The sequence below is a fragment of the Pseudomonas sp. GW-45 genome, from assembly GCF_056896675.1.
In genome coordinates this window covers 917,940-1,033,282 of record NZ_CM167674.1, presented here as the reverse complement: position 1 = coordinate 1,033,282, position 115,343 = coordinate 917,940, and the positions used below count along the sequence as shown (strand labels likewise).

The 115,343-nt window shown below is 55.8% G+C and carries 100 protein-coding genes and 1 tRNA gene (2 of these 101 cut by a window edge); 38 read left to right on the top strand and 63 right to left on the bottom strand.

The window, feature by feature from the left end; translation table 11 throughout:
* Positions 1-1,198 carry the 5' portion of an aminotransferase-like domain-containing protein gene (locus tag AC1XYH_RS04655; RefSeq protein WP_483325497.1) on the bottom strand. It extends 233 nt beyond the left edge of the window, so only the first 1,198 of its 1,431 coding nucleotides appear in the window; the start codon lies at positions 1,196-1,198; its stop codon lies off the left edge, out of view.
* 163 nt (positions 1,199-1,361) lie between these two features.
* Here AC1XYH_RS04655 and AC1XYH_RS04650 point away from each other — a divergent pair, with 163 nt between their 5' ends.
* The 3 genes from AC1XYH_RS04650 to AC1XYH_RS04640 all read left to right on the top strand — a co-directional run bounded on the left by AC1XYH_RS04650 (position 1,362) and on the right by AC1XYH_RS04640 (position 2,903).
* Entirely contained in the window at positions 1,362-1,601 is a 240-nt protein-coding gene (locus AC1XYH_RS04650) for a DUF1127 domain-containing protein (protein ID WP_483325496.1), read from the top strand.
* A gap of 148 nt (positions 1,602-1,749) precedes the next feature.
* Entirely contained in the window at positions 1,750-2,577 is an 828-nt protein-coding gene (locus tag AC1XYH_RS04645; protein ID WP_483325495.1) for an inositol monophosphatase family protein, read from the top strand.
* A 20-nt stretch (positions 2,578-2,597) separates the two neighbouring features.
* The gene (locus AC1XYH_RS04640) at positions 2,598-2,903 is read left to right on the top strand and encodes a DUF2845 domain-containing protein (protein ID WP_483325494.1); all 306 of its coding nucleotides are present in this window, start codon (positions 2,598-2,600) and stop codon (positions 2,901-2,903) included.
* Here the strand turns inward: AC1XYH_RS04640 and AC1XYH_RS04635 are convergent.
* The 6 genes from AC1XYH_RS04635 to AC1XYH_RS04610 form a co-directional block, all read right to left on the bottom strand.
* Positions 2,900-3,952, bottom strand: a complete 1,053-nt coding sequence (locus AC1XYH_RS04635) for a GGDEF domain-containing protein (protein WP_483325493.1) — start codon at positions 3,950-3,952, stop codon at positions 2,900-2,902. The two genes, AC1XYH_RS04640 and AC1XYH_RS04635, sit on opposite strands and share 4 nt — an antisense overlap.
* 185 nt (positions 3,953-4,137) lie before the next feature.
* The gene (locus AC1XYH_RS04630) at positions 4,138-4,902 is read right to left on the bottom strand and encodes an amino acid ABC transporter ATP-binding protein (RefSeq protein ID WP_483325492.1); all 765 of its coding nucleotides are present in this window, start codon (positions 4,900-4,902) and stop codon (positions 4,138-4,140) included.
* A gap of 27 nt (positions 4,903-4,929) precedes the next feature.
* Complete coding sequence (locus tag AC1XYH_RS04625) at positions 4,930-6,027, bottom strand: amino acid ABC transporter permease (RefSeq protein WP_483325491.1); 1,098 nt, start codon at positions 6,025-6,027, stop codon at positions 4,930-4,932.
* 9 nt (positions 6,028-6,036) lie between these two features.
* On the bottom strand, positions 6,037-7,221 hold the full coding sequence (locus AC1XYH_RS04620) for an amino acid ABC transporter permease (RefSeq protein ID WP_483325490.1): 1,185 nt from the start codon (positions 7,219-7,221) through the stop codon (positions 6,037-6,039).
* Positions 7,222-7,322: 101 nt separating this feature from the next.
* The gene (locus tag AC1XYH_RS04615) at positions 7,323-8,351 is read right to left on the bottom strand and encodes an amino acid ABC transporter substrate-binding protein (RefSeq protein WP_483325489.1); all 1,029 of its coding nucleotides are present in this window, start codon (positions 8,349-8,351) and stop codon (positions 7,323-7,325) included.
* A 556-nt stretch (positions 8,352-8,907) separates the two neighbouring features.
* The gene (locus AC1XYH_RS04610; RefSeq protein ID WP_483325488.1) at positions 8,908-10,998 is read right to left on the bottom strand and encodes a putative bifunctional diguanylate cyclase/phosphodiesterase; all 2,091 of its coding nucleotides are present in this window, start codon (positions 10,996-10,998) and stop codon (positions 8,908-8,910) included.
* A gap of 307 nt (positions 10,999-11,305) precedes the next feature.
* Between AC1XYH_RS04610 and AC1XYH_RS04605 the strand changes: the two genes are divergently transcribed.
* Both AC1XYH_RS04605 and AC1XYH_RS04600 read left to right on the top strand, forming a co-directional pair.
* Positions 11,306-12,136: an alpha/beta fold hydrolase gene (locus AC1XYH_RS04605; RefSeq protein WP_483325487.1), complete on the top strand. Its 831-nt coding sequence runs from the start codon at positions 11,306-11,308 to the stop codon at positions 12,134-12,136.
* Complete coding sequence (locus AC1XYH_RS04600; RefSeq protein ID WP_483325486.1) at positions 12,133-13,365, top strand: multidrug effflux MFS transporter; 1,233 nt, start codon at positions 12,133-12,135, stop codon at positions 13,363-13,365. The genes AC1XYH_RS04605 and AC1XYH_RS04600 overlap by 4 nt, the downstream gene beginning before the upstream one ends.
* A 64-nt stretch (positions 13,366-13,429) precedes the next feature.
* Here AC1XYH_RS04600 and AC1XYH_RS04595 read toward each other — a convergent pair whose 3' ends face one another.
* From AC1XYH_RS04595 to AC1XYH_RS04580, 4 genes are all read right to left on the bottom strand, one after another.
* Complete coding sequence (locus AC1XYH_RS04595; RefSeq protein ID WP_483325485.1) at positions 13,430-14,488, bottom strand: 3-deoxy-7-phosphoheptulonate synthase; 1,059 nt, start codon at positions 14,486-14,488, stop codon at positions 13,430-13,432.
* Positions 14,489-15,035: 547 nt separating this feature from the next.
* Entirely contained in the window at positions 15,036-16,349 is a 1,314-nt protein-coding gene (locus AC1XYH_RS04590; RefSeq protein ID WP_483326303.1) for a DEAD/DEAH box helicase, read from the bottom strand.
* Positions 16,350-16,531: 182 nt separating this feature from the next.
* The gene (locus AC1XYH_RS04585; protein WP_483325484.1) at positions 16,532-17,902 is read right to left on the bottom strand and encodes a DUF1329 domain-containing protein; all 1,371 of its coding nucleotides are present in this window, start codon (positions 17,900-17,902) and stop codon (positions 16,532-16,534) included.
* Between the two features lie 28 nt (positions 17,903-17,930).
* Positions 17,931-19,697 (bottom strand): DUF1302 domain-containing protein, encoded by a 1,767-nt coding sequence (locus AC1XYH_RS04580; RefSeq protein WP_483325483.1) that lies wholly within the window; start codon positions 19,695-19,697, stop codon positions 17,931-17,933.
* Positions 19,698-19,965: 268 nt separating this feature from the next.
* Between AC1XYH_RS04580 and AC1XYH_RS04575 the strand changes: the two genes are divergently transcribed.
* The gene (locus tag AC1XYH_RS04575) at positions 19,966-21,009 is read left to right on the top strand and encodes an AraC family transcriptional regulator (protein WP_483325482.1); all 1,044 of its coding nucleotides are present in this window, start codon (positions 19,966-19,968) and stop codon (positions 21,007-21,009) included.
* A 187-nt stretch (positions 21,010-21,196) separates the two neighbouring features.
* On the opposite strand, the gene AC1XYH_RS04570 is transcribed toward AC1XYH_RS04575, so the two are convergent.
* Both AC1XYH_RS04570 and AC1XYH_RS04565 read right to left on the bottom strand, forming a co-directional pair.
* On the bottom strand, positions 21,197-22,561 hold the full coding sequence (locus AC1XYH_RS04570; protein ID WP_483326302.1) for a DUF1329 domain-containing protein: 1,365 nt from the start codon (positions 22,559-22,561) through the stop codon (positions 21,197-21,199).
* Between the two features lie 31 nt (positions 22,562-22,592).
* Positions 22,593-24,383: a DUF1302 domain-containing protein gene (locus AC1XYH_RS04565; protein ID WP_483325481.1), complete on the bottom strand. Its 1,791-nt coding sequence runs from the start codon at positions 24,381-24,383 to the stop codon at positions 22,593-22,595.
* 489 nt (positions 24,384-24,872) lie between these two features.
* On the opposite strand from AC1XYH_RS04565, the gene AC1XYH_RS04560 reads away from it, so the two are divergent.
* Positions 24,873-25,919 carry a helix-turn-helix transcriptional regulator gene (locus tag AC1XYH_RS04560; protein ID WP_483325480.1) on the top strand — a complete coding sequence of 349 codons (1,047 nt, stop codon included), beginning with the start codon at positions 24,873-24,875 and terminating at the stop codon, positions 25,917-25,919.
* 23 nt (positions 25,920-25,942) lie between these two features.
* On the opposite strand, the gene AC1XYH_RS04555 is transcribed toward AC1XYH_RS04560, so the two are convergent.
* A complete protein-coding gene (locus tag AC1XYH_RS04555) occupies positions 25,943-26,788 on the bottom strand; it encodes a class I SAM-dependent methyltransferase (protein ID WP_483325479.1) in 846 nt (281 codons plus the stop codon).
* A gap of 188 nt (positions 26,789-26,976) precedes the next feature.
* Here AC1XYH_RS04555 and arsS point away from each other — a divergent pair, with 188 nt between their 5' ends.
* The 14 genes from arsS (at position 26,977) to AC1XYH_RS04485 (ending at position 42,522) form a co-directional block, all read left to right on the top strand.
* Complete coding sequence (gene arsS, locus AC1XYH_RS04550) at positions 26,977-27,939, top strand: arsenosugar biosynthesis radical SAM (seleno)protein ArsS (protein WP_483325478.1); 963 nt, start codon at positions 26,977-26,979, stop codon at positions 27,937-27,939.
* Positions 27,940-27,994: 55 nt separating this feature from the next.
* On the top strand, positions 27,995-29,365 hold the full coding sequence (locus AC1XYH_RS04545; RefSeq protein ID WP_483326301.1) for a sodium:solute symporter: 1,371 nt from the start codon (positions 27,995-27,997) through the stop codon (positions 29,363-29,365).
* Positions 29,362-30,327, top strand: coding sequence for a hypothetical protein (locus tag AC1XYH_RS04540; protein WP_483325477.1), 966 nt, complete (start codon positions 29,362-29,364; stop codon positions 30,325-30,327). Before AC1XYH_RS04545 ends, AC1XYH_RS04540 begins: the two co-directional genes overlap by 4 nt.
* Positions 30,324-32,468 (top strand): FAD-dependent oxidoreductase, encoded by a 2,145-nt coding sequence (locus tag AC1XYH_RS04535; RefSeq protein WP_483325476.1) that lies wholly within the window; start codon positions 30,324-30,326, stop codon positions 32,466-32,468. The genes AC1XYH_RS04540 and AC1XYH_RS04535 overlap by 4 nt, the downstream gene beginning before the upstream one ends.
* The gene (locus AC1XYH_RS04530; RefSeq protein WP_483325475.1) at positions 32,468-33,151 is read left to right on the top strand and encodes a TIGR04283 family arsenosugar biosynthesis glycosyltransferase; all 684 of its coding nucleotides are present in this window, start codon (positions 32,468-32,470) and stop codon (positions 33,149-33,151) included. The genes AC1XYH_RS04535 and AC1XYH_RS04530 overlap by 1 nt, the downstream gene beginning before the upstream one ends.
* A gap of 36 nt (positions 33,152-33,187) precedes the next feature.
* The gene (locus AC1XYH_RS04525; RefSeq protein WP_483325474.1) at positions 33,188-33,808 is read left to right on the top strand and encodes a TIGR04282 family arsenosugar biosynthesis glycosyltransferase; all 621 of its coding nucleotides are present in this window, start codon (positions 33,188-33,190) and stop codon (positions 33,806-33,808) included.
* Between the two features lie 185 nt (positions 33,809-33,993).
* Positions 33,994-35,190 (top strand): acyl-CoA dehydrogenase family protein, encoded by a 1,197-nt coding sequence (locus AC1XYH_RS04520; protein ID WP_483325473.1) that lies wholly within the window; start codon positions 33,994-33,996, stop codon positions 35,188-35,190.
* Positions 35,191-35,248: 58 nt separating this feature from the next.
* Positions 35,249-36,013, top strand: coding sequence for an SDR family NAD(P)-dependent oxidoreductase (locus AC1XYH_RS04515; RefSeq protein WP_483325472.1), 765 nt, complete (start codon positions 35,249-35,251; stop codon positions 36,011-36,013).
* 90 nt (positions 36,014-36,103) lie between these two features.
* Positions 36,104-37,153 (top strand): phosphotransferase, encoded by a 1,050-nt coding sequence (locus tag AC1XYH_RS04510; protein ID WP_483325471.1) that lies wholly within the window; start codon positions 36,104-36,106, stop codon positions 37,151-37,153.
* A 110-nt stretch (positions 37,154-37,263) separates the two neighbouring features.
* Positions 37,264-38,103 (top strand): 5'/3'-nucleotidase SurE, encoded by an 840-nt coding sequence (surE, locus tag AC1XYH_RS04505; protein WP_483325470.1) that lies wholly within the window; start codon positions 37,264-37,266, stop codon positions 38,101-38,103.
* Positions 38,104-38,165: 62 nt separating this feature from the next.
* On the top strand, positions 38,166-38,954 hold the full coding sequence (locus tag AC1XYH_RS04500) for an SDR family NAD(P)-dependent oxidoreductase (RefSeq protein WP_483325469.1): 789 nt from the start codon (positions 38,166-38,168) through the stop codon (positions 38,952-38,954).
* 139 nt (positions 38,955-39,093) lie between these two features.
* Positions 39,094-39,624, top strand: coding sequence for a methylated-DNA--[protein]-cysteine S-methyltransferase (locus tag AC1XYH_RS04495; protein ID WP_483325468.1), 531 nt, complete (start codon positions 39,094-39,096; stop codon positions 39,622-39,624).
* The gene (gene alkB, locus AC1XYH_RS04490) at positions 39,608-40,264 is read left to right on the top strand and encodes a DNA oxidative demethylase AlkB (protein ID WP_483325467.1); all 657 of its coding nucleotides are present in this window, start codon (positions 39,608-39,610) and stop codon (positions 40,262-40,264) included. Before AC1XYH_RS04495 ends, alkB begins: the two co-directional genes overlap by 17 nt.
* A gap of 578 nt (positions 40,265-40,842) precedes the next feature.
* The gene (locus AC1XYH_RS04485) at positions 40,843-42,522 is read left to right on the top strand and encodes a trypsin-like peptidase domain-containing protein (RefSeq protein WP_483325466.1); all 1,680 of its coding nucleotides are present in this window, start codon (positions 40,843-40,845) and stop codon (positions 42,520-42,522) included.
* 340 nt (positions 42,523-42,862) lie between these two features.
* On the opposite strand, the gene AC1XYH_RS04480 is transcribed toward AC1XYH_RS04485, so the two are convergent.
* The 5 genes from AC1XYH_RS04480 to AC1XYH_RS04460 form a co-directional block, all read right to left on the bottom strand.
* Positions 42,863-44,311, bottom strand: a complete 1,449-nt coding sequence (locus tag AC1XYH_RS04480; RefSeq protein ID WP_483325465.1) for a spinster family MFS transporter — start codon at positions 44,309-44,311, stop codon at positions 42,863-42,865.
* Between the two features lie 287 nt (positions 44,312-44,598).
* The gene (locus AC1XYH_RS04475) at positions 44,599-45,198 is read right to left on the bottom strand and encodes an IMPACT family protein (protein ID WP_483325464.1); all 600 of its coding nucleotides are present in this window, start codon (positions 45,196-45,198) and stop codon (positions 44,599-44,601) included.
* A 113-nt stretch (positions 45,199-45,311) separates the two neighbouring features.
* Complete coding sequence (locus AC1XYH_RS04470; RefSeq protein ID WP_483325463.1) at positions 45,312-47,111, bottom strand: acyl-CoA dehydrogenase; 1,800 nt, start codon at positions 47,109-47,111, stop codon at positions 45,312-45,314.
* 112 nt (positions 47,112-47,223) lie between these two features.
* Positions 47,224-48,408: an acetyl-CoA C-acyltransferase gene (locus AC1XYH_RS04465; RefSeq protein WP_483325462.1), complete on the bottom strand. Its 1,185-nt coding sequence runs from the start codon at positions 48,406-48,408 to the stop codon at positions 47,224-47,226.
* A gap of 54 nt (positions 48,409-48,462) precedes the next feature.
* Complete coding sequence (locus tag AC1XYH_RS04460) at positions 48,463-49,797, bottom strand: spinster family MFS transporter (RefSeq protein ID WP_483325461.1); 1,335 nt, start codon at positions 49,795-49,797, stop codon at positions 48,463-48,465.
* A 236-nt stretch (positions 49,798-50,033) separates the two neighbouring features.
* Between AC1XYH_RS04460 and AC1XYH_RS04455 the strand changes: the two genes are divergently transcribed.
* A complete protein-coding gene (locus AC1XYH_RS04455) occupies positions 50,034-51,125 on the top strand; it encodes an FAD-dependent oxidoreductase (RefSeq protein WP_483325460.1) in 1,092 nt (363 codons plus the stop codon).
* A 167-nt stretch (positions 51,126-51,292) separates the two neighbouring features.
* The gene (locus AC1XYH_RS04450) at positions 51,293-51,379 is read left to right on the top strand and encodes a small membrane protein YohP (RefSeq protein WP_483326300.1); all 87 of its coding nucleotides are present in this window, start codon (positions 51,293-51,295) and stop codon (positions 51,377-51,379) included.
* A 68-nt stretch (positions 51,380-51,447) separates the two neighbouring features.
* Here AC1XYH_RS04450 and AC1XYH_RS04445 read toward each other — a convergent pair whose 3' ends face one another.
* The 4 genes from AC1XYH_RS04445 to smc all read right to left on the bottom strand — a co-directional run bounded on the left by AC1XYH_RS04445 (position 51,448) and on the right by smc (position 59,393).
* Positions 51,448-52,467, bottom strand: a complete 1,020-nt coding sequence (locus AC1XYH_RS04445) for a tRNA dihydrouridine synthase (RefSeq protein WP_483325459.1) — start codon at positions 52,465-52,467, stop codon at positions 51,448-51,450.
* The gene (ligA, locus tag AC1XYH_RS04440; RefSeq protein WP_483325458.1) at positions 52,464-54,836 is read right to left on the bottom strand and encodes an NAD-dependent DNA ligase LigA; all 2,373 of its coding nucleotides are present in this window, start codon (positions 54,834-54,836) and stop codon (positions 52,464-52,466) included. The genes AC1XYH_RS04445 and ligA overlap by 4 nt, the downstream gene beginning before the upstream one ends.
* A gap of 139 nt (positions 54,837-54,975) precedes the next feature.
* A complete protein-coding gene (zipA, locus tag AC1XYH_RS04435; protein WP_483325457.1) occupies positions 54,976-55,812 on the bottom strand; it encodes a cell division protein ZipA in 837 nt (278 codons plus the stop codon).
* Between the two features lie 86 nt (positions 55,813-55,898).
* Positions 55,899-59,393 carry a chromosome segregation protein SMC gene (gene smc, locus AC1XYH_RS04430; protein WP_483325456.1) on the bottom strand — a complete coding sequence of 1,165 codons (3,495 nt, stop codon included), beginning with the start codon at positions 59,391-59,393 and terminating at the stop codon, positions 55,899-55,901.
* A gap of 189 nt (positions 59,394-59,582) precedes the next feature.
* Between smc and AC1XYH_RS04425 the strand changes: the two genes are divergently transcribed.
* The gene (locus AC1XYH_RS04425) at positions 59,583-60,917 is read left to right on the top strand and encodes an MFS transporter (protein ID WP_483325455.1); all 1,335 of its coding nucleotides are present in this window, start codon (positions 59,583-59,585) and stop codon (positions 60,915-60,917) included.
* Positions 60,918-60,927: 10 nt separating this feature from the next.
* On the opposite strand, the gene AC1XYH_RS04420 is transcribed toward AC1XYH_RS04425, so the two are convergent.
* From AC1XYH_RS04420 to ccmA, 10 genes are all read right to left on the bottom strand, one after another.
* Complete coding sequence (locus AC1XYH_RS04420; RefSeq protein WP_483325454.1) at positions 60,928-61,290, bottom strand: SpoIIAA family protein; 363 nt, start codon at positions 61,288-61,290, stop codon at positions 60,928-60,930.
* Between the two features lie 178 nt (positions 61,291-61,468).
* Entirely contained in the window at positions 61,469-62,674 is a 1,206-nt protein-coding gene (gene ccmI / locus AC1XYH_RS04415) for a c-type cytochrome biogenesis protein CcmI (RefSeq protein WP_483325453.1), read from the bottom strand.
* Positions 62,667-63,146 carry a cytochrome c-type biogenesis protein gene (locus AC1XYH_RS04410; protein ID WP_483325452.1) on the bottom strand — a complete coding sequence of 160 codons (480 nt, stop codon included), beginning with the start codon at positions 63,144-63,146 and terminating at the stop codon, positions 62,667-62,669. The genes ccmI and AC1XYH_RS04410 overlap by 8 nt, the downstream gene beginning before the upstream one ends.
* Positions 63,143-63,697 carry a DsbE family thiol:disulfide interchange protein gene (locus tag AC1XYH_RS04405; protein ID WP_483325451.1) on the bottom strand — a complete coding sequence of 185 codons (555 nt, stop codon included), beginning with the start codon at positions 63,695-63,697 and terminating at the stop codon, positions 63,143-63,145. Before AC1XYH_RS04405 ends, AC1XYH_RS04410 begins: the two co-directional genes overlap by 4 nt.
* Positions 63,697-65,664, bottom strand: coding sequence for a heme lyase CcmF/NrfE family subunit (locus tag AC1XYH_RS04400; protein ID WP_483325450.1), 1,968 nt, complete (start codon positions 65,662-65,664; stop codon positions 63,697-63,699). The genes AC1XYH_RS04405 and AC1XYH_RS04400 overlap by 1 nt, the downstream gene beginning before the upstream one ends.
* 12 nt (positions 65,665-65,676) lie before the next feature.
* Positions 65,677-66,141: a cytochrome c maturation protein CcmE gene (ccmE, locus tag AC1XYH_RS04395; protein WP_483325449.1), complete on the bottom strand. Its 465-nt coding sequence runs from the start codon at positions 66,139-66,141 to the stop codon at positions 65,677-65,679.
* Complete coding sequence (gene ccmD, locus AC1XYH_RS04390; protein WP_483325448.1) at positions 66,141-66,308, bottom strand: heme exporter protein CcmD; 168 nt, start codon at positions 66,306-66,308, stop codon at positions 66,141-66,143. The genes ccmE and ccmD overlap by 1 nt, the downstream gene beginning before the upstream one ends.
* Positions 66,305-67,048 carry a heme ABC transporter permease gene (locus AC1XYH_RS04385; protein WP_483325447.1) on the bottom strand — a complete coding sequence of 248 codons (744 nt, stop codon included), beginning with the start codon at positions 67,046-67,048 and terminating at the stop codon, positions 66,305-66,307. The genes ccmD and AC1XYH_RS04385 overlap by 4 nt, the downstream gene beginning before the upstream one ends.
* A 19-nt stretch (positions 67,049-67,067) precedes the next feature.
* Positions 67,068-67,742, bottom strand: coding sequence for a heme exporter protein CcmB (gene ccmB / locus AC1XYH_RS04380; RefSeq protein WP_483325446.1), 675 nt, complete (start codon positions 67,740-67,742; stop codon positions 67,068-67,070).
* Positions 67,742-68,377 carry a cytochrome c biogenesis heme-transporting ATPase CcmA gene (ccmA, locus tag AC1XYH_RS04375; RefSeq protein WP_483325445.1) on the bottom strand — a complete coding sequence of 212 codons (636 nt, stop codon included), beginning with the start codon at positions 68,375-68,377 and terminating at the stop codon, positions 67,742-67,744. The genes ccmB and ccmA overlap by 1 nt, the downstream gene beginning before the upstream one ends.
* 179 nt (positions 68,378-68,556) lie before the next feature.
* Between ccmA and fliK the strand changes: the two genes are divergently transcribed.
* On the top strand, positions 68,557-70,293 hold the full coding sequence (gene fliK / locus AC1XYH_RS04370; protein ID WP_483325444.1) for a flagellar hook-length control protein FliK: 1,737 nt from the start codon (positions 68,557-68,559) through the stop codon (positions 70,291-70,293).
* Positions 70,293-70,634, top strand: a complete 342-nt coding sequence (locus AC1XYH_RS04365; RefSeq protein ID WP_483325443.1) for an EscU/YscU/HrcU family type III secretion system export apparatus switch protein — start codon at positions 70,293-70,295, stop codon at positions 70,632-70,634. Before fliK ends, AC1XYH_RS04365 begins: the two co-directional genes overlap by 1 nt.
* A 41-nt stretch (positions 70,635-70,675) precedes the next feature.
* Here AC1XYH_RS04365 and AC1XYH_RS04360 read toward each other — a convergent pair whose 3' ends face one another.
* The 14 genes from AC1XYH_RS04360 to flhA form a co-directional block, all read right to left on the bottom strand.
* Positions 70,676-71,083, bottom strand: coding sequence for a DUF2802 domain-containing protein (locus AC1XYH_RS04360; protein ID WP_483325442.1), 408 nt, complete (start codon positions 71,081-71,083; stop codon positions 70,676-70,678).
* Positions 71,083-71,562: a chemotaxis protein CheW gene (locus AC1XYH_RS04355; protein ID WP_483325441.1), complete on the bottom strand. Its 480-nt coding sequence runs from the start codon at positions 71,560-71,562 to the stop codon at positions 71,083-71,085. The genes AC1XYH_RS04360 and AC1XYH_RS04355 overlap by 1 nt, the downstream gene beginning before the upstream one ends.
* 92 nt (positions 71,563-71,654) lie before the next feature.
* Complete coding sequence (locus AC1XYH_RS04350; RefSeq protein WP_483325440.1) at positions 71,655-72,404, bottom strand: CheW domain-containing protein; 750 nt, start codon at positions 72,402-72,404, stop codon at positions 71,655-71,657.
* Positions 72,405-72,506: 102 nt separating this feature from the next.
* Positions 72,507-73,301 (bottom strand): ParA family protein, encoded by a 795-nt coding sequence (locus AC1XYH_RS04345; RefSeq protein WP_483325439.1) that lies wholly within the window; start codon positions 73,299-73,301, stop codon positions 72,507-72,509.
* Between the two features lie 86 nt (positions 73,302-73,387).
* Entirely contained in the window at positions 73,388-74,245 is an 858-nt protein-coding gene (gene motD, locus AC1XYH_RS04340; protein WP_483325438.1) for a flagellar motor protein MotD, read from the bottom strand.
* A 26-nt stretch (positions 74,246-74,271) separates the two neighbouring features.
* Positions 74,272-75,012: a flagellar motor protein gene (locus tag AC1XYH_RS04335; RefSeq protein ID WP_483325437.1), complete on the bottom strand. Its 741-nt coding sequence runs from the start codon at positions 75,010-75,012 to the stop codon at positions 74,272-74,274.
* Positions 75,012-76,127: a protein-glutamate methylesterase/protein-glutamine glutaminase gene (locus AC1XYH_RS04330; RefSeq protein WP_483325436.1), complete on the bottom strand. Its 1,116-nt coding sequence runs from the start codon at positions 76,125-76,127 to the stop codon at positions 75,012-75,014. The genes AC1XYH_RS04335 and AC1XYH_RS04330 overlap by 1 nt, the downstream gene beginning before the upstream one ends.
* Positions 76,128-76,278: 151 nt before the next feature.
* Positions 76,279-78,501, bottom strand: coding sequence for a chemotaxis protein CheA (locus tag AC1XYH_RS04325; RefSeq protein ID WP_483325435.1), 2,223 nt, complete (start codon positions 78,499-78,501; stop codon positions 76,279-76,281).
* Between the two features lie 173 nt (positions 78,502-78,674).
* Positions 78,675-79,469 (bottom strand): protein phosphatase CheZ, encoded by a 795-nt coding sequence (locus AC1XYH_RS04320; protein ID WP_483325434.1) that lies wholly within the window; start codon positions 79,467-79,469, stop codon positions 78,675-78,677.
* 21 nt (positions 79,470-79,490) lie between these two features.
* Positions 79,491-79,868, bottom strand: coding sequence for a chemotaxis response regulator CheY (locus tag AC1XYH_RS04315; protein WP_483325433.1), 378 nt, complete (start codon positions 79,866-79,868; stop codon positions 79,491-79,493).
* 222 nt (positions 79,869-80,090) lie between these two features.
* Entirely contained in the window at positions 80,091-80,825 is a 735-nt protein-coding gene (locus tag AC1XYH_RS04310) for an RNA polymerase sigma factor FliA (RefSeq protein WP_483326299.1), read from the bottom strand.
* Entirely contained in the window at positions 80,825-81,652 is an 828-nt protein-coding gene (fleN, locus tag AC1XYH_RS04305) for a flagellar synthesis regulator FleN (RefSeq protein WP_483325432.1), read from the bottom strand. Before fleN ends, AC1XYH_RS04310 begins: the two co-directional genes overlap by 1 nt.
* A 32-nt stretch (positions 81,653-81,684) precedes the next feature.
* Positions 81,685-83,043, bottom strand: a complete 1,359-nt coding sequence (gene flhF / locus AC1XYH_RS04300) for a flagellar biosynthesis GTPase FlhF (protein ID WP_483325431.1) — start codon at positions 83,041-83,043, stop codon at positions 81,685-81,687.
* Positions 83,044-83,117: 74 nt separating this feature from the next.
* Complete coding sequence (flhA, locus tag AC1XYH_RS04295; RefSeq protein ID WP_483325430.1) at positions 83,118-85,244, bottom strand: flagellar biosynthesis protein FlhA; 2,127 nt, start codon at positions 85,242-85,244, stop codon at positions 83,118-83,120.
* Positions 85,245-85,643: 399 nt separating this feature from the next.
* On the opposite strand from flhA, the gene AC1XYH_RS04290 reads away from it, so the two are divergent.
* Both AC1XYH_RS04290 and AC1XYH_RS04285 read left to right on the top strand, forming a co-directional pair.
* On the top strand, positions 85,644-86,852 hold the full coding sequence (locus tag AC1XYH_RS04290; RefSeq protein WP_483325429.1) for a tetratricopeptide repeat protein: 1,209 nt from the start codon (positions 85,644-85,646) through the stop codon (positions 86,850-86,852).
* 13 nt (positions 86,853-86,865) lie between these two features.
* Positions 86,866-89,223: an EAL domain-containing protein gene (locus tag AC1XYH_RS04285; RefSeq protein WP_483325428.1), complete on the top strand. Its 2,358-nt coding sequence runs from the start codon at positions 86,866-86,868 to the stop codon at positions 89,221-89,223.
* Between the two features lie 109 nt (positions 89,224-89,332).
* Here AC1XYH_RS04285 and AC1XYH_RS04280 read toward each other — a convergent pair whose 3' ends face one another.
* The 4 genes from AC1XYH_RS04280 to AC1XYH_RS04265 are packed head-to-tail and all read right to left on the bottom strand — an operon-like array spanning position 89,333 to position 93,617.
* Positions 89,333-89,773 (bottom strand): group I truncated hemoglobin, encoded by a 441-nt coding sequence (locus AC1XYH_RS04280; RefSeq protein ID WP_483325427.1) that lies wholly within the window; start codon positions 89,771-89,773, stop codon positions 89,333-89,335.
* A gap of 8 nt (positions 89,774-89,781) precedes the next feature.
* A complete protein-coding gene (locus tag AC1XYH_RS04275; protein WP_483326298.1) occupies positions 89,782-90,588 on the bottom strand; it encodes a DUF3034 family protein in 807 nt (268 codons plus the stop codon).
* A 47-nt stretch (positions 90,589-90,635) separates the two neighbouring features.
* Entirely contained in the window at positions 90,636-92,939 is a 2,304-nt protein-coding gene (locus tag AC1XYH_RS04270; protein WP_483325426.1) for a putative bifunctional diguanylate cyclase/phosphodiesterase, read from the bottom strand.
* Between the two features lie 3 nt (positions 92,940-92,942).
* On the bottom strand, positions 92,943-93,617 hold the full coding sequence (locus tag AC1XYH_RS04265) for a methylamine utilization protein (protein WP_483325425.1): 675 nt from the start codon (positions 93,615-93,617) through the stop codon (positions 92,943-92,945).
* Positions 93,618-93,796: 179 nt separating this feature from the next.
* Between AC1XYH_RS04265 and AC1XYH_RS04260 the strand changes: the two genes are divergently transcribed.
* From AC1XYH_RS04260 to AC1XYH_RS04225, 8 genes are all read left to right on the top strand, one after another.
* On the top strand, positions 93,797-94,795 hold the full coding sequence (locus tag AC1XYH_RS04260; RefSeq protein WP_483325424.1) for an LLM class flavin-dependent oxidoreductase: 999 nt from the start codon (positions 93,797-93,799) through the stop codon (positions 94,793-94,795).
* A gap of 80 nt (positions 94,796-94,875) precedes the next feature.
* Positions 94,876-94,949 (top strand) — tRNA-Gly (locus AC1XYH_RS04255).
* Between the two features lie 310 nt (positions 94,950-95,259).
* A complete protein-coding gene (gene bfr, locus AC1XYH_RS04250) occupies positions 95,260-95,724 on the top strand; it encodes a bacterioferritin (RefSeq protein ID WP_483325423.1) in 465 nt (154 codons plus the stop codon).
* 305 nt (positions 95,725-96,029) lie between these two features.
* Positions 96,030-96,569 carry a glycine zipper 2TM domain-containing protein gene (locus tag AC1XYH_RS04245; protein ID WP_483325422.1) on the top strand — a complete coding sequence of 180 codons (540 nt, stop codon included), beginning with the start codon at positions 96,030-96,032 and terminating at the stop codon, positions 96,567-96,569.
* A 15-nt stretch (positions 96,570-96,584) separates the two neighbouring features.
* Positions 96,585-97,313: a DUF6515 family protein gene (locus AC1XYH_RS04240; RefSeq protein ID WP_483325421.1), complete on the top strand. Its 729-nt coding sequence runs from the start codon at positions 96,585-96,587 to the stop codon at positions 97,311-97,313.
* A gap of 296 nt (positions 97,314-97,609) precedes the next feature.
* Positions 97,610-98,509 (top strand): FAD binding domain-containing protein, encoded by a 900-nt coding sequence (locus AC1XYH_RS04235; RefSeq protein WP_483325420.1) that lies wholly within the window; start codon positions 97,610-97,612, stop codon positions 98,507-98,509.
* Positions 98,506-100,797, top strand: coding sequence for a xanthine dehydrogenase family protein molybdopterin-binding subunit (locus AC1XYH_RS04230; protein WP_483325419.1), 2,292 nt, complete (start codon positions 98,506-98,508; stop codon positions 100,795-100,797). Before AC1XYH_RS04235 ends, AC1XYH_RS04230 begins: the two co-directional genes overlap by 4 nt.
* The gene (locus AC1XYH_RS04225; RefSeq protein ID WP_483325418.1) at positions 100,794-101,288 is read left to right on the top strand and encodes a (2Fe-2S)-binding protein; all 495 of its coding nucleotides are present in this window, start codon (positions 100,794-100,796) and stop codon (positions 101,286-101,288) included. The genes AC1XYH_RS04230 and AC1XYH_RS04225 overlap by 4 nt, the downstream gene beginning before the upstream one ends.
* Here AC1XYH_RS04225 and AC1XYH_RS04220 read toward each other — a convergent pair.
* The 7 genes from AC1XYH_RS04220 to moaC form a co-directional block, all read right to left on the bottom strand.
* Positions 101,285-103,153: a methyl-accepting chemotaxis protein gene (locus tag AC1XYH_RS04220; protein ID WP_483325417.1), complete on the bottom strand. Its 1,869-nt coding sequence runs from the start codon at positions 103,151-103,153 to the stop codon at positions 101,285-101,287. The genes AC1XYH_RS04225 and AC1XYH_RS04220 overlap by 4 nt on opposite strands.
* Positions 103,154-103,270: 117 nt before the next feature.
* Positions 103,271-104,488: a hypothetical protein gene (locus AC1XYH_RS04215; RefSeq protein ID WP_483325416.1), complete on the bottom strand. Its 1,218-nt coding sequence runs from the start codon at positions 104,486-104,488 to the stop codon at positions 103,271-103,273.
* Positions 104,489-104,554: 66 nt separating this feature from the next.
* A complete protein-coding gene (gene hemN, locus AC1XYH_RS04210; RefSeq protein ID WP_483325415.1) occupies positions 104,555-105,937 on the bottom strand; it encodes an oxygen-independent coproporphyrinogen III oxidase in 1,383 nt (460 codons plus the stop codon).
* A gap of 115 nt (positions 105,938-106,052) precedes the next feature.
* Complete coding sequence (moaA, locus tag AC1XYH_RS04205) at positions 106,053-107,048, bottom strand: GTP 3',8-cyclase MoaA (protein ID WP_483325414.1); 996 nt, start codon at positions 107,046-107,048, stop codon at positions 106,053-106,055.
* A 45-nt stretch (positions 107,049-107,093) separates the two neighbouring features.
* Positions 107,094-107,552 (bottom strand): molybdopterin synthase catalytic subunit MoaE, encoded by a 459-nt coding sequence (moaE, locus tag AC1XYH_RS04200; RefSeq protein ID WP_483325413.1) that lies wholly within the window; start codon positions 107,550-107,552, stop codon positions 107,094-107,096.
* Position 107,553: 1 nt separating this feature from the next.
* On the bottom strand, positions 107,554-107,802 hold the full coding sequence (locus AC1XYH_RS04195; protein WP_483325412.1) for a MoaD/ThiS family protein: 249 nt from the start codon (positions 107,800-107,802) through the stop codon (positions 107,554-107,556).
* Positions 107,799-108,275 carry a cyclic pyranopterin monophosphate synthase MoaC gene (gene moaC / locus AC1XYH_RS04190; protein WP_483325411.1) on the bottom strand — a complete coding sequence of 159 codons (477 nt, stop codon included), beginning with the start codon at positions 108,273-108,275 and terminating at the stop codon, positions 107,799-107,801. Before moaC ends, AC1XYH_RS04195 begins: the two co-directional genes overlap by 4 nt.
* A gap of 306 nt (positions 108,276-108,581) precedes the next feature.
* Between moaC and ahpC the strand changes: the two genes are divergently transcribed.
* On the top strand, positions 108,582-109,145 hold the full coding sequence (ahpC, locus tag AC1XYH_RS04185) for an alkyl hydroperoxide reductase subunit C (RefSeq protein WP_483325410.1): 564 nt from the start codon (positions 108,582-108,584) through the stop codon (positions 109,143-109,145).
* 104 nt (positions 109,146-109,249) lie between these two features.
* Positions 109,250-110,830 (top strand): alkyl hydroperoxide reductase subunit F, encoded by a 1,581-nt coding sequence (ahpF, locus tag AC1XYH_RS04180; RefSeq protein ID WP_483325409.1) that lies wholly within the window; start codon positions 109,250-109,252, stop codon positions 110,828-110,830.
* Positions 110,831-110,890: 60 nt separating this feature from the next.
* On the opposite strand, the gene AC1XYH_RS04175 is transcribed toward ahpF, so the two are convergent.
* The 5 genes from AC1XYH_RS04175 to purU form a co-directional block, all read right to left on the bottom strand.
* The gene (locus AC1XYH_RS04175) at positions 110,891-112,945 is read right to left on the bottom strand and encodes a TonB-dependent receptor (protein ID WP_483325408.1); all 2,055 of its coding nucleotides are present in this window, start codon (positions 112,943-112,945) and stop codon (positions 110,891-110,893) included.
* Positions 112,946-113,210: 265 nt separating this feature from the next.
* Positions 113,211-114,401: a cyclic di-GMP phosphodiesterase gene (locus tag AC1XYH_RS04170; protein WP_483326297.1), complete on the bottom strand. Its 1,191-nt coding sequence runs from the start codon at positions 114,399-114,401 to the stop codon at positions 113,211-113,213.
* Between the two features lie 206 nt (positions 114,402-114,607).
* Positions 114,608-114,799 carry a hypothetical protein gene (locus tag AC1XYH_RS04165; RefSeq protein ID WP_483325407.1) on the bottom strand — a complete coding sequence of 64 codons (192 nt, stop codon included), beginning with the start codon at positions 114,797-114,799 and terminating at the stop codon, positions 114,608-114,610.
* Positions 114,796-115,209 carry a CBS domain-containing protein gene (locus AC1XYH_RS04160; protein WP_483325406.1) on the bottom strand — a complete coding sequence of 138 codons (414 nt, stop codon included), beginning with the start codon at positions 115,207-115,209 and terminating at the stop codon, positions 114,796-114,798. Before AC1XYH_RS04160 ends, AC1XYH_RS04165 begins: the two co-directional genes overlap by 4 nt.
* Positions 115,210-115,243: 34 nt before the next feature.
* A protein-coding gene (gene purU / locus AC1XYH_RS04155; protein ID WP_483325405.1) for a formyltetrahydrofolate deformylase crosses the window boundary here: on the bottom strand, positions 115,244-115,343 show its end. It continues 752 nt past the right edge of the window; only the last 100 of its 852 coding nucleotides appear in the window; its start codon lies beyond the right edge, outside the window; its stop codon occupies positions 115,244-115,246.

Below are 115,343 nucleotides of genomic sequence, written 5' to 3'. Positions count from 1 at the left end.
AACCACCTTGCGGGTAACTTACGCCCGTGCCCAGCGGAAATAACGCCTGCACCCAACCCAGCACCACATCCAGATTGCGCTGATACTGACGCACCACACTACGCAGGTGCCGTTCGTAATGCCCTTTGGCAATGAACTCGGCGACGGCTAACTGCGGCAAGGTCGCTGAAGCACCGGTAGAGACGTACTTCATGTGCAAAACCTGATCACGGTAACGACCTGGCGCAATCCAACCTACCCGCAAAGACGGAATCAACGTCTTTGAGAATGAACTACAGAGCAATACGCGGCCATCGGCATCGAATGATTTCAGCGTACGTGGGCGCGGCGCACGGTAGGCCAAATCACCGTAGATATCATCCTCGATGATTGCCACATCAAAACGCTGCGCCAGTGCTACCAGCTCCCGCTTGCGTGCCTCTGGCATAGTGTATCCGAGCGGGTTGTTGTGGGTCGGCGTGATCTGTATGGCTTTAATCGGCCATTGCTCCAGCGCCAACTCCAAAGCTTCAAGACTGATACCTGTCTCTGGGTCGGTAGGAATCTCCATCGCCTTGAGCTGATGCGCCTTGAGAATCTGCATGCTGCCGTAAAAGCTCGGCGAATCCACTGCTACCACATCACCCGGCACCGTCAACGTACGGATGGCAATGGATAAAGCCTCTTGGCAGCCAGTGGTGATAATAATGTCATCTGGGTGCAGCAGGCAGCCTGAACTCGATGCCAGCCGTGCCAACTGCTCACGCAGTTGTGGGCTGCCCGCCAGCGAGTCGTATTTCAATCCAGCGATTGAGGCGCTGCGGTGCATACCCGCGAGTAGCTGGAACAGCGGCTTAAGGGTTTTTGCCTCAACATCCGGGATCCCACGGCCGAGCGAGATAACATGTTCCGCGCCCGGCTCTCCCACCAGGTTCAGCACATGCTCCCACTGCGACACATCCAAGGGTCGTTGGGCTGGGCGGCTCATTGCCGGCAATACGCTAGGAGCCGATCGCGCCAGTACAAAATAGCCCGACTTGGGTCGCGCCTCGATCAAACACTCCGCCTCCAGCCCAGCATAGGCGGTTTGAACGGTAGAAATACTCACCGCAAACTCTGCGCAAAGCTCGCGGATAGACGGTAACCGATCACCTGCGCGGTAAAGGCCATGCTCTATGCGCTGGCGCATGGTTGCCGCCACTTCCTCATAACGTTTCATCACAAAACATACCTACATAAAAATTATCAGTACAGATTTGCTTTTAATACAGCATACAGCTCTGTAAACACCATCACTGTATCTAATTTTTATTTTTTATCTGTATCTGTATTAAAAAAAGGGGAAATTTTATTCTAGCTTCACGATCACCGGAGGCCCGATCATGCCAAGCAAATCACTCATATCCCTTTTCAGCCTTGTGCTGAAGCATCACCGGCAGAGGCGCGACTACCGTCACCTGCTGAAACTCGATGAACACTTGCTAGCCGACGTAGGCCTGAACCGCGAGCAGATTCAGCGCGAGCTGGCGCGACCCTACTGGGCAACGCTGAGACTCAGCCTGCGCTGCAGCCGCAAGCTTTCAGCTAACGAGAGCAGTACGCGCCTGCACGCCTCGCTCTAATCCTGTAAGTGCCCAATCGAGAGCTAAGCGGCGATAGCTCGGCGTCGCGGCATCCTGGCAATACCGCATTTCGCGCGCACTGCAGACTTAAATTCAACGCCGATTTTCAGTACCCTCATGAGTCAAACAGCCACCCATGGATTAGCCAGTGACCCACGCAATCGATATAGATGCGCGCTACGCCCTCGCCAAGCGCGTGGCACAGGAGGCCGCACGTCGTGGTATGGGCTACTACCAGCAACGCGACGATCTTATCGTTGAGCACAAAGACGGTCATCGCCAGGACGTCGTAAGCATGGCTGACCGCGCGCTGGAAGACTATATTCGCGCCGAGTTGCTAGCCGCTTTTCCGGATGACGGCTTTCTAGGTGAGGAAAGCGGCTCCGTCGACTTGGACGCTCGCTGCCTCTGGGTTATAGACCCTATCGATGGCACCGCCTGCTTCGTCAATGGCCTGCACAACTGGTGTGTTTCCATCGGCATGCTACTTGATGGCGTCCCGCACATCGGCGCGATCGCGGATCCCAATCATAATGAGCTCTTCCACGGCGTGCGCGGTCAAGGCGCGTTCGTTAATGATCGACCACTGCGCGCCAGTGAGGCTACTCATGTTCGCGAAGGCTTACTCGGCGTGGGTACCTTCTATGCACGCGGTACTGAGCATTTCATTCCGTTTTTAACGCGTTTGCTTGGCGAGGGCGGCATGTTTTTACGCAATGGTTCTGGCGCACTGATGACCGCGTACGTCGCAGCCGGCAGGTTGCTGGGCTACTATGAAACGCTATTAAAAAGTTGGGATTGCGCCGCAGGACTGGTATTGATCGCAGAGGCTGGCGGTCGCAACAACAACTTTCTGCGCGGCGATGGGCTCTTGCATGGCAACCCTTACCTCGTGGCCTGCCCGGGCGTCTATGATCAGGTCGCCGAGATGATCGGCCCCATGCTTGACGGGGACCAGGTCACACAGCCGCAATAAACTCGCAGGATTAAAGCCCTATGTTAAAAAAAACCAAGAGCACTTTAATCTGCAGCCTACTTCTGTTGATCAGCTGCAATCTCCAGGCAACCATGCGCTGTGGCACTGGTTTAGTCGATGAAGGTGACAGCATAGAGCAAGTATTACAAAAATGCGGCGAGCCGAATCAGCGCGAAAAAACCGGCCAGTATATTGAAGCTGATGGGATTCCCGCCGAAGGTTCGGTTAACGAAGAAGACTGGATTTACGGCCCCGACAATGGCATGTATCGCTACCTGCATTTCATAAACGGCAGGCTGGTACGCCTACGCAGCCAGCGCAACTAGATTAGCGTTACCTCTACCCGATTTCGCCCTGCTGACTTACCTTCATAAAGCGCATGGTCAGCCCGAGCGATGGCGTTGCTCAGCAGCTCTTCTGCACGGTACTGGGTAATGCCAATGGAGATAGTGACGCTGATTCGCTTGCCATCGCTCTCTACCACCAATACTTCAATTGCCTTGCGTATGCGCTCAGCGCTGGCTGCCGCTTGTTCAATATCCGTCCCTGGCAGCACCGCCAGAAACTCCTCACCACCCCAGCGGCCGATAAAGTCCTGTTCACGCATTGAGTCTTTCAGAACCTGACTCACGCCGCCCAAAACACGATCACCAACATCATGCCCATATTGGTCATTGATTTGTTTGAAGTGGTCTACGTCCATCAACATAAACGTCAGATTACTCGGACGGCGATGATGGCGGGCCAGCTCTTTTTCGGTCAGCGCGATGATGTGCCGGCGATTGAACAAACTGGTCAGTGAGTCGGTAGTCGCCATCCGCGCCAGCCGTTTATGCGCGCGGGTTACAGTGTTTACATAGAACAGTGATAGGTAGCTGAACATGCCAAAAACCACCGTCAGATTAAAAACATGTACGGCTAACAGCGCATTAGATGATATAGGTTGCAGTGGCTCGATGTACCACATGAGCACATCTAAACTTACGTAATAGGCCCACATACAGGCAACCAAAATCCAGGCGCTGCGCGCTCGCATGGTGACGAACAACGCAGGTATGAACATCAGCAAAAAATAATGGAAACCGCTTTCCCAGCCCACCAGCACCGTCCCGAGGCCGGCATGCACTAGCACCTCTGTGCGAATCAACATGATCGCTAGCCGGTTACGCCGCTGGGCGAACGCGCGATAAGCGTACACATACATAGCCACGCTGATCACATTGACCCAGGCCAGAATGGGCGAACCAAGAAGAAGGAAAATAAAGAAAAAAGCGACATCAACTGCGCCAGCCAGCTGACAGCAACGCATCGACAGCTGCCAGAACTCTGGCCGAGCGTCGCGCTTGTGTGGGTTATCCTGCTGCATCCCTGGCATCAAACCTGTTACCTCAAGCTCCGGTGAAAACGCCGGATATTGTCTAGGTTGACTGCCTGATAACCGGCAGCTGAGCTGAGTCTGAAGTGTAGTGAATTGTCTGACAATCAGCCAGCTACAACGACTCATCAAACTCGCAAGGGAGGCTCCGCCCCCCAATCTCAGCTTATCGGCAACAACTGCTATTAATGGAGTATTTGGCTAAGAAACAGTTGAGTGCGTTCATTCTCAGGGTTACTGAAGAATTTATTAGGCTCGGCTTCCTCCACGATTTCACCGCGATCCATAAATATCACCCGGTTGGCTACCGTGCGTGCAAAACCCATTTCATGGGTTACGCAGATCATGGTCATGCCATCCTCAGCAAGACCAATCATAGTATCTAACACCTCTTTTACCATCTCCGGATCCAATGCCGAGGTGGGCTCATCAAACAGCATGATCTTCGGCTGCATGCAGAGTGCCCGCGCAATCGCTACTCGTTGCTGCTGACCACCGGACAATTGCCCAGGAAACTTGTGTGCCTGCTCAGGAATCCGTACTCGCTCCAGATAATGCATGGCGATTTCTTCAGCTTCACGCTTCGGCGTCTTGCGCACCCACATCGGCGACAGGGTGCAGTTCTGCAATACCGTCAAATGCGGAAACAGATTGAAATGCTGAAACACCATGCCCACCTCACGACGCACCGCTTCGATGTGCTTGAGGTCATGGGTCAACTCAGTGCCGTCGATGATAATGCGTCCTTGCTGGTGCTCCTCCAACCGATTGAGGCAACGGATGGTGGTCGACTTACCTGAGCCGGAGGGCCCACAGATCACGATACGCTCGCCATGCTGCACACTCATGTTGATGTCTTTCAACACATGGAACTGGCCATACCATTTATGCACCCCATCCATCTGGATAACGCCTTCGGGCAAGGTCGGCTGCATGTTTGCTTCACTCATTGTGTACTCCTATTTTTTAACAGCCTGCTAACGCTTATGGCCAGTATCCAGCTTGCGCTCCAAATGCATGGAGTAGCGGGACATACCGAAACAGAAAATCCAGAACACCAGAGCCGCGAAAACGTAGCCTTCAGTTGCCATGCCCAGCCACGCCGGGTCGGTAGTCGCTTGCTTGATGCTGTTGAGCAGGTCGAACAAGCCGATGATGATGACCAGGCTGGTGTCTTTAAACAGCGCAATAAAGGTATTCACGATGCCGGGAATAACCAGTTTCAGTGCCTGCGGCAAGATCACCAGGCCCATCATGCGCCAGTACCCCAGCCCCATAGCCGAGGCCGCTTCATACTGGCCCTTGGGGATCGCCTGCAGACCGCCGCGCACCACCTCAGCCACATAGGCTGACTGGAACAAAATCACGCCGATCAGCGCGCGCACCAGCTTGTCGAAGTTCATCCCTTCCGGCAGGAACAACGGCAACATTACCGACGACATGAATAGCACCGTGATCAGCGGCACGCCGCGCCAGAATTCGATAAAAGTGACGCAGAGCACGCGAATCGCCGGCATATCCGAGCGTCGCCCAAGTGCCAGCATAATGCCCAATGGCAGTGCACCGGCGATGCCAACCGCAGCGATGACCAGCGTTAGCGTCAGGCCGCCCCATTGACTGGTCTCGACCGTTTCCAACCCCAGAAAACCACCGTGCAGTAACCAGTAGGCCAACAGCGGATACACCACTAGAAAGCCTATACCGTAGCGCGCCTTGCGGGGCATGGCGTCGAGAAACAAAGGCACAGCGCCGACTATCGCCAAAATCACCGTAAGGTCCACCCTCCATCGCAATTCCGACGGGTAAAAACCATACATGAACTGGCCGAAACGCTGTTGGATGAACACCCAACAGGCCCCTTCGCTGGTGCAATCGGCGCGCGTGGTGCCAACCCAGTCGGCGTTGATGAACGCCCAGCTGATCAGCGGCGGCACAATGAGCCACACCAGATACAGCGCGAACAGCGTCAGTAGGCTATTGAACCACCCGGAAAACAGATTCCCGCGCAGCCAGGCGACAGCACCTATGGACTGGTTTGGCGGTGGCATGTCAGGTTTAAACGTATGTGTTTGCATGACGGCTCCTCAGCGCTCAATCAGCGCTATGCGCCCGTTGTACCAATTCATGAACATCGAAATGCTGATGCTGATGGCCAGGTACACACTCATGGTGATGGCGATGACTTCAATGGCTTGCCCGGTTTGGTTCAATACCGTACCGGCAAACAGCGACACCATATCCGGGTAGCCGATACCGGCTGCCAGCGAGGAGTTTTTCGCCAGGTTCAAGTACTGACTCGTCAGCGGTGGAATGATCACGCGTAGCGCCTGGGGAATAATCACCAGCCGCAAGGTTTTGCCCGCAGGCAAGCCCAGCGAATGTGCCGCCTCGGTCTGCCCGTGATTAACTGACTGAATACCCGCCCGGACAATCTCGGCAATGAAGGCCGCTGTATAAATACTCAACGCCAACGTCAACGCCATCAGCTCTGGGATCAACACCCAGCCACCGCGAAAGTTGAAGCCCTTGAGCTCAGGTACTGTCCAGATCAGCGGATTACCCGCGATCAGCACCGCCAGACCTGGGATAACCAGCAGCAGCGCGACAATCGATATCAGCAGCGGGAACGTCTGACCGGTTGTCTCACGACGTTTTCCAGCCCAGCGGCCCAGCAGCACAGATGCGACTATCGCCAACAGCAATGCAGCGAAGAACAATCCAAAAGTTTCGGATAGCCCGGGGGAAGGCATATACAGCCCGCGGCTGTTGAGATAGAAGCTGTCCAGCACGCCTAAGCTTTGTCGGGGTCCCGGCAGCGATAGCATGACAGCGAAATACCAGAACAGAATCTGCAGTAACGGAGGAATATTACGGAAGGTTTCGATGTAAACAGTTGCCAGCTGACGAACCAACCAGTTTGGCGATAACCGCGCCACACCCAGCAGGAAACCAATGACGGTCGCCAGAATAATACCGATGAAAGAAACCAGCAGCGTGTTAAGCAGGCCAACAAAAAAGACCCGTCCGTAGCTGTCTGTCTGGGTGTAATCAATCAGGTGTTGGGCAATGCCAAAACCTGCCGTGTTATTGAGAAATGCAAACCCGGAATTTATACCGCGTTGTTCCAGGTTCGTCTGTGTATTGTCGAACAAAAACCAGCCAAGGCCCACCACCGCAGCGATGGCGACCAACTGAAAGATCAATGCCCGCAACTTTGGATCGGTCAGGACCGAGCCACGACGTCGCGGCACATTGGCAGCATTTTGCATATAAGCCTCTCGCATCCTCGGCTCAAACAGCGAGCGAAGATCCAACTTGTCGGAACAACATCAGCCCGACGCAAGGTCGGGCTGATGTAAGGGTTGGAAGATCAGCGCACCGGCGGTGCGTACTGAAGTCCACCGTTGTTCCACAACGCGTTGAGGCCACGTTCAATCTTCAACTCGCTGCCAGCACCAACGTTGCGATCGAAGCTTTCGCCGTAGTTACCCACTTGCTTGACGATCTGCACCGCCCAATCAGATGGCAACTTCAGGTCATTACCGTACTCGCCTTCAGAACCCAGCAAGCGCGCAACATCCGGGTTGCCGGTCGACTTGCTCTTTTCTTCGACGTTGCTGGAAGTAATGCCCAGCTCTTCCGCGTTAACCATGGCAAATAAGGACCAGCGCACAATGTTGAACCACTCATCATCACCCTGGCGCACTACTGGGCCTAACGGCTCCTTGGAGATCACCTCGGGCAACACCACGTACTCGTCTGGAGCGGCCAGTTTGATGCGCTGCGCGTAGAGTTGTGACTGGTCGGATGTCAGCACGTCACAACGACCGGATTCCAGCGATTTGGCGCTTTCGTCGGAGGTGTCATAGGTGATGGGAGTGAATTTCAGGTTGTTGGCGCGGAAATAGTCAGACAAGTTTAGCTCGGTAGTCGTGCCGGCCTGGATACAGACTGTCGCCCCATCCAGGTCCTTGGCCGTAGTCACACCCAGCTTTTTGTTGACCAGAAAACCTTGCCCGTCGTAATAATTCACGCCAGCAAAGTTCAGACCCAGACCCGCGTCGCGTGAACTGGTCCAAGTGGTATTACGCGACAGCACATCTACTTCACCGGACTGCAGCGCCGTGAAACGCTCCTTGGCAGTCAACGGGCTGTACTTGACCTTGGTGGCATCGCCGAACAGCGCCGCCGCAACCGCACGGCACACGTCTACGTCGAGGCCTATGTAGTTACCCTTGTCATCGGCATAGGAGAAACCGGGCAAGCCGTCACTGATACCGCATTGAACAAATCCTTTCTTCTGCACAGCATCAAGGGTTGCGCCTGCCTGTGCAAAACTACTGATGCCCAATACGGCGGCGGTGGTAAATACTGCCAAAGTGGATTTCACCATCTTCATTTGAATCTCCAGTTGCTATTGTTTTGTCGGAGTCTCGAGCTCCTCTCTGTCTGCTCTCGTGGAGCACAGAGTAAGAGCCTGCGACCGATCACCGGTATCGACCTGCCCATTGACTATAGTGGACACGAGACTGATAGCAATTTGCCTATCATCGGACGCGCTGCGCCCGACATGCTCGTTTTGACCTCGCCCTTTCAACGAAGCCCTCTACCACGCGCCTGCACCTTGATTCTGCAAAAAAGTGAGCTGAGACGCGCGCAGCGTCATCAAACAATGCAAGCGCCGTACCAGCACCTGTTCTAGAGCGGTTGGAGTAAGGCAGCGGAATTGAACTTGTATCAGTGCGACATTTTCTTCTGAAATCTGCCGCAGAGTGTTCGACTTAGCGCATCAAATAGGAGCGGAGATGTTACTGATAGACACAAAAAAGCACAGCGAGGGATAACAGCAGGCTAAACAATAGCTGAAGCAATGCGGGGTCAGAGGGAAATCGAGCGGGGTTCTGCATGCGCGGCTGAGGTGGTGTACCCCCCGCCGCATGAGCATCAAGGATGATTTAGCTCTCAGCGGCAGGGGCTTGCGAAGCCAGCTTTTCTTTGGCAGCGGCCAAACTGGAAAACAGCAGCTCTGGCGCCACCGGGCGACCAAGATAAAAGCCTTGCAAGGTGTCGCAGCCGAGCCGGGTCAGTAAATCCTGCTGTTCAGCGGTTTCTACACCTTCAGCAACGATTTTTAACCCCAGGGTCTTACCCAAAGCTACGATTGCTGAAACGATGGCAGCATCATCATTACCCTGCGCCAGCTCAGTTACAAAGCCACGATCAATCTTCAGCTCGTTGGCCGGCAGACGCTTGAGATAAAGCAGGCTGGAATAGCCAGTACCAAAGTCATCAATCGAAATACTGACGCCCAGACTGGTTAGCTCATCGAGGATCACCAGGCTGCCTTCAGCATCCCGCATGGCAGTCGACTCAGTTACCTCAAGCACCAGGCAACTTGGCGGCAGATCGTGTTTTTGTAAAGTCGAGCGCACCGCATCAACCAGACCTGGATGACCCAACTGCACGGTCGAGAGGTTAACCGCAATACTCCAGTCTGCATTACCTTGCTGGTGCCAGACTTTAAGCTGCCGGCAGGCTTCATCAATCACCCAGTTGCCGATGGAAACAATCAAACCAGTGCGTTCAGCCAGCGGCAGAAAAGCATCCGGCGGCACCATGCCGCGCTCCGGGCTCTGCCAGCGCAGCAGCGCCTCAACGCCAATCATCGGACCGGCAGGCGCAATCATCTTCGGCTGGTAATGCAATATAAACTCGTTGCGGTCCAGTGCACCCAACAGGTCTTGCTGCAACTTCAATTGTTCGTGGGCGTTGGCGTTCATCTTGCTTTCAAAGAAGCTGTAACAGTTACGCCCGGCCTCCTTGGAGTGATACATCGCAGCATCGGCATTGATCATCAACTCATGCGCGGTTTCACCATCGCCGGGGTAGACGGCAACACCGATGCTGGCCGAGATATGCAACGTGTTACGGCCCTTTTCATATGGCCTGGCTAAACTCTCAATCAAGCGCTGTGCGAGCACCGCCGCATCTTCGGGTTCACCCGGATCAATCAGCAGTACGAATTCGTCGCCACCCAGGCGCGCAGCGGTATCTTCACTGCGTTTGGTATCCAAAATCCGCTGTGCCACCTCTTCCAGCAGCTTATCGCCAACATGGTGGCCGTAAATATCGTTCACCCCTTTGAAACCGTCCAGATCCATGAACAGCACGGCAAAGTTGCGGCCGTCGCGGGTAGCTTTCTGAATGGCTTGGTCTAAGCGATCATCTAGCAGTATGCGGTTAGGTAATTTGGTCAGGTTGTCGTGCAAAGCCAACTGTACCAGCTCACTGTTGGCCTCATCCAAAGAGGAAGCAAGAATGCTGGTACGCGCATCCAGCATGGAAATGATCAACGCGATAGCGAATACAGCGAATGTCACCACAATGACCACAATCGCCAGCCACTTGGCATCAATGCCGCTGTTGGCGGCACCGCAAAAACTGTCAATCGGGAACTGGGCAGCCGCCATACCGGTGTAGTGCATGCCCACAATGGCGCAGCCCATCACCAGCGACGCACCTATGCGCGCATAAAAAACGTGCTCAGAATCACCCCGCAGACGGAATGCGATCCACAAGGCGGCACCCGAGGCGACTACCGCAATCACCACGGACAACACCAGAATCCAGGGCACATAAACTACCTGCGGCGTCATCTGCATCGCCGCCATTCCGGTGTAATGCATGGCAGCAATACCCGCGCCCATCAGCAATGCGCCCAGCATCAAATGCATTTTTGGCATATCGCGCTGGCATACCATCCAGAGGGCGAAGGCGGATGAGCCGATGGCAATCAACAACGAGAGCAAGGTCAAGCCCAGGTCGTAACCGAGGGGGATGGGCAAGCTGAACGCTAGCATGCCGACAAAGTGCATGGACCAGATACCCAGGCCCATAGCAAATGACCCACCTACCAGCCACAGGAGAGCAGCTCGGCCACGCGCACTGGCTACCCTCGCCGCCATATTGAGCGCCGTGTAGGAAGCAAGAATGGCAACAATCAGAGAGAAGGCGACGAGAACGGAGTTATAACTACTGGGAAGCATATTTCAGCTGATCCGAGGTGAGGTGGCACGGAATTAATGGCGAATTGCCATTATACGGAAAAGCACCTTTTCAGGCACAAACGTCCGGCAATAACTGATAAAAGGTAGCATGCATGAGTACTTTACCTCCACCACAATATCGTCTCAAAACCGCACAGTAAGGCCTTTGGCCCAAAAAGACAGCTCTGAAGAAAAAGTTGACTTCTTTTATATGATGACAGACATTTAATAAATCCCAGCCGTTATATAACAGCTCCGCCGCACGTGCTGGACCCATCAATTCGCAATCAAGCATGGAGCCGCCACCATGAATCGCAATACATCCGCCGCCCACCCACCACTCTCAGTGGACGATGCGTTTACACAGGCCTGCATAGCGTTTAGTAGACCCCGTCGCATTGCCGCCAGCGAAGCTGAACAAGTGCTACTGGGACAGGCAATCCAAACCCTTCATCCGCATGAAGGCCAAGACATCGCCGTTTGGACCTTGGGGCGCGGCCCACGTGTGCTTCTGGTACATGGCTGGGACAGCCGAGGGTCTCATCTGGCCGGTTTTGTTGAGCCACTGCTGCGGGTGGGGTTTTCCATCACTCTGTTCGACATGCCTGCGCATGGCGACTCAGCTGGCGAGCATGGCAGCGTGGTGCATTCAAGCCGCGCACTACTGTCGCTGACTAACTCGCTCGCCGACGTGCAGGCAGTGATCACCCATTCGATGGGGTCGGCGGCGGCATTGGTTGCCTTCTGCCAAGGATTGCAGGTTAAGGCCAGCGTGCATTTATGCGGCCCTAGTTCGCTGTCTGCGATGGTGAAACTGCAGGCTCGTGGCTACAGCTTGAACCCTGAGCAAAGTCGGGATTTTCAAACCTGGGTCGAAGGGTTTATTGGCCAACCTACTCAGTCAGTTGACCTTGAGAACCTGCTCGACGGTCTCCGCCATCCGGCGCTGATCATGCATGACCCGCAAGATAAGGTGGTGCCAATGGCTGCATCCATCGCCCTGCACCAAGCCTGGACCAACTCAGAATTGGTCCAGTTGAACGGACTAGGACATCGCCGCATTTTGACCGACGTAGAGGTAATCAACCGCAGCGTCGCGCATCTAACCCGACACGTTACAGAGGGCGTAGCGGTATGAGCTCACCAGTACATAAGGCGCTGACAGCAGACCTCAGCGCTCAACCCTCGCGACACAGTGGCGGCCAAATATTGGTGCTATTGGCCAGCCTGGCTGCGTTAGGTACGCTCGCGACCAATATCATCCTGCCCTCGTTCCCCTCGATGGGCGCTGAACTCGGCATATCCTCGAGGGACATGGGGCTGACGCTATCTTACTTTTTTATCGCCTTTGCTGTTGGCCAGTTACTGGTCGGACCAGTATCTGACCGCTACGGCCGCAAGTGGCTGGTCATCGGTGGCTTGTTGATTTTCTCGCTGGGTAGCCTGCTCTGTGCCTACGCCAGCAGTCTACATACCCTACTGGCCGGCCGCGTCGTGCAGGCGCTCGGCGTATGCGCGGCTTCGGTGCTGTCCCGGGCCATCGCTCGCGACCTGTTTGAAGGCGAAGCATTGGCACGTATTTTGGCGCTAATCATGGTCGCCATGGCCGCCGCACCGGGCTTCTCCCCTCTCTTGGGCAGCGCGTCCGACACCTTCCTGGGCTGGCGAGCAACCTTTGGCCTAGTCGCGCTGGTAGGCATACTGGTTGCTCTTGGTTATGCCAGAACCATCGGCGAAACACACGTCGCCGAGCGGCGACAGTCGGTCTCGGCTTCAGCCATTATCGTGCAGTACGCCAAGCTGATGAGCGACGCCCGATTCTTTCGACCAGCCATTGCCGTCAGCTTGATCGTTGGCGGACTGTACGCGTTTTTTGGCGCGGCACCTGCTGTTCTGATGGTCGATATGGGGCTGAGCTCTTTTGAACTTGGCTTACTATTCGCCGGCACCGTTGTGGTGGTGTTCGCCTCTGGCTTGCTGGCACCGCGTTTGGCCCATCGCTGGGGAGCCACCCGCGTCGCCACCTGCGGCATTCTGTTGGCGTTGTTGGGAGGCACCTCGGTTTATCTAGTGCAGGATCAACACAACCTGGTCATCTTTACCCTGGCGCTCACGGTGTTTCTGGCAGGTATGGGCACCGTCAATCCGCTGGGCACGGCACTCACTTTGCAACCCTTTGGTCATCAAGCGGGCGTTGCATCGGCGTTGCTTGGCTTTCTACAGATGAGCTGCGCCGCATTCGGCACTTGGGCGACCACCACCCTTCCCTTGCCCGCAGCCGCGGCTATGGGTCTGGTGCTGGCGGTTTTTTCACTTCTTGCGCTGTTAGTCTTTGTGGTTGGGCGCAAAGCTACCACCGCAATTTAAGCCTTAGTTCCGCTCATGCAGATTAAAACCATTCTTCAAACTGCATGAGCAGCAGCAAAGGCCTCTATCGCAAACGTTCTGCGGCACTCAACAACACCTGCTCGGTAGCACTCCAGCCAAGACAAGCATCGGTAATAGACACGCCATACTGCAGATCAGGCGACAGCGGTTGGCAGCCACCGAACAAATGGCTCTCAAGCATTACGCCCCGAATATTGCTCTGCCCAGCCAGCCGCTGCGCAACAACCGATGCCAGCACCTCTGGCTGACGCAGAGGGTCCTTGCCGCTATTGGCGTGACTGCAGTCAATCATCAGACCAGTTGAAATACCCTGGCCTCGCAGCGCAGCACAGGCCGCCTGTACCGCGTCTGGCTGATAGTTTGGCCCAGCATGACCACCACGCAGAACCAAATGCGTATCGGCGTTACCCTGGGTCTGTATCAACGCCGGGCGCCCCTGCTCATCCATCCCAAAGTGTTGATGCGCATGCGCTGCCGAACGCATGGCATCGCAAGCGATGGCGAGGCTGCCGTCGGTACCATTTTTGAAGCCGACTGGCAGATCAAGACCACTAACCATTTCCCGATGAATCTGCGATTCGCTGGTGCGTGCGCCAATCGCGGCCCAACTCAGCAAGTCGTCCAGATAGCCTGCCGCTAGCGGCTGCAGCAATTCAGTCGCAACCGGCAGGCCTAGCTCGGTGATGCTCAGCATCAGCTGCCGCGATAGCGCTAAGCCCTCAGCCATGTCGCCACTGTCGTCTAACTGTGGATCGTATAGCAGCCCCTTCCAGCCTACCGTGGTGCGCGGTTTTTCCACGTAGGCACGCATTACCAAAAGCAGCTGATCACTGACTTGAGGTGCCAGCGCAGCCAAGCGCTGTGCGTACTCCAGCGCCGCGATAGGATCATGCAATGAACAGGGGCCGGCAATCACCAGCAGTCTGGAGTCTTCGCCGCGCATAATGGCGCGAATAGCGTTTCGGCCGCGCTCGACCGTAGCGACTGAGTCAACCCCTAGCGGTAACCTGGCGCGCAACTGAAAAGGCGTTGGCAATGCTTGAGCGCTGCGTTTGGCAGTATGCATTTCACGAGCGGAAAGAGCAGAAACAGTGGCATTCATATGGTGTATTCCTTAATCGCGCGGCCAAGCCGCTGCGACGCTATCTGGGTGTTCGATGAAGGGATCGGTGGTGACTCACAGCCGCGCTGCTGAACTGCCAATAGGAGTACGGAAATCGATTAAAGCTACGGTAATCATTCATGTGTAAATCCTCGTAAAAATCCAAATAAAGCCCAATAAAAAACCCCAGTCGGGAAGCCGACCGAGGTTTTGTGTATTCTCTGGTGGCGACCCTTTGATTCAGGGCGCCTGTGGGGTATCAAGCGCGCCTATGGCTAAACCAATACCCAAAATAGAAGGATTCTGTAGTCACTACTAACAACGCACGCGCCGCCGCAGCGCGAGAGGCGCTGAGGGCAGTAGCAATGCTGTTGCTAGACAAAGACAACATAAAAATCTCCGTTGGACTGCTTGGGAATGTAGCCGATCAAACAGAGTCTTGGCAACCGCCTTAACCCTTTAGGCCATTCTGCATCTCGACTTTACAGAGCCCCATCGCTCCGTGCGCCATCGAAATACAGCGCTAGCCCAAACGCTGATTGGCGCGTTACTTGCGTTTCGGTGGCGCCATGCCATCCGAGCTGGTTATTACCTTCCCTTGCGGCGGTCTGGAAGGACGCTTGCCCGCCTTGGGCTTCTTTGACTTGGCGGAAGGCTTTTTCTTATCATCCTTTTTCTTCTTGCTGCCAACCGGCTTGCCCGAAGATTTGACGTTTTTTGGACCCTTGAAGCTACCTGGCACCTCTTTGAGGATGCGTCGCTCAAACTGACGTCGCAAGTAGCGCTCAATGCTCGACATCAAATTCCACTCATGTGGATCGATCAGCGAGATGGCCAAGCCACTAGCACCTGCACGCCCAGTACGCCCAACCCGATGCAGGTAATCGTCACCGCTGCGTGGCATATCAAAGTTGATAACTCGATCCAACTCAAGAATATCCAAACCACGGGCCGCCACATCGGTAGCCACGAGTATCCCGCTACTACCTTGCTTGAAGCGCTCTACGGCTAGATTGCGCTCCTTCTGATCCTTCTCGCCATGCAAAACGTAAACGCGCAAATCCATCGCGCGCAACACGCCGTTAAGGCGGTCTGCGGCTACGCGGGTGTTGGTGAAAACAATGGTTTTACCTTCACCTTCGTTAACCAGCAGCCACTTAAGCATCGCTTCTTTGTGCGTATTGTGGTCTGCCGGTATCACCTGTTGGCTGATCGCCGGCGTGTCATCACGCACACTGGTCAGCTCCAAAATCTCGGGCTCGCGCAAAACCGAATCAATCATCCGCTGTAAGCCACGATTACCTTTTGTCGCGGAATACAGCGCCGTTTGCCGTGTTTCAGGGCAGGCGTTGGCCAGCGTGGTAACGTCTTCGCTAAAACCCATGTCGAGCATGCGATCCGCCTCATCCAGCACCAGCGTCTGCACACAGCTCAAATCCAGGTTGGCAGCAGCCAGCTGCTCTAGCGCCCGCCCCGGCGTAGCAACCACGATATCCGGGTTTTTACGCAGACGCGCGGCTTGCACCTTAAAGTCTTCACCACCCGTAACCAGCTCGGCCTTGAGAAAGGTAAACTGCGCTAGCGTGGCGATATCCTTGACTACCTGGCGGGCCAGCTCGCGGGTTGGCACCAGAATAAAACCACGCGGGGAGATTGGCTTCGACTCATCGTCCAGCAACCTCTGCAACAGCGGCAGAACGAAGGCCGCGGTTTTCCCACTGCCCGTTTGAGCGATAACGTACAGGTCCTTGCCGGCAATGGACGCAGGAATAGTAGCGACCTGCACCTCGGTAGGCTGGTCGAAAGACAGCTCTTCAAGCGCTTTGAGTAAGCGTTCGTGGAGATTGAGTTGGCTGAACATGGTTTGGCTAGACAAGGGAGTCACTCTGAAAAGGTCGGTATCAACAATTCCGACAGTCTAACAGATGTGTAGTCACACGCCGGGCGAAAGCCGCGCGGAGGTCAAAATACGCACAAAAAAAAGGGGTATCCGAAGATACCCCTTAAAAACCCAAACGTTTTTTTCTAAAGCAGCATCAGAGCTTAACGGATACCTGAAGAGCGCAGGGCAGCCGGTGTGAACTGATTGTAGTTAGGCTTGTAATCGAAATTAGGCGCAGAAGATTCTTCTGTGTACATACCTAATGCGATGTAACGGCCCGCCAGCAAATCATACAGAGTCTCGAGGTTATAACCTGGGATCTTATTGGCGTAGTTGAAAGCGATATGGCCTTCACCTACACGCCAAAGCGTGCCACGACCATCGTAATGGTCCGCCAGGTTAATCATCCAGGAGTCTTCGTCTACAAAGAAATTACGCTGGGCGTAAATATGACGCTGACCTTCTTTAACATTACCCTGAACTTCCCACACGCGGTGCAACTCGAAACGAGTGTGTTCGGGATTGACGTGTCCAGCTTGAAGCACGTCCTCATATTTGAGGCCACGGTCAGATAGCTTGCCTGCGTTGTAAGGAACATAAATTTCCTTCTTGCCGATCAACTTCCAGTTATAACGGTCAGGTGCGCCGTTATACATAGCGAAGTTGTCAGAAGTACGCATGCCATCTGACGCCGTACCTGGGCCGTCATAAGCAACCTGAGGCGCGCGACGAACACGACGCTGACCGGCGTTATAGACCCAAGCCATACGCGGCTCTTTCAACTGATCCAGTGTATCGTGCACCAGTAGTACGTTACCCGCCAGACGTGCAGGAGCGTTCACGCGCTGCTTAAAGAACAACAAAGTATTCGGCATTGTGGATGCGTCAACATCATCCATCAAATTCGGATAACCCACTTCCTCCTCAAGCTTGATAAGCGTGAATGAACCGTTAGTCTGCGGCATCGCCTGCATATACTTACGTGTAGCATTCAGGCGATAGCGAGTGCTGTGGTTCCAGATAACTTCAACGCCCGACTGTGGGATCGGGAAAGCAAAGGTACCGTGGGAGAAGTTAGAGATACCGTCGCCACCATTAATCAGCTGAGCTTGACCAGCGGTTTTCTTGACCTGGTCATAAACAGACTGTGGGTAACCAACCGTACGCTCAGTCTTGTAGACAGGCATTTTGAAGGTTTCAGGATAACGCTCGAACATAGCAACCTGACCAGGAGTCAGGTTTTCCTTATGCTGCTGATAGTTTTGCGCAGTGATCACCATCTCAGGCTGCTGGCCTTTGAAGGGGTCTTCGTAAAAGTTGTCTGCCAACGCCTTACCGGCATCAGTAGGCAGACCACCCGTCCATTCAGGGATAGTGCCGGCCGCGTTACCGGCCTTCTCTGCGCCGATCGGCGTCAGAGAATTACCCAACTGATCAATCTGGGCTTGGGTCAGGCTCTGCGCCATGACACCTGAAGCCAAAAGGCTCAGTGCCAAACCGCCAGCACCCAACAGAGTTTTTTGTATACGCATATTATTCTTTCTCCTTAATAGCCCGGTCTTAGAAGCTTACGCTGAAGGTGAGGGATGCATAATCACGGTCAACGTTGGTGTTGTACTTACCGTCAAAGAAGCTGGTGTAACTTACACCGGCGCTGTAGCGGTTCGCGTAATCAGCATCCAAACCAACACTGACAGACTTGGCATCTTCGGTGAAGTTAGGGCCGTAACCATCAATATCGTGTGACCAAGCAAGGCTCGGCTTCAAGTTAACACCAGCGAACACGTTGCTGTAATCCAGAGACGCACGGATGCGATAGCCGTAGGACCAATCAGTGTAGAAGCCTTCGTTTTCGCACCAGCTATCGGCGTTTGGTGATTGGTCAGCGGGATCAGGCGCAGTTTGGGAAGAACAGGTTCCATTTGCGAACGGGCTTTGACCAAAAAGAGAATCACGACCATACATGGTGTCGCCAGCGCTATCGCCAATGCCGCCAATGTAGTTCACGCCTGCTTCACCCACCAAAGCCAAACGGCTAGCTCCCATGATGCGATCAACAAACTTGATCGCTGTCACCTGGGCTTGATAAAACTCTTTCCGGTCGTAGCCTTGAATATAATCGCCGACCGCATAGGTTTCATCACGATGAATATTGTTGCCACCAAAACCCCTAGTCAAAGCAGTACGGCTCATATCGCCTGTGTTGACCTGCAATGGCATGTTAGGCCGATAGCTAACTTCACCACCTAAAGACACACCTGAAACACTGGTTTGGAAGCTCACACCATACAGGCGAATGTCTTCTGGATATTCGAAGAAGTAACCTGCCGACCCGCCAACACCATTAATGCCAACTGCCGCACCGGCTCTGTTGGAGTAAATAGGCGCTCGACTGTGATAATTCATAGCATAGAAGCCGAATTCAGAGTCGTTCAACTCAGGGGCAAAGTAACGTAATGCCACGCCAAACTGACCATCATCTTTCGCTTCTTCGTTATGTTGCGTGCGAACAATATAGGTACCAGGTATCTGTTCGCCTTGCGGAGCGTCCGCAGGACCAGCGAAGTTCAGTCGATCCACACAGCCTTCAGCCAAGGTGTCAGCACCAAAGAAAGTACCGCAGTTATCCAAAGCATACGGAGCCCACTTAAGCTGATAGAAAGCTTCCATGCTTAAGTTTTCAGTCAGACCCTGAGATAGGTAAAGCATCTCAACCGGGAGCAAACCTTCTTTCAGCTCAGCACCCGGACGGCGCAAAGCGGCCACGTCAATCGGGTTGATTGAGTTAATAGAGTTCTGAATAAAGGTAGACTCACCCCAGCTCACAACCTGACGACCCAGACGAACGTTGCCTGGATTGTTGCCGATGAAGTAGTTGTGATAGACGAAAGCGTCTAACAGAGCTACGCCTGAGGACTTAACCAATGGGTTACGACCGGAGTCATCGATATCGTAGAAACGCTGGCTGCCGTCTTTGGTCTCAAAGTCGTACCAGTATTTACCACGGATGAACGCGCCAGAGTCTCCATAACGTAACTCAAGGTCATGCACGCCGCGGAAGATCTTGGAAAAAGCATCGCCCTTCTCATAGTTCAAACGGCCGTCATCGGAAGTTCGAGCGGCGGCCTCACCACCATTTTTGGGGGATATGAAACGCTTATCGGCGTCTTCCGTAGCCCAGCTGGCGCCCACAGAAAGCTGTGAATCAAACTGACCTTCGACCTCACCCAGCGAGAAGTTAATAGCACTCGCGGACCCAGAGAAACTGGCCAGCCCGATTGCCAGAGGCAACGCGGCGAGCGACCAAGCATGCATTTTTTTTGTCATTGTGCTGCTCCGTTAGAATGAATCATGGGCGCCAGACGACTTGGAGGCCTCTAGCACCGAGAGCAAGTCTGTCACGAGATTAAAAAACGAATTGGCCGATTAGGACGAGTTTTTTGGCCGGTTAGGACATTCATGCAATGAATACCCTCTGGTTTAGGCGTGCAATTATCCGTTGCAATTTTTTGCACAATCACCTGTGTTCCTTTATGGTTAAGGCAGGATTTTAGATGTATCCAATCACAATAATAAAATTGAGACGTCTCCTGTTATGAATCCCGAACTCCATCCGTTACCGTCGGAGCGCGTTCACGAACGTGCTCTCTGGGCTCAAGGCATTGTGCAGTGCCTTGAGGAATACGATAAGGGCATCAAGGATCTACCCGCAGACCTGCGACCTCATTGTAAGCAGGCCGACCTGAGCCTTTCCCACATAACACAAACCGATATGAATCGCCTTTGGCACACAGCCGCTCGCCTGTCACAAGATGAGTGCTTCGGTTTGCGCATGGGGCAACAGCATAATTGCAACACGCTGTCTCTGCTTTGTCTCGCGGCTGCCTCTAGCGAAACACTGGGCGACGCGATTCAACGTATCATCCGCTTTATGCCGGTACTCAGCACCCAAGTGCAGCTGTATTCTGTGGAAGACGACCAATATCTGACCCTATACTTCCAGCCCAAGGGCTCACCGCACCCCATGCACATGGAAGCCTTGATGAGCCAGTGCAACCGTATTTGGGAAGCCCTGGGCATCGGTCGAGCCTCACTGATGCTAGAAACCCGCCTCACTAGCGAACATGACAAGAGCAGATCCTTGTGTGAGAGCATTCTCGGTGGCCGGGTACGCTTGGGTGCAAAACGACAATCCGTACGAATCAATCGACGCTTTCTAAGCTCTCGTCTGCCGAGTGCCGACGCCTTCTTACGAAAGCGTCTCGATAGTTCCCTGGAAGACATGCTGAGCGACCTGCCCAATGTGGACTTTGCTGAACAGGTAAAACAGCGCATTCGTGTGCTGGTTTCTGAACGCACCGTATCAGAAGAGTTGGTCTCGACCCCTTTCAACATGAGCCCACGGCACTTACGTCGCAAACTCAGCGAGACTCAAACCACCTATGAGAAACTGTTGGATGAGGTACGCATGGAGCTAGCCGTGCGCCTTATAAAGGAAGGTAAACTGAATCTGGGCCGCATTGCCTTCGAACTTGGCTTTCTCGACCCAAGCAGCTTTACCCGCGCCTTCCGCCGATGGGTGGGCATGAGCCCAACCAATTATCGCAGCCAATACAACCAAGCCGCTGTGCCTTCCTGATAGCGACTACAAAAACAAATGAGGGCGCTAAGGCGCCCTCATTTGTTATGTGCTCTCTATATCCTCTATTTATTGCCCCCAGACACTCACTGCAGCGGGATTACTGATGGCACGAGGTGATCGCTCAACAGCGCAATAAAAAAGGGAGCCTTTCGGCTCCCTTCTCTTACAACCCAAAAACTACACTTTAACGGATACCTGAAGAACGCAGGGCCGCTGGAGTGAACTGGTTGTAGTTCGGCTTGAAATCGTACTGGGGGGCTGAATCCTCTTCAGAATACATACCCAGCGCGATGTAGCGACCCGCCAACAAGTCGTACAGCGTTTCAATGGTGTAGCCAGGAATCTTCTCTTTGTAGTTGAAGCCCATGTGGCCTTCGCCTACGCGCCAGAGAGTGCCACGACCATCGTAGTGGTCAGCAAGCGTGATCATCCATGAGTCTTCATCCATAAAGAAGTTGCGCTGTGCGTAAATATGGCGCTGGCCTTCTTTGACGTTGCCCTGCACTTCCCACACACGGTGCAGCTCGAAACGCGTGTAATCAGGGTTGATGTGGCCGGCCTGAAGTACGTCCTCATACTTGACGCTAGGATCTGTCAGCTTCCCGCTGTTGTAAGGAACGTAGATTTCCTTCTTACCAACCAACTTCCAGTTGTAACGGTCAGGGGCACCGTTATACATGGCAAAGTTGTCGGAAGTACGCATGCCGTCAGACGCCGTGCCTGGACCGTCATAGGCAACCTGAGGAGCACGACGAACACGACGCTGACCAGCGTTGTAAACCCACGCCATGCGCGGCTCTTTCAACTGATCCAGGGTGTCGTGGACCAGCAGGACGTTACCGGCCAGTCGTGAAGGTGCGTTCACACGCTGTTTGAAGAACAACAGAGTGTTAGGCATGGTGGACGCATCGATGTCATCCATCAGCTGCGGATAACCCGCCTCTTCTTCCAGCTTGATCAGCGTGTAAGAACCATTGGTTTGCGGCATGGCCTGCATATACCAACGCTTGATGTTCACGCGATAGCGGGTGTTGTGGTTCCAAACAACCTCAGCCCCAGACTTGGGTACTGGAAACGCGAAAGTGCCATGTGCGAAGTTGGAAATACCATCACCACCATTAACCAGCTTAGCTTGACCGGCAGTCTGCTTGACCTGGTCATACACGGACTGCGGGTAACCAACGGTACGCTGGGACTTGTAGACCGGCATCTTGAAGGTTTCTGGGTAACGCTCAAACAGGGCAACCTGGCCAGGAGTCAGGTTGTCCTTGTACTGCTGATAGTTCTGAGCGGTGATCACAAACTCTGGCTGCTCGCCCTTGAACGGGTTTTCCAGGAAGTTATTGTCCAACTCTTTACCAGCATCAGTGCCCAGACCGCCAGTCCACTCGGGAATGGTGCCCGCAGCATTACCAGCCTTCTCTGCGCCGATTGGCGTCAGAGTAGTGCCCAATGAATCGATTTCGGATTGGGTCAGGCTTTGCGCCATGACACCAGAGGCCAGCAGACTCAAAGCCAAACCGCCTGCACCCAATAGAGTTTTTTGCATACGCATATTATTCTTTCTCCTGTGGTCGTTCTTAGAAGCTTACGCTGAAGCTAGCGGCCAAAAAGTCGCGATCAACGGCGGTGTTGTACTTACCATCGAAGAAATCGGTGTAGCTCAAGCTAGCGGCATATTTGTTGCCGTAGTCAGCATTCACGCCCACGCTGATTGACTTGCCATCTTCAGTGAAGTTGGGGCCGTAACCTTCGACATCGTGGGTCCAAGCCAAGTTCGGGCTCAGGTTGATACCGGCAATAACGTTGCTGTAGTCCAGCGACGCACGCAAGCGGTAGCCGTAAGACCAATCAGTGTAGAAGCCGTCGTTCTCGCACCAGCTCTTACCATTTGGCGAAGAGGCTTGCGAGGCACAGTTGCCCGCCACAACACCGGCAGCAGCAGCACCTTCATCGCCATTGTATGGGCTCTGACCGAACAAAGAGTCACGGCCAAACTTGGTATCGCCCAAACCACCGATGTAGTTGACACCAGCCTCACCAACCAGCGACAGGCGGCTTGCACCCAGAACGCGATCGAAGAACTGAATGGCGGTTACCTGCGCCTGCCAGAATTCCTTGCGCTCATAGCCTGAAATCTCAGTGCCAGCTGGTACGTTTGCAAAATCACGATGGGTATTATCAGCACCCAACTGCAAAGCTGTACGGCTCATATCGCCGGTATTGATTTGCAATGGCATGTTTGGACGATAACTAACTTCACCGCCAATAGAGGCGCCAGCCACACTCGTCTGGAAGCTCACACCGTAAAGGCGAATATCTTCAGGATATTCAAAGAAGTAACCAGCACCACCCAGCAAGCCATCTATACCGACGGTAGCAGTAGCAGGACCTTGAGTTGCCAGCTTCCCAGCCTTGTTCGAGTAAATCGGCGTACGACTGTGATAATTCATGGCATAGAAGCCGAACTCAGAGTCATTCAGTTCAGGTGCGAAATAACGGAAAGCGACCCCGAACTGGCCATCATTGCTAGCGTCTTTGTCCTTCTCGCTACGAACGATGGTTGTGAAGTTAGGCTGTTTGCCTTGCTCAAAATCCTGACCAGTGAACACCAGTCGATCAGTACAACCTTTGGCCAAAGTATCAGACCCAAAGAAAGTACCGCAGTTATCCAGCACGGTAGGCGCCCACTTCAGCTGGTAAAAGGCTTCCATGCTCAGGTTGTCCGTCAACCCCTGAGACATGTAAAGCATTTCAACCGGCAGCAGGCCTTCTTTAATTTCTGCACCCGGACGGCGCAATGCAGCAACGTCAATAGGGTTGATCGAGTTGATCGAGTTTTGGATGAAGGTGGACTCACCCCAGCTCACAACCTGACGACCCAGACGTACGTTGCCTGGATTGTTGCCAATAAAATAGTTGTGATATACGAACGCGTCTAACAGCGCTACGCCTGACGCTTTTTGCAGCGGATCGCGGCCAGAGTCGTCAATATTATAGAAACGCTGATCGCCGTCTTTGGTTTCGAAGTCGTACCAGTATTTACCACGAACAAACGCACCAGAGTCGCCGTAGCGCAGCTCCAGATCGTGTACGCCGCGGAAAATCTTGGAGAATACGTCACCAGCTTCATAGTTCTGACGACCATCATCAGAGGTGCGGGCCGCTGCTTCGCCGCCGTTATCAACGGAGATGAAACGTTTGTCTGCGCCCTGCGTAGACATACTGGCACCGATGGAAAGCTGTGAGTCGAATTGACCCTGCACTTCACCGAGATTGAAGTTAACTGCGTTAGCAGATCCAGAAAAGCTGGCCATTCCGATTGCCAAAGGCAATGCGGCTAAGGACCAAGCATGCATTTTTTTTGTCATTGTGCTGCTCCGTTTGGGTGACATGAACCTGTGTATCGAGGGACACGTTCAGGACCAACGCAGTCTGTCATGAGGCCAGTACAAATAACCTGCCCAAGTCGGCCAATATATTTGTCTCAAAAGGACATTCACACAATGAATTAGCATTATGCAATATGGCTAAAGACACCCAAAAAGGCGAAAGGCTACTGTGCAAATCCGGTTTACAACCCAGCCAAAATAACACGCCAACGCCTCTGGCCTGAGCAACGGCTAGTCAAACCTGAGCTCATCGACATTTTTTTAAGCATTCTTAATGAGTCTTGAGCTTCCCATTAAAAGGGCACACTTAGCGCCTGCCAAGGCGCTCCAGCAGAATCCTACATTGCTGGTAACAATATTCTGCTCTGCGAAACTATATTCCAGGCTTTTCCACGTATTTTTTATCGTTATAATCCGCCAACAAGACAAACACCGTTTTTGTCACCTACAAAGTAAAACAGGCTCGGGATGATGTTCGAACAGTCGAGTTCACGCTCCTTTATACGTGTACGTGAAAGTGCATTCTGGGCAACGGCCGTAGAGCAGACACTCAGGCAATACGACCTCTCATTGCGCAATTCCAGCGCAGCCGCCTGCCTATTCAGCGAACAGTTTGAATCCGAAGGCTTTATTGACCAGCAGTTTTGCTCTCTGGTTTGGAGTGAAGCAACGCGTATAGCAGATGACCCTCTGCTCGGCTTGCGTATGCATCGGGTCTTCAGCCCTACCGCATTCAATATGCTCGCTCTAGCGGCTTCAGCCTCACCGAAGATTGAGGATGCGTTGAATATCCTCACGCGATACTTCCCGATCGTCAGCACTCAGCTGACTTTGAAAGTAGAAATGCGAGAAGAATCGGTGCACTTAGAGCTAAAACCGATAGGCGATACTCACCCCCAACATTTGGCCTCAATTATTGGATACCTGGCACGTTACTTCACCCGCATAGACCTCGACGGCGACGGGCTGCTTTACGGCATTCAGCTCGCTGACCATCATTATGCGCACGAGAAAAGCTGCCGACTCTTGCTGAAAAATCAGCAGGTGAGCTTTGCTGACCGTTACTCGTTGTCGCTCAAACGCCAATTACTGGACAAGCCTTTGGCTACAGCATCAAGCCTGCTGTTGCCCAAACTGACTGAAATTTTGCAGCACATGCTGGCCACTCTGCCCAGCAGCGCACTGTCCGAGCAGGTGAAGCGTCGAATCCATTTACTCTTGGGGTCTGGTGACATCAGCGCCGAGCGGGTTGCCGGGCCAATGAATATCAGCCAGCGGCATCTGCGCCGTAAACTGAGTCAGGAAGGAACGTCTTACGAGCAGTTAGCCGATGAGGTTCGGCGTGAAGCGGCGCTGCGTATGATTGCTGATGGGCAGTTGTCGTTAACCAGCATTGCTTATGAACTGGGCTTTTTAGACCCTAGCAGTTTTACCCGCGCTTTCCGCCGCTGGACCGATATGAGTCCAACGGCCTACCGTCGCCAGCTCAGCAAAAAAGCCAACCCTTCCAGCTAAACAACTGGAAGGGTTGTCACGCCTTATTCAGGTTTAATGAACAACAACGTCATGCGATCACTTTCACCAATGGCAAGGTAACGCGCCCGATCCTTGTCGCCCAAACGCAGCGTTGGCGGCAACGTCCAGACGCCTTCCGGGTGATCCGTTGAATCCTGCACGTTCTGATTAACCGGGCTCACCGACACCAGTTCAAACCCTGCGGCTTCGGCCAGCTCCCGTACCTTGGTCTCGGTCACATAGCCTGTTTTGATCATCTGCTCCATGCTGGTACCGGCACGTGCGCGATGCTCCACGACCCCCAACATGCCACCCGGTTTCAGCGCCGCATAGAACTTGCCAAACATTTGTCCGGCCTGATCTTCACCAGCGGATAACCAGTTGTGTACATTGCGGAAAGTCAGTACGCGGTCCGCAGTGCCAGGTTCAGTGATGGGTAGCTCTGGGTCGTAGTTCAGCGTGGCTAGTTCTACCTTGCCGTAAAGTTCAGGATCGTCAGCTAATTTGGCTTCAAACTCGGAACGCGAGCGACGGAAAAAAGCCACATCCGACTCAGGATCAAAATGCGCAGCAATCAACTTGCCGTCATCGTGCAGCAAAGGCGCCAGGATTTCGGTATACCAGCCGCCGCCGGGCCAGACTTCGATGACCGTTTGCTCCGGCGTTACACCGAAAAAAGCCAAGGTATGTTCGGGGTTGCGATAGGCATCGCGCATGACATTTTGGATATTACGCACGCTGCCGGATGTTGCATCGCGCAATGCCTCCTGCTGCGCTTGCGTAACTTGCGGCGGCGAAACCGCCGTATCCTGCGCCAGTACCGCACCCGATAAAAGTAACGCGTTAGCAGCCACCAAAAACCGATTCATCCCAATACCTCCCCTTACCTGACTGAAAAACCAAACGTCACAAGACTAGCTCCTGACCGCCTTGATGACACGTCTTGTGACAAGACCCTTAAGAAATGGTGCCGCAAAGCAAAACATCGCAGGTAATTTGTAACAAAGGAGGCGGCCAATGCTCTACTCTTTATATAGCTAATTACGAGGACCACTCTGTGCTGGATACCCTGCCCCTGTTGAACCGTCTCGATTTCCCGCCTATCAAACGTCGGGCGTTGGACACCTTACAGGTCAACCTGACCTACGAGTGCAATCAGCGCTGCCTGCATTGCCACGTCAATGCAGGCCCTACCCGCACAGAAGCCATGAGTGATGAGGTAATCGAGGACTTATATCGGGTATTAGACGCACATTCGGTAAAAACACTGGATTTGACTGGCGGCGCACCCGAGATGCACCCGCGCTTTCGCGACATAGTGCGCCATGCACGCGCCGAAGGTATTGAAGTTATTGACCGCTGTAACCTCACCATTCTTTCGGAGCCGGGTTACGAAGACCTGGCTGAGTTTTTGGCTGCTAATCACGTCCAGATATCTGCCTCATTACCTTGCTACTCACGCGACAATGTAGATAAGCAGCGCGGCGATGGTGTGTTTGAGCGCAGCATCCAGGGCTTGTTGCAGCTTAACCGCCTGGGTTACGGCGTAGCCGAAAGCGGCCTTGAATTAAATCTGGTGTACAACCCACAGGGCCCGAGCCTGCCACCGCCCCAAGCTGCGCTCCAGAGCGAATACAAAGAGCATCTGAGTGAAGATTTTGGCATCGCGTTCAGCCAGCTATTCACTATCACTAATCAGCCCATTGCGCGCTTTGGCAGCACCTTGGCAAGTCGAGGCCAATTCAACGATTACATGCAATTGCTGCGCGACAATTTCAGTGCCGATAACCTGCCGGGGCTAATGTGCCGCAATACCATCAGTGTCGATTGGCGCGGCTATTTATACGATTGCGACTTCAATCAGATGCTGGAACTGCCGCTGCCCCTCATCGCCAGTGATCGCCCACACCTGAACCAACTGGCCGACCAAACACTGCAAGACAACCCCATCGCCACTCGCGACCATTGCTTTGCCTGCACCGCTGGCCAAGGCTCTAGCTGTGGCGGCGTGATCAGCTAAAACGGGTTGAATCTCTAACTCACATCAATCCACTGACAGGTACCACTGCATGGCCATCAGTAGTATGACCGGCATTTTTTTCTGGGGTTTTCTGCTCGCGTACGGCGCAATCATGTTCGCGCTGTCGCCCCGTAGCGTTACTCTTGGCGGCTTTTTTAACGGTGAAGATAACGCTGGCCGCCCAGCCTCGCCATTGCTACTAACCATCAGTATTTTCATCAGCTGGATTTTCGCCAAATCCGTCACCAATGCCGCCAATCTTGGCGCTGAGTTTGGTTTGGTTGGCGGCTTGGCTTACGCCACTTACTGGCTGTCGATTCCGCTTTGTGGCTATGTGATCTACCGTTTGCGTCGTCAATTCGGCGCCACCAGCATGGTTAGCTTTTTGACCAGCAACTATGGTCGCGGCGCCGCACTCGCGTTTTCTGCCGCCATTCTTATTCGCCTGTTCAATGAAATATGGAGCAACACTGCGGTGGTTGGCGGCTACTACGGCGCAAGTGGTAGCACACCTTTCATTCTCGCTGCGTTGCTGTTCACTGCAGTGACACTGGCCTACAGCCTACGCGGCGGTTTGCGCAGCTCAATTCTGACTGACGCAGCTCAAGCAGCAATTTTCGTCGTCGCATTGGTGTGGGTGCTGGGCCTGGTATTACCTAACCACTCGGTGAGCGAGTTAAGCAGCACCAGCAGCTGGGCGATGAATGCCGGGGTAGACCTCTTTCTGGTCGCGTGTTTACAGCTGTTCAGCTACCCATTCCATGATCCGGTACTAACTGATCGCGGATTTATCACCGAAGAAAAAACCATGTTGCGCGCCTTTACGCTGGCCGGGGTACTGGGGTTTTTCGCGATATTGGCGTTCAGCTTGATCGGCGTACACGCCAGCCTCAGCGGCATCGAAGCCAGCGGCAACGTTCCCGCTGAGCTGGCCAAAACCATGGGTATCGGCGCGTTAATCGTAATGACCTTGGTGATGATTTCCGCCGCCGGCTCAACGCTGGACTCGACTTTCTCAAGCCTCGCTCGCCTCACCGGCCGTGAATTACCAGCGCTGGCTGGGCGCAACCTGGGGCAAAAGGCGATAGCTGTGGGCATGCTCGCCATGGTGCTGTTTGCCATATTCGGCAACTTACCCATGCTAGCCGGCACAGACATTCTCAAAGCCACCACCATCAGCGGCACCATGGTGATTGGCTTGGCCCCGGTGTTTATCCTGCACGGTGTTGTGCGTCCTACCCGGCTGGGCTTTCACCTGAGCTTTTGGTGCGGCCTGCTGCTCGGCGTTGCATTGATCCTAAACTGGATTCCCGCCAGCTGGGCCATTGGCGATGGCCGCTACGCGGTGCTGCTGGGCGTTAACTTGTACGGCCTCCTGCTGTGCACTGCGGCCTACCTGCTCTGCGGTATACGGAGAACAGCATGACGCCTGGACGCAGTTGTCCGCTGGACTATCAGCTGCCGACCGATAACTTTATCGCCGAGGCTCTGTTCGCCTGCGACTCTCTCTACGTGGTGGGTGGGCTTTACGGCAACGAACAAGCACTCACGGCACTGACCAAACGGCTCCAGCGTGAACCCGAGGCACGCGTGGTGTTCAACGGCGACGCTCATTGGTTTGATTGTGAGCCAGACCTGTTCAAGCGCATCGAAGAGCAGATTGCACCGCACACTCTGCTGCGCGGTAACGTCGAGACAGAGCTAGGGCGTAAGGAGCATTCGGACAACGGTTGCGGCTGCGCCTACCCGTCAGACGTACCCGAGCAAACAGTGGACTGGTCAAACGCCATCCATGCACGGCTAAGCGCTTGTGTAGATCAACTACCCGGCATGGCTGATTCTTTGGCGCAGCGGGCAGCAACCGCTGTGGTTGAAATCGCTGGGCAACGCGTGGCTATAACTCACGGCGACGAACAGTCTCTGGCCGGCTGGCAATGTGACCGTCAAACGCTAAGTCGCCCTGAGCGTCAAAAGCAATTGGCCAAGTGGTGCGACAACAACCGAATCAGTGTGCTCGCGACCAGTCATACTTGCTCACCCGCCGCACTGGCCACGGAGCGCTGGGCAGTAATCAATAACGGCGCAGCCGGTATGCCTAATTTCAACAACGGCTGCTACGGATTGGTAACTCGCATTGCCTCGCAGCCCAGTCTCGCCGCGCTATACCGCGCCCAAGTGGGTGCTTTGTATATCGAAGCCATACCGCTTAATTACGATCACTCATCCTTTCTCGCCGAATTTGATCGCCAATGGCCAACAGGCAGCCCTGCTGCCCTGTCTTACCGTGCGCGAATCACCGACGGCACCACAGATCAACCGCTGGATGCATTACTCGGGGGCTTTACCCTGGCCAGTACCCTTTGCGCCCTGGAGGCCCATTTCGTATGAATATCAAGAAGCTGGCAGTACTGCTGGCAATCATCGCGCTAGTAGTCGCGTTCTTTGTTTTTGACCTTAACCAATACCTTAGCCTGGACGCGATCAAGGCGCAGCAAACCGCCTTGAATGCGCAGGTGGTCGCCAACCCTCTGATCGCTGGCGGGCTGTTCTTTGCGGCTTACGTTCTAGTGACAGCACTGTCATTACCCGGTGCGGCGCTGATGACGCTAGCCGGCGGAGCGCTTTTTGGGCTCGGCTGGGGTTTGTTGCTGGTGTCCTTCGCATCCAGCCTGGGTGCAACGCTAGCCATGCTGATCAGCCGTTTTCTGCTGCAAGACTGGGTTCAGAAACGCTTTGGTCGTCGTCTGAAGCCTCTGAACGACGGCATTGAGCGAGAAGGCGCCTTCTATCTATTCGCCCTGCGTCTAGTACCGGCTTTCCCGTTCTTCATGATCAACCTCGCCATGGGCCTCACCCGCATCAAGGCGCGCACCTTCTGGTGGGTAAGCCAGCTGGGCATGCTGCCGGGCACCTTTGTTTACGTGAACGCTGGCCGCGAACTGAGCCAGCTGGAATCCCTCGGCGGCATCCTGTCTCCAGGCCTGATTGGCGCCTTTGTACTGCTCGGCCTGTTCCCGCTGATCGCGCGTAAGATCCTCGATTACATCAAAGCTCGCCGCGTGTACAAAGGCTGGGAGAAGCCAAAATCCTTTGATCGCAATCTAGTGGTTATCGGCGCCGGTAGCGGTGGCTTGGTCAGTGCGTATATAGCGGCAGCGGTTAAAGCCGAAGTCAGCCTGATCGAAAAGCACGCCATGGGCGGCGACTGTCTCAACACCGGCTGTGTACCCTCCAAAGCGCTGATTCGCTCAGCGCGGCTGGCGGCTGAAATCAAACGCGCTGCCGCGCTTGGCTTTACCAACGCCAGCGCGACCGTAGACTTCGCCCGCGTGATGGACCGCGTGCAGCGGGTGATCAAAGACATCGAGCCGCACGATTCAGTTGATCGCTACAGCGAACTCGGCGTTGATGTCATTCAAGGTGCAGCGCGTATCAGCTCACCCTGGAGCGTTGAAGTAGAAGGCCGCACTCTGACCACCCGCAATATCATCATCGCTGCGGGTGGTCGCCCAATAATGCCGCCGATCCCCGGCTTGGACGCCGCGCCCGCGTATACCTCTGACACCCTGTGGGGGCTACGCGAACAACCTCGTCGCCTGTTGGTATTAGGGGGCGGCCCGATCGGCTGTGAGCTGGCACAAGCCTTCCAACGCCTGGGTTCGCAAGTGATTCAGATGGAACGCGGCGAACGCTTGCTACCACGTGAAGATAGCGACGCCAGTGAGCTGGTTAGCCTCGCCATGCGCAGCGAGGGCGTCGACTTGCGGTTAAGTCACCAGGCTGAGCGTTTCGAGCAGAACGCCGAAGGTCATGTGGTTATCGCAAAGAAAATGGACACAGACGAGCTGGTTTCCATTGGCTTTGACGCGGTGCTAGTAGCCGTTGGCAGGCAAGCCAATACCAAAGGCTATGGCGTCGAAGATCTGGAATTAAAGCTGCGCGACAACGGCACGCTGGACACCAACGAATTTCTGGCCACGCGTTTCCCTAACATTTACGCAGTCGGCGATGTGACCGGGCCGTACCAGTTTACCCATGCCGCCGCGCATCAAGCCTGGTACGCCGCAGTCAACGCGTTGTTTGGTGGCTTCAAGCGCTTCAAGGTCGACTACCGCGTGCTCCCCCACGTCACCTTTACCGAACCCGAAGTTGCCCGTGTGGGTCTCTCTGAAACAGAGGCACGCGAGCAAGACGTCGAGGTTGAAGTCACTCGCTACGGCATTGATGATCTGGATCGTGCCATCGCCGATGAAGCTGCTGAGGGCTATGTGAAAGTGCTGACCGTACCCGGCAAAGACCGCATCCTGGGCGTCACCATCGTGGGTGCCCATTCTGGCGAGCTGATAGCCGAATACGTTCTGGCCATGAAGCATGGTTTGGGTCTGAACAAGGTGCTGGGAACTATACACAGCTACCCCACCATGTCCGAGGCCAACAAGTACGCCGCAGGTGAATGGAAGCGCGCGCACGCACCTGAAAAACTGCTCGGTTGGGTGCAGCGCTGGCACCGCTGGCGGTTAAAGCACTGATGCTGAACGCTGGTTCACCGCGCCTGAGCATCATCATGCCAGCGCGTAACGAGGCTAAGCACATAGTTGCCAGTCTGTTGCCGCTGCAATCATTGCGTGGCGAGCTGGAGATTATCCTGGTCGATGGCGGCAGCAGCGATAGCACAGTAGCGTTGGCTGAGCCGCTGTGCGATCAAGTGCTGCACAGCCCTCCCGGTCGCGCCCGGCAAATGAATGCCGGCGCCACCGTAGCCAGCGGCGAGACCCTGCTATTTCTGCACGCCGATACGCAGCTGCCGGCGGGCTTCTTGCACTTGATTAGCTTGAAGGTGAATGCGCAAGAACCCTGGGGCCGCTTCGATGTAAAGCTCGAACCAAGCGGTGCTCTGCTGCGCTTGGTTGCTTCGATGATGAACTGGCGCTCGCGCTTAACCGGAGTCTGCACCGGGGATCAGGGCATTTTTGTGCAGCAGCGACTATTTGCGGAACTTGGTGGCTACGCAGACCTCCCACTTATGGAGGACATAGAGCTAAGCAAGCGGCTGCGCCAACATGGCAAACCAGTCTGCTTGCAGCCAGCTCTGATTACCTCCAGCCGCCGCTGGCAACAGCATGGCACCCTGCGCACCATAGTCCTGATGTGGTGGCTGCGCATGCTCTACTGGCTGGGCGTGCCACCCCATCGCCTGGCCCTGTGGTACTAACTTGGTAGGATTTTTCAGAACCTGACGGAGGCTTACATGCCCAACCGCCCTCGCCCGCTATTGATTTTCGCCAAGGCCCCGATTCCTGGCCAGGTCAAAACCCGCTTAATTCCCGCGCTGGGCACCAAAGGTGCCTGCGAGCTTTACACGCAGCTGCTGCGCCATAGCCTGCAACAGACCATCGATTGGCCAGCGCAACGCTATCTTTATGCGCCGCAGATCGATCACCCATTGTTGCAACAACTAGCCAAAGAACATGACCTTATCCTGCGACTGCAGGTAGGCGCTGACCTAGGTGAACGTATGGCTAACGCACTGGCAGAATTCCCCGGTGGCGCCCTGTTAATTGGCAGCGACTGCCCGGATATGAATACCGCCGTGTTGCAGCAAGCCAATACTGCATTGGCGACTCACGATGCTGCGGTGATACCCAGCGAGGATGGCGGCTATGTGCTGATAGGCCAACGGCGTCCCGATGCGGTCCCTTTCACTAACATGCATTGGAGCCATAGCCGGGTTATGCATGAGACCCGCAAACGACTCCAGGCGGCGGAACAAAGCCTGTGGGAAGGTGGCACCCTGTGGGACCTCGATGAACCAAGCGATCTAATGCGCCTACCACCAGAACTACGACCGGAGATAGCGGGCGCTGCTTAGAGCGCACGTTAGACAGCACCGGTCTCGTTAACGCTGATAATACAGCCACCCCTTAATCACTATTTTTTATCGAGCTTCATTCCAGCGGCAGGACATTGTTCTTATTCCGTCTCGCTGACTATATGGTCACTGGCATTGCATCACCCGTGAAATCAACCCACGACCACCCATGCCAAGGATCTAACATGTTTGAACTGAGCCCCCGCGTAGAAGAAGTAAAACAGCAAGTCGAAGCTTTTATGGATGAGTACATCTACCCGAATGAAGCGCTGTTTTACGAGCAAGTCAAAGATAACAAGTGGGGCCATCCGCCGATCCTGGAAGAGCTCAAAGCAAAGGCGCGCAGCCAGGGCCTGTGGAACATGTTTCTGCCCCACTCCGAGCGTGGCGCGGGCCTGAACAACGAAGAATACGCGCACCTCTGTGAAATCATGGGTCGTGTTTCCTTCGCGGGTGAAGTCTTCAACTGCAGCGCCCCGGATACCGGCAACATGGAAACCATCGAACGCTACGGTAACGAAGAGCAAAAAGAGCAGTGGCTCAAGCCGTTGCTGGCTGGCGAGATTCGCTCTTGCTTCTCCATGACCGAACCCGACGTCGCCTCCTCCGACGCCACCAACATCCAGTGCGAAATTCGCCGCGAAGGCGATGAGTACGTGATCAACGGTACCAAGTGGTGGTCTTCCGGAGCGCTGAACGAGCATTGCAAGATCGCCATCGTAATGGGCAAGACCGATCCCGATGCGCCCAAGCATTTGCAGCAGAGCATGATTCTGGTGCCACTCGACACCCCCGGCGTGACCATCGTTCGTGAACTGCACGTGTTCGGCTACGACCACGCACCGCACGGCCACGCCGAGATCACCTACGAAAACGTTCGCGTTCCGGTTTCCAACATTCTGCTGGGCGAAGGCCGTGGTTTCGAAATTGCTCAAGGTCGCCTCGGGCCAGGCCGTATTCACCATTGCATGCGCAGCATCGGCATCGCCGAACGTGCACTGGCCGCCATGTGCCGCCGCGCCGCCGAGCGCGTCGCCTTCGGTAAGCCGCTGTACCAGCACGGCAGCACCTCTGAAGCCATCGCCAAGTCGCGCTGTGAGATCGATCAGGCTCGCCTGCTGACCCTGCACGCTGCACGCTACATGGACCTGCACGGCAACAAGGTTGCCCGTCAGCAAATCGCCATGATCAAAGCGGTAGCACCTACCATGGCCTGCAACGTGATTGACCGCGCGATCCAGGTATTTGGCGCCAAGGGCGTATGCCAAGACACCTTCCTGGCTTCTGCTTACGCCAAGGCTCGTACCTTGCGCCTGGCCGACGGCCCAGACGAAGTCCATTTGGGCACCATCGCTAAGTTGGAAATGAGCCAATATCTATAATCTCGTCCAGGCTCTGCCAGTTTACGGGTAGAGCCTGAATGTTTTTGAGGCCTGCACTATGAGTTCATTATTTGATTTAACCGGCAAGGTCGCGATCATCACCGGTTCGACCAAGGGCATCGGCAAAGCCATTGCCGAGGAATACGCCAAGGCGGGTGCCAAAGTTGTCATTTCCAGCCGCAAGGCGGACGTCTGCGAACAGGTTGCAAGCGAACTGCGTGAGCAGGGTTTCGACGCTATGCCCATTGCTTGCCATGTAGGCGATAAAGCGCAGTTGCAGAACCTGGTCGACCAGACGCTAGCGGCTTGGGGCAAGATCGACATTCTGGTGTGCAACGCTGCCACCAACCCGGTTTATGGCCCCACGCACAACGTCAGCGACGAAGCCTTCGACAAGATCATGGGCACCAACGTCAAGGGTACGTTCTGGCTGTGCAACATGGCTATTCCGCACATGGTCAAGCAAGGTGGCGGCTCTATCGTGCTGCTGTCGAGCATCGCCGGCCTACGAGCCAGCGCCAACATCGGCGTATACGGCATGTCCAAGGCAGCCGAAGCCGGTCTGGCACGCAACCTCTCGCTGGAATGGGGTCCGCAGAATATTCGCGTTAACTCCATCGCTCCTGGCCTGATCCGTACCGACTTCGCCCAAGCTCTGATCGAAGACCCTGAACGCCTCAAGCGAGTAGAAGAAAAACTGCCGCTACGCCGCGTTGGTGAACCTGTCGATATCGCCGGGGTGGCGCTGTTCCTGGCCTCCAAAGCAGGCGCTTACGTCACTGGCCAGACCATCGTTGCCGATGGCGGCGATACCATTGCCTGATAACGTCTGATTCATAAGGCTTTTCTACACGCCAGGCGGCCGCCTGGCGTGTTACTTTCTGCACAGACCCATTCACTACAGGACCATAAGATGAGCGGAGCCACCCTGATTGAAGTATTGCCTGCACACCAGTTTGACCAAGCCAAGCTGGCCAAATACCTGCAGGATTACCTCCCCGGAGCCAACCAGGGCATGAAAGTCCAGCAGTTCCAGGGCGGCCAGTCCAACCCGACTTTCCTGCTGGAAATCGGCGAAAAGCGTTACGTTTTGCGCAAGAAGCCACCGGGCAAACTGCTGCCTTCTGCACACATGGTCGAGCGTGAGTACCAAGTGATCAATGCACTGGGTAAGACTGATGTGCCGGTTCCCGGCGTCCATCTGTTGTGTGAAGACCCCGAGATCATCGGCACCGCTTTCTATGTGATGGACTATGTTGACGGTCGCGTTTACTCGCAGCCACAGCTAGCCGAAGTCGCGCAAGAAGAACGCATGCCGATTTACCAGTCTATGATCCAGACCATGGGTCAGCTGCACAATGCCGACTGGAAAGCCATTGGCCTGGAAGGCTACGGCAAGCCCGACAACTACATCGCCCGTCAGCTCAAGCGTTGGGGCGGCCAGTTTGAAGCCAGCCGTACCGATGACATGCCCTCCATGGATGCCCTGATGAAGTGGCTGCCGGAAAACATTCCTGCGGACGACAGCACCACCATCGCCCACGGCGACTTCCGCATCGGCAACCTGATGCTGCACCCAACTGAATCCAAAGTCGTGTCCATTCTCGACTGGGAACTGGCGACCCTGGGCCATCCTCTGTCGGATCTGGCCTACTGCTGCCTGCCCTACCACATGCCGTTGAACGTCGATGGCGCCAAGGGTTTGGTCGGTGCCGATCTGAAATCCCTCGGCCTGCCGGAAGAACAGCAAGTGCTCGACTGGTACTGCAAGTACACCGGCCGCACTGAAGTGCCAGATTGGAACTTCTTCCTGGCCTTCTCGCTGTTCCGTTTGGCGGCCATTGTGCAGGGTGTTTATCACCGCGCCCTGCAAGGCAACGCGAGCAACGCCGATGCATTGGAAGTCGGCAAACGCGCCAGCCTGCTGGCTGATCGCGGCTGGGAAATAGCCCAGAGCAAGTAACTCAGCAACACCCTCGCGGGGCACCTCATCAGGTGCCCCGCATTGTTTTTACCCAAAGACGCTTTCGCCTACCGAAACCTCCGAATACTAAACATCGCAAAGGAATCTCTATGTCCAAGCCAATCAAGCGCGTGTTGCTGACCAACGATGACGGCTGGCGCGGCCCCGGCCTGAAAGTGCTGGAAGAGATTGCCGCACAGATCGCCGAAGAAGTCTGGATCGTCTCTCCAGACCTGGACCAGAGCGGCGTTTCCATGTCCATCTCGGTTCACCACCCGCTTCGCGTACATCACTTTGAAGAACGCCGTTTTAGTGTCAGCGGTACGCCCAGTGACTGCGTGCTATTGGGCGTGGCAGAGCTGATGCCCGAGAAGCCCGATCTGGTGCTATCCGGCGTCAACCACGGCGCCAACATCAGCGACTCAGTCGCGTACTCCGGCACCATCGGCGGCGCACTGACCGGCACCTTGCTGGGCATCCCGGCGATTGCACTGAGCCAGGCCTACCATGCAGGCGTACCCACCGAATGGGATACCGCCCGCGAATATGGCGGCAAGCTGGTACGTGAACTCCTGGCCGAAGGCTGGCCGGAAGACTGCGCCATGAATATCAACTTCCCAGCGCTACCGCCAAAGGAAGTACGTGGCGTTGCTATTTGCCGTCCACAACGCGGCAGCATTGGCGGCGTGAATATCGAGCGCCGTGAAGACACCCGTGGCGTGCCCTATTACTGGCTCGGCTTCCAGCGACAGACCGAAAAGGTTACCGGCATGCAGTCCGACGTCGGCGCACTGCGTGAAGGCATGATCAGCATGTCACCCGTGCGCATCGAACGTGATATAGCCAGCAGCTGGCAAGTCGATACCACCGCCATGGCCAGCACCCTCGGTATCGACGTAACCCAAGCAGGCCGCAAGCCGCTTGGTGAAGACGTCAGTATTGATCACTAATTAACCGGGGTGTGGCTGTCGCCGCACCCGCTTACAACGCAGCACAGCAGAGGACAGGAACCATGCAACGCTTTGATAACAAGATTGCCCTGATCACCGGCGCCGGCAGCGGTATTGGCCGCGCGACCGCCAAACGTCTGGCCAGTGAAGGCGCCAAACTCATGTTGGTAGACCGCAACGCCGAAGGTCTGCAGCAGACACTCAGCGAACTACCATCCGGCACCGAAGTTCAGCATCGCACCCTGGATGTGTCCCAAGAAGCCGAAGTCGACAAGTGCGTAGCCGACACCGTCAGCCACTACGGCAGCCTGGACGTGCTGTGCAACAACGCCGGCATCGCTGGCGGAGACTACAGCGGCGCGCCCGAGCAAAGCTTGGAGACCTGGCAGCAGATCATCGCCGTCAACCTGTATGGCGTCATGCTGTTCACTAAATACGCCTCGCAGCAGATGCTGAAACAGGGCAAAGGCGCCATCGTGAATACCGCCTCGGTTGCGGGTATTCGCTCCGGTGCCGGCGGCAACGCCTACAGCGCATCCAAGGCCGGTGTAATCAACTTCACCATGACCTCGGCCTGCGACCTCGGCGGCTCCGGCATCCGCGTTAACGCGGTTTGCCCCGGTCTGATCGAAACCGGTATGACCGCGCCCGTATTCGACTACGCCCGCAGCAACAACAAGGAAGAGAAGCTCGGTTCACGCTGTGAGCTGCGCCGCTATGGCCGCCCGGAAGAGATTGCCAGTGCCATTGCCTTCCTGGCCAGCGACGATGCTAGCTATGTCACCGGTCAGGCCCTGCCGGTCGATGGCGGCAATACGGCGTCGCTGAACCTGCCAGGCATGAAGTTCTAACCACAGAGCTACCTGCGTGGGCATCGCCTACGCTTTTCAACCGTCTGTTAACTCTTTTTGACTTGTCGGCAGCACTTGCTGCCGACCATCGGAAGTCGGACACTGAACGCTGATCAACCCAACAGCAGCGTACAACAGCATGGCTACCCAACCCCTCGCGATTGATTACATCACCGGCCACTGCTCCCTCGGCGGCCTGCTGCTGGGCGCCTGCGAACTGGGCATCTGCTCCATATTGCTTGGCGACGACGATGAAACCCTGCTTCACGACCTGAAAAGCCGCTTTCCCGGTGCCAGTCTGCAAGCCAACCCTGAACGCCTGCGATCCGATATGCAGCAGCTCCTCGCCTTTATCGAGCGCCCACGCCTGTCGCTTAAGCTGAGCATGCCACTCAACGCCGTCGGCACCGCATTTCAACAGCACGTGTGGGAAGAACTACAGCAGGTAAGCAACGGCAAAACCATCAGCTACAGCGAGCTGGCTGCACGCATTGGCAAACCCAAGGCAACCCGCGCGGTCGCCAGTGCCTGCGCCGCCAACCCACTCGCCATCGCAGTGCCCTGTCACCGCGTGCTGCGGAGCGATGGCGACATTTCCGGCTACCGCTGGGGCGTAGCACGCAAGCGTGAACTATTACGCAGGGAGGCCGCGTTTGCAGAGCAGTCTTGACCTCTTCGCCCCGCCCGCGCCAGAGCCCATCGCCATTGGTCCGGATGCCTGGTTGCTGAAAGGCTTTGCCCATGCGCAAGCGGATGACCTGCTTGCGCAGATCGGCCAGATAGAACAACAGACCGCCTTTCGTCACCAAGTCACGCCTGGTGGCCATGCCATGTCATCCGCGCAGTGCAGCTGTGGCACATACGGCTGGATCACCGATAAGCGCGGTTATCGCTACACCACTGAAGATCCTTTAACTGATAAACCTTGGCCTGCCATGCCCGCCTCGTTTCGTGAGCTGGCGGCTCGGGCTGCTGCTGAGGTTGGCTTTGATGGCTTTGATCCGCAGTCTTGTTTGATCAATCGGTACCAGACGGGTGCAGGTATGGGGTTGCATCAAGATAAAGATGAGCAGGATCTTGCGGCGCCTATTGTGTCAGTGACCTTGGGTGCGCCTATTACGTTTTTGTTTGGTGGGTTATTGCGGGCCGAGAAACCCAGCCGGTGGTTGTTGGAGCATGGAGATGTGGTGGTTTGGGGTGGGGTTAGTCGGTTGTATTTTCATGGGGTGGCGCCGTTGGGGAAGCGGGCTTCTCATGCCGTAACCGGGGCGGTTAGGTATAACCTGACGTTTCGGCGGGTGGTGTATTAGGTGGTTCTTTTTCTGTAGGTATTTTTGTGCTGGCTCGTTGTCGCATTTCGCCTTGCTGGCGAGTCAGAGGGGAATGCTTGCCCATTCCCCTCTAACAACTCCCCTGGGCACCCGGCTGCGCGGCCCTTCGGGTTCGCTGCGTTGCTCAAGCTGCCGGGGACGCTTGCAAACTCGCTTCGCTCAGACAGCGCAAGCGCCTTTTTCCCGGCATCTCTGTGCTGCTCGCCCGCTTAGATGGGATTTTATGCTCCGTTCAGCCTTGAGCTTGGCGTTGAAAAATAGAGCTGCCTTCTTCAATTTTAGATTCGTTGCTCCTCTGCCCAGCTCATCCAACAAGCCCAGGACGCCTATAACTAAAACACCGAGCTGACCTAAAATGAAAGTTGTGCCCAGCGGCCAGGGCACAATTGCCGCGCCAGTCAAAGTCCTCTGTGATTGCTATTTCGCAACTCGACGATATAATTGGCCTGCCGTTCTTCGGTTAAACATGGGTTGTTAAAATGCGACCCGAGTCGAAAATGTTACAAGCGATTGCTCCTGGGTTATCTCAATTGGCAGCAATTTTAATGGAGCGTTAATTGGTAAAGGAAACCGAAGGGCGGCCTCTCGTAAATCCCCGATTGCAAGACACCTCAAACGTAGATCAACTGGCTTCGCTGCTGGGTACATCGTACTCCAAAATATCTTATTTCTATTACGTAAAGGACTATACAAAAAAAAGTTATTATAAAAATTTCTCTATAGCCAAGAAGTCAGGGGGCGAGCGGGAAATTCGATCACCCATTCCGCAGTTAAAACACTTGCAACGGAAACTAGCGGCGATGCTTAATGAGCTATACCATCCTAGTCGGTTTGCTCACGGATTCATAGAAGACCGCTCTATACTTACCAACGCCAAGCCGCACACACGAAAAAAGTATGTTTTTAACATAGATATCGCAGATTTTTTTACTTCTATAACCTTTCCGCGTATATATGGATTATTGACTTCCAAACCGTACAGCTTGAATTCAGACGTCGCGTCAGTTATTGCCCATCTATGTACGCTTGACGGGCATCTTCCACAAGGCGCGCCAACTTCACCTGTAATTTCCAACATGCTTTGTAGATCTATGGATCGCCAGCTGCGTAATCTCGCAGTTTCAAACCGAACTACTTATACACGCTACGCTGATGATATAACATTTTCGTTTTACGACCCCTACGATTTTGTTTCGGCCGATATCGTTTCTCTAAATAACTCAGCAGGTACATATTTTTCACTACCAGGCGATGAGCTATCTAAAATCATAAAACGAAATCGATTTTCGATTAACGAAAGCAAAACTCGATTGCAACATAAATATAAACGTCAAGTTGTCACCGGTCTAGTAGTCAACAAAAAGCCGAATGTCCCACGTGAATTTATTCGCAAAACTTGTGCGATAATCCACTCAATAGAAACGTTCGGTGTCGATGCCGCACAGGTACGATTTGAAATAGAGAACCCTGGATCCGGAGCTAATATTCTGAGCGTTGTCTACGGTCGAATATTATATATAAAAAGCATAGTTGGTTATGAGTCACAAGTATATAGCAGAGTCGCCCGCCGCTTTAATCAGCTCAACCAAAAAATAAAGGCCCCTCTCTCGGGCAAGGTAAAACACGGAATAAGCAATAAATTTAAAAGATGGGCAGGAGAGCGCTGCTGGGTTGTTAATAATGATTCAAACATAAGTCAAGGCAGTGGATTTATGGTGTCTGGCCAGTTTTTAATCACATGCGCTCATGTCGTGGAGCAAGCAGACAGGGTGGAAGTTTTCCGAATTGATGATGATGTAACTTATGAGGCTTTAATTTGTTTTCGAGACACTCCCAGAGATATAGCTGTTTTAAAAATCCTGTCTGACCTAGAAAACTTCGAGGAATTTCATGTTAGTTCTAGCGATATAGCTATTGAAGATCAAGATGGAATAACAGTTCTCGGTTTTCCAAATCTTAAATATGGCGCAAAAAGCGTGTGGACAAATCGTGTATCACTGGTCGGACATACCGAGGTAGAAGGCTTCGTAACTGGATATATCGATAAAGAGCTCTATGCGGGAAACAGCGGAGGACCGGTATTAAATGGCGACGGTGCGATCATTGGGATGGTGGTAAAGGGAAACAGTCATCCTGAGAAGCTTAGTAAACTTTATGTCGACCATAGCGCATTCATTGCATTCTCAGCAGTATTAGGCTGTATCAAGGAGATGCAAGAAAAATACTCTGTGAGTTAACTAAATTCTTATAGATATCAAGCCGATTCAAACCTTCAGTTACCCGGCTCTTAAAATTTGGTCAGATTAACATTAGCTTCCTGAACGTAATTGGGGTCTGATGAGCATTAATTCTTCCGCTCATTATGATCGACCACTCGAGATCAGGGTCAGGTCTTACCATTTCCCTTTGAGATAGCTGAATACATACGCTCATCTGACCCTGATTTTTTATTCAACCGTTACCCAAACTTTTACAAAGAAAATGGGGTCAGATGATGCTTTCCCAATCACTCTTTTAAACGCAAAAAAAGAGGGCGCAATGCGCCCTCTGGGTAGTCACTTATGGGGTGATCGGTTTTTAAACCTGTCTGTCCACCATATCCTTGCCCAGCCGGCGCCAGGTCAACAGGAAGCACAGAGCGCTCGAAACGTACAAGCAGGCCATTATGACCATGGAGGTTTGAAGGCTTTGCGCGTAAACCTGCCCACAGACTTCCTGCAGGTTCTCGTTCAGCTGACCGACCACAGCGGGGTGACACTGGTTTCGCGCCAGTTCGCCAGCCGCGACCCCGAGCTCGGCGATGCCGGACTTGAAGAAGATGTCGGAGACTGCGCCAATAAACAGTGGGCCGAAGCCGTAGCCAATCAGGTTGACGAGCAGCAACATTACAGCCGTCGCCATGGCGCGCACACGCATGCTTACCACACCCTGGCCGATCGCGTACTGGGCGGCTAGATAGCCGTACTTCACGAAGCCGCCGATGACCAGACCGATTGCTGCGTAGAGCAGATTATCGGTCGTGAAGGCAAAAATGTAACAGGGAACAGACAGTGTCAGGCCCGCCGCCGGTACCCAGGCGATGGCGCCCGGGTGCTTCTTGTAAATCCTGGTCGCTAGCCAACCGGTGGCGAATGTGCCGATGGCCGCAGACAGGGCTACCGGCGTGTTGATCCAGATTGCTGCCTGGCCGGCGGTAATTTCGTAGGTGCGGACCAGAAAGATCGACTGGAACGAGGAGATACCGTAACCGCAGAACGCGGCAATGGTGGCGCCGGCGGTCATCAGCCAGAAAGCAGGCTTGCCCATCAGCTCCTGGATAGCCTCGCCCAGGCTGGCCCGCTCTTTTCTTTCGGCTTGCGGCGGATCTGTGTAGCCGCGCGGCGGCTCCTTGACCGTGAACTTGAAAACGAGGGCGACTAGCAAGCCCGGTAAACCGACGACAAAAAAGGCGGTGCGCCAGTCGAAGGTGTCGGTAACCCAGCCGCCGATCAGGTTGGCGAACATGGTGCCTAGTGTGACGCCCATGGCGTAGAAACCCAGGGCCTGGGAACGTTCACGCGGGATAAAATAATCAGCGATCAGGGAATTGGCCGGCGGCGTACAGCCCGCCTCGCCGATACCTACGCCGACGCGACACATCAGCAGAATCCAGAACGCGCCGATGGTGACCGAGCCGATGGTCACTTCCGTTGCCAAGCCACAGGCTGCGGTCATCAACGACCACAGGGCCACGCAGATGGTCATTATCCACACGCGATTGGCGACATCGGCAAAACGCGCTAGCGGGATACCCACGGCTGTATAGAGCAGGGCAAAACCGAACCCAGTGAGAAGCCCGAACTGCGTGTCGGAAATGCCGAGGTCCGGTATCAAATCGGGACCGACGACCGCAAGCAGGGCGCGGTCGACGAAATTCAGGATGTAAATGAGGGTTAGTGCGAAGAGTACATAATTGCGGTACGCCTTGGACCCGTAGCCTACCAAATGGCCTTGGGTTCCCCCTTCTCCGCCAACGATGGCTCCCATGGATAACTCCCTTCTGAGTACATTGTTATTAGTAGACGCGGACTGAAGTCACGCGCTGATCTTATTCGCTCACGAGCTCCACCAGCATATCCACATAGTGGAACCGGTGTCGCACAGAATTGTTATCTCTTTGTGACAGGTCATATCAGCACAACGCCTGCCATAACAGCGCACCGGCCGAATGCCTTGGCTCGCGAGCCGAACAGCCATACTGGTGACCTGGCGCCAATCCATGAAGGAAATGGTGAGGTATCATCAGGGCGCGCCCTGTTGGAAAAACCGCTGATTCAGCCGTCTGAAGGAACGACGACCTCCCACCCAAGTTCGCCCCGTGTGATCGATAAAAGCTGTTCCTGCAACGCGTCAGCTGCGTTAGTGGGCAGGTTCACTTGCATGCGCACTGCCTGCCCGTGGCTGACCTCAAGCAGCTCGCCACCGAGCTCGGCGATCAGGTTGCGGGCGACGCCTTCGTGGGCGTAGGCCAGTTCACAGCAGAGTGTTTGGGTGGCGATGTGTTCAATCTTTTCGGCTTGCAGCAGCGCCTGGGCGACGGCGTCGGTATAAGCACGCACCAACCCACCGGCACCCAGCTTAACGCCGCCGAAGTAGCGCACCACGGTGGCCAGTACGCCGTCCAGCTGTTGATGGCGCAGTACCTCCAGCATGGGCCGGCCCGCGGTACCGGATGGCTCACCATCGTCTACTGCGGCGCTATGGCCGCCCGCTAACAGCGCCCAGCACACATGGGCGCAACGAGGATGCAGCGCGCGCAACTCGTTCACCCGCACCTGAGCGGCGGCGCGGTCAGCGATGGGTTCAACACAGGCAAGGAAGCGGCTTTTGCGGATTTCCAGCGTATGGGTGACGGGGTGAGCAAGGCTGTACATGGCGCAAGGATAACCCGGTGACAGCGATGCATACAGGGCGCGGCGAGAACTGAACTATCGAGCAGCCACAAAAAACCGGGCCCAAGGCCCGGTTTTTTGTCACACCAACTGAATCAGAAACAATCCAGCGGCATATCCAGAGTGGTGCGGTCTGCGCAGCGCAGCACCTCTGCCAGAGCCAGCGGCTTGGGCAGTTCGTAGCGTAGGAAATACTCGCAGGTGTTCAGCTTGCCCTGGTAGAAAGCAGGCTGACTTGGACCGCTTTCTTTCAGGCCTTTGAGTGCAGTCTGAGCCTGACGCAGCCAAAGCCAGCCGACGACGACGTGGCCAAAGCATTCCAGATACAGATAGGCGTTAGCCAGGGCTCTGTCGGGGTCAGTTTTCTTGATGTCGAGCAAGGCGTTGGTGGTTTCTTCCAACGTGGCTACTGCGTTAACCAAAAGCTGCGCGCTGGCCTTCAACTCTTCGCTGCCCGCCGCGGCTTTGATGGTCGTGCCAATGCGTTGCAGTAGCGCCTGGTAGTGCTGCCCGCCTGCCATGCTGACCTTGCGGCCCAGCAGGTCCTGGCCCTGAATGCCGTGCGTGCCCTCGTGAATCGGGTTGAGGCGGTTGTCGCGGTAGAACTGCTCGACCGGGTACTCGCGGGTGTAACCGTAGCCGCCGTGTACCTGAATCGCCAGACTGTTCGCCTCAAGACAGAACTGTGAAGGCCAGGATTTGACGATAGGCGTGAGCAGATCGAGCAGTCCCGCAGCGGCTTCGCGTTCTTCTGCGCTGGGTGCGTGCTTCTTCTCGTCTACCAAAGTGGATGAGAACAGGCACAGCGACAGGCCACCTTCTACAAAAGCTTTCTGTGCCAGCAGCATGCGGCGTACGTCGGCATGCTGAATCAGCGGGATCATCGGTGTGGCCGGATCACGCTCAGTCATCGAGCGACCTTGGGTGCGGTCACGGGCGTAATCCAGTGCGTGCAGGTAACCGGTGTAACCCAGCATGACCGAACCCAGGCCAACGCCAATGCGCGCCTCGTTCATCATGTGAAACATGCCAGCCAGACCGTTGTGCGGCTCACCGACCAAATAGCCGACCGCCCCGCCCTTCTCACCGAAGTTAAGCATGGTGGAGGTGGTGCCGCGATAACCCATTTTGTGGATCAAGCCAGCCAAGATCACGTCGTTCCGCTCACCTAGACTGCCATCGTCGTTAACTAGAAACTTGGGCACGATAAACAATGAGATACCTTTGGCGCCGGGCGGCGCGTCGGGCAGCTTGGCAAGTACCAGGTGAATGATGTTCTCGCTCAGCTCGTGGTCACCGGCCGAGATAAAAATCTTGTTGCCGCTAATGCGATAAGTGCCGTCATCCTGCGGGATGGCGCGGGACTTGATATCGCCCAAGGATGAGCCAGCGTGTGGCTCGGTCAAGCACATGGTTCCGAAGAAGCGACCGGCCATCATCGGCTCGGCAAAGCGCTTTTTCTGCTCGTCGGTGCCATGCGCCATGATCAGGTTGCAGGCGGCGATGGTCAGACCCGCGTAGGCCTGGGTGCTGACGTTGGCGCCCTTGATCAGGCCGATGCAGGTTTGCGATACCGCAGCAGGCAACTGCATGCCGCCGCGCTCGTAATCCTGCGAGGCGGCCATCAGGCCGGTTTCGCGCAGTACCTTAAGGGCTTCCGCCACTTCCGGGCGAATCACGACCTTGCCGTTCTCGAAGCGAGGCTCGTCTTCATCACAGGCGTGGTTGTGCGGGGCAAAGGTTTCGCTGGCGACTTTCAGGGCCAGTTCGATGGCGGCATCAAAGGTGTCGCGGCTATGGTCTTCATAGCGGGGGAACTGGGTAAGGCGTTCAATATCCAGCAGCTCATAGAGCAAAAAGGCCAGATCTTCGGTATTGATAATTTTTTGGGACACGTAGAGCGTTCTCCGGAATGTCGGCTCAAAGCGGTACGCTAACCGCAAAAGCAAAACCCGAGACGGACTCGGGTTTTGCTTGCGGCTAACCGCTTATGGCTTGCAGCTGAATTTAAACGATTTCAAACAGGCCAGCAGCACCTTGGCCACCGCCAATGCACATGGTCACAACCACGTACTTGACGCCACGACGCTTGCCTTCGATCAGCGCATGGCCAACCAGACGTGAACCGGTTACGCCATAAGGGTGGCCGATAGAGATAGAACCACCGTTAACGTTCAAGTTTTCCATCGGAATGCCCAGACGCTCGGCGCAGTAAACAACCTGTGAAGCGAAAGCTTCGTTCAGTTCCCACAGGCCGATGTCGTCCATTTTTAGACCGTTACGCTCCAACAAACGGGGGATCGCAAAGACTGGGCCGATGCCCATTTCGTCTGGCTCGCAACCGGCAACCGCAAAGCCACGGAAGATACCCATTGGTTGAATGTTCAGCTGCTCGGCAACCTTGCTATTCATCACGGTGCAAACGGAAGCGCCGTCAGACAGCTGGCTGGCGTTACCCGCAGTCACGAAGTTGCCGGGGCCACGTACTGGCTGCAGGCCAGATAGGGCTTCCAGCGTGGTGCTTGGACGGTTGCACTCGTCCTTGACCAGCTTGACTTCCTTATCGGTAATCTCGCCGGTTTCTTTGTTCTGCACTTTCATGATGGTGTTGTAGGCGACGATTTCGTCGTCAAACTTGCCGGCTTCCTGGGCTGCTGCAGTGCGCTGCTGGCTCAGTAGTGCGTACTCGTCCTGCGAGGCACGGCTGACGTTGTAACGCTGGCCCACGATGTCGGCGGTTTCGATCATCGACATGTACAACTCAGGCTTATTCTTCATGATCCATTCATTGGTGCCATGGAACATGTTCAGCTTGTCGTTCTGGCACAGGCTGATGGACTCAACGCCGCCGGCCACAATCGCGGGGATCTTTTCGCTGATAACACGCTGCGAGGCGATAGCGATGGACTGCAGACCGGAGCTGCAGAAACGGTTGATCGACATACCAGCGGTTGTGACCGGCAGGCCGCCACGGATTGCCGCCAGGCGAGCCATGTTCTTGCCCTGCGCACCCTCATGGAAGGTAGCGCCCAGGATGACGTCTTCAACCAGTGAAGGATCGATACCGGCGCGCTTGACCGCGTGCTCGATAACGTAACCAGCCATGTCGACACTGTGCGTGTTGTTCAGCGCACCGCGATAGGATTTGCCCAGAGCCGTACGGGCCGTGGATACGATAACTGCGTCAGTCATGTTGATTGCTCCTGTTGAAATAAATAAATCAGCTGGCTACTCCGAGTCAGATACTCAACCAGGCTGGCCTTGCTTTGTACTCCAGTTTTCCAGCGTATCGCGGGCGTCTCGATAGGGCTTGAGCCCCATCCAGAGCAGCACGATAGAACCTAAGGTAATTACGCTGGCCACAATGAAGATGGAATAACGAATTGCCATGTCGTCCATAAAGACATAATCGGTCACCACCGCTACGGCAGTTGGCCCGATACCCAAGCCAATCAGCGTAATGGTAAACAGGTAAATAGCCGAAGCCTGCCCGCGCATGGAGTTGGGCATGATTTCCTGAATAGCGGCCGGTGCTACTCCAAACGGCATTGCAACAGTAAACACGTTGAAGAACATGATAGCCCACAGCAACGGCATATTATCGACAAGGTAGACCACGTTACACGCCAGCGTCAGCACTGCAGCCAACAGCCCTACCCGCATGTTCGAATCGCGATAACCACGACGAGCCAAATAATCCGCCAAGCGGCCACCAAAGACAATACCCGTGGAGCCGGCGACCATCACCAGACTGCCATAGTAAATACCCACCTCACCAGGCGTGAGACCGTGGGTCCGGATGAAGAAGGTAGGAATCCAGGCAGAAGCACCATAAGAGGCAAACGACAGACAGGCAAAACCGAGGTTATGGCACATCACTGCTTTGCGAATGGTCAAAAGGTAGGCACCTACCTGCTTCAGCGGCACGGCCACACCAGCGCCTATACCCTTACGCGTTGGCTCCTTGATGGCCAGCAGCACCAAACAGAACATCAAGCCCACTGCGCCGAGCACCAGGAAGATTAGCTGCCAAGGGCGTACCGCACCCACAATTGGCAGTGTCATCGGGCCTTGTGCGTTAGCCCAGGTAACCACGATACCACCTAGCAGGAAGGCCATACCGGCGCCCAGGTAGATACCCATGGCGTAGACGCTGATGGCAGTCGCCCGGCGATCAGCAGGAAAGCTGTCGGCAATCAAGGAGTAAGCCGCAGGCGACAATGCCGCCTCACCTGCACCCACACCAATGCGGCAAAGAATAAACTGCCAATACTGCTGCGCTAAGCCACAGGCGGCGGTCATCAGACTCCAAAACGCGACACCCCAGGCGATCAGCCCGCGACGGCTTTTGCTGTCCGCAATCCGCCCAAGAGGGATACCCGCGATTGTGTAGAAAATGGCGAAGGACAGCCCCATCAGCAAGCTCATTTGGGTATCGTTGATACCCAGATCAGCACGTATCGGGCCAACCAGCAGATTGAGAATCTGCCGATCAATAAACGAGAGAACATAGGCCACCAGCAAGATACTAACGGTACACCAAGCTCGAGCGGATGTTGGATAACGAATCTGGTCGTTCACACTATGCTCCCTTCTAGATTTAGTACTTAGAATTATCAGCCTTGGAGACTAGCAGGTTCGCACAGCGAAAGTCGATTTCGAAATACGCGCATCAGCTAGCACAATGCGCGCTTATCAGTGGGGGCTATGTGTGTATCCAATTGCTATCGGATTAACTGCTGAAATGTGCAGCGCAGACGCGATCTGACCCGTTGTTCAGGCTTCCCCAAATGCGTCTTAACCGCTAGTCTGCGGCCATGCAAACAAACATTCGGAACGCACCTCTAGTATTAGTCGGTGCCGGACACGCTCACTTGGTTAGCCTGCGGCATTGGGTTATCCAGGGCTATCGCGCGCGCGCCGGCAGCCTGATGATCAATCCTGAACCACAGGCGTGGTATTCCGGCATGATGCCTGGCCTTATTGCTGGGCGCTTTAAACCCGAGCAATGCCAAGTACCGCTAGCGGGGCTCTGCGCGGCCGTCGGCCTTGAACTGGTCTGCAGCAAACTCAGCGAACTCAACGCCGATAGCGATTCGCTCGAGCTGGCCAACGGTCAGACCATTCAGTTTGATACGCTATCGCTCAACAGCGGTGCTGTAGCTCCAACGCCTTTTAAGCACGACCAAAGCTTGCAATTGCTTGGCGCTAAACCCTTTCCGGGGTTCATCCACCAGTGGCAAAGCTGGCGATCTAACCCACCCAGGCAATTAGCCATATTAGGCGGCGGCGCAGCGGGTTTTGAACTGGCGGTGGCGCTGCGTATCAGTCTTCCGAACACGCTGCTCGATTTGTTCAGTAGTCGTACGCTACTTAGCGGGCACCCGCCGAGGCTGGCACGTTTGGCTAGAGCCAGACTAAAACACGCGCAGGTGACGCTGCACGAAAATCAGCCTATTGACGGCATAACCGACGGTCAGCTTTACGTGCAGAGCAGCGCGGTGTTGCAACCACAGGCCGTGATACTGGCGACGGGGACAGCCGCGCCAGCGTGGCAACGGCGCTGTGGTCTAGATTGCGACGCTGACGGCTTCATTCGCATCAACCCTCAGCTGCAGAGTCTTAGCCATCCCAATATCTTCGCCAGTGGCGACTGTGCCAGCCTTCCCGACACACCTCATTCTGGTGTGTATGCCGTGCGTCAAGGCGGCGTGCTCGGAGACAATTTGATGGCGCAAATAAAAGGCACAGCGTTAAAGACTTACCAGCCGCAACCTTCCGCTCTGGCGCTACTAGCCTGCGCGGACGGCAGCGCCCTGCTGAGTTATGCCTCACTCGCCACTGAAGGCCGGCTAGCCGGAAAGTTGAAGGACTGGCTTGATCTGCGTTTTATGCGACAAATGACATAGCTCCGCCACTATGTTTACCCGGTGGAACCACGCGCATTTCAGCCGTCAGACCAAACAAATCGGCCCTGTCTTAGGCCGTATTTGTTTTGTTCAGCACCCGCAGAAAATGAACTGCCAACGCTATTTGGCCTCAAACAGTACAACCTAGAAAAAAGACGAGGTATGCCATGTTGAAATTTCTTGCGAGTACTGCCGGTATCATTTTCCTGATTGGCCTGCTTGTGGTTATCGGCTTTTTTATGCTGATTTTCTGATCCTGGTTGCCTGAAAGCAGGACCGCCATGTTGCTTCTGGGCATGGTCCTGCTGGACGCTGTAGAGACTTATTCGCAGCGCATAGCCAAGCCGTTATCTGCAGTCAGTGCGGACAACGTTTGCGACTGATCAGCACCCGCAGCCAAGGCATTCAAGCATTGGCTGATTGCTGCCGCATTTGTCTCACGGCGCAGGGCATCGAACAGAGGGCGTGCCTCGGCATAGGTCAGCCCGAGCATGGAGAGCCATTGCTTCACTCGCCCAGGTGCATGGCGGTCCACTACCCGCTCACGGGTTTGCTGGAAGAAGTCGGCAATCCAGGGCAACAAGGTTGACCATTCGGCCATGCCTGCATCAGATCCATCCAACTGCCGAATCTGCCGCGCCAAATCAGGCCGACGCACCAAGCCACGCCCAATCATTACCCTCTCACAGCCGCTGACCTCACGTATCTGCTGGTAATCCGCTGGCGTCCAGACATCGCCGTTGGCAATCACCGGGACATTGACCGACTCACGGATACGCGCTAACCACTCCCAATGCGCCGGCGGTTTGTAACCTTCAACTTTGGTTCGTGCGTGAACGGTGATTTCTGCTGCACCACCAGCTTCCAATGCCGCCGCACACTCCAATGTCAAAGCGGTGTCGCAGTATCCCAACCGCATCTTCGCGGTAACCGGCACTTCTGCTGGCGTGGCGGCGCGCACGCTGGCAACGATCTGCTCTAGCAGCTCAGGTTCACGCAACAGGCTGGCGCCACCACGGTGACGGTTAACCGTCTTCGCGGGGCAACCAAAGTTCAGGTCAATTGCCGGCGCGCCCATGCTTGCTAGCAGCGCCGCATTCTCGCCCAGCCAGTAAGCGTCAGAACCCAGCAGCTGTGGCCGGACTGGTACGCCAGCGTGGGTTTTCCATCCGTGATCCAACTCCGGCACAATGCGGCGAATAGTGGCGTGATTGAGCAACCCAGTGGTCACACGAATGAACTCGCTGACGCACCAATCAATGCCACCGATCCGCGTGAGGATGTCACGCATGGGCGGATCGACCAATCCTTCCATGGGTGCCAACACGATAATCTCGCTCATGCCTGAATGCCGTGCTCAGCGAGCAGCGCCAACAAGCCAGTTTCATCGAGAACCTTCACACCCAGTTGTTCTGCCTTGGCCAGCTTGCTGCCCGCGCCGGGGCCAGCAACCACACAATGGGTTTTGGCAGAAACGCTGCCAGCGACCTTGGCACCCAAACTTTCCAGATGCACCTTAGCCACGTCACGCGGCATAGCCTCCAGGCCACCAGTCAGCACCCAGGTTTGGCCCGCCATCGGCAAGCTGTCTGTCTGGGCTCGCTCCGACTCCCAGTGCATACCAAAGTCGCGCAACTGCTGCTCGATGACCAAGGCCTGCTCGCGGGCCTGCTCATTCTGAGCAAACGCCCGCAGCTCCTTGATGGCTTTATCGTTGAGCCGCTCGACTTGCTTCAAATCAAGCCAGTCTGCCTCGAAAATAGCTTTTAGACTGCCGAATTGAGTAGCCAATCGTTCGGCACCGGTCTTGGCAATATGCGCGATATCCAGCCGCGCCAAAAAGTCAGCGAGCGACACACTGGCAGCGAATTCGGCGCCTAACTCGCCACTTGCTTGGGGCTCAACGCCCCGTACAAGCAACTGATCAATCACCTGTTGGTTGTGCTCATCGGCAAAGAAGTTGTGAATTTCATAGGCCACCTCGGCACCAACATCCGGCAAGTAAACCAACACCTGCGGCAACGCCTGACGGATGCGCTCCAAAGAACCCAGCGCCCGTGCCAGCAGTTTGGCGGTTTCTTCACCCACATCGGGAATACCCAAGGCGTAAATAAAGCGCGCCAGTGCAGGGCTACGGGCTGCGTCAATCGCGGCCAACAGATTACGACTGGACAGATCTGCAAAGCCTTCCAGCGGCATCACCTGGTCGTAGGTCAGCTGGTAGAGATCCGCAGGCGATGCAACCAGGCCGGTATCCACCAGCTGCTCGACGCTCTTCTCACCCAGACCATCGATATCCATCGCCCGACGCGAAACAAAATGAATGATCGACTGCTTCAGTTGCGCCTGACAGGTCAGCCGGCCAACGCAGCGATAAACCGCACCCTCTGAGGTGGTTTCGCGGCCCTTGCCGCGCTTGGTCAACTGCGTGCGCTCAACCGCCGACCCGCAGACCGGGCATTCACTTGGCACATCGATCGGCCGCGCATCCGCTGGACGGCGCTCGATCACCACTTGCATGACCTGCGGAATCACATCGCCAGCGCGGCGGATAATCACGGTATCGCCAATCATCACGCCGAGACGCACAACTTCATCCATATTGTGCAGCGTAGCGTTGGAAACGGTAACGCCTGCGACCTGTACCGGTTTCAGGCGCGCCACTGGCGTAATGGCGCCAGTACGGCCAACCTGAAACTCAACATCGAGCAGTTGGGTCAGTTCTTCCGAGGCGGGAAATTTGTGAGCAATAGCCCAGCGCGGCTCGCGCGATCGAAAGCCCAGTTCGCGCTGATAATCCAGTCGATTGACCTTGAACACCACGCCGTCAATTTCAAAGTCCAATGCAGCGCGACGCTCGCCAATATCGCGGTAATACTCAAGACAGCCGGCAACGCCCTGCACTTGCTTAAGTTCACGGCTAATCGTCAACCCCCAGCCCTTGAAAGCCTGCAGGATAGCGACCTGAGTCGCCGGCAACTCACCCTCGACACGGCCAAAACCATAGCAGCAGAACTCGAGTGGACGGCTGGCGGTAATCGCTGGATCAAGTTGCCGCAGGCTTCCGGCAGCGGCGTTACGCGGATTAGCGAAGGTCTTACTATCATTGGCTCGCGCCGTTTCGTTTAACGCCTCAAACCCGGCCTTACTAATAAATACTTCGCCACGGACTTCCAATACCGCTGGCCAGCCTTCGCCGCGCAGCTTGAGTGGTACGTTACGAATGGTGCGTACATTGCTAGAGATGTCCTCGCCGGTACTGCCATCGCCACGCGTCGCGCCGCGCACCAGCATGCCATTCTCATACAACAAACTGACCGCCAGGCCATCCAGCTTGGGCTCGCAGCAATACTCCACCTCATCGCCAGCGCCAAATAAGTCGCCAGCTGGCAAATCCAGCCCTTCACGCACACGACGGTCAAAGTCGTGCATGTCTTGCTCGACAAAGGCATTACCCAGGCTGAGCATGGGTACTTCATGCTGCACTTCGCCAAAGCCGCCCGCCGGTGCGCCACCTACCCGCTGGGTAGGCGAGTCCGGCGTGACCAGATCGGGATGCTCAGCCTCAATGGCCTTAAGCTCATTGAACAGGCGATCATACTCAGCATCCGGTATGGCGGGCTCATCCAGCACGTAGTAATTGTGATTATGCTGGGCGATTTCCTCGCGCAACGCGATGGCGCGTTCGGCGGGCGTGATGTGCTGAGTCATGGGTAACCGGTGTAATGAGAAACGAGCTGCTGATTGTAACTAAGCTGGCGCAAGTCGTCAGGCGACAAATACGCGGAGAAAGTGAATGCAGGGAGTCAAAACAACAAAGCCCGGCATAACCGGGCTTTGTGGATGCGCGTCAGCGGCGCTGGCTGTAATGCCGCCGTTCAAACTCGGCGATACGCTGGCGGTAGTGCTCGATGGTTTGCGCCGTTAGCACACTCCGCTGATCGTCTTTCAAGTCGCCACCCAATTCGTGGGATAGCTTACGTGCAGCGGCAATCATCAGATCCAACGCTTGCTTAGGGTGCCGCGGGCCGGGCAGCCCCATGAAAAAACTGACCGCACGGACGTTGCCTTGATCCATTTCTGCCAGATCAAATACGCCGGGCTTGAGCGCGTTAGCCATGGAGAACAAAACGTCTCCGTTGCCGCTCATGCTTTCGTGGCGATGAAAGATATTCATATCGCCGAAGCGCAATCCGCTTTCGAGAATGCTCTGATGCAGCGCCGAACCAACAAAGCCCAGCTCATCCCGGGCGACGACGTTGATCACCAACACCTCTTCCACGGGCAACGATTCCTGCTCTGGCTTTGGCGCGGTATCAGGCTTGCGCTGCTTGGCGGGTTTACTGGTTACAGACTCTTTACGTGCAACTGGATCAACCAGTACCGGTGGCTCTTCGAGGTCCAAACCTGCTTGCTGCGGCTCATGCCAGTCAGCAGCCGACTGCGCATCAGCCACATCATCCAGCGCGGAGCCGAACGAAGGTTCTTCGCGCTCGTGCTTGCCGATGATCCGTGGCGGACCAAGCAAATCGTCCTTGTCTGCCTCTTCTGGCAAATCGCTGAGGTTGCGCTCTAACTTAAAGCGGATGCGCGAACGCCCGCCCATACGGCGCCAACCATCAAACAGAATGCCTGCGATGACAAGAAGCCCAAAAATGAAAAGCCACTCACGCAAACCGAAATCCATGAATACCTGTTCCTGTTCTTACAATTCTGTTTGAGGCCAAGGCCCCGCTGTTATCTGGCCGGATGCTAGCACGCCCGTCGAAAACTTTACACTGCCGCCAGTGCTACGGCCTCTTCTACGTCTACTGTGACCAGTCTTGAGCAGCCAGGTTCATGCATGGTTACGCCCATTAACTGATCTGCCATCTCCATCGCAATTTTGTTATGCGTGATGTAGATAAACTGAACCCGCGCCGACATTTCCTTGACCATGCGTGCGTAACGCGCCACGTTGGCGTCATCCAGCGGGGCATCTACCTCGTCGAGCATACAGAACGGCGCCGGATTGAGCTGGAATATGGAGAACACCAGGGCAATGGCGGTCAACGCCTTCTCGCCACCGGACAACAGGTGAATAGTACTGTTCTTTTTGCCAGGCGGGCGCGCCATGATAGTCACGCCGGTATCCAGCAAATCATCTCCCGTCAGTTCCAAATACGCATTACCGCCGCCAAATACCTTGGGAAACAGCGCCTGCAAGCCTTGATTGACCTTGTCGAAGGTCTCCTTGAAGCGGGCACGGGTCTCACGGTCGATTTTGCGGATAACCTGTTCCAGCGTATTAAGTGCTTCGTCCAGGTCAGCGTTCTGTGCATCCAGATAGCGCTTGCGCTCTGATTGTTGCTCATACTCTTCAATAGCCGCCAGGTTAATTGCGCCGAGACGCTGAATTCGCGCATCCAACTGAGCTAATTGTTGCTCCCAATCAGACTCGGTTGCACCTTCGGGCAGGGTTTCGATCACGCCGTTGAGGTCATAACCTGCCTCCAGCAACTGCTCTTGCAAGCCCTGACGGCGGGTTTGCAGATCGCGGGCGTCCAGCCGCTGCTCATCCAGCTGCTGGCGCAGTACCTGAGCTTGCTGTTCGGCTTGTACGCGGCGGGTCTCTTGCGCACGCATCTGTTGATCAACACCTTCCAGCGCCTGCCGTGCGCTGGTCAGCTGTTGCTCGACCTCGACACGCTGCTCCAGTAGGGTCTCCAGCTCAATACGCTGATCGTCTTCCGGCGCCTGGCTTTCTTCCAGTGTCATGCGTAACTGCTCACGCCGCTCGCCGAGACGCTCCGCCTGCATTTCCTGGCGCTCCAACCCCTGGGAAGTGCTGTTTTGCTGCGCTTTGAGCGACTGCACACGCAATGCCAATTGATGCGAGCGGTCTTTCTGCTGGCGACCTTGTTGACGCGCCTGATCCAATGCCTCACGTGCCTGATCACGTTGGCGCAGCAGCTCTTCACGCTGGCCGGTGTCTTGCTCCATGCTGTCGAGCGCCGCCTGCAATGTCAGCCGCGCTTCGCCTATCTGCTCCAGCTCATCGCTGCGCTGCTGCTTGATGTCGTGCAGGTCGTCACCAATGCGTTGGCGCCGCGCGGTGATTTGCTCCAGCCGCACCTGCTTGGCTGACCACTGTGCTTTTAGATCGCCTTGTTGCCGGCCTAACCCGGAGATGGCCTGCTGCAGCGCTTCACGTTGCTGCTCAAGGCTGCGAATTCGCTCACGCAGATCACCGAGCCGCTGTTGGCTGCTGTCGAGCGCCAGTTCCTGCTCGCTGAGCAGCGCCTGCAGCTGCTCCATTTCCTGTTGACGCGCCAGCACACCGGACTCGCTAGCCTCACCACGCCGGTAGCGCAGCCAGTTAGGGCCAAGCCAGTGGCCTTGCGGCGTAATCAACGATTCATGCGCCGCCAGCTGTTCACGCTGCGCCAGAGCCTCAATCAGGTTTTCAACCGGGCGAATACTGCCCAGCCAAGAGCTCAAATCAATCTTTGATGTGACCTTGTCGAGCAAGCTGCCTGAGTTGCGCTGCCCGGCGCTGCGGGTATCCAACAGGCGCAGATTGCCCTGTTCAAAATCAGCCAGCGCTGCGCTCAACGCACCCACATCGTCCAAACAGACTGCTTGCAGGTCATCCGCGAGAACGGCTTCCACCGCCTGTTCCCAACCACTTGCAACCTGGATCTGTTCGGCCAACTGGCGGCCACCGGCCAGCCCTTGGGCGGCCAGCCAATCGCCCACGTCGCTACCCTGATCCAACGCCGACTGCTGCAACGCTTCCAGCGAAGCGAGGCGGCCGCTACCGCGTTGCATTTCACCGCGGCGAATATCTTGCTCTTGCTGCAGGGCATTAAGATTGTCGCGTTCGTGTTGCAGCGTCTCAGTGACATCCACTAGCGCCAGCTGATCGCCCTCGCCGCGCATTTCCAGCTCGGCCAACTGCTCGCCCAGCTCCACCAACTCGTCGTCCAATGGACCAGAGTTCAAGCTGCTGCGCTCTTCCTCGAGACGCTGAATGCGCTCGCTGAGACGTTCAACGGCCTGTTCAATATGCCGAATACGCGACTGTTCGACTTCCGCCTGCTGACGCGGCACTGCCGCCTGCTGATTGAACTGCTCCCAGGCCTGCTGCCAGCTCTGCATTGTTTCTTCGGTAGTTTGCAGTTGCATCGCCGTATCGTCGTCAGCAGCGCCTGCTAGTTCCAGCTCTGGTTCCAGCTGGCCAAGCTCATTCTGCAAATCGGCCAACAAGGCCTGATCCTGAGTCAGGTGGCTTTGCGCTTCCTGCCAGGCCTGCTCGGTTTGCTCGATATCATCGTGCAGCTGTCGCTGACGGTCGCGATTGAACTGCAATATCTGTTCAATTCGGCTGATATCGGCGCCCAAACTATAGAAGCGCGCCTGCACCTGATTAAAGCGCTCATTGAGATCGCTGTGTTGATCGCGCTGCTTTTCAATTTCGCTATCGGCGTTGCGCTGTTCGGCAATCAACGCTTCGAGCGCCACTTCCAGATCGCGCACACGATGCTCACGGTCACCTGTCTGCGCGTTCAGGCCCTGCCAACGCAGCGCCTGCAGCTGTGCCTTGAGTTGGCGTTCTTCGGTTTTGTATTCCTTGTATTTTTCTGCGGCTTGCGCCTGGCGGTGCAGGTGGGTGAGCTGCCGCTCGAGTTCGTCGCGCAGATCGGTCAGCCGCGACAGGTTCTCGTGGGTGCGGCGAATTCGATTCTCGGTTTCGCGGCGACGTTCTTTGTATTTGGAGATCCCCGCCGCTTCTTCGATAAACAACCGCAGCTCATCAGGCTTGGCCTCAATCAGCTTGGAGATCATGCCCTGCTCGATGATCGAGTAGCTACGCGGGCCTAGGCCGGTGCCCATAAAAATATCAGTGATGTCGCGGCGACGGCACTTGGTGCCATTAAGGAAATACTGATTCTGTGCCTCGCGGGTGACGCGGCGGCGAATGGATATCTCGTTGTAACCCGCGTACTCACCCTGCAAGGTGCCATCGCTGTTGTCGAACACCAGTTCGATCGACGCCTGCCCTACTGGCTTACGCGTATTGGAGCCATTAAAGATGACGTCGGTCATCGACTCGCCACGCAGGTTCTTGGCCGAGCTTTCGCCCATCACCCAGCGCACCGCATCAATAATGTTGGACTTGCCACAGCCGTTCGGCCCCACTACCGCTCCCATATTGGTTGGGAAGTACACGGTGGTCGGGTCCACGAAGGATTTGAAGCCTGCCAGCTTGATGCATTTCAATCGCATGGATGAAGCATGTCCTTGCTTTACTCGGCGGCTGTTGCGGCCAGAAAGGGTCGGCAACAGGATAAACCCGCATTTTTACGCACTCTGCCGGGCAAAGAGAAGCCCCGAACGGCAAAACAGCCGTGATTGGCGCCAGTAGCCAAGCGCGGACAACTGCGGCAAACTCCTCCGCCAACGCTATCAGCCACCATGAGATACCTGCAAACCATGCGCCTGGACCCCGACCTGAACGGCTTGTACAGCAAGCTGATGAATGAAGAGGACGCCCGCGTCTGCAAGGACATTCCCGACGGCGCCTGCACTGATGTCCCCCAGAACTTTTTCCGCCAGGTGCTGGCCACCACGCTGACCAGCCTCGGCGACACCCTGACGAATCCAAAAACCACCTTGGCCTGGTTGCTGGGCGTTGTGGGTGCGCCTGTCGCACTGGTTGCGTGGCTGGTGCCCATTCGCGAGTCCGGTTCCATGTTGCCGCAGCTGTTTATCGCTTCCTACGTGCGGCAGTTCAAATATCGCAAGGGAACCTGGATTCTCGGTAGCCTGTTACAGGCCGCTGCTCTAATGGCAATGGGTGCTGCGGCTTGGCTCACCGAAGGTACCTTGGCGGGCTGCCTGATTATTCTTTGCCTGATTGTTTTCAGTTTGGCGCGCGGGCTGTGCTCGGTAGCCAGCAAAGACGTGATTGGCAAAACCGTACCCAAGACACGGCGCGGCCGCCTGAACGGTTTGGCTAGCAGCCTTTCCGGCTGGCTCGCTCTGGCCTTTGGTGTGTACTGTCTGATCTGGCCACCGCAGGACGACGACATGCTGTTCTACGCTGCGCTGCTGGTCGGCTCCGCACTGCTCTGGGTATTGGCTGCTTGGGTGTATCGCACGATAGATGAAGCGCCCGGCGCCACTGACGGCGGCGGTAATGGCCTGAGAGAAGCCCTTGGGCGCATTAGCCTGCTGCGCGACGACAAACCCTTCCGCCGCTTTGTGATTACCCGCGCGCTGCTGCTCTGCTCGGCATTATCTGCGCCTTACTACGTGATCCTCGCACAGGATTTGGACACCAGCTTTGGCATGCTCGGCGCCTTTCTGGTCGCCAATGGACTGGCCAGCAGCTTGAGCGCCATGGTCTGGGGACGCATGTCGGACAAGTCGAGCAAGCAGGTGCTGATTCGCGCGGCCTTTATTGCCAGCCTGTTAGGGCCGGTGGTAATTGCGCTACATGCTTTCTCGGTACTGCCGGAGAGTCTGCAGGTATGGCTTTTTCCGGTCGCGTTTTTCATTCTGGGGATAGCCCACAGCGGCGTGCGAGTGGGCCGCAAAACCTACGTTCTGGATATGGCCGGCGGCAGCAAACGTACCGATTATGTCGCCGTAAGTAACAGTGTCATCGGATTGATTTTGCTGGCGACGGGGCTGTTTGGCCTGCTCAGCTCACTGATTGGCGCAGCCGGCATGCTGCTGTTGTTGTCGGGCATAGGACTGCTGGGCGCGCTACTGGCTTTCAGCCTGCCAGAGGTACAGCAAGACTGACTTCGGACTCTCAACTGGCCTGCACCCAATCTCGCGCTGCGTCGGTCTGATCTGAGGGAAACACACGTACGTCGATGGAGCTGAACAGCTTGTCGGCTAGGCTGGCCATCTTTTCCATCCAGTGTCTGTCGGTAACGACAGCTTCACGCTCAAAACGCCCCCAGTGACTGAGGCCGTACTTCATATCCTTGTAAAAGGCTTCCACGGAAATACCATCGAAACTCGGCATCTCCACGTACATCCGAATCCTTTCGTGCTTCTGCAAAGCGACTTCTATCAAGACGATTGCCTGATCCAACACGTCAGTGGTGATCTTGCCTTCGATACGAAAGCCCACCACACGGTCGTCGGCAAAGGGAATGGAGGTCAACATGGCTTGCCTCGCTTGCCTGCGGAACAGGCGTCATTGATGCAGCTACTACGCAGGCACCAGCATGGCACCCGTCTAGTTGTTTCGACACACAAGAGGCAATCGGGTTCAGCATAAAAAAACGCCCCGCCAGCAATACCGCCGACGGGGCGTTGAGAGATATCCACAAAATGACTGTGGATCAGTCAGCGGTGCGGTCGATGATCAACTGCAGCTGCTCGTCACTGCCGGCGTGTACGTTATCCAGCTGGCCCAGGTGCGTGCCTTCGCGCGCGTCGCCAGTCGGTGAAACCCGTGCCACCAGCTGCAATGACTGCTCCGCACTCAGCGTGACGCCAGGCAGCATGGCATCGGCCTGAGTCAGGGTGATATCGAGCGGCAGCTGAGATAACGTCAGGCGCTTGGCAATCAATGGCATCGGCGGGCCATTGGGCTCGCGGGCAAATACAAACACGCTCGAGTTTGGGTCAAGTTGCGCCATCAGCTCAGGCGCAACGCTGACTGTGAGACGGATCGCCGGGCCCTGCTCTTGCTCGACAGGAGCAGTATCACCGGCAGCAGCCATACGCTCACGGGCACGGTCTATGCCGCCTTGGATCGCTTGCGCGCCTTGACTGCCAGGCTCTGTGGCTTGCAGCAAGCGCTCCCAGTAACCGATGGAACCGTTGTAATCACCCGCCTCGAAGGCAGCAATACCCAGCAGACCCAATGCCGTCGGATTATTGGGTTGCAGCTCAAGCGCTTTATCCAGTGCCGCCACAGACTCGGGGTCCAGCTGGTTGCCGTTGGCGAAATAGCGCGCCTGCGCCAATTGCGCCAATACATCAGGCGCCTCGCCCATTTGGTTCAAACTATTACCAAAAGCCTGCACCGCATCGGCTGGGCGCTGCGCACTCATATAGGCGCGACCCAGCATGTACCAGGCTTCGCCATTGGTCGGCTGTACTTCAACCACGCGCTCGGTGCGGTCGATCAAAGCTTCCAAGCTGCTGACCTGCGGGGTGTCCTGCATCTCGCGATACAGCGCCAGCCCTTCGGGATTACCCCAGAGCTGATATAGGCCGACCACCAGCAATGGCAGTACTAGAGCAGAGACCAGCAGTACGCCAGCGACGCGGCGGGTCAAAGGCGCCCGCTTGGCGTCTGCTGTGGCGGTATCCTCAAGCAACAGGCGACTCGCTTCTTGCTGAGCAGCTTGGACTTGAGACTCGGTTAACTCACCGGCGCGCTGCTGCGCCTGCAACTCGGCTACGCGCTCTTCATAGAGGGCGACGTTCAACGCGGTACGGTCAACCCGTTCATTGCTGCGGCGACGCCATAGCGGCCAGACCACTACCACCACCGCCACCAACAACAAAGCAGCGGTACTCAACCAAAAATCAATCATCTCGTTTCTTCTTTTCTTCCAGCAGTTGATCCAGCTGTTGCTGCTCTTCGCTGGTCAAAATGGTTTCCAGCGGGTCTTTGGCAGCCCGCTGCCGCCGGCGTACCAGCATGAACACGGCGAGAAAACCCGCCAGCAGGAAAAACAACGGACCAAACCAGAGCACCAGTGTTTCGGCGTTCAGCGCGGGGCGATAACGCACAAAATCACCGTAGCGCGCGACCATGTAATCGACGATCTCGTCGTCACTGCGTCCATCTTCGAGTAGTCGAAAAACTTCATTGCGCAGGTCATGGGCAATCGGTGCATCGGAATCGGCAATATTCTGGTTCTGGCACTTGGGACAACGCAGCTCGGTACTGATCGAGTAAAAGCGCTCTCGTTCCTGTTCAGACTTGAACTCAAAGGTATCCACGGCAGCCTGAGCACTCAGCAGCACCGCGCCCAGCGTTAACCCTACTAACCAACGCTTCATGGCTTGGCTTCCTCAACTAGCGCTTGATATTGCGCAGCGAGTTCGCGTTCCCATACCTGCTCGTCGATCACACCGATAAACTTGTAACGCACTACACCTTCCGCATCGATCAGGAAGGTTTCAGGCGCACCATATACGCCCAGATCAAGGCCAAGACGGCCCTGCGCATCACTGATGTTCAGCTGATAGGGGTTATGGAAGTCTTTCAACCACTTCTGCGCAGCGATGGTTTCGTCTTTGTAGTTAACGCCGTGAATCACCACGCCTTGCGCAGACAGCTTATTCAGCACCGGATGCTCGACCCGGCAGGCGACGCACCAGGTCGCCCAGACATTGACCAATGCCGGCTTGCCCAGCAAATCGGCGCGCGTAATGGTCTGCTGCTCGTCCAGTACCGACGCCAAACTGAACTCGGGGAACGGCTGGTTAATCAGCGGTGAGGGCAACGTCAGTTCGTTCTTGCCCTCCTCCTTGCTCAGCAGGTCGCGCAGAAAGAAACCGGCCAGCAATAGAAAAATCAACAACGGTACAACCAAAAGTACCCGGCGCATCAGACTGCCTCCTCGGCATTATGCGGAGCTGTTTTACGCTGCCGCGCCTTTAGGCGGTAACGTTTGTCGCTGGCCGCCAGCAAACCACCGAACATCATCATCAAACCGCCGCCCCATACCCAGCGCACGAAAGGTTTGATGTGTACGCGAATCGCCCAGGCATCGCCTTCGAGTGGCTCGCCCATGGCAACAAAAAGGTCACGGGTGATGCCGGCATCGATGCCTGCCTCAGTCATCAGCTGATTTTTGACCTTATACAGGCGCTTCTCCGGATACAGCATGCTGACCTGACGGTCGCCCTTCATAACGCGCACACGACCCTGATCTGACACCCAGTTGGAGCCTTCGCGGTGCTGTACCCCCTCGAAGATGAATTCATATCCGCCCAACTCAAGCGTATCGCCTGGCGCCATGCGCAGATCGCGTTGATTGTCGAACAGACTGGCGCCGATGACGCCCACCGCGCACACGGCAATACCCAAGTGCGCAAAAGTCATACCCCAGTAACTGCGCGGCAAGGCACGTAAGCCCTTGCTCAAGCCTTTGTTGCGGGTTTTGTGCAGGATGTCGCGAATACTTGCACCGGCAACCCAGAACACCAGCAGCAACATGCTGCCAACCGACACCACGTGGTCACCGATCCACAGCGCAAGACCCAAGGCGCCAACGGCGGCCAGTGCCAGCACCCACTTCAGTTGACCAGTCAGCCAGGTTAGAGGCGTTTCTTTCCAACGGCTGAGAATACCCACCCCCATCGCCGCCATCAGAATCGCCATTAGCGGCAGGAACATGCCGTTGAAGTACGGCGGACCGACCGATACCAGCGTATCGAACGCCGACATGATCAGCGGGTAAAGCGTGCCCAGCAGCACCATGAGTGCCGCCACTACCAGCACTAGGTTGTTGACCAGCAAAAGTGCTTCGCGCGAGTTCCAGGCGAAACCAATCTGGCTCTTGACCACAGGTGCGCGCAGCGCATAGAGCAGCAAGGAGCCGCCCACCACAACCAGCAGAAAGCCGAGGATAAATATCCCGCGCTCAGGGTCTGTCGCAAATGCGTGCACCGAGGTGAGCACACCGGAGCGCACCAGAAAAGTCCCTAACAAGCTAAGCGAGAAAGCCGCAATCGCTAGCAGTACTGTCCAGCTTTTGAACACGCCGCGCTTCTCGGTTACCGCCAATGAGTGAATCAGTGCAGTGCCAACCAGCCAGGGCATAAATGAGGCGTTTTCTACCGGATCCCAGAACCACCAACCGCCCCAGCCGAGCTCGTAATAGGCCCACCATGAGCCCAGCACGATGCCCAGACTGAGAAACGCCCAGGCAACAATGGTCCAGGGGCGTGACCAGCGCGCCCACGCGGCATCCAAACGACCGCCCAGCAGGGCGGCAATCGCAAAAGAAAAGGCAACCGAGAAGCCGACATACCCCATGTAGAGCATGGGCGGGTGCACGATCAGGCCAAAATCCTGCAGCAAGGGATTAAGGTCGTTGCCGTTCGCCGGATGGAACGGCAGCTGACGATCAAAGGGGTTGGAGGTCATCAGCATAAACAACAAAAAGCCAACGCTGATCATGCCCATAATCGCCAGCACGCGACTCAGCATGTCCTCCGGCAGGTCGCGTGAGAAGATCGCTACCGCAAAGGTCCAAGCCGAAAGAATCAACGCCCACAACAACAGAGAGCCTTCGTGGCCGCCCCAGACTGCACTGACCCGGTAATACCAGGGCAACGCCGAGTTGGAGTTCATTGCGACGTAGGTCACGCTGAAATCGTTAGTGACAAACGCGTGCACCAGACAAAGGAAGGCGAAGAGCACAAACAGGCACTGCGCCATCGCTGCAGGCTGGGCAAAGCTCATCGCCAAGGAGTCGCCGCGCCAAGCGCCGTACAGCGGCACCGTCGCCTGCAATAGCGCCAGACAGAGGGCAATAATCAGGGCTATTTGCCCAAGTTCCGGAATCATGCGATCTCCACCTCAGTAATTGCTGGCCGGGGCGCCGTCGGCGGCCTTCTTCGCCTTAGCGTCGTTCATGGCCTTGGCCACTTCAGGCGGCATGTATTCTTCATCGTGCTTGGCCAACACCTCGTCGGCCTGCAGTACACCATCGGCGTCCAACCGTCCCAGCGCTACTATGCCCTGCCCCTCACGGAACAGGTCCGGCAAAATGCCGCTGTAGGCAATGGTCACAGCATGGGTGCCGTCACTGACGTCAAAGTGCACGTTGAGGCTGTCTTTTGACCGCTTCAAACTGCCTTCTACTACCATGCCGCCAGCGCGAATACGCGCCTGGTCTGGCACCTCTCCGGCGACAATTTGGCTGGGCGTATAAAACAGATTGATGTTCTGCTGTAGAGCCGATAGCGCTAGGGCTACCGCCGCCCCCACACCAAGAACGGCCAGCAAAATCAGAATCAGGCGCTTTCTGCGCAACGGATGCATTACAACTCCTCCCGCCGACGTCGGCGTGCTTCATCCTGCACCAGGCGGCGCTTTCCAAGCACCGGGGGCAGGAACAACAGAATCAGAACTGTCGCCGTAATCCCGTAGGCCGACCAGACATAAACACCATGACCGCCCATGGCCAAAAACGTGGGCAGGTTACTCATGCACTCTTCTCCAGAATCTCGCGGACCCAGCGCGCCTTGTGCTCGCGACGCAGCACTTCCAGGCGCATACGTAGCAACAGGTTAAGCGCAAACAGCCCATAAAAGGCCAGCACCATCACCAACAGCGGTAACCACATTTCTGCTGGCATGGCTGGTTTTTCAGTCACGGTAAAGGTGGCTGGCTGATGCAGGGTATTCCACCAATCCACCGAGTATTTGATGATCGGAATATTCACTACCCCAACAATGGCCATGACTGCGGTGGCCTTGGCTGCAGTGTCGCGATTACTGATCGCCATACGCAGCGCAATGATGCCAAAGTACAGAAATAGCAAAATCAGCATGGACGTCAGTCGCGCATCCCATTCCCAATAGGTGCCCCAGGTCGGCTTACCCCAAATCGAGCCGGTAATCAGCGCAACAAACGTCATCCAGGCACCGATAGGCGCGGCGCATTGCAGCGCCACGTCGGCCAATTTCATGCGCCAGACCAGGCCGACAATGCCTGCTACCGCCAACATCATGTAGCAGGACTGCGCCAAGATGGCGGCTGGCACATGGATATAGATGATCCGAAAGCTATTGCCCTGTTGATAGTCTTCAGGCGCGAACACCAAGCCCCAGACACAGCCAACAGCAAGCAGCAGCACACTGGCCACCGCTAACCAAGGCAACAGTTTGCCGCTGATTCCGTAGAACCATTTTGGCGAGCCCAGTTTGTGAAAAAATGTCCAGCTCATTCGCTGTTAATCTCCGCGCCTATTCACTTACGCTAATCCGCAAACCCGCTGCAATCGCCGAGGGTGCCAGACTCAAGGCCAGCAGCGCCAGACAGCCTAGCCAGAGCAGGTAGCCCAGCACAGGTAACCCTTGCAAAGCGGCGTCCATGGCACCAGTACCAAGAATCAACACCGGGATATACAGCGGTAGTATCAACAAGGCCAGCAACATACTGCCACTGCCCTTCAATCCAACGGTCAATGCAGCGCCTATTGCGCCCAGCAGACTCAAAACTGCGGTACCCAGTAACAGCGTAATACAGAGCGTAGGCATCACCGACCAGGGTAACGCCAACATCAAACCCAATACCGGCGCCAACAGTACCAGCAACAGGCCACACATCAACCAGTGATGCAGCACTTTGACCAATACCAGTAAGGTAAGCGGATGGGGTGACAACACCCACTGCTCCAGCGATCCATCTTCGAAGTCGCTGCGAAACAGGCCATCCAGTGAAAGCAAGGTCGCCAACAGCGCCGCCACCCAAATGATACCGGAGGCCATGCGCTGCAATAATTGCGGCTCAGGACCGACCGCAAGAGGGAACAGGGTGATCACGATCGCAAAGAAAATCAGCGGGTTAAGCAAATCGCCGGGACGGCGCCAAGCCAGTTGCCACTCGCGCTGAAATAACGGCCAGATTATCTGCCGCATCAGCTCACCCGCCCCAACTCAAGCCGCCGCACGCCAGCCACATGCGCGAGACTGTGATGGGTCGTCAGCACGACCCTGCCGCCGGATGCGGCAAACGCCATAATATGCTGCTCCAGCGTAAGCACGCCGGCCTGATCCAGAGCAGTGAAGGGTTCGTCCAAAATCCAAATAGGTGCGCCCGGCAGATACAAGCGAGCCAGCGCGACGCGGCGCTGTTGCCCAGCAGACAGCTGCCGACAGGGCACATCTTCAAAACCACGCAAGCCAACCTGCCCAAGGGCTTGCCAGATAACTTCACGGCCGACAGGCTGGGTTAACGCACAGAGCCAGCTAAGATTTTCTTCCGCTGTCAGCGCCGCTTTGACCGCTGGGGCATGGCCGATATATAGCAAGTTGCGTCGCCAATGCTCACGACCAGAACCCGCGAGTATCGACTTTTTAGCAAAATGAATATCACCAGCGGTAGCAGGCATCAACCCCGCGAGAATGCGCAGCAAGCTGGTTTTACCGGCGCCGTTAGGGCCTGCGACCTGCAACACTTCACCCGCCTGCAGGCAGAAGGAGACCGCGGAGAAAAGCTCGCGCTCATCCCGCTCACAGGCCAGCTCGATAACGTCGATCTGCTGCTTGCTCACTACCACTCCAGACACAGGCTAATTCGCACCGATACCATTGGACTCATGATTCCGGCATGCTGGCCGCTATACTCATTGAGATAGCCGCCAAATGCGGGCTTCAAGGCCCGTTCTATGGGGCGCCATTATACATACCCCCCTACCCCGGGGGACCGCGATTTACATCAACATGTGACAACATGAGCTCCGACTTTCGTCTGCCGCCGACCACTAGCCTTCCGCCCAGCGCGCCAACCACGCCTGCTGCGGCCCCGAGTGCGCGTAGCGGCGAGGCTATTAGCCTGGCGATGCAACTATTGCGGCCAATTGACGCACTGCAGCTCGGCACCGGCGAAAAGCTGCCTGCTGAAGTGGTGCAAAGCAGCCCCCGCGCTAACAGCGGCGGTCAATTCGACGTACTCCTGCGTATTGCTCGCGCTGATACCGGGGCCCCGGTAAACGTACAGGCAACCAGCCCACAGCCGGTTAGCACCGGCACACAGATGGTAGTCCAGGCGCTCAGCCAGACGCAGTTGATGGCAATTCTACAACCAGCCAGCAGCGCACCCACCGGCGACCCGCTGACCCGACTGGATCCAGCTCAGTTTCCTGCCGGTAGCACACTGCAGGCGCGTGTATTGAATCAACAGCCCATCACCGATACCGCCGGCAAGCAAATAGCTTTTGCACTGCTTGCAAAGATCGTACAGGGCGCGGGCAACGGCAGCCTACTGCAACTTACCAGCAGCCAGCCAGTTGAACCCGGCAGCCGTCTCAATGCCAGCGTGGGTGCGCAAGGCGAACTGCGGGTCCTCGCTAGCGGCGCACAACAACGTCAGCTGGATTTGTTACAGGGCCTGCGAACCACGCTGCAAAACCAGGCTTCCAGCGAGCCACTGCTCAATCGTCTCGATCAGTTGCAGGCCAGCCCGCGTGCCTTGCCCGCCGTACCGGCATTACAGCAGGCGGTGGCGCAGGTACTGCAACAAATCGCCACACCGCAACAGCTCACCACCGCTACCGGCGTCGCCAACGCGATCAAGCAGAGCGGACTATTTCTAGAGCCGAATCTGGCCAAACTAGCTGACTCATTTATTGCCCAAGCCGGCGCCAAGCAAGCCGGTAACGCTACTCCAGCAGGTACAGCAGAAACAGGTACGCACCAAAGCGCAATAGCACAACGCGCTATGCCGGCACTGGACAAACTGCTACCGCTACTTGCCAGTCTCTCAACACCCGGCGCCCCAGAACCTTTGGCAGGCGTCGATCTCAAGGGCACCCTGGTCAACCTATTGATCACCCTGCAGCAACAACTACCACCCGGCAGCCTCAACGCCTTGAACCTGCCGCCCGGTCCATGGCAACAGGCCAGCCAGGCCGCCGCACAACAACAGCTCAAACCCGGTATGTTCCCACTGCCCACCCGTGCACTGCAGGCACTGGGCGACAACAACGATCTGGGTAGCCTGCTGCGCCTCACAGCGGCTTTACTATCACGAATTCAGCACCACCAGTTTCAGAGCTTGGGTCAAACCCAAAGCTTCGCCGACGGCAGTACACAGACCACTTGGCAACTGGAAATCCCCATGCGCGACGGCCATCAATTCAGCCACGTACAAATGCGCATTCAGCGCGACAACGCTCCACCCAACGCCAAACAGGCCGAACCCGTGCCGCAATGGGAGGTAAGATTATCTTTCAACCTGGATGAGCTTGGCAGCCTGCAAGCCATTGCCAGGCTGCGCAAGGACAAGGTCAGCAGCGAGTTTTGGGCCGAGCGCGCCAACACCCTGAGCCTGGTGAACACACAGTTGACCGAGTTACGCGACCGTTTGCTGGCCAAAGGGCTGGACGTTGGTGAGCTCAGTTGTCACCGCGGCACCCCGCCACCGCCGCGCCAAGCGCTGCAGCAAACATGGATTGACGAGGTAACCTGATGAGCAGCACACGTGAAGCCATAGCGCTGGTGTATGACGGCGCGCAAGCACCGACCTTAACCGCCAAGGGCGAAGGTGAATTGGCCGAGCAGATCATTCAGTTGGCCATCGATTATGAAGTGCCGATTTACGAGAACGCGGATCTGGCCCGCATGCTGACTCAGCTGGAACTCGGCGATCAGATACCCGAAGCCTTGTATCGCACCATCGCGGAAATCATTGCGTTCGCCTGGTACTTAAAAGGCAAACGCCCGGACGGATTCAACCCGGATGGCGACCAACCACAACCGAAACGACTGGAACAAGATAAGCCAGGTCAGGATTCAGCATCAGAGGCGTAAAGAGAAACGAGCGTAAGCCAACAGAGCGCCCGTTAAGAAGCTCAGTTACGCCGAGTACCATGCAGTTTTACGAACAACTCGGCTTCTGATTTGGACAGGCCACAAGATTGCGTCAGGTCTTCGATACTCGCCCCCATACCAACCAAACGCGCCGCTTGACTGTAGGGCAGTGATTGCGGGTCTTGGGTTTCCAACTTGAGTTGTTTGTCTTCCAAGCGCTTGAGTTGGAGTCGCAGCGAAGTAAGCTCTTCCCCCATGCGAATGCTGCCTTGCTGGAAGGTCGCGAGATCTCTCGACAGCTGCTCCTGCCGCACGCGTTGCAGCTCAGCCTGCTGCTGCAACGCGTGCGGCAGACGGCGAACCTGAGCGAACAACACGACCAGTGCCGCCACAATCAACCCCATCACACTACCGAGCAGCAGCAACAGCGAAGGCTCGTTCATCGCCATCAAAATCCGGACAATTCAGCCCACTCATCCTCGGTCATCATCTTTTCCAGATCGACCAGAATCAGCAGTTCATCGTTTTTGTTACAAACACCCTGAATAAACTTGGCAGACTCATCGGTGCCTACGTTCGGTGCGGTTTCGATTTCTGACTGGCGCAGATACACCACTTCGGCCACGCTATCGACCATAATACCAACCACCTGTTTGTCAGCTTCAATGATCACAATACGGGTGTTATCGGTTATCGGGGCAGGTGTAAGACCAAAGCGTTGCCGGGTATCAATGACAGTCACCACGTTGCCACGTAGATTGATGATACCCAACACGTAAGAAGGTGCGCCCGGCACAGGTGCAATTTCGGTATGACGCAATACTTCCTGCACCTGCATCACATTGATGCCATAGGTTTCGTTGTCCAGGCGGAACGTCACCCATTGCAGGATCGGATCTTCAGCGCCTTGTCCCGAATTATTCTTCATTATCTTGCTTCCCGATCATCGTTGATAGCAGTCCAGCGGCCTGGGACGCTGAAGATGAGCTCTGACCACGAGGTCAGACGCCCTGTTTGTAGTTATCCTAATGCTGGCGTTGGGGCATTACCAGACGCCTGACTTGCCACACCCTTGACTATCAGGCTAGCTAGCGCGGATACATCCAGCAAGGCGCACATGTGATCTATCACAGTACCCGCCAGCCAAGGTCGTTTACCCTCCTGCGAGCGCCACTTAACTTGCTCTGGCTGCAGCCGAATGGATTCGTGCACCCCATGTACCGCCATACCCCAGTCATAGCCTTCTACCGAGATAACAAAAGACAAGCGCTCTTTCAGGTCATCGCTGTAGCGCTCAGGCATCACCCAACGGGCGGTATCAAGCACTTTTAAATTACCCGCCTGCGTCGGCATTATGCCAAGAAACCAGTCGGGCTGACCGAACAAGGGTGTGATTTCGGAATCTAACGGATAGATAGTTCCCAACGATACCAGCGGTACCGCCAGCTTCAACCCACCTACATCAAACAGCAGCGCTTCAAATGACTGTTCGCGCCACACCGGGTTGATTGCCGGAGCAGGTGCAACAAGTTCTTGCTCAGCAGTTTCCAGCACAGGCTCAGCTACCGCTGGTTCAATTACCGGTGGCAGAGCAACCCGCAATACCGGCGCAGGCGGCGGCTCAGCAACGGGCGCAGCTTCAAGCTGCACCGCTGGCTCAGTTTCGACGCGCGCCAGCTCCTCGGTCGCATCCTGCAGCAGCGCATCCAGATAATGCTGAATGGTTTGTTCCGGCACGAATTCTTGTACCGGTAATCTGGATTTACTCATAACACCCGCGCCATGTTGGTTTAACTGTGATGCACATCAATCACAGATCTTGAATCTATATCGGCGGCCGCCGTTAAAGCATTAGCCAGACAAAGGCCGCGTTCACGCGACCTGCTCGCGGCGGGACAGGCTCTGCGCCAGCAGATAACGCAGCAAGGCCCGGTAGGCCAAGACGCCGCGTGCGCCGTTATCCAGCTGCGACGGTACCACCCCAGCCAGGCTCGCATCGCGCAACTTGGTATCAATCGGAATATACGCCTGCCAGAGATGGTCAGCGTAGTCACGACGCAACATGCGCAGGGTGCTTAATGACGCCTGAGTACGACGGTCAAACAAGGTGGGCACTATGGTATAGGGCAGTGCCTGCTTGCGCGATCGGTTAACCATGTTCAGGGTGTGCACCATGCGCTCCAGCCCTTTAAGAGCGAGAAACTCCGTCTGTACCGGTATCACCAGCTGCTCGCAGGCAGCCAGGGCATTGATCATCGAAACGCCAAGCAGTGGCGGGCTATCGATAATCACGAACTGAAAGTCATTCCACAGTTGCGCCAGCGCCCGTGACAACACCAGGCCATAGCCACCCTGAGAGGCCGATTGCCGCTCTAACGTGGCCAGAGAAGTACTTGAGGGCAGTAACTGAATATTGGGGTGCGACGTATCAAGCAGTAGCGCCGCCGCCAGCCCCTCGGGTACCTGGCCATTGTGCTGAAACAGGTTAAATACGCTGCTGGTGAGTTGGTCGGGATCATGCCCGAAATAGCTGGTCATGGAACCATGCGGGTCCAAATCCACCACCAGCACGCGCTGACCCTGGTCCGCCAGCAGGCCAGCCAATGCCACAGCAGATGTCGTTTTACCCACACCGCCTTTCTGGTTGGCTACCGCCCAGACTCTCATGGCTTACCTCCGGGAGCATTCCTACACGGACATACTCCACTACACGTGATAAACGACAACATTTTGACAGCTAAGACCTGTTACAGCTAAGGAGTTGAATTCGATGCAGAACCCGTGCCAGACGGCTCAGCCGTGACTGGAGGGGTGGCTGATTCACTACGCGCTTCGCGCATCACGTCGACCGACTCCGGCTCTCCGCTAAAGGCTTCATGTCGCTTATCCACAAAACGTGACACCAGCAGTACCACTCGACGATTGGCCTTACGGCCCGCAGCAGTAGTGTTGTCCGCGACCGGCCTGAACTCACCATAGCCTACTGCAGCCAAACGGTCAGGATTGACTCCGCCAGTGGTCAACATACGTACCACACTGGCAGCACGCGCGGCAGACAACTCCCAATTGGTTGGATAGTTACCTGAACGCATGGGCACGTTGTCGGTAAAGCCTTCAACATGCACCGGGTTATCGTAGGGCGCCAGTATCTCGGCGATGCGGTCAACCAAGCCAAAAGCTGCGTCCAGCGGTAAAGCATCGCCACTGGGGAATAGCAGCCCAGAACTCAGTTCAATTTCCACCCAGAGTTCGTTGCCGCGCACCTCCAGATCGCCAGCTTGAATCAGATCGCCAAAGGCTGCCTGCATTGCCTGGGTAATATCCTGCAAAGCGTCACTGCCGCCGTCCTGCTGACCTGCTTGCGCGCCAGCGTCATCTTGCTTGCCAATACCACGCGGCTGTTCCTGACCAATCTGAATCGGATCTATCGATCGCTGCGGCTGATTGAATGCGCCCTCAAGCGTATCGGACAGGACTTTGTACTTGCCTTCGTTGACCGAAGAAATTGAATACATGACAACAAAGAAGGCGAACAGCAAGGTGATGAAGTCTGCGTAGGACACCAGCCAGCGTTCGTGGTTTTCATGCTCTTCATGGCGACGTCGCCGCATGCCGCTCTCCCCAGGTTCTGTCGACGCTAGTCGAGGAAGCCCTCGAGCTTCATTTCAATAGAGCGCGGATTCTCACCTTCGGCGATCGACAGCAAGCCTTCCAGCATCATTTCACGGTAACGCGACTGCTGCAGCACCACCGCTTTGAGCTTATGTGCTACTGGCAGTAAAAATAAATTGGCCAGCGCTACGCCGTAGATAGTCGCGACAAAGGCAACCGCAATACCCGACCCCAGCATGGACGGATCGGCCAAATTACCCATCACGTGAATCAACCCCATGACTGCGCCGATGATACCTATGGTCGGCGAATAGCCGCCCATACTTTCATAGACCTTGGCGGCCATCAGGTCGTGGTTTTCACGGGTCATCAGTTCGACCTCGAGAATACCGCGCAGCGCTTCAGGCTCGCTGCCGTCGACCAACAACTGCAGTCCTTTGCGGGCATAAGCATCAGGCTCCAGCTCGGCGATAGCCTCCAGCCCCAGCAGCCCATCCTTACGCGCAATGGTGCTCCAGTTGATAATTTGACCAATCCCTTCGCGCAAACGGTTTGAAGGGGGGAAAATAATCCAGCGCAAAATGACCAGAGCACGTTTAAAAACCGTCAACGGCGTCTGAATAAAAGCCGCGCCTAACGTCCCGCCAATCACAATCAGCGCTGCAGGCGCGTTTAAGAGCGCAGAAGCGTGCCCACCCTCTAGATAATTGCCACCCATAATGGCCACAAAGGCCAGAATGATGCCGATAATACTGAGAATATCCATCAGCCTATCTCTGCCAGATAACGCCCAATTTCATCCAGGCTGTAGATACCATCGGCCAAATTGGCCTTGGCTATCGCCATGGGCATGCCATAAATCACACAACTGGCCTCGTCCTGCGCCCATATGGAGCTGCCCGCCTGCTTAAGCATTCGGGCGCCTTCGCGGCCATCTGCGCCCATGCCGGTCAGCACGACCGCCAGCACTTTATCCTGGAAGGCTTTGGCCGCCGAACCGAAAGTAACATCAACACAGGGCTTATAATTAAGCCGCTCATCACCGGGCAGAATGCGCACCACGCCCCGACCATCCAGCATCATCTGTTTGCCGCCGGGCGCCAGCAGCGCTACGCCGGGACGGAGAACGTCACCGTCTTCCGCTTCTTTTACCGATATCCGACATAGCTTGTCGAGTCGCTCCGCAAAGGCTTTGGTAAACGCGGCGGGCATGTGTTGAATCAGCAGCAGAGGCGCTGGGAAATTACTCGGCAGCTGTGTCAGCACTTTCTGCAGCGCTACTGGACCGCCAGTCGAAGTGCCTATTGCGACCAACTTATAGCTGCGCTTGCGCGGCGCAGGGCTATTACGCGGCGCCGTTGCTGCCGGCTTGCTGACGGGAGAGGCGGTGTTACCGGCCACTGCGGCAGGTCGCGGCGCGCTACTGCCGAGATGGGGGGCTGGCTGCGCAGCCGGACTGGCGCTCAGGCCAAGCGAGCGGCGATTGGTGCGCGCCAACGCGTTGACGCGCTCGCAAAGCAACTGTCGCACCTTATCGGGATTGCGAGAAATATCTTCAAAGTTTTTTGGCAGGTAATCAGCGGCACCAGCATCCAGTGCATCCAGGCTGACGCGGGCGCCTTCATAGGTAAGCGAGGAAAACATGATGACCGGCGTGGGGCAGCGCTGCATGATCTGCTTTACCGCCGTGATGCCATCCATCACCGGCATCTCGTAATCCATAGTGATTACGTCCGGACGTAGCGACAGCGTCTGCTCGATAGCTTCTTTACCGTTGGTTGCCGTGCCGACAACCTGAATCTGCGGATCACCCGCCAGAATTTCGGTTACCCGGCGGCGAAAAAAACCCGAGTCATCAACCACCAGAACCTTGACCGCCATACCTTCTCCTGAACCCGCATCGCCATTCGGCGCAGCGCACCATGCGCCCATTTCCAAGTAACTCTTGCGAGCCACTTTCCCCGCCTACCGCGTCAGTTCAGCATGGCAACAGCCGTTGGCAGATGCGTCTGATACAGCATGGTACAACCTATCACACCCGTCGCGCGTACCGCTTAAGCAGACTGGGTATATCCAGAATCAAGGCGATACGGCCATCGCCGGTGATAGTCGCGCCAGCCATACCCGCCGTGCCCTGGAGCATCCGCCCGAGTGGTTTGATAACCACTTCTTCCTGGCCGACCAATTGATCAACCACAAAGCCCACTCGTTGCGTGCCGACCGAGACGATCACCACACTAGCCGCAGAATGATCGCTGGTATCTTGCACGCCTGGCATCAGCCAGCGCTTGAGATAGAACAACGGCAACGCTTTTTCGCGCACGATAATGACTTCCTGGCCATCGACGATATTGGTGCGCGACAAGTCGAGGCTATAGATCTCGTTAACGCTTACCAGCGGCAACGCGAACGCCTGGTTCGCCAACATGACCATCAAGGTTGGCATAATCGCCAGCGTTAACGGCACTTTGATGGCGATGCGCGAGCCTTGTCCTTTGGTTGATTCAATATTGATGGTGCCGTTGAGCTGGGAGATTTTGGTTTTCACCACATCCATACCCACACCACGGCCGGATACATCGGAAATTTCGGTTTTTGTAGAGAAGCCGGGCTCGAGGATCAGATTAAAGCACTCGGCTTCGCTCAGGCGATCCGCAGCGTCTTTGTCCATCATGCCTTTTTCGACTGCCTTGGCACGCAGCACATCTGGGTCCATACCGCGGCCATCGTCGACGATAGTCAGCAGAATATGATCGCCTTCCTGCTGCGCGGCCAATACGACTTTACCCGTACGTGGTTTACCCGCGGCCTCTCGTTCGTCAGGCAGCTCAATACCGTGGTCTACCGAATTACGCACCAAGTGAACCAGTGGATCGGCCAGCGCTTCTACCAGGTTCTTGTCGAGATCGGTTTCTTCACCAACCAGCTCTAGGTTAATTTCCTTTTTCAAGCTCCGCGCCAAATCACGTACCACGCGCGGGAATCGCCCAAATACTTTTTTGATCGGCTGCATGCGGGTTTTCATCACTGACATTTGCAGATCAGCGGTAACCACATCCAGATTACCAACCGCTTTGTTCAGTTCTTCATCGCCACTGCTTAAGCCCAGACGCACCAGTCGGTTGCGCACCAACACCAGCTCGCCAACCATGTTCATGATTTCATCAAGACGTGCGGTGTCTACGCGTACGGTGGTCTCAGCTGTGGGAGCAGCTTCTGCCGCTTGTGCCGGCTTTACGACACTTGGGGCGGCCACAGGCGCAGCTTGTGGCTTGGCAACAACTTTGGGCTGAGGCTTTGGCTCGGGCTTACTGTCTGCCTTGGCAGCAGGAACAGCAGCCGACGCAGAAATTGGGGTCACGTCTACAGCTTCTTTACCCGGTGCAGAACCTTTGCCATGCAATTCATCGAGCAGAGCTTCAAACTCATCGTCGGTAATTTTGTCAGCAGTGTCTGCGGCGCTTTGTGGCACAGACGCCTCAACAGGCGCGTCGTCTTCGATCTTGCCTGGCGCGCTGCCCTTACCGTGCAACTCATCCAGCAGCGCTTCAAATTCATCATCGGAGATATCGTCGCCGGAACTAGCGGTCGTGGTTGTGGCGGGGCCACTTCCAACTTGGCCACTGCCATGCAGCTCGTCCAGCAGAGCATCGAATTCATCATCGCTGATTTCATCACTGCCGGCGGTTGCTGACGCGGCCGGCTCGGCTGTTACAGCGGGAGTTGCATTGCCATGCAGCGCATCGAGCAATAGCTCGAACTCGTCATCGGTTATATCGCCATCACCGCTGGAGATACTTTCCACAGCAGCCAGAGCCGGTGCGGTCGGCGCAGCTGCAGCGACAGGCTCAACAATATCGGCACTGGCTGGTTGCGCTAACGCGGAAAGTGCAGCTAGCAAAGCTGGCGTGGCAGGGGTGAGTTCTTGTTGGTTGCGCACCTGATCAAACATACTGTTGACCGTATCCAGCGCCTGCAGAACTACATCCATTAAATCGGAGGTAACCGGGCGCTCACCCTTGCGCAGAATATCAAACACGTTCTCGGCTATGTGGCAGCAAGCTACCAGGGCATCGAGTTGCAGGAAGCCAGCACCGCCTTTAACGGTATGAAAACCGCGAAAGATAGCGTTGAGCAGATCCATGTCATCGGGACGGTTCTCCAGTTCGACCAACTGTTCGGACAACAGCTCGAGTATCTCACCTGCCTCGACCAGAAAGTCCTGGAGAATCTCTTCATCCGCATCGAAACTCATGCACCCACTCCCCTCGGGCGTGTTAACAGTAAACGGTAATGCGTTGGGCTAGTATCGCTGCTTGGGCGCAGTCCGCTGTTATTAGTCGCTAATCCGGAACCAGCAAGCCTGACTATTTCACAACTAGTCTGGCCGTTGCCGTCACACTCGGTGTCGGCGATTTTTTGCAGGAGTCAGAACCCCAGGCTGGACAAAAGATCGTCGACTTCGTCCTGCCCGGATACAACGTCTTCTCTTGTATCGGCATGAATTTGCGGACCTTCACCCCTGGGTGAGGTTTTTTTTGTCTCGCTGGCGGTTTCTGCGTGGTTGATGCCAGTAATTCGATCCACCTGGCCCGCCATGCGAACCAAGCTGAGCAAACTTTCTTCGACATCGTGCACTAGCGTAATGACGCGCTTGATCACCTGACCGGTAAGGTCCTGATAATCCTGCGCAATCAAAATATCGTTAAGATGGCCCGATACGTCATTGCTGGTATTTTCGGTTTTCTCAAGAAAGTCACCCATACGCTTATACAGTTCACGAAACTCATCGGCCGCCATCTCACGCCGCTGCAAACGCCGCCAGTCGCTACGCAAAGCCGCCGCTTCACCGCCCAGTTCAGATATCTTTGGCGCGCTGATTTCTACCAGGTCCATAGTGCGATTGGCTGCCTTATCGGTCAGCTGCACCACATAATCCAGGCGATCCGAGGCATCAGAAATTTTCGAGGTTTCAGTTTCATCACCCAGGGCGTGGGTGGTGTCTATCTGAAAGTTGACAATGGAGTTGTGCAACGCACGGGTGAGCTGCCCCACCTCATGATAAAGACCGCGATCACGGGCTTGATTTATTGCGTGAATCACCAATAGAGCTTCGGCGAAGTCACCCTGCTCCAGATGATCGACCAATTGGCGCGCATTGTCCTTGAGGGAATGTTCAAATTCCTGAGCAGTCGCCTGGCCGGGATCCTTACTTAACGCCATAACCTGTACCCCGGTTGATTATTATTTTGCTTGCACTCGCTCAAAAATCTTTTCGATTTTTTCTTTCAAAGCCTGAGCAGTAAAAGGCTTCACAACATAACCGTTAACACCCGCCTGGGCTGCTTCGATGATCTGGTCCCGTTTGGCTTCAGCGGTCACCATCAGCACCGGCAGGTGCTTCAGACGCTCGTCAGCACGGACTGCACGCAGCAGGTCGATGCCACTCATGCCGGGCATGTTCCAGTCAGTCACCAGAAAATCGAAGTTACCACTCTGCAGCATCGGCAATGCGGTATTGCCATCATCGGCTTCAGCCGTGTTGGTAAAACCCAGGTCGCGCAACAGGTTTTTGATAATGCGCCTCATCGTTGAAAAATCATCAACGATGAGAATTTTCATATTCTTGTCCAAGTCGACCTCCGTACAAACCAGGGAAAGTGCAGGCCTGCACCCCGAAAACCCATTGCAATGGCCAAACTAGCCGTATAAAGAAACTCTGAATAGCCTGCTGCTGCGCAACCGGTTGTTCACAATATCTTCAGTTTACAGCCATCAAAACAGGATCAGGCACAGTGCTACTATTTGCGCAATTCGAGCATTGTCCGGATGTTAGCGACAAAATCAATCATTTCGCCAACTTGATAGACGGGCGCGCAGTCGTGCGGCACATTGACTATGCAGCTGACTTACCCGCGACTCACTTACTCCCAACACCGCGCCGATCTCTTTGAGGTTCAGTTCTTCATCGTAATACAGCGACAGAAGCAGACGTTCCCGTTCAGGTAAACCGTCGATTGCTTCCGCCAACGCGCCGCGAAAACGTTCATCTTCCAGCCCAGAGAAAGGCTCGAAATCACCCTGTACATCGGCCGGCGCACCACTTTCCAACAGATCATCAAAGCTAAAGAGCTTGCTGCCCGCGGTGTCGTTGAGAATCGCGTAATATTCTTCAAGACTCATATCAAGTTCGGCAGCAATCTCGTGATCTTTAGCGTCGCGACCCAAACGAGATTCAACCGCGCGCATCGCATCACTGACCATGCGTGTATTTCGATGCACTGAACGTGGCGCCCAATCACCTTTGCGTACTTCATCAAGCATGGCACCACGGATGCGGATACCAGCATATGTTTCAAAGCTGGCACCTTTGCCGAAGTCGAACTTACGAGAAGCCTCTAACAGGCCAATCATGCCGGCCTGGATCAGATCATCAACCTGTACACTGGACGGCAATCGGCCGAGCAGATGGTAGGCGATGCGCTTCACTAGCGGAGCATATTGCTCAACGAGTCGATCCTGGTCATTCGCAGAACGTTGTGCTCGTGTATACATGCTTAGTCCGCCAGCCGATGCAATCATAGGCCTGAGCCGGTAGGCCGTACCAGACGTTCGACGAAGAATTCCAGGTGTCCGCGTGGATTGGCCGGTAAAGGCCATGAGTCCACCTTCTGCGCAATTGCTCTAATCGCCATGGCCGCTTTGCTGCGCGGAAAAGCTTCATAGACTGCACGTTGCTTCTGTACGGACTTGCGCACCGCTTCATCGAAAGGTACCGCCCCGACGTATTGCAGTGCTACGTCGAGAAACCGGTCAGTTACTTTAGACAGTTTAGCAAACACCATTCGACCTTCCTGCGGGGTGTTCACCATATTGGCCAGAATTCGGAAACGCGTCATGCCGTGATCACGATTTAGCAGTTTGATCAGCGCATAAGCGTCGGTAATAGAGGTAGGCTCATCGCAGACGACAACCAGTGCTTCCTGGGCTGCCCGCACGAAGCTAACCACCGAATCGCCGATACCAGCGGCAGTGTCGACAATCAGCACGTCGATATTGTCACCAACCTCGCTGAACGACTGGATCAGACCTGCATGCTGTTGGGGGCTAAGGTTAACCATATTCGCCGCGCCCGACGCCGCAGGCACGACGCGGATACCACCGGGACCGGGGATCATCACGTCGCGCAGATCACATTTGCCTTCCAGCACGTCAGCCAACGTAGCTTTGGGTTTTAACCCAAGCAATACGTCAACGTTGGCTAGCCCTAAGTCGGCATCCAACAGCACGACTCGGCGCCCCAACTCCGCCAGCGCAAGGCTGAGATTGACCGACACATTAGTTTTGCCGATACCACCCTTGCCGCCGGTGACTGCGATAACCTGAACCGGATGATTGCTACCCATCTACGTTGATTACCTTGAATTGTTGATTTCGCTTAGCTTGCCCGCTGGCCATGCATCATGCCGGCAAACACATCTGCCATCGCCTGATCTTCAGGCGCCTCATTACCCGCCATACTGACCGCGCGACTTACCAACTGGTGCCCTAGCGCACGATTGATATCGTCTGGGATTCGCTGGCCATCTGCCAGATAGGCTACCGGCAAACCCTGCTCCATAGCCAGCCCTAATGACTCACCCAGCGTTGCGGCCTCGTCGACTTTAGTCAGAACGCAACCACTGAGCCCACAACTTTTATAGTTGTGATAAGCCGCCTTCATGACACGGTACTGACTGGTTGCCGCCAACACCAACAATTTACGCACTTGCTGGCCCTGTTGCGCCAGTGCGTTCAGCTGACCGCGCAGATACGGGTCCTGCGCTTGCAGGCCGGCCGTATCTACCAACACTAAACGCTTACCGGAAAAATCAGCCAGCACATCCTGCAAGCTGTTCTGCTCATCAACTACTCGCACCGGCACGTCAAGAATGCGGCCGAGGGTACGCAGCTGTTCATGCGCGCCAATGCGATAGGTATCCATAGTCACCAGGGCCACATGCTGGCTACCGTGCTTAAGCACGTAACGTGCTGCCAACTTGCCCAGTGTGGTGGTTTTGCCTGCGCCGGTTGGGCCGACCAATGCGATAATACCGCCTTGGTCCAGCATATCTTCACGCAAAGTAGGAATGCGGTGCGATAGGTGCGCCAGTACCAGGCGCCAAGCTTGGCGGACGTCAGTCACGTCAGCGACCTGACTCAGTAGATTCTGGCAGATTTCTGCCGGCAAACCGATCTGTGTCAGCCGGCGCCACAAGCCAGCCTGTTTAGGCTGACGCTGGTTGAGTTGGCCCCAAGCCATACCGCCCAACTGCGACTCCAACATCTCACGCAACCCTGCCAGCTCGGCGCGCATAGCACTAAGCCCAGTACTTTCAGCCGCATCAGCGACAGGAGCTGCAGCACTCACCTTGCGCTGCACCGGCGGCTCTTCGCTTGGCTCTTGCACCAGACGATCAAGCAGGTCGCGCGCAACCGGCGAGCCTTGCTCGGCCGCCGCGCGCATGCTGTCCCCGAATAATTGACGGTTAACGGTTGGCTGATTACGCGAAACCATTTGGCCCACCTCAAGCTCGGCGCGGGCGGCAACAATGCGCTCTTGGGTCTTTTTCAGTTCCTGATCCAGCCCTGGCGTCGGCGGCGTGATGCGCGGCGCAACATAGTCCAGCGCTGCGGTCAGCTCTACCCCACCAGCCACACGGCGGTTAGCGATAATCGAGGCGTCAGCGCCCAGCTCATCACGCACCAGTTTCATCGCTTGGCGCATATCGGCGGCAAAGAAACGTTTGACTTTCATGGCTGACCTCATCAGTTACCGGTGCCCCGCGCATCGCGCCAGGCTGCGTTTAATCTGCGTTCTTGAGCCTTGGCTCAGTTCTGTCCGACCGTGGCGACTATGGTCACCTGCTTGCTGTCCGGAATTTCCTGGTAGGACAACACATGAGCTCCGGGGGCGGCGTAGCGGACAAACTTGGCCATCATCATCCGAATCGGCCCAGCCACCAGCAGGATCGCTGGCTTGCCCTGTACTTCCTGACGCTGCACCGCTTCTGACAACGAGCGTTGCAGTTTTTCTGCCATCCCGGGCTCCAGCAACATGCCATCATCGACACCCTGCCCAGCCTTCTGAAGACTCTGTAGCAACATCTGTTCCAACCTTGGCTCCAGAGTGATCACAGGCAGCTCGGAGTCAAGCCCCACAATGCTTTGCACGATCGAGCGCGACAGCGCAACGCGCACTGCCCCAATCACAGCGCCAGTATCTTGACTCTTGCCCGAGCTGTTAGCGATAGACTCAGCGATGGTCCGAATGTCGCGCACCGGCACCTGCTCCTGCAGCAGGCCCTGCAACACTTTGAGCAGATTGGAGACTGAAATAAGCCCTGGCACTAGCTCCTCAGCCAGCTTTGGCGAAGCCTTGGCCAGCACTTGCAGCAGCTGCTGCACTTCCTCATGGCCAATCAGCTCATGTGCGTGCTTGTGCAGAATTTGGTTGATGTGGGTGGCCACCACGGTGCTGGCGTCGACTACCGTGTAACCAAGCGACTGAGCCTGGTCTTTCTGCATCGGCTCGATCCATACCGCATCCAACCCAAAGGCAGGATCTTTACCCGCCAAGCCTTTGATTTCGCCAAATACCTGGCCTGGGTTGATTGCCAGCTCACGGTCTGGGTAAACCTCAGCTTCAGCTACGCCAACACCCATCAGCGTCAATCTATAGGCATTGGGTGCCAGATCGAGGTTGTCGCGGATGTGTACCGAGGGCATCAAAAAGCCCAAGTCCTGTGACAGTTTTTTACGCACGCCCTTAATCCGCGCCAGCAACTGCCCACCCTGGTTCCGGTCGACCAGCGGAATCAAACGGTAACCTACCTCCAACCCCACCATGTCGACCGGGGTGACGTCATCCCAGCCCAGCTCACGGGTTTCTGGCGACTGCACCGCTGGCGGCAGCGCCTGCTTGCGCTCAACCTCAGCGTCCTCTTCAACCTTGACCTGCTGTCGTTTGGCAATCACGTAGGCGCCACCGGCTGCCAGCGCACCCAAACCAATAAAGGAAAAGTGTGGCATGCCGGGAATCAGGCCCATGATGATCATGATCGCCGCGGCAATAGCCAGCGCCTTGGGCGAGGTGAACATCTGACGCTGCACCTGCGCGCCCATGTCTTCAGAGGTGGAGACCCGCGTCACCATAATGGCGGCAGCGGTAGACAGCAGCAGCGACGGAATTTGCGCCACCAAACCGTCACCAATGGTCAACAGCACGTAGATTTTGCCGGCTTCTGCGAATGGCAGGCCGTGCTGCGCCATACCGATGGCTAAACCACCAATCACGTTGATGAACAGAATCAGCAGACCGGCAACCGCGTCACCGCGTACGAACTTACTGGCACCGTCCATGGAGCCGTAGAAATCCGCTTCCTGCGACACCTCCATCCGCCGGGTCTTGGCCTGTTCCTGATCAATCAGACCCGAATTCAAATCGGCGTCGATTGCCATCTGTTTGCCAGGCATAGCATCCAGGGTGAAGCGAGCGCTCACTTCTGAGATACGCCCAGCACCCTTGGTAACTACCACAAAGTTGATAATCATCAGGATGGCGAACACCACCAGACCCACAACATAGTTACCGCCGATCACCACTTCACCGAAGGCCTGAATAACCTTACCCGCCGCGTCACCACCCTCATGACCATAGAGCAGCACCACTCGCGTAGACGCTACGTTGAGCGCCAAGCGCAGTAAGGTGGCGACCAGCAATATGGTGGGGAACACGGCGAAATCAAGCGGGCGCAAGGCGTAAGCGCCGACCAACAGCACCACCAAAGCCAGTGCAATATTGAAGGTAAAGAGCACGTCGAGTATGAAAGGTGGCACCGGCAACATCATCATGCCGAGCATCACCAGCAATAGAATAGGCACACCCAGACTGCCGTGGCGTAAGCCGGCTAGATTGGTCCGCATGTTACCCATCATTTGTGTGCGATCGACAGCCATTGCCCAGAGCTTCCCCAATCAATAATTTGACGCTATATGCGTGCTAACAGAGCCTACGCAAGAAGCGTTCCAGTTTAACGAAGGGAACGTCGACCGAGATAATGTCGAAGTGCCATACACCAAACCTGAAAACCAGTGCTATGCTTTGCTGGTGCTGTCACTCTGATACACTGCGCTAACAACAACGGCAACGGATGGCCCAGCTTTGAATGAGGCCATTGAGTAACCGGCAAACCTGCGTAAAGGCCTCGGAATCAGTTAACCGCGCAGTTTTTCCGGTCGAGACTCTGATAGACCGAAGCGCACTGAAAGACACTGCGAATAGCTAACAAGCGCTGTTATTTTCACGCATTTTCAATAGCCATACTCAGTGGTTCCTGGCCATCACAGAGAGAATTCATGCGCGTACTTGTTGTTTTGCTGCTCATCGTTACCGCGGCCCTGACTGGCTGCGAGACCCTATCTCAGCCTGACAGTCTGTTGGCACGCTCTAGCGAAGTATTAAAAAATCAGCGCCAGCGCCTGGCCGACCTCGCCGCCAGTTTAACGAGCGATCCCAAGGAGCAGGAACGCCACGCTGAGGTGCAAGCGCTGTTTGATCAAGAATATATAGACCCACTCACTGTCTACTTGCAGCGGCACGGCGAAGACTCGGACTACGCTCCCTATGCAGAGTTGGTCCGTGCCGAACGCAGCGAACGTTGCGGCGTGGTTGCCGCCCGTTATGCTCCACAGGATCCCAACGCTGCAACGCTACAACGCCTTAAGCGCGGCTATGTATTCTCTTGTCCTGCGGTGATTGATGCCTTCGCCCAACGGGTGAGCGCGGCGCAGTCGGCGGTTGCTACTCAAACTAACGCCACACCCGTTACGCCAACCGCCAAAGCCAACACGCCCGTCAGCCAACGCGCTGCCAGCAGCAATAACGCAAAAGATTGCTACCTGTTGTTTAGCATTAAAAACTTTCAGCAAGCTCAACCTTCCTGCTCTGCCGCTGCCGCGAAGGGCGATGGCAAAGCCCAGCATCACCTTGCGGTGATTGCACAAACAGACGGAGATCAGGCTGAGGCGCTGCGCTGGGCACGCGAGTCGGCTGGCCAGGGCGACGCCAACGGTCAGCTGTTACTGGCTCAACTACTCGCCGCACAAGATCAACAAGAAGAAGCCGCTACCTGGCTGAAGGCAGCAAGTGATCAGGACCAGCGCGAGGCCAACTTTTTACTGGCCCAGGCTTACCAGCAAGGCACGGGGCTCGCCAGGAACTTTCCGCAATCGCAGGTCCACCTGCATCGCGCCGCCAGCGCCGGTTATGTGCCCGCTATTTTGCAGCTGGCCAACCAGCAAAAAGGTTCAGCTAGCGCTCGTCATTGGCTGCGAGAGGCAGCAAAAAAGAACTCGGCCACCGCCCAATATGAGCTAGGCATGGATTATCTGCAGGGCACCAGTGGCGATACCGACCTGATAGAGGCTTACGTCTGGCTGAGCTTGGCGTTGGTTAACGGCGAAAAACGCGGCAAACGGCATGTAGAACAGCTATCGTCCCAACTCAGTCCGGAAGAGTTGACTCAGGCCCAAGGCCGCGTCCATTCTGGGCTTAACGGACTCTAGCCAAGGAATGCCCATGCTCCCGGTCAAGCCAGCAATCATGTTTCTGCTCAGCCTGCTGGTGTGCATCTTCATGTTTGGTACTTGGCTGATGTCCAGCTTGAATCTGGAGTACGCGCAAAATGCCATGGCTGAGTTGCGGCAGCGACAAATTACCGACACTTTCTACGCCAACCTGGACCGCATCAACGCCCACCATCGGCAGATGGAATACAACACTCATGGACTGGCCCGCACCGGCAGCCTGTTTGATAGCCTGGAGGACAACTCTGCGGTTACGGTGCAGCGCTTGCGCCAGAGCCTGCAACAGACGTTGCGAGACTTTCCCGATAGTTACGGCAGCAGCCTATGGTTCGCAGACGGCAGAACCGAGAAGGCGCTTTATGCCTATCGTCAGGAGAGCAACATTCTGGTCGAGGCCATTCCGGCAGCCGACCAGCAAATGATACGGCAGTGGTATCAGCGCCTGACTGAACTTGAGCAACAATCCAACAGCAATATCGATCCCGCCAATAACTGGATGCCCGCTTACTACAAAGCCAGCATCGACAGCGCCGTGATCAGCCACGCGGTTTTAATTTTCAACAACCAGCAACAACCCATTGGGTTAGCGATTACCGATTGGCGAGCGGAAGATATTGTGCGCACGGTCAGTCGGGTTGAGGTCACCCCCGGCACTTTCTCGTTTTTGCTGGATACCGAAAACCGCAATCTTTCCAGCCTCTCAGAAGCTAAAAATGTGGCGCAGGCGCAAGAGCTGATCAACGCTATCGTCGACCTGAATCTTTATGAACAACTGAAACCACAATCCACCACCCGAATACTCAGCACGCGTCAGCTCGCCTCACCCATGCAGCACCTGCAACTTGACTTAAGTCAGCGCGAATATGCGCTGTTCTTCTCTCGTACCCAGGCTGGCATGCTGTTCGGCATTGGCGTGCCTCAAGCCGAGATTGATGCGGTGCTGGAGCCTATGCGGCAAAGCAACTTCCGAATTGTTAGCCTGACCGGGCTGATACTGCTGCTGATCTCCGCTCTCATTCTTTATCTAGTGGCAGGCATCCTGCGCCAACTGCATAACCTCTACACCGACAGCCTGACAGAGCTACCTAATCGCGAGCGCCTGCTGGTTGATTTAAGAAAGCGTCGTACCGCGTCACTGATCCTGCTCAACATTGACTCTTTCAAAGAAATTAACGATTTTTACGGCCACGAATGTGGTGACCACGTCATTATCGAGCTAGCGGATGCACTGGATGACTACCTGGGGAGTCAGCCCGATTGGCAGCAAAGCCGCCTATATCGCATGCCCGCAGATGAGCTCGCCGTTTGGTTGCCAGGCGAACACAGCGAAGGACAACTGCAAAAGCAGATCAACCAGCTGCTCGAGTTCATCAGCGCACTGCGCATCACATGGCACAACCAGGATATACCCGTGAATGCCAGCCTGGGCGCTGCCAGCAGCGCCCAGCGCGGCAGTGAAGATCTGACCAGCGAAGCCCTGTTGCCTGGCGCAAACATCGCGCTGGAGCTAGCGCGCCTGCATAAAAACAATTACGTCATATACGATGAGCGCCACAAAGTTCGTGAAAGCTACGAGCAAAATTTGATCTGGGCCAACCGCTTGAAAGGGGCATTGGAAACAGGTCGTATCGTGCCCTTCTTTCAACCCATCATGGACCTCAAAACCAATCGAATTGAGAAGTTTGAGTGCCTGGTAAGACTGCTGGATGACCAGGGTGAACCCATCAGCCCTTCACAGTTCCTCGATCTGGCGAAGAAAGTCCGCCTCTATCGCTCCATTACCCGCTGCATGGTAGAAAGCAGCATGCGGCAATTTGCAGATCTGCCGTACACCTTCTCGCTGAACCTATCCTGTGAAGATCTATTGGACCAGGAACTATCGGATCACATCATCGCCACTGTTGAACAAAACGAGATCGGTTCCAGGGTGATATTCGAGATCCTCGAATCAGAAGGTATTGAAAACTATGCTGCGGTGCGTCAGTTCATTGACCGTGCCAAGGCGCTCGGTTGCCGCATCGCGATTGACGACTTCGGCACTGGCTATTCCAACTTCGAGCACCTGCTACGTCTGGATGTAGACCTGATCAAGATCGATGGCAGCCTGATTAAGCAACTGGACACCAACGCTACCGCGATGACCATCTGCAAAGGCATAGTGCAGTTTGCAGAGGAGCTTGGCATGTTGACGGTCGCTGAGTTCGTCCATAGCCCAGCCATTCTGGCGAAGGTGCGCGAACTGGGAGTGACCTTTGCACAGGGTGCTGCCATCGGCATGCCATCGGCCAGTTTGATTACCAAGGTCACCATGACCGGCACCGAGCCCGAAGTGAACCGTGCCAAGAGTTAAGTTGTATTGGCTGGCTTACACTTGATCAATATCGCGCCGGCGCCCTAGCCAGCCAGGCCGCATACAACCTGAACCGGCAAACCTTCGGGTGAGGGAAGATCAACCCACTCTAGCGATAGATGATATCTCCGCGCATGGGCGCGAGTCGTTTTAGTAGTCGATTCTGTACGCGTACAGACAGACCTTCATCGTCCATCGCCGCAATCAGATCCTCCACCAATGCGTTAAAATCGCCTTGGCTGATATCAAAACCCGCGTGCACGTCAATCATGCTGTCACCGGTATATTCACAAGGACCGCCAGCCTCGACGCAAATCTGCTCCTGTAGCTTTTCTTGCAACCGGAGTATGTCGGTATCGGCGAAATGGTGCACGATGCGTGCGTCATCAGCAATGCGGTACAACAGGCCTTCCACCACCCGATTGATACCCGCCTGCTCACCCATAGCCTGATACAGACTGTCATCCGCCGGCGTTGTATTGGTGGCGCAGCTGGCTACCCCCATGACAACAATACTCGTGCAGATAATCTTAACTAATGGTTTGAACATGAACCGCCTCAGTAACTCAGTTGCAATGACAAATACAGGCCCTGCTGGCCTTCCAGCGTCGCGATTTCGCCCATATCAGCCCACGAGGCGACTACCGCCACACGCTTGCTAGGAAAGTAGCCGACAAATAGGTCTTGCCAGTCGCTTTCTCCAGCGAAGGACAGATTATCCGGTTTCTCACGGTATTCGACGCCGACTATCCATTGCGGGCTTAACAGAAGACCGACACTGCCTTCCTTCAACAAACTACGGCTGTCGCGGCGATCACCACCAAAACCGAGCAGGCCCGTTTCATTTGCCCGTGAGTAACGCAAGGTGCCATTGAGCAGCAGGTTATAGCCACCTACAGCGCCCAGAAACAGGCGCGAAGCTGCAAGATAATAATCGGTATCTGAATCACGCTTGGCGCCAACCAGTGATGGCACCAGGAAGTTACGTTGGCGCTTATACTGCGCACCAAACGAGACCTGCGGCAGTTGGTCGTAAATCAGATCACCGAACAGGCGCACTTTCAGCCCGTAGATATCTTGATTTAGGGTTTTTTCGGGCAGGCCTGCGGCTTTGGTCAGCGCATCTATATCCAGACGCTGACGAGCAATCGACAGCTCCACGCGATTACCTAAGCTGAGCGCGGCGCCGAAGCTATCCAGCCTATAATCTCCGGTATCGACCCGCGTCGCAAAAACATCGCCGCCCCATTCATCACGGGTACCGTAGCCAGACAACACCGCCCAAGGCACTATGCCACCACCAGCAGCACCCTCAATACTGGTCGCACCGCCCGTCGCGAGCATACGACCACCGGGCTCGGCCATCGCGCCGCTTGCACAAGCCACCAGCAAAGCGGCTATTGCAGCTTTTCTCATGCAGACTCCACTACTCCGAAGGTACCACGGGTATCCTCAAGCCATTGCTCTAAAGCTGCTGCAGCCAACGGCCGACTAATGAAGTACCCCTGAGCCACATCACAATGACGCTCTTTCAGCCAGTTCAGGCTGTCTATGTTCTCTATTCCCTCGGCAATCACTTTCAAGCCCATATTGTGCGCCAATTCGATGGTCGACTTGACGATAACGGCATCGTCGCTGCCCTCCGCAAGCTGCAGCACAAAAGACTTGTCTATCTTCAAGTCTTGCACCGGCAGACTCTTCAGCGTAGCCAACGATGAATAGCCTGTCCCGTAATCATCCACCGCCAATGAGATACCCAGGTCACGCAGCACACGCAGACTATTCAGGCTGCGCTCAGGGTTTATCATCACTGCACTTTCGGTGACTTCCATCGACAGATACTCAGGGCTGATCTGTTGGGCGCGCAGCAGATGCTCGATGCGCTGGGGAAATTGCGGGTCGTCCAAATCACGAGCAGATATATTCATCGCTACCTGAAGATGAATACCACGATCTATCCAATTGCGTAACTGCGAGGCAACCGCGGCCATCATCCATTGCGTCAGCATGCCAATGCTGCCGGTCTGCTCGGCCAAAACAATGAACTCATCAGGAGTGATCGGACCAAGTTCGCTGTGCGTCCAGCGCATCAACGCTTCAACCTGCCGCACTTCGCCGCTGGCCAAATCCAATTTCGGCTGAAACACTACCGCCAGCTCTTTGTACTCCGGGGCATAACGAAGGTCCCGCGCCAATCGAATACGTCGTTGGTATGCTTGATCACGCTGCGCCTGATACACCGCAATGCGTTCCGGGCCGGGGGCAGCGTCTCCCAGTGCAATACTGACTTGGCGTAACAGCTCACCCGCGTCACGCCCTTGCAACGGCCACTCCACTACACCGGCCATCCATTGCGAGCGGAGCTTGATATCCTCAACCTGCATCTTCTCGCCGAGCTGAGCCAGCATCGCGTCGATAACCACCACTGCCTCATCCAGATCACGGCGCTCCAACAACAGCAGAAAGCCCACCCCTGGTTGCCAAGCCAGCAATGAATCGGCCGGTAGCTGGCCTTCCAAACACGCTACTGACTGGCGTACCAAGGTATCCATGAAACTCTGTCCACGGGCCTTAACCATCAATTCTGCGGTCACCAAATTGCATTGCGCAAGCACACCGCTTTGACCACTGACAATCGAGCTATTCAGTCGCTCACGCATCACGCCAACGTTAGCCAATCCGGTCAGTGGGTCATGCAGCGCGTTATGCGCAATCAAACTTTCCCGCTCGGCGATACCGATCCGCATGGCATCGATGCTTTCGGCCAAGAGCCCTAACTCATCATTGCGGGCAAGCGTGACTTTGTGGGTGTAGTCGCCCCGACCAATACGCTTGGCTGCCTCCGCCAACAAGGTGACCGGACGCGCTAAACCGCCGGATAAACGCACCGCCAAAAACGAGGAAGCCAATAGCGCGATCAGGGTGATAATCAACAGTTCGCGCTTGAGATCATCGAAGCTCGCCAGCGCATCGCTCAGCGGGCTGGCCATCTGAGCCACCACACTGTAAGGCGCCTGATCCAGAAGGGTAATGGCGGTAGTCAGATAGCCTTCCCTCTCGAGCCTCTGCGTGCCCTGCTGCAGACTCATATCTTGCTGTGCATATGGGGTGGTCGAAAAGGTGCTCATGACCTCTTTGTCTCGGCTGCTGACAAAGCGAATTTCCAGGCCAGTCAACTTCTGCATTTCGCGGGCCAGCGCAGCGTCCAGGCTGAATGCCATCGCAACCTGCCCCACTGGAACGGGCGCGTGCACCACCGCCTCTACCAACAGATAGGGCCGATGATCAATCATTGCAATCAACGCTTGCTCGGAAAATGCTTGCAGTGACTCCACCTGCGCGGTGTCTGAGCCTGGCATGGTCGCCGACGAAATACGCAGGTCGCCCTGCGCATCAAAAAACAATGCCTGGTCAGCACCAATGCGGCTTGCTTGATTTAGCAAGGCCGAGCGAATGGTCGCTAAATCACCCGTGGCAACCGCCTGACGGAAGCCGAAGTCTGCTACCAGAATCTGCGTTGCGTTGGTTAACTCACGCGCTCGAGCTTCCAGCAGATTTCTGAAAACGTTGCTACCTACCTCTAGTTGCCGTTGCGCCTGTCGCTCCGCTGAGAAGTCTGTGCTGGTATAAACCGCAAAAAACACAGCCCCCAGTACCAACGACAGCAAGCAGACAGACGTAACTATCAGCCTGGTACGCAGATACCGAATACGCACCCGCTACTCCGCCGCTTTCTTGAAGCGTTGCTGCAACGGAGATAGCACTGGTGTCGGCGCCTGCTTAGCTGAGGACACTGGCAGGCTCAGAACCTGGCCCGCTTGATTCAGGTCCAGCTCACCGAGTGCGACGGGCGGCTGCTCAAGCTGTGATGGATGCCACCACGAGACCGGCCAGTTGCCAGCCGGCAAATCAGGCAGCGACACAATCCCCTGCGCATCGCTCACGGCAAAGCGGGGGCTTTGGGTGACCAGAATGTAGCCAATCATGGAGTCGTGAATATTGCAGCCAAGCACCACTACACCGGCGCGATCAAAAGCGACCGGAGGTGCCTCAGCGCCCTTGAAAAGACGCAGCTCAAACGGCTTGGCAGAAGAGAAAGAATAGACGTGATGGCGCACATCATCACTATTTGGAAAGTCCACCAGGGTGCCAACAGGCGCAACCAATACGCGTGGCACAAACTGTATATCGACCTGATCCATCACATACTGCTGAGACTGCAACGCGGGTATGCCATCCACGAGCAACACGGCATTGGACAAAGGCGCGCCAGCCTTATCAGTCAACATGACCTGCGCAGCATTACTTTGCACAGTCCAGAGTAAAGAGACGGCCGCGGATAAGAGGGTAAACATGGCGTAGCGCATTTTCTTGCCGTTCGAGTACTGATACATGGGCTGTTCGCTCTATAAAGAAGTGATACGGCAGCCTGCGTACTGCTCCGATCCTCCGACGCTCAAGCTCCAATTGGTGGTCACAGCTGAGATTCGTTGCCCAGTCGTGATTAGCTATGTTGCCTGACATCATTCGACGTTAGCATAGCCTGATTGCAAACTGATGTGCAGGAGCGAAGATGACAACCTCGGCCATAAAGCTGTCCATACTGGATTTGTGTTCCGTTACTGAAGACGCAACACCCGCAGACGCCCTGCACAACGCCCTAGCGTTGGCAAAACTGGCCGAAACACAAGGCTACAATCGCTTCTGGGTCGCAGAGCATCACAATATGACCGGCATAGCCAGCGCCGCCACCTCGGTGGTTATGGGTTACCTTGCTGCCGGCACCAACAATATCCGCATCGGCTCCGGCGGCATCATGCTGCCAAACCACGCTCCGCTGCAGATTGCAGAGCAGTTCGGCACCCTTGAATCGCTTTACCCTGGCCGCATTGATCTGGGTTTGGGCCGCGCGCCCGGCACAGACCAATCCACTGCTCAGGCATTGCGTCGTGGCCGTACCGATGGCGAAGATTTCCCGTTGATGCTGGATGAACTGCGCAAGCTGTTCGCCACGCCTACGCCCGAACAGCGCTTACGCGCAGTGCCAGGCGCCGGTCTCAACGTGCCTATTTGGCTGCTCGGCTCCAGCACTTTTAGTGCACAGCTGGCGGGGCGCCTCGGCCTACCTTTTGCCTTTGCCGGACAGTTCTCGCCAGACTATCTATTCAGCGCACTGCGCCTGTATCGCGAACACTTCACTGCATCAGAACAACTTGCAGAGCCCTACGCCATGCTTGGCATCAACGCCTACTTGGCCGATGACCGAGAGCAAGCACATTATCTAGCAACCTCTCACCAGCAAGCGTTTCTCAACTTGATTCGCGGTCGCCCAGGTCAGATGCCCGCGCCTACTCACGATATGGAAAGCCTCTGGCAGCCCCACGAACGCCACCAGGTAATGTCTACCCTATCCGGCAGCTTAATCGGCGACCCAGAAGCCGCAGGCGAGCAAATGGAGCAGTTGCTGGAGCGTACCGGCGTAAACGAATTGATCGTCAATAGCCCAATCTTCGACCAGCAAGCTAGACAGCACAGCTATGAACTACTGATGCAACTCAACCAACAACGCTAAAGCAAATCTGTATGGCGGAGAAAACAAATATCTCCGCCCTCTTCCCCAGCGTCAGCGACTCTGGTACAAAGACCGCCTGTGCGGGTGTAGCTCAATGGTAGAGCAGAAGCTTCCCAAGCTTACGACGAGGGTTCGATTCCCTTCACCCGCTCCAGAATTACGGCTAAGCAATTGATTTAAATAGAATTAAATCACCCTTCCCGCTTTTCCTCGCTGCCCTTAGCTATCTCCAGCGTTGTTCTTTTCCGCGAGCCGCCACTACACTCAGGGTTAGCCGTTGTTAACTTACTGGCTTGTATGAAAACCAATGCAATCAAGAAGTACTTCCATCACGCTTTTCAACACCATCAAAGTAAACATAACCTATTGTAAGTATTGAAATTTTATTTACTCATAAGATGGCAATTCGAATCCAATTTAGGCACAATCCGAAGATCGTCAAACAGTCGCAGGAGTAACTCAGCATGCAGGGTCAACCAGAGGTCATTAATTGCCTGATCGAACTACTGCGTGGCGAGCTGGGCGCGCGAGACCAGTACTTCCTGCATTCACGCCTGTACGACGACTTTGGCTACAGCAAGCTGTACGAGCGCATCAATCACGAAATGGAAGAAGAGACGCAGCACGCTGATGCGATTCTAAAGCGCATTCTCTTTCTGGAAGGCAAGCCGGATATGCGTCCGTCGGAGATCACACCCGGCTTCACTGTGCAGGCAATGCTGGAGTCCGATCTCAAGCTGGAATATGAGGTACGTGAGAACCTAGCCAAAGCCATTGCGCTATGTGAACAACACAGCGACTACCCCACCCGCGAAATGCTTGAAATACAACTCAAGGATACCGAGGAAGATCACGCCTACTGGCTGGAGCAGCAGCTGCGTTTGATCAAGATGGTTGGCGAGCAAAATTACCTGCAGTCGCAAATGTAAGGCTACGCGCAGCTGCTTGAACAATGCCCCGACAGCTTCGATTGTCGGGGCATTGTTGTTTGTGCTCTCGGTTCCTCAGCACCTATGGCCATTCTTCAACCAAGCCAAGTACCCCCTCCCAACCTTTACGAAATCTTTACATTCTTGCGGCGCCGACTGACACAACGATAGATACGCTAGGCACAGATGGTTAATCTGCCCGGCGCCAGCAATACCGCCCCTGACAGAAGTCCCATTGTTTCCTTTTCGACCTCCCAGGATGGCGGTCATTGGCCTGACGTGGATGTCTCTTTCAGGGTTGCCACATGCCGCATTCCGGTATCGCCTCACCATCACTGCCCCGCCTTCGTGCTCTGGCTGTGCTATTGCCCATTTTGCTCAGTGCCTGCGCATCAACTGTGGCGATGCCAGCAACTGACTCCGTTATGTATTCACGCAGTCCACTTGCCGTCTATCCGTCGCAAGGACAAAGCGCCGAACAGCTCAACTACGACCGCTATGACTGCCACCAATGGGCAGTTCAACAATCGCATTTCGACCCAGCCACCATGAGTGGCAACAACAGTCTTGAACCCGTCCCCAGCACGCCTGGCGAAGGTACTGCCACCGGAGCGGTATTCGGCGGCATTACTGGAGCCGTGCTCTCGGGCCCGCACCACGGTGGCGAAGGTGCACTGGTGGGAGCCGTTTTGGGTGCGGCCATCGGTGTGGCCTCGGACGCCCAAAAGGCAGAACAGATAAACAGCATCAACGCCGACCGCAGCGCTCAGCAGGGCTTGGTCGAAGACAGCTACCAACGCGCTCTGGAAGCCTGCCTGATTGGGCGTGGCTACAGCGTTCGTTAAAGAGAGGAAGACAATATGCACAACATTGGCGTCATTATCCCCAAACAGCTGGCACTCCTGGTCGCTGCGAGCCTGCTCACCAGCACGGCGGTCTTCGCCGGTCCGGGGGATCAGGACCGACGCGACAACGCCGGCCAGAACTCCCGGTATGATCAAAGCAAGCACAACCAGCAACCTCAGCATCAGCCCGCCCAACAAGCGCAGCGCGCGCCAGTCCGAGTAACTTCGCAGCCGCACATGCGGCCCGGCAGCAGTGTGGCCAGGTTGCCCAGCGGCTACCGACAGATACACCATCGTGATCACGACTATTACTATGTAAGAGGCGGCTGGTATCGCCCACACGGCAACGGTTTTATCGTCGTGACCCCACCCATAGGGCTATCTATTCCAGTTTTGCCCGGCGGCTACATTAGCCTGATGATTGGTGGTCGCCCTTACTACCGTTACAACAATATTTATTACGTGCAACGCGGCAATAACTACGTAGTAGTCGACGCACCGAGCCAATCCAACGTCAGTACACCCGCGCAGGATGAGCTCTTTATTTACCCCGCCAGTAATCAGTCTGCGGGCCAACAGTCAAAGGATAAGTACGAATGCCATCAGTGGGGTAATAGCCAAACGGGCTACGATCCTACACAACCTTATGGCGGAGTTGCTGCTAACGCGGCCAGTGCTACACGAGCCAATTACCAACGCGCGATGACGGCCTGTCTTGAGGCACGGGGTTACACCGTTCGCTAACGCTGTGAGATCGTACTTGCGAGCTACACATTTACAGACCAAACGGTCAGCTTTTATAAAAAGCTGACCTTTCAGAGAACAAACCCTGAAATTATTCTCAATCCCAGCGTTTTTATGCGCACCATAAATATGCACTATTTAAGCGTTCGCACCGTCATTTAGCTTCCCTACTCGCACTTTCTACCTGGCTCTAACAGCCCATGCCTTTTAACTGACCAATCAGACAGCTATTCAAAGCTACGACACCAAAACACACAAAATGGCACTTTTCCTGCATCAATCAATAGAACCCACTAATGGAGCCCGCAAGTGACACTGATCAGGCCAGCAAAGCAATTCCTATCGTGTCCATCAAGCCAATGACGATAGCCGTGACCGACCGCACTCAAACGCATATTCTGTTCCCACAGAGCGCCTCTGAAGCGGTTGCTTTGGCAGTACGCCATCAAGCGCCCTATATAGCTGGCGCGACCGCTCTTCAGCTGAGCTGGAACAAAACGGCGAACTGGCCCACTCAAGCTATTGCACTCAGCGGGCTGAGCGAGTTGATCGGATGCAAGCGTTTGGCAAGCAGCTGGCAGCTCGGCGCCTTAACCTCATTGGCGGAGCTAGCCAATAACAGAGCGCTAGCCGAAGACATGCCACTGCTTTCTCAGGCAGCCGTTAGCGTTGGCGCTGCCGGCGTACGTCAACTCGGGACTCTGGCTGGCAACATCGGTTTTGCTGGCGATCTACTGCCTTCGTTACTGGTGCTGGATACCCAGGTTCTCTGGATTGATCGACATGGCAGGTCGCAACAACAACCGCTAACGCAGTGGCTTGAAGCGCCGCAGTCGCAAGGTTTGATCACCGCTTTGCAAATACCCGTCCCCCTAGCCGGTAGCCTCACCCGCATGGAAAAGCTCGCCAGCCGCAGCGCTTTCAACCCGCCATTGTTGAACGTAGCTAGTCTGCAATGTTGGCAAGAAGGTCAACTGCAGACACTGCGACTGGCCATTGGTGGCAATGCTATTCAGCCTTGTCTGTTACCGATCAGCCCTCATTTTCTTCCGCTCCAGGACAGTCGTCGCGTGCTGAACACTGCCTTGCGCGCCACCCTCGACAGCATCCTGCCGCTCGGCTGCGCGCAGCGTGACTACTTGATATCAGCCGGCGCCAACCTGCTGTGCGACCAACTGAGTCCAGACTTGTCATGAATAACGTCCCAACCGCCGTACCGCTGGACCAAGCGCACTTTGCCGAACGCTGGAGCGCCCGTCCTGACAGCACCGAGAAAGTTTACGGACTCCAGCAGTATCCCACCGACGAATTGCACTGGCCCGGATTACTGCACGGCCGGATCCTGCGCAGTGCCTGGCCGCACGCGCACATTTTGCATATCGACTTGAGCCAAGCTCGCAGCCTGCCCGGTGTACGCGCGGTCGTTTGCGCTGAAGACATTCCAGGCACCAACAGCTACGGCATCATCTTTCGGGATCAGCCCGTGTTCTGCACTGACAGAGTTCGCTTTCTCGGCGATGCTATTGCTGCAGTGGCAGCGGATAGCCCCGAAATGGCAGCTCACGCACTCACCCTTATCAAGGTGGTTTATGAACCACTACCCAGCATCGGCGATAGCCAACAAGCTCTGGCTTCAGGCGCTCCCCTGCTGCACCCCGATGGAAATCTGCTGGATAGCTCACAACTGAGTCACGGCGATATTGACGCAGGTTTTGCTCAGTGCAGCTATATCGTCGAAAGCCGCTACAGCACCCCGCGTCAGATGCACGTATTCATGGAGACCGAAGGCGGCGTGGCCATTCCCGAGCAAGACGGCAGCCTGACCTTTCGAGTCGGCTGCCAAAGTGGCCATCGCGACCGCGATCAGCTCGCCGACATCCTCGGCTTACCGCAGAAAAAGGTGCGGGTTATTGGCCTTTCTACCGGCGGTGGCTTTGGTGGCAAAGACGAGCTGACCATGCAGCCTGCTGCCGGCTTGCTGGCCCTGAAAACCGGCCGCCCCGTGCGCATTCATTACGACCGCAAAGAGTCCACGCGGGCCGGCATCAAGCGCCATCCGATACAGATGTTTGCGCGTACCGGCTGCGACGCCGAGGGCCGCCTGATTGCCCATCAGCTGCATGCTGTGCTGGATACCGGAGCCTATGCTTCTCTGGGTCCCGCAGTGCTGACCAACTTCAGTGATCACGCAGCCGCGCCCCTGTATCGCATCCCGCACGTTGAGGTACAGGGCCAGCTGGTCTACACCAACAACAGCGTTGCCGGTGCCTTTCGCGGATTCGGTGGCAACCAGGCGACCTTCGCGGTGGAAAGCCAGCTGGACAAACTGGCGCAGGCTGCTGGGCTATCGTCCGCGGAACTACGCCGCCGCAATCTGCGCACCCCGGATGATGACGGTGTAGAAGGCCAAAGCCAGCAAATACCCTGTCACCCCGACACGCTGCTGAACGCTGCTATCGCATCACCATTATGGCAAATCAACCCCGCTGACGGGGAGCGCGGACGCTGGCTGAGCGGCGTGGGCATGGCATTAGGCGCGCAGGGCAACGGCTTGGGCAACGGCTTGCCTGATGCGGGCGGCGCCAGCCTGCGCCTGACCGAACAAGGCGCCATTCAATTAGCATTTGGGTTTATCGAGTACGGACAAGGCGTGGTTGCCGCCGTTCAGGCTTTGGCCTGCGAAGCGCTTGGCTGCAGCGCGGAGGATTTGGATATTCGCTTGGGCGACTCTGACGGTCCCGATTCCGGTCCTACCAGCGCCTCACGCAGCACAGTGATTGCCACAGAAGCACTGCGGCGGCTGCGCGACGACTGGCAACAGCAGCTGATCCAGCTAGGCAAATCCTTATTGGGCGATCAGCGGGCATTACGCACCGGTGCCGGTGGGCTCTGGCACGATGAGCCACAGGGGGAGCGTGCTATCAGCTATCAAGCATTGGCAAGCCGAAGCAAAGGCGAATCACTGCCGACGCTAAAAACCCATTTTGACTTTCCCACTGGCCCCGACGCTCAGCCCAGAGGGCGCTACCTGCAATTATTGATTGCCACTGTTGCCCGCGTCAGGGTGGATCGCTTCACTGGCCGCGTGAAGGTGACCCATCTGCACCACATCACCGCCGGCGGTAAGGTCATTCACCCGCCGAGCTATCTAGGTCAAATCGAAGGGGCGGCCGTCATGGGTATGGGTATGGCGTTGCTGGAAGATGTGCCTATGCACAACGGCGAGTACCAACTCGATAACCTCGATGCCTATCTGATCCCAACCCTGGCCGATGCACCTGCACAGCAAGTTGATGTGATCGAAACCATCGTCGCCGGCGATCAATACCCTGTGCGCGGTATCGGCGAGCTGGGCATTGAAGCCATCAGTCCCGCATTGATGGCCGCGATTCAGGATGCCACTGGTGTACGGCCATGCGACCTGCCCGCTCGCCCCGCTGTACTACTAGCCGCTATGACCGCAGCCGAGGGAAACCTGCCATGAGCACCGAAAATACTGCTGCGAGCATGCAGCTAAACTTTACCTTGAACGGGCAGTTGCTGAATATTAGGGTCGGCCCGGCCCGCCGCCTGCTGGACATACTACGCCTAGACCAAGGACTCACTGGCCCCAAGGAAGGCTGCAGCATTGGGCGCTGCGGGGCCTGCACGGTTCAGCTCGACGGCGCTGCAGTGCCAGCGTGTTTACTGCTGGCCTATCAGGTGCAGGGCAAAGAAGTGAGTACTGTTGAAGGGCTGCGCTCCCAACCGGTATTTCAACGGGTGGCGGACAGCTTGATCGAACACGGCGCGCTGCAATGCGGCTACTGCATCCCGGGGATAGCCACTAGTTTAACCGCCGCCCTGACGCAGAAACCGCACGCCAGCGCAGCCGAGTTGGAGCAAGCAATGTACGGCAATCTATGCCGCTGTACCGGTTATAGCGGCTTACAGCAGGTAATCAACGACTTGGCGAGCCCTGATCAACATATCTAAATACGGAAACTGCCAACCAACTGACGCAGACGCGCCACTTGTTGTTCCAGCGAGGTACAGGCGCGCAGTGTTGCCTGCAAATTGTCGACGCCTTCCTGGTTAAGCATATTGATGTCGTTGATATCCACGTTGAGGCTTTCAATCACCGATGTCTGCTCTTCGGTCGCGGTGGCGACTGACTGATTCATATTGTCGATCTCGCCAATGCCCAGCGTAATCTGCTGGAGCCGCTCGCCAGCTTGACCGGCAACGCTTACGCTGTGCTGGCTGTATTCCTGACTGTCGCTCATTAGGCTGACGGCCGAACTAGCGTCGCCGCGCAAGCCTTCAATCATCACGTGAATTTCCTGCGCGGAGCTTTGCGTACGGTGCGCCAGATTGCGCACTTCATCCGCCACAACCGCGAAACCTCGACCCGCTTCACCAGCCCGTGCAGCCTCAATCGCAGCGTTGAGCGCCAGCAAATTGGTCTGTTCAGAAATGCTCTGAATCACCTCCAAAATGCGCCCGATATCGGCGGTTTTGTGACTCAACTGCTGAATGGTCTGACTCGACTCACTGATCTTGCTAGACAACTCCTGCATCGCCACTATGGTCTTACTGACCACCTCACTGCCCTGCTCTGCGCCATTACGCGCGTCACTGGCTTGCTTGGACGCATCGGCCGCATTGCGGGCGATCTCCTGCGCTGCGGCACCCAGTTCATTGATCGCCGCGGCCACACTGTTGGTGCGCGCCGCCTGCTGATCTGAGCTGGCCATATTGGCGTTGGAAGCATCGACCACGCGCAGCGCCACATCATTCAGCTCACTACTGGTTTGCGCGACCTGGCTGATGGAGTCGTGAATGCGCTCGACAAACTGGTTGAAAGCGCTGGCCAAGCGTCCGAATTCGTCGTCGCTGTTCACCGGCAGGCGCTTGGTCAAGTCTCCCTCACCCTTGGCGATGTTGTCCAGCGCGAGGCCCAGGGAATTGAGTGGCCGCAACAGGTAACGCATCAGCAGGCTGAGCAGCAGTACTATGGCAGCCAATGCAATCAGCGCAGCAATCAAAGCTGAAATCCGGAAGCTGGTCAGGCTGGCAAAAGCCTTGTCTCGATCGACCGACAGCCCCACATACCATTCCACCCCAGGCAGCCCACTGACCGGCACAAAAGTCAGCAGCCGTGGGTGCCCATCCAGTTCGGTTTCACTGAGGCCGCTACTGATCTGCGGCGTATTCTGCGGGTATATATCCCGCAGCGTCTTCATCTGCAGGCTGCTGTCGGGATGCACCAATATGCTGCCATCACGGCTGACCAAGAAGGCATAACCCAGACCATTGAAGTCGAGTGCGTTAATAATCTGCGAGATCGCCTTCAAGTTCAGATCACCCGCGGCCACCGCAGCACCGGCTGGCGTGGCGATGGTCATGGTTAGATCACCGGTGGCAGCATCGACGTAGGGAGCAGTCAAGATAGTTTCGCCTGCGGCGCGAGCATCCTTGAACCAGGGACGGGTACGCGGATCATAGTCAGCCGGCATCTCCGACTCCGGGCGCATGGTGAACTCGCCATTGGCCCCACCCAGATAACTAAAGTCAAAGGTTTGCGCCAGCGTGCGCTGCTCCAGCAAGGGCACCAACCGGTCTGGCGCTTCGCTTTGAGTGTTGGCAGCCAGATTTTCCAGCAACAGAATCCGGCCGGATAGCCAGTTGCTGATATTCTCGGCCGTCAGGCTACCGGCATCGGCCAAATAGGTTTGCAGGTTGTCTTGCAGGGTCTTGCGCTGCAGGTAGTCGTTGTAAACGGAAAAAGCCGCGAAGGCGGCGATAACCACCACACATGCCGCACCAACAATTTTCTGATTGAAACTGAGTTGCGCCATGCCGGTCGCCTCGCGAAAGGGTTGTTACCCATTCTTGTCGTCCACGGCGGGCAAAACTTTATTCGCTGCGGCGCATTTAGCTATAAATATGCCCGGCGGGCCTACCGCAGCGACTGATCACTCAATCAACGGCTTACGCAGCCGCTGGGACGCGCCTAGCCAAGGCTGCAGTTCTAGCCGCCAGATTGCCCGTAAGCCTTTAATCAGCAGATACAAAAATAGCAGCGGTAAAATCAGCGTACGCAAAACAAAGAGCGTCATCGCCCGCAGCACCGTATCCACTGCGCCGTCCAGCGCCTGCTTGATGGCAACATAAGTTTGCGGATCGCCTGCGCGCGCGAGCTGCTCGCCGAGGCCGGTAAACCCGTCACCCAGTGCATCCCAGAATGCCGGATCGCTGTCGGCTTTGGCCTGCTGCAAGGCTGCCCGCTCCTGCTCGACAGTAGCCAAATGCTGAGCAACTGTCGCCAACTCGCGCGCAATACGTTGCAGCTGTTCATCCATGCGCTGAATCTGCAGTTTCAAAAATTCGTAATCCGCATCCCGATCGAAAGGATTCAGGCGCTGTAGGCCGCCCATTTGCTGTTCCATGTTCTCCAGCGCGCGCTGGCTTTGCTGCCGTGCGCGCCCGATGCGCTCACGGTCGGACACCAGCTGTGAGCGTTTCTGCTGTAGTTGGAGCTGACGCTTACCCAGTGCCGTCAACGCCGGCTGGCCATCCAGAACCTTATCGGCTGCACCCAGGGTTTCCACCTGGGCGGGTAGATTATCCAGCAAAGCCACTTCCTGGCGTGTTTCTTCGGCCAAGAATTGGTTATCCACCACGGCATTCATTAACACCACTGCGGCTAACGCAAACCGCAAGAACAGCAGTGCCATAAACAACCGCAGACACTTGGGAGCCCAGCGCCCCTGACGCCAGAACAGACTCAATGCCAGTAGCAGGCCGCTGATACTGATCAGCACCTTGAACATCGAGTGGGAAACCACGCCAAGTAGAATTTTCTGGGTTAGCAGCGAACCGATAGCCCACTGCATCAGGGTGCCATATTGTTCGATCAGATCATTGAAGGGGTCCAACAGCTCGCCGAGCGTCACCGCTACGCCGCCGAACAGGCTGAAGCTCAGGGTGGTCGATTGTAATACTGAAATCAGCGCGTTAAGCGCGCGGGCCGATGCAAAGGCGACAGAGGCTTGCAGCAAGGCACCATCGATATATTCCACCGACGCCCGGTCTGCGCTGCCCAGCCAGGACAGCAGCACCACCAAAGCAGCGAAAATGAGTACTCCAATACGAAGCCAAAATGACCGCTGTCTGCGTAGGTCGCTCTGCATGAAACACCTCTGGCCGCCTGCTGGAGGGACTCAGCATAACAGCACTATCGCAGACACAGCATTACGCTAAATGATGCGTGAGAACCGCTGCGCGCTCTGCTCGTTCTGATAGACATCAAATAGCATACAAATGGAGCGGATCAGCAACCGTCCCGCAGGCTGCACCCTGATACTACCCGGCGTCAAAATAAGCAGACCATCGCGTGCCATTTGCTCTAGCATCGGCAGGCAATCGGCAAAATAATCATGAAAGTCGATCTGAAAACGCTCCTCAATCACCCCGAATGAGAGGTTGCAGTGGCAGATCAACTGGGCGATTACGGCGCGACGAATATGATCATCGGTATGGCACACCAAACCACGACGGGTAGCCAGCTCATCGTCCTGCAGCGCTTGTTGATACAGCTTCAAATCACTGCTGTTCTGGCTGTAAAGATCGCCAACCTGGCTTATCGATGACACACCCAGACCAATCAGGTCGCAATGGCCGTGGGTTGTGTAACCCTGAAAGTTACGCTGCAGCTCATTGCTGTCCTGCGCGATGCTTAGGCTGTCGTCCGGGAGTGCGAAGTGATCCATACCGATGTAGCGATAACCCGCTGCCAACAGCTGCTGAATGCTGTTTTCGAGCATCCGCAATTTGTCTGCAGGTGACGGCAGATCGGCACTATTGATACGCCGCTGCGGCATAAATCGCTCAGGCAGGTGCGCGTAGTTAAACACCGAGAGCCGATCAGGCTTGAGCGCAATGATGGCATCTACCGTTTGTGCAAAGCGTTCTGGCGTCTGCTTGGGTAGGCCATAGATCAAATCGATATTGATTGAGCGGTAAGCCAGAGTGCGCGCCGCGTCCATTACGGTCTGGGTTTGCTCGTGGCTCTGCAATCGATTAACTGCGCGTTGCACTTCCGGGTCCAGGTCCTGCACGCCGAAACTAACCCGGTTGAAGCCCAGTTCACGCAATAACCCCATGGTCGCCCAATCAGCCTCGCGCGGATCAATCTCAATACTGTAATCGCCGCCGTCGTCGTCATGCAGCACGAAATGCTTACGCAAACACGCCATCAGCTCGCGCAGCTCGGCGTGACTAAGAAAGGTCGGCGTACCGCCGCCAAAGTGCAATTGCTCCACGCGTTGCTCAGCCCCCACATGCTGGCTGACCAATTCAATCTCACGCCGCAGCGCGGCAAGGTATTCCCGTGCGCGACTGCGATCCTTGGTGATCACTTTGTTGCAGGCACAGTAATAGCAAATATTGGCGCAGAACGGGATATGCACATATAACGACAACCCGCGCTGCTGGGACCGACTCTGATCCAAGGCGTGCAGGAAGTCCGACGGACGAATGCCTTCGTGGAATTGCACGGCGGTAGGATATGAGGTGTAGCGCGGACCGGCATGATCGTAGCGACGAATCAGGTTAGCGTCCCAACGAATAGAACTAAGCATGAGGCTCTCCGGCGTATTAAGTCTGAGTATTCAGACTACGCCGCCGCCTCACTTCAGGTGTTGACCCGGATCAATAGAGCGAATGGAAGGCTCACCAACCAACGCTCGGAGCAGCTCAGCCACCCGTGGCATTCATAAAGCGCAGCACCTGCACCTCGCCATCCACGGCAAACTCGTGACGCGCGGGCTTGTGTTGCAGAGCACGTTCAAGCGCGTCCCGAATAGGCTCGTCGGTATCAGGATGGCGGCGCACCAATTCGCGCATATCAAGTGCGTTCTCATGCCCCAGACAGAGCAACAGCCGACCCTCGGTGGTCAAACGCACGCGGTTACAGGTATCGCAAAAATTATGGGAATGCGGAGAAATGAAGCCGATGCGGCTCTCTGGATAGCCTTCAACCCGCAGGTAGCGCGCAGGGCCGCCGCTGGTTTCGCTGCTCTCGATCAAACTATGGTGCTGACTGATCATCTCGCGCACTTCAGCACTGGAGCAAAAAGCCTCGCCGCGCTCACGGCCCACGTTACCCAAGGGCATTTCTTCAATAAAGGTGATATCCAGCCCGCGCTGTAGCGCAAAGTCAGTCAGTGCATTGACCTCATCGTGGTTGCGGCCCTTCATGACCACCACATTCAGCTTGGTGCGCTCAAAGCCCGCCTTGCGTGCCGCCTCTATGCCGGCCAGCACCTGACTCAATTCGCCGGTGCGCGTGATGGCCTTGAATTTATCAGCCTGCAGGCTATCCAGGCTGATGTTCAGGCGTTTGACCCCCGCATCGGCCAGCGGCTGAGCCAGCTTGTCGAGTTGCGAGCCGTTGGTGGTCATCACCAGTTCATCCAGCCCGTTTATGGCGCTGATACGCTCACACAAATCAACGATGCCCCGGCGTACCAGCGGCTCGCCACCCGTCAGCCGAATCTTGCGCACGCCCTGCGCAACAAACAGACGAGCGATGCGCTCGAGCTCTTCGAGGCTGAGGATCTGCGCGCGCGGCAGAAAGGTCATGTCTTCGGCCATACAATAGACACAGCGAAAATCGCACCTGTCGGTCACCGAGAGGCGCAAATACTCAATGCGGCGTCCTTGACCGTCCTGTAAACGACCTTGTGTCATGTGCTGCTCCGCTTGCTGCTTGTATGCCACTTTAGCACGGCCCAGTCATGGCAGGGACGACCAACGCTCCAGCGCCTGCTCATCACTCTCGCGCGATTCCACCCAACGTTCGCCTTGCGGCGTCGTTTCGCGCTTCCAGAAAGGCGCGCGGGTTTTCAGGTAATCCATGATGAATTCGGTTGCTGCAAAAGCGGCCTGCCGATGCGCCGAAGCGGCGCCGACAAAAACGATCGGCTCGCCAGGATCAAGTTGTCCGACCCGGTGAATCAGTTGCACATCCAACAGCGGCCAGCGCTCAGAGGCTTGGTCGGCGATGCCCTGCAATGCCTTTTCGGTCATTCCGGGATAATGCTCGAGCCACATGCCAGCGACCGGATCGCCGTCGTTGTAATCACGCACGTAACCAACGAAACCCACTACCGCACCGGTGCCCTGATTGTCGCCCTGCAAGCGATTCAACCACTCGCCTGGATCAAACGCCTGCTGTTGCACTGCAATACGCATCTTAGCCTCCGGTAACGGGCGGAAAGAAAGCCAGCTCGTCGCCGTCGGCAATCAGCGTCTCCAAAGAGCAGAGCTCCTGATTACGCGCACACATGATGCGTGGCTCCGCCAGCACCTGCCATTGCTCGCCGCGCGCCAACAGGTGCTGGCGTACGTCTGCCAAGGTCTGCAAGCTGGCATCCCAGGGCAACTGCTCTGCCTCACAGTCCAGTTGCTCACGGTAACGGGCAAAGAACTGCAGATTGATCATGCCGACGCCTCGGCTTGAAAATCACCGCTCTTGCCGCCGGATTTCTGCAACAAGCGGGTGGCCTCTATCACCATGCCTTTATCTACCGCCTTGCACATGTCATACAAGGTCAGCGCGGCGATACTGGCGGCCGTTAGGGCTTCCATCTCCACGCCCGTCTGGCCGGCGAGCTTGCAGCGCGCCTGGATCCGCACTGCATCCGGTGCTTCGAGCAGCAGCTCGACCTTGACGCTGGTGAGCATCAAAGGATGACACAGCGGGATCAAATCAGAGGTTTTCTTGGCAGCCTGAATACCAGCAATGCGCGCTACCGCCAGCACATCACCTTTTGGATGGCCGCCGGATTGAATCAGCTCAAAGGTCTCCGGGCGCATGCGCACCAGTGACTCCGCCAGCGCTTCACGTGAGGTAACGGCCTTTTCGGTCACATCGACCATGTTGGCACGGCCTTGTGCATCCAAATGAGTCAGCATACATTTGCTCTATCGAGTTCAGTGGCCTCTACTTTACTGGATTCCCCGTCGGCAATCAGCCTCGGGAACCCATAGCAGCACCTAACGGTCACAAACGCCAACTAGGCTCGACAATCTCAGCCAAGTCATTGGGCGTTAGCTTGGCTGTGCTGAGAGGCAGGCCTTGAATTTCATCGCCGCGGCCTCAGATAGATAAAAGCTATCTGCAATTTAGTTGAAATTTATTTTAAGTATTCATGGCAGAAGCCTAGTATTGCTCCTGTCTTCTCAACCAACGACACAAACGACTCAATAAGGAGTTCATCGATGTCAGTTATCAACACCGAAATCAAACCTTTTAAAGCGCAAGCATTCAAAAACGGCGAGTTCTTCGAAGTCACCGAAGCAGACGTTAAAGGCAAGTGGGCGATCTTCTTCTTCTACCCAGCTGACTTCACCTTCGTTTGCCCAACTGAGCTAGGCGACGTTGCTGATTACTACGAAGAGCTGCAGAAGATGGGCGTAGAAGTGTACTCCGTGTCTACCGACACTCACTTCACCCACAAAGCATGGCACGACACGTCCGAAACCATTGCCAAGATCAAATACACCATGATCGGCGATCCGACCGGCACCGTAACCCGCAACTTCGACAACATGCGCGAAGACATGGGTCTGGCTGATCGCGGTACTTTCATCATCGACCCACAGGGCATCATCCAAGCGGTTGAAGTCACCAGCGAAGGTATTGGCCGTAACGCTGAAGACCTGGTTCGCAAGGTCAAGGCTGCTCAATACATTGCTGCACACCCAGGCGAAGTTTGCCCGGCCAAGTGGAAAGAAGGCGAGGCCACTCTGGCTCCTTCTCTCGACCTGGTAGGCAAGATCTAAGATTGCCTGATGACCCGGCCCGCTGCGGAGCGCACTGCGCTCCCGGTTGGCGGGCCGGGTTTTTTACGCCCAGAATTTGACCTATTTCTTTAAAGGACACGCATATGTTGGACGCCAATCTGAAGAAGCAACTGGACACGTACCTGCAAAACATCGTTAACCCGATCGAAATCAGCGTGTCCGTAGATGACAGCCCCAAGGGCAAAGAATTGCATGAACTCGCGGTCGAGATCGCGGAAATGTCGAGCAAGATCGGCCTGGTATCTGCCGACGACAAGCGCACCCCCAGCATGGGCATTGGTCCCAGCGGCCAGCCGCCGCGCGTGCGCTTTGCCGGCATTCCGATGGGCCACGAGTTCACCTCACTGGTATTGGCGCTGCTACAGTCTGGCGGCCACCCGTCGAAAGCAGAGCCCGCGCTGCTCGACCAGATCCGTCACCTAGAAGGCGAGTTTCACTTTGAGACCTACATCTCGCTGTCTTGCCAAAACTGCCCGGACGTCGTTCAGGCGCTGAACCTGATGGCGACATTGAACCCCAACATCACCCACGTGATGATTGACGGCGGCCTGTTCCAATCAGAGGTCGATGAGCGTCAGGTAATGGCAGTGCCTTCGGTCTACCTGAATGGCGAGCACTTTGGCCAGGGCCGCATGACCCTCGCCGAGATCGTCAACAAGGTCGACAGTGGTGCTTCCAAGCGCCGTGCTACAGAGCTGAATGACAAGGCGCCCTACGACGTGCTGATTGTCGGCGGCGGTCCTGCTGCAGCGTCTGCTGCCATCTATGCGGCCCGCAAAGGCATTCGCACAGGCATCGTCACTGAGCGTTTCGGCGGTCAGGTGCTGGACACGGTCGGTATCGAGAACTTCATCTCCGTGCCTTACACCGAAGGCCCCAAGCTGGTTGCCAGCCTGGAGCAGCACGTTAAGGAATACGAAGTTGATCTGATCACCGAGCAGAAAGCCGCGCAAATCAGCACCGGCGACTACGTTGAGATCGCACTCGAAAGCGGCGCTACTTTGCTGAGCCGTGCAGTCATCCTGGCCACCGGCGCGCGCTGGAGAGAAATGAATGTACCCGGCGAGCAGGAATACCGTGGCAAGGGTGTTGCGTACTGCCCACACTGCGACGGCCCGCTGTTCAAGGGCAAACGTGTCGCGGTCATCGGCGGCGGTAACTCGGGGATAGAAGCAGCCATTGATTTGGCCGGTATCGTTGAACACGTTACCGTACTAGAGTTTGCCGATACCCTGCGCGCTGACGAAGTGCTGCAACGCAAGGCTCGTTCAATGCGCAACATCGATATTATCAAGAGCGCGCAAACCACTGAAGTACGCGGTGATGGCAACAAGGTGGTTGGCCTGACCTATAAAGACCGCGAAACCGAGGAGCTTAAGCAGGTTGATGTGGCGGGTATCTTTGTGCAGATCGGTCTAATTCCCAACACCGAGTGGCTCAAAGGTAGCGAACTGAACCTGACTCGCTTCGGTGAGATCGAAATTGATGCACGCGGTGCGACCAACATCCCCGGCGTTTTTGCTGCGGGTGACGTGACCACCGAGCCTTTCAAGCAGATTATCGTCGCCATGGGCGCCGGCTCTACCGCTTCATTGGCTGCCTTCGATCACCTGATTCGCACCCAGGATCCGGCAGAAGCTGGCAAACAGGCCGCCAGCGCCTGATAAGACGCTGATATAACCAAACGGCGCGCTCAATAACTGAGCGCGCCGTTTTTTTGCGCGTTAGAAACTGAAACGCGCGCCCACCGTCAGATTACGTCCCGGCAGTAGCACCTCATCCTTAATGAAAGAGGTGTGCTGACGAGCTTCTTCATTGAGCAGATTGTTACCACGCAGATACAGCAGGTAGTCGCTCTCGCCCAATTGCCCGCGCCAGCCTAGACCGGCACTCAGCAAGGTGTAGCTGTCGGTTTCGGTTTCATAATCGGCAATGTCGTCCTGGCGCATAATTCGGCTGGTTTCGACAAAACCCGACAACGCCTGGCTCAGGCGTTGGTCAACCCGCACACCCACGCGGTCAGCGGGGATACGCGGCAGATCACCGCCCTCCTTCAAGCGGCCCCGTACATGATCACCGAACAAGCTCAGGCCGGTATTTGTAGTTGCCTGCCAAAGCACGCGACCTTCCATGCCGTGCAACACGGCATCGGCTTGCTCATAAGCTACCTCGCGGTAACCAGCACCCGGCGAGTGGCCGGTGTCAGCCGCGTAAATAAAATCATCCACCTCGTTACGGTAAACACTCAAATCAAAGGTCACAGGGCCACGGGTACGACGCAGGCCCACTTCCATATTCCAGGAGGTCTCCTTATCCAGATCCGGATCACCCAGCTCGATGGTCCGCGTAGCCGCGTGAGGACCGTTGGCGTAAAGCTCCTCCGCTGTCGGCAACCGCTGGGAACGTGATAGCGAGCTGTAGAGCGCCAGGTTTGGCTGCCACTGCCAGCTAGCACCGAAAGAAACCGAACTACCACGATGATCAGCCTCATCGTCGCCGTCCTTTACTTCAACGGTTTGCCATTCCTGGCGCAGGCCCACTTCATAGCGCCAGTCACCGGCTTGATACTCTTCCAACACAAACAGCGCACGGTTATGAGTCAGCGTCGGCGGTACATAGGCTTCTTCGCCCAAGGCGGCAAAGTCGCGGCGCGTCAGCTGGCTGCCGACCACTCCGCGCCAGCCCGCAATAGGCGCATGCGTCAGCTCAATGCGGCCGTCGGTCCCACGATTGGTAAACTCGGTGCCAACCTCTTCTCCTTCCATTTCTACGTGCTGGTAATCGGTATGTGCCACCCGTACTCGCACGCGCTCAAAACCACTGAACGGGTCGCTGTAATCGGCGCGCAGGTCCCAGCGCCGTTGTTGCATGTCGATGTAGGCATCGCCATGTTCGTGCTCATGCTCTTCCTCGTCGTGGTCATGATCGTCCCCGTCATCGTGGTCGTGCTCCTCCTCAACGCAATGCCAGTCAGCCGGGCCGTGGGTATGGCAGTCGGCGTGCTCGTGGGCAAGCAAACCGTACTCGCGGTCCTGCCGACTGTAAGCCAGGCCGACATAACCACGCTCGGTAATCCAGCTGAGCCCCATACCTGCGCTGTCGGTATCGTTGTAGGCACCTTCCTGGCGTGAGGGATGACCGGGAATGCGATACGGGTCGGCATCGCTCTTGCTACCTTCAAAGCGCGCGGCAAACTGGCCGGTGCCAACAGTCACGCCCAAAGCGCCAGCACGTTCGTCAGCTACGCTATTGCCGCGCAGATCCAACTCACCTTCATAGCCACGCTCGGGTACATAGGTGGGCACCCGACGGTCGATCAAGTTAACCACGCCGCCAATCGCGCCACCGCCATACAGCAGCGTGGCTGGCCCTTTGAGCACTTCTACCCGCTCCAGCAATGCAGTGTCGGCACTTATTGCGTGGTCCGGGCTAATAGCAGAGGCATCGAGTACGTCCGCGCCATCACTCAGCACCCGCACGCGAGCGCCATCCAGCCCACGGATCACTGGCCTGCTGACACCCGCACCAAAACCGCTGGCCCGAACACCAGGCAGTGACTCCAGGCTATCGCCCAATGAGGTTTCCCGCAGACCTATCCAGTCGTCACCCTGCAGCACCGCGCTTGGCTGGATCATGTCATCAGTGCTTTGCCCCAATGCACTGGCGCTAACTGTCATCGACGGCAACTCTTGCACTTGCGCGTAAGCGACGAGACTCAATGGACTACTCAGTGCTGCAGCCGCCAGCGAAACCGCCAGCCGCGTCTTGCGATGTTTCATACCTGCTCCCTTTTTTGTATTGGCAACGAAACCTTGCGGCTCGTAGAGGCAGATAGTATTTGTTATAACATAACAAATACAGCCAAAATCATGTTAGCTTTTGTATCGGCGCCTAAACTGTGGGCAGAACAGGTATCACACAGGGAGCTTAGCGGCCGTCAAGGTACCGTCGAATTCGGCACTCACTGGAGCCTTTCTGGCGGGGAGATAAGACGTGGCTGTTAATCAGGATGAACACTATATGGCGGTCGAGTTGAGGCCTCAGTCAGCTCGGCATCCACAGCGCTTCCAGGTTCTTGAATGGCCAGTCTTCGGGGTTTTCGCGCCCGACGATGCGGTCTTTCTCATCCGCATTGGCCAAGTCAACCAAACTGACGGGCACTCGCTGTTTCAATTTGACTGAATAGAACACCCGGACCTTAGGCGTAAGCAGTGAACCACTGTTCTGCTCAACTACCACGCCCAAGCGCTCAGATTGCAGCTTCACCAGGGAGCCCACCGGATAGATACCCAGCATGCGCACAAAGCGCTGGAATAGCTCGGTATCGAAGTGCCCTTTCCAGGTCGCCATCCGGCTCAGCGACTCGGACGGATCCCAACCGGCTTTATAGGGCCGATTGGACGTGACTGCGTCATACACATCGCAAACAGCCCCCATCCGCGATAACAACGATATGCCATCGCCCACCAAACGCTGTGGGTAACCACTGCCATCCACTTTCTCGTGATGGTGCAGACAAACGTCCAGCACTGCAGCAGGAACTGAACCCCACTCCAGCAGGATCTTGTGCCCTTCTACCGGGTGCTGCTGCATGATCGCAAATTCTTCTACCGTCAGCTTACCCGGCTTGTTCAATATCGCTTCAGGCATGGCTGCTTTGCCCATATCGTGTAGCAGCCCCGCCATACCGGCCTCCAGCACCTCGGGCTCGCTCATCCCACTGGCGCGCGCCATACCGACCATCAGCGCAGCAACGGCAACTGAGTGTAGATAGGTGTATTCATCCTTATGCTTTATGCGAGCGACGCTAATCAGTGCCTGAGGGTTGCGATTAAGCGAGTTATTCATTTCACCTACCAACTCACCCAAACCTTCGGTATTAACCACATTGCCTAGGCGCACATCGCTGAACATGTCTTTGACTGCCTGCTTGCCGCGCCTGAATATCTGCTGGGCGCGCAGCACTTCATCAGCCATTGAGCTGGCTTGCAGATGATTAGAAGGAGATAAAGCAGATGACTGAACAGCGGCCGCGGCAGGAGCGAGGTCTGCCTCCGGAAGCACAGGCTCAGCAACCTGTTCAACATTGACATCAACGCCTTTGGCCAAATCGATTACCAGCTCAGTTACCGCGCTTTCGCGGATGCGCTGCAACGTCTGTTGATCTTCAATCAGCAGCTTGCTCGACCAAAAGGGGTGCTGCATCCATGAACCACAAAAACGCTCGACATACATGCCGATGCGGACCTGCTCAGTACTTATTTTTTTTAACATCGTTGCTGAATGCCCACATAAAACCAGGGTAAGTGAAATTGCGTCCTTACCGCCTCCGCGCCAAATACCTGACTAATCGATAGTCTTTAAGTACCTGCAGGAGCATCTCGGCATAGCCTTTTGCCATGCCTAGTATAGGCAAACCCAACGCGGAATAACCAGTGGCTTTAATCGGGGTCAGATGCTGCAGCCAGCCCAATATCAACAGACGAAAAATCAGCGCCCATATCTTCATTCAGCGCCTCGGGGGAAAAACGCGACAAGCAGCCCTCTCCCTGCGTACGGGGCATGCTTGCCGAACCAGCACCCAAAGGGTCCGGCACGTCGTCATCGCTTTCATTGGTAGGTAGGAAAATCATTTGGGCGCAGCATGTTCATTGTATTTCTGCATGGCACGCAGAATATCCCGACGGCTGATCTGGCCAACCAAACGTCCCTCATCGACTACCGGCAATCGACGCCGACGCATGCGAATAAAGTGTTCTGCCGCTTTTACGATGTCGGCATCGGCATCAATGGTCTCTACAACTACCGTCATTACCGATGCCACGGTGCCACCCACTTCCTCAAAGTAACTGCCGGCCAGAATACCTTTGAGGCAATCACCCTCGGACAACAACCCAATCAGATTTCCGTGCTCATCAAGTACCGGTGCTCCCGATATCTGATGCGTCAGCAGACGATCAATTGCCCGAAATAAGTCCATATCCGCGGTAAAGGTAACCAGATCAGACGTCATGTAATCGCGCACTTTAACCGATTTGAGCATAAAGCCTCCTGCCTTGGGTTGTTTCTCTTATAGCTTAGCTGAACACCACAGTCTTGTTGTCGTGAACTAGCACACGATCTTCCAAGTGAAAACGCAGACCGCGAGACAGCACCATTTTTTCAACATCTTTGCCC

Excerpts from the sequence above, each read along its gene's own strand:
- AC1XYH_RS04650 (WP_483325496.1), top strand. The coding sequence starts at position 1,362 with ATGCCAAGCAAATCACTCATATCCCTTTTCAGCCTTGTGCTGAAGCAT.
- AC1XYH_RS04640 (WP_483325494.1), top strand. The coding sequence starts at position 2,598 with ATGTTAAAAAAAACCAAGAGCACTTTAATCTGCAGCCTACTTCTGTTG.
- AC1XYH_RS04635 (WP_483325493.1), bottom strand. The coding sequence starts at position 3,952 with ATGCCAGGGATGCAGCAGGATAACCCACACAAGCGCGACGCTCGGCCA.
- AC1XYH_RS04630 (WP_483325492.1), bottom strand. The coding sequence starts at position 4,902 with ATGAGTGAAGCAAACATGCAGCCGACCTTGCCCGAAGGCGTTATCCAG.
- AC1XYH_RS04625 (WP_483325491.1), bottom strand. The coding sequence starts at position 6,027 with ATGCAAACACATACGTTTAAACCTGACATGCCACCGCCAAACCAGTCC.
- AC1XYH_RS04620 (WP_483325490.1), bottom strand. The coding sequence starts at position 7,221 with ATGCAAAATGCTGCCAATGTGCCGCGACGTCGTGGCTCGGTCCTGACC.
- AC1XYH_RS04615 (WP_483325489.1), bottom strand. The coding sequence starts at position 8,351 with ATGAAGATGGTGAAATCCACTTTGGCAGTATTTACCACCGCCGCCGTA.
- AC1XYH_RS04610 (WP_483325488.1), bottom strand. The coding sequence starts at position 10,998 with ATGCTTCCCAGTAGTTATAACTCCGTTCTCGTCGCCTTCTCTCTGATT.
- AC1XYH_RS04605 (WP_483325487.1), top strand. The coding sequence starts at position 11,306 with ATGAATCGCAATACATCCGCCGCCCACCCACCACTCTCAGTGGACGAT.
- AC1XYH_RS04600 (WP_483325486.1), top strand. The coding sequence starts at position 12,133 with ATGAGCTCACCAGTACATAAGGCGCTGACAGCAGACCTCAGCGCTCAA.
- AC1XYH_RS04595 (WP_483325485.1), bottom strand. The coding sequence starts at position 14,488 with ATGAATGCCACTGTTTCTGCTCTTTCCGCTCGTGAAATGCATACTGCC.
- AC1XYH_RS04590 (WP_483326303.1), bottom strand. The coding sequence starts at position 16,349 with ATGTTCAGCCAACTCAATCTCCACGAACGCTTACTCAAAGCGCTTGAA.
- AC1XYH_RS04585 (WP_483325484.1), bottom strand. The coding sequence starts at position 17,902 with ATGCGTATACAAAAAACTCTGTTGGGTGCTGGCGGTTTGGCACTGAGC.
- AC1XYH_RS04580 (WP_483325483.1), bottom strand. The coding sequence starts at position 19,697 with ATGACAAAAAAAATGCATGCTTGGTCGCTCGCCGCGTTGCCTCTGGCA.
- AC1XYH_RS04575 (WP_483325482.1), top strand. The coding sequence starts at position 19,966 with ATGAATCCCGAACTCCATCCGTTACCGTCGGAGCGCGTTCACGAACGT.
- AC1XYH_RS04570 (WP_483326302.1), bottom strand. The coding sequence starts at position 22,561 with ATGCAAAAAACTCTATTGGGTGCAGGCGGTTTGGCTTTGAGTCTGCTG.
- AC1XYH_RS04565 (WP_483325481.1), bottom strand. The coding sequence starts at position 24,383 with ATGACAAAAAAAATGCATGCTTGGTCCTTAGCCGCATTGCCTTTGGCA.
- AC1XYH_RS04560 (WP_483325480.1), top strand. The coding sequence starts at position 24,873 with ATGATGTTCGAACAGTCGAGTTCACGCTCCTTTATACGTGTACGTGAA.
- AC1XYH_RS04555 (WP_483325479.1), bottom strand. The coding sequence starts at position 26,788 with ATGAATCGGTTTTTGGTGGCTGCTAACGCGTTACTTTTATCGGGTGCG.
- AC1XYH_RS04540 (WP_483325477.1), top strand. The coding sequence starts at position 29,362 with ATGACGCCTGGACGCAGTTGTCCGCTGGACTATCAGCTGCCGACCGAT.
- AC1XYH_RS04535 (WP_483325476.1), top strand. The coding sequence starts at position 30,324 with ATGAATATCAAGAAGCTGGCAGTACTGCTGGCAATCATCGCGCTAGTA.
- AC1XYH_RS04530 (WP_483325475.1), top strand. The coding sequence starts at position 32,468 with ATGCTGAACGCTGGTTCACCGCGCCTGAGCATCATCATGCCAGCGCGT.
- AC1XYH_RS04525 (WP_483325474.1), top strand. The coding sequence starts at position 33,188 with ATGCCCAACCGCCCTCGCCCGCTATTGATTTTCGCCAAGGCCCCGATT.
- AC1XYH_RS04520 (WP_483325473.1), top strand. The coding sequence starts at position 33,994 with ATGTTTGAACTGAGCCCCCGCGTAGAAGAAGTAAAACAGCAAGTCGAA.
- AC1XYH_RS04515 (WP_483325472.1), top strand. The coding sequence starts at position 35,249 with ATGAGTTCATTATTTGATTTAACCGGCAAGGTCGCGATCATCACCGGT.
- AC1XYH_RS04510 (WP_483325471.1), top strand. The coding sequence starts at position 36,104 with ATGAGCGGAGCCACCCTGATTGAAGTATTGCCTGCACACCAGTTTGAC.
- surE (WP_483325470.1), top strand. The coding sequence starts at position 37,264 with ATGTCCAAGCCAATCAAGCGCGTGTTGCTGACCAACGATGACGGCTGG.
- AC1XYH_RS04500 (WP_483325469.1), top strand. The coding sequence starts at position 38,166 with ATGCAACGCTTTGATAACAAGATTGCCCTGATCACCGGCGCCGGCAGC.
- AC1XYH_RS04495 (WP_483325468.1), top strand. The coding sequence starts at position 39,094 with ATGGCTACCCAACCCCTCGCGATTGATTACATCACCGGCCACTGCTCC.
- AC1XYH_RS04480 (WP_483325465.1), bottom strand. The coding sequence starts at position 44,311 with ATGGGAGCCATCGTTGGCGGAGAAGGGGGAACCCAAGGCCATTTGGTA.
- AC1XYH_RS04475 (WP_483325464.1), bottom strand. The coding sequence starts at position 45,198 with ATGTACAGCCTTGCTCACCCCGTCACCCATACGCTGGAAATCCGCAAA.
- AC1XYH_RS04465 (WP_483325462.1), bottom strand. The coding sequence starts at position 48,408 with ATGACTGACGCAGTTATCGTATCCACGGCCCGTACGGCTCTGGGCAAA.
- AC1XYH_RS04455 (WP_483325460.1), top strand. The coding sequence starts at position 50,034 with ATGCAAACAAACATTCGGAACGCACCTCTAGTATTAGTCGGTGCCGGA.
- AC1XYH_RS04450 (WP_483326300.1), top strand. The coding sequence starts at position 51,293 with ATGTTGAAATTTCTTGCGAGTACTGCCGGTATCATTTTCCTGATTGGC.
- AC1XYH_RS04445 (WP_483325459.1), bottom strand. The coding sequence starts at position 52,467 with ATGAGCGAGATTATCGTGTTGGCACCCATGGAAGGATTGGTCGATCCG.
- ligA (WP_483325458.1), bottom strand. The coding sequence starts at position 54,836 with ATGACTCAGCACATCACGCCCGCCGAACGCGCCATCGCGTTGCGCGAG.
- zipA (WP_483325457.1), bottom strand. The coding sequence starts at position 55,812 with ATGGATTTCGGTTTGCGTGAGTGGCTTTTCATTTTTGGGCTTCTTGTC.
- smc (WP_483325456.1), bottom strand. The coding sequence starts at position 59,393 with ATGCGATTGAAATGCATCAAGCTGGCAGGCTTCAAATCCTTCGTGGAC.
- AC1XYH_RS04425 (WP_483325455.1), top strand. The coding sequence starts at position 59,583 with ATGAGATACCTGCAAACCATGCGCCTGGACCCCGACCTGAACGGCTTG.
- AC1XYH_RS04420 (WP_483325454.1), bottom strand. The coding sequence starts at position 61,290 with ATGTTGACCTCCATTCCCTTTGCCGACGACCGTGTGGTGGGCTTTCGT.
- ccmI (WP_483325453.1), bottom strand. The coding sequence starts at position 62,674 with ATGATTGATTTTTGGTTGAGTACCGCTGCTTTGTTGTTGGTGGCGGTG.
- AC1XYH_RS04410 (WP_483325452.1), bottom strand. The coding sequence starts at position 63,146 with ATGAAGCGTTGGTTAGTAGGGTTAACGCTGGGCGCGGTGCTGCTGAGT.
- AC1XYH_RS04405 (WP_483325451.1), bottom strand. The coding sequence starts at position 63,697 with ATGCGCCGGGTACTTTTGGTTGTACCGTTGTTGATTTTTCTATTGCTG.
- AC1XYH_RS04400 (WP_483325450.1), bottom strand. The coding sequence starts at position 65,664 with ATGATTCCGGAACTTGGGCAAATAGCCCTGATTATTGCCCTCTGTCTG.
- ccmE (WP_483325449.1), bottom strand. The coding sequence starts at position 66,141 with ATGCATCCGTTGCGCAGAAAGCGCCTGATTCTGATTTTGCTGGCCGTT.
- ccmD (WP_483325448.1), bottom strand. The coding sequence starts at position 66,308 with ATGAGTAACCTGCCCACGTTTTTGGCCATGGGCGGTCATGGTGTTTAT.
- AC1XYH_RS04385 (WP_483325447.1), bottom strand. The coding sequence starts at position 67,048 with ATGAGCTGGACATTTTTTCACAAACTGGGCTCGCCAAAATGGTTCTAC.
- ccmB (WP_483325446.1), bottom strand. The coding sequence starts at position 67,742 with ATGCGGCAGATAATCTGGCCGTTATTTCAGCGCGAGTGGCAACTGGCT.
- fliK (WP_483325444.1), top strand. The coding sequence starts at position 68,557 with ATGAGCTCCGACTTTCGTCTGCCGCCGACCACTAGCCTTCCGCCCAGC.
- AC1XYH_RS04365 (WP_483325443.1), top strand. The coding sequence starts at position 70,293 with ATGAGCAGCACACGTGAAGCCATAGCGCTGGTGTATGACGGCGCGCAA.
- AC1XYH_RS04360 (WP_483325442.1), bottom strand. The coding sequence starts at position 71,083 with ATGGCGATGAACGAGCCTTCGCTGTTGCTGCTGCTCGGTAGTGTGATG.
- AC1XYH_RS04355 (WP_483325441.1), bottom strand. The coding sequence starts at position 71,562 with ATGAAGAATAATTCGGGACAAGGCGCTGAAGATCCGATCCTGCAATGG.
- AC1XYH_RS04350 (WP_483325440.1), bottom strand. The coding sequence starts at position 72,404 with ATGAGTAAATCCAGATTACCGGTACAAGAATTCGTGCCGGAACAAACC.
- AC1XYH_RS04345 (WP_483325439.1), bottom strand. The coding sequence starts at position 73,301 with ATGAGAGTCTGGGCGGTAGCCAACCAGAAAGGCGGTGTGGGTAAAACG.
- motD (WP_483325438.1), bottom strand. The coding sequence starts at position 74,245 with ATGCGGCGACGTCGCCATGAAGAGCATGAAAACCACGAACGCTGGCTG.
- AC1XYH_RS04335 (WP_483325437.1), bottom strand. The coding sequence starts at position 75,012 with ATGGATATTCTCAGTATTATCGGCATCATTCTGGCCTTTGTGGCCATT.
- AC1XYH_RS04330 (WP_483325436.1), bottom strand. The coding sequence starts at position 76,127 with ATGGCGGTCAAGGTTCTGGTGGTTGATGACTCGGGTTTTTTTCGCCGC.
- AC1XYH_RS04325 (WP_483325435.1), bottom strand. The coding sequence starts at position 78,501 with ATGAGTTTCGATGCGGATGAAGAGATTCTCCAGGACTTTCTGGTCGAG.
- AC1XYH_RS04320 (WP_483325434.1), bottom strand. The coding sequence starts at position 79,469 with ATGGCGTTAAGTAAGGATCCCGGCCAGGCGACTGCTCAGGAATTTGAA.
- AC1XYH_RS04315 (WP_483325433.1), bottom strand. The coding sequence starts at position 79,868 with ATGAAAATTCTCATCGTTGATGATTTTTCAACGATGAGGCGCATTATC.
- fleN (WP_483325432.1), bottom strand. The coding sequence starts at position 81,652 with ATGGGTAGCAATCATCCGGTTCAGGTTATCGCAGTCACCGGCGGCAAG.
- flhF (WP_483325431.1), bottom strand. The coding sequence starts at position 83,043 with ATGAAAGTCAAACGTTTCTTTGCCGCCGATATGCGCCAAGCGATGAAA.
- flhA (WP_483325430.1), bottom strand. The coding sequence starts at position 85,244 with ATGGCTGTCGATCGCACACAAATGATGGGTAACATGCGGACCAATCTA.
- AC1XYH_RS04290 (WP_483325429.1), top strand. The coding sequence starts at position 85,644 with ATGCGCGTACTTGTTGTTTTGCTGCTCATCGTTACCGCGGCCCTGACT.
- AC1XYH_RS04285 (WP_483325428.1), top strand. The coding sequence starts at position 86,866 with ATGCTCCCGGTCAAGCCAGCAATCATGTTTCTGCTCAGCCTGCTGGTG.
- AC1XYH_RS04280 (WP_483325427.1), bottom strand. The coding sequence starts at position 89,773 with ATGTTCAAACCATTAGTTAAGATTATCTGCACGAGTATTGTTGTCATG.
- AC1XYH_RS04275 (WP_483326298.1), bottom strand. The coding sequence starts at position 90,588 with ATGGCCGAGCCCGGTGGTCGTATGCTCGCGACGGGCGGTGCGACCAGT.
- AC1XYH_RS04265 (WP_483325425.1), bottom strand. The coding sequence starts at position 93,617 with ATGTATCAGTACTCGAACGGCAAGAAAATGCGCTACGCCATGTTTACC.
- AC1XYH_RS04260 (WP_483325424.1), top strand. The coding sequence starts at position 93,797 with ATGACAACCTCGGCCATAAAGCTGTCCATACTGGATTTGTGTTCCGTT.
- bfr (WP_483325423.1), top strand. The coding sequence starts at position 95,260 with ATGCAGGGTCAACCAGAGGTCATTAATTGCCTGATCGAACTACTGCGT.
- AC1XYH_RS04245 (WP_483325422.1), top strand. The coding sequence starts at position 96,030 with ATGCCGCATTCCGGTATCGCCTCACCATCACTGCCCCGCCTTCGTGCT.
- AC1XYH_RS04240 (WP_483325421.1), top strand. The coding sequence starts at position 96,585 with ATGCACAACATTGGCGTCATTATCCCCAAACAGCTGGCACTCCTGGTC.
- AC1XYH_RS04235 (WP_483325420.1), top strand. The coding sequence starts at position 97,610 with ATGGAGCCCGCAAGTGACACTGATCAGGCCAGCAAAGCAATTCCTATC.
- AC1XYH_RS04230 (WP_483325419.1), top strand. The coding sequence starts at position 98,506 with ATGAATAACGTCCCAACCGCCGTACCGCTGGACCAAGCGCACTTTGCC.
- AC1XYH_RS04225 (WP_483325418.1), top strand. The coding sequence starts at position 100,794 with ATGAGCACCGAAAATACTGCTGCGAGCATGCAGCTAAACTTTACCTTG.
- AC1XYH_RS04220 (WP_483325417.1), bottom strand. The coding sequence starts at position 103,153 with ATGGCGCAACTCAGTTTCAATCAGAAAATTGTTGGTGCGGCATGTGTG.
- AC1XYH_RS04215 (WP_483325416.1), bottom strand. The coding sequence starts at position 104,488 with ATGCAGAGCGACCTACGCAGACAGCGGTCATTTTGGCTTCGTATTGGA.
- hemN (WP_483325415.1), bottom strand. The coding sequence starts at position 105,937 with ATGCTTAGTTCTATTCGTTGGGACGCTAACCTGATTCGTCGCTACGAT.
- moaA (WP_483325414.1), bottom strand. The coding sequence starts at position 107,048 with ATGACACAAGGTCGTTTACAGGACGGTCAAGGACGCCGCATTGAGTAT.
- moaE (WP_483325413.1), bottom strand. The coding sequence starts at position 107,552 with ATGCGTATTGCAGTGCAACAGCAGGCGTTTGATCCAGGCGAGTGGTTG.
- AC1XYH_RS04195 (WP_483325412.1), bottom strand. The coding sequence starts at position 107,802 with ATGATCAATCTGCAGTTCTTTGCCCGTTACCGTGAGCAACTGGACTGT.
- moaC (WP_483325411.1), bottom strand. The coding sequence starts at position 108,275 with ATGCTGACTCATTTGGATGCACAAGGCCGTGCCAACATGGTCGATGTG.
- ahpC (WP_483325410.1), top strand. The coding sequence starts at position 108,582 with ATGTCAGTTATCAACACCGAAATCAAACCTTTTAAAGCGCAAGCATTC.
- ahpF (WP_483325409.1), top strand. The coding sequence starts at position 109,250 with ATGTTGGACGCCAATCTGAAGAAGCAACTGGACACGTACCTGCAAAAC.
- AC1XYH_RS04175 (WP_483325408.1), bottom strand. The coding sequence starts at position 112,945 with ATGAAACATCGCAAGACGCGGCTGGCGGTTTCGCTGGCGGCTGCAGCA.
- AC1XYH_RS04170 (WP_483326297.1), bottom strand. The coding sequence starts at position 114,401 with ATGTATGTCGAGCGTTTTTGTGGTTCATGGATGCAGCACCCCTTTTGG.
- AC1XYH_RS04165 (WP_483325407.1), bottom strand. The coding sequence starts at position 114,799 with ATGATTTTCCTACCTACCAATGAAAGCGATGACGACGTGCCGGACCCT.
- AC1XYH_RS04160 (WP_483325406.1), bottom strand. The coding sequence starts at position 115,209 with ATGCTCAAATCGGTTAAAGTGCGCGATTACATGACGTCTGATCTGGTT.